The 112329-nt window shown below is 63.8% G+C and carries 109 protein-coding genes (1 of these 109 running past the window's edge); 75 read left to right on the forward strand and 34 right to left on the reverse strand.

Going from position 1 to position 112329, the window contains the following annotated elements:
- The 3 genes from pstA to J2X44_RS09010 all read right to left on the reverse strand — a co-directional run.
- Positions 1 to 514: the 5' portion of a phosphate ABC transporter permease PstA gene (gene pstA / locus J2X44_RS09000; protein WP_310089167.1), read on the reverse strand. The gene continues 743 nt to the left of window position 1, outside the view; the window shows 514 of its 1257 coding nt (coding positions 1–514); the start codon lies at positions 512 to 514; its stop codon lies off the left edge, out of view.
- A complete protein-coding gene (pstC, locus tag J2X44_RS09005; protein WP_310089168.1) occupies positions 507 to 1883 on the reverse strand; it encodes a phosphate ABC transporter permease subunit PstC in 1377 nt (458 codons plus the stop codon). The genes pstA and pstC overlap by 8 nt, the downstream gene beginning before the upstream one ends.
- 171 nt (positions 1884 to 2054) lie before the next feature.
- Positions 2055 to 3116, reverse strand: a complete 1062-nt coding sequence (locus J2X44_RS09010) for a substrate-binding domain-containing protein (RefSeq protein ID WP_310089169.1) — start codon at positions 3114 to 3116, stop codon at positions 2055 to 2057.
- 222 nt (positions 3117 to 3338) lie between these two features.
- On the opposite strand from J2X44_RS09010, the gene J2X44_RS09015 reads away from it, so the two are divergent.
- The 3 genes from J2X44_RS09015 (at position 3339) to J2X44_RS09025 (ending at position 7251) form a co-directional block, all read left to right on the forward strand.
- The gene (locus J2X44_RS09015; RefSeq protein ID WP_310089170.1) at positions 3339 to 5882 is read left to right on the forward strand and encodes a DEAD/DEAH box helicase family protein; all 2544 of its coding nucleotides are present in this window, start codon (positions 3339 to 3341) and stop codon (positions 5880 to 5882) included.
- Positions 5879 to 6130: an antibiotic biosynthesis monooxygenase gene (locus J2X44_RS09020; protein WP_310089171.1), complete on the forward strand. Its 252-nt coding sequence runs from the start codon at positions 5879 to 5881 to the stop codon at positions 6128 to 6130. The genes J2X44_RS09015 and J2X44_RS09020 overlap by 4 nt, the downstream gene beginning before the upstream one ends.
- Before the next feature lie 569 nt (positions 6131 to 6699).
- On the forward strand, positions 6700 to 7251 hold the full coding sequence (locus tag J2X44_RS09025; RefSeq protein WP_310089172.1) for a hypothetical protein: 552 nt from the start codon (positions 6700 to 6702) through the stop codon (positions 7249 to 7251).
- Positions 7252 to 7380: 129 nt separating this feature from the next.
- Here the strand turns inward: J2X44_RS09025 and J2X44_RS09030 are convergent, their stop codons facing one another.
- The gene (locus tag J2X44_RS09030) at positions 7381 to 8064 is read right to left on the reverse strand and encodes a hypothetical protein (protein WP_310089173.1); all 684 of its coding nucleotides are present in this window, start codon (positions 8062 to 8064) and stop codon (positions 7381 to 7383) included.
- A 239-nt stretch (positions 8065 to 8303) separates the two neighbouring features.
- Positions 8304 to 11195 (reverse strand): excinuclease ABC subunit UvrA, encoded by a 2892-nt coding sequence (gene uvrA, locus J2X44_RS09035; RefSeq protein WP_310089174.1) that lies wholly within the window; start codon positions 11193 to 11195, stop codon positions 8304 to 8306.
- A 193-nt stretch (positions 11196 to 11388) separates the two neighbouring features.
- Between uvrA and J2X44_RS09040 the strand changes: the two genes are divergently transcribed.
- The 3 genes from J2X44_RS09040 (at position 11389) to J2X44_RS09050 (ending at position 15798) form a co-directional block, all read left to right on the forward strand.
- Positions 11389 to 12807: a hypothetical protein gene (locus J2X44_RS09040; protein ID WP_310089175.1), complete on the forward strand. Its 1419-nt coding sequence runs from the start codon at positions 11389 to 11391 to the stop codon at positions 12805 to 12807.
- Positions 12807 to 13583 (forward strand): C1 family peptidase, encoded by a 777-nt coding sequence (locus tag J2X44_RS09045; RefSeq protein WP_310089176.1) that lies wholly within the window; start codon positions 12807 to 12809, stop codon positions 13581 to 13583. Before J2X44_RS09040 ends, J2X44_RS09045 begins: the two co-directional genes overlap by 1 nt.
- A 142-nt stretch (positions 13584 to 13725) precedes the next feature.
- Positions 13726 to 15798 carry a M13 family metallopeptidase gene (locus J2X44_RS09050; RefSeq protein ID WP_310089177.1) on the forward strand — a complete coding sequence of 691 codons (2073 nt, stop codon included), beginning with the start codon at positions 13726 to 13728 and terminating at the stop codon, positions 15796 to 15798.
- A gap of 16 nt (positions 15799 to 15814) precedes the next feature.
- On the opposite strand, the gene J2X44_RS09055 is transcribed toward J2X44_RS09050, so the two are convergent.
- Positions 15815 to 17383, reverse strand: coding sequence for a BCCT family transporter (locus J2X44_RS09055; protein WP_310089178.1), 1569 nt, complete (start codon positions 17381 to 17383; stop codon positions 15815 to 15817).
- A gap of 94 nt (positions 17384 to 17477) precedes the next feature.
- On the opposite strand from J2X44_RS09055, the gene J2X44_RS09060 reads away from it, so the two are divergent.
- Positions 17478 to 17888, forward strand: coding sequence for a hypothetical protein (locus tag J2X44_RS09060; RefSeq protein WP_310089179.1), 411 nt, complete (start codon positions 17478 to 17480; stop codon positions 17886 to 17888).
- Positions 17889 to 17895: 7 nt separating this feature from the next.
- On the opposite strand, the gene J2X44_RS09065 is transcribed toward J2X44_RS09060, so the two are convergent.
- Positions 17896 to 18141 carry a hypothetical protein gene (locus tag J2X44_RS09065; RefSeq protein WP_310089180.1) on the reverse strand — a complete coding sequence of 82 codons (246 nt, stop codon included), beginning with the start codon at positions 18139 to 18141 and terminating at the stop codon, positions 17896 to 17898.
- A 145-nt stretch (positions 18142 to 18286) separates the two neighbouring features.
- On the opposite strand from J2X44_RS09065, the gene J2X44_RS09070 reads away from it, so the two are divergent.
- Together J2X44_RS09070 and J2X44_RS09075 are read left to right on the forward strand one after the other, a co-directional pair.
- On the forward strand, positions 18287 to 18553 hold the full coding sequence (locus J2X44_RS09070) for a hypothetical protein (RefSeq protein WP_310089181.1): 267 nt from the start codon (positions 18287 to 18289) through the stop codon (positions 18551 to 18553).
- 93 nt (positions 18554 to 18646) lie between these two features.
- Entirely contained in the window at positions 18647 to 19003 is a 357-nt protein-coding gene (locus J2X44_RS09075) for a UrcA family protein (protein WP_310089182.1), read from the forward strand.
- A 69-nt stretch (positions 19004 to 19072) separates the two neighbouring features.
- Here the strand turns inward: J2X44_RS09075 and J2X44_RS09080 are convergent, their stop codons facing one another.
- From J2X44_RS09080 to J2X44_RS09100, 5 genes are all read right to left on the reverse strand, one after another.
- Positions 19073 to 19804 carry a response regulator transcription factor gene (locus J2X44_RS09080; protein ID WP_310089183.1) on the reverse strand — a complete coding sequence of 244 codons (732 nt, stop codon included), beginning with the start codon at positions 19802 to 19804 and terminating at the stop codon, positions 19073 to 19075.
- Positions 19801 to 20973: a histidine kinase gene (locus J2X44_RS09085; protein ID WP_310089184.1), complete on the reverse strand. Its 1173-nt coding sequence runs from the start codon at positions 20971 to 20973 to the stop codon at positions 19801 to 19803. Before J2X44_RS09085 ends, J2X44_RS09080 begins: the two co-directional genes overlap by 4 nt.
- Before the next feature lie 97 nt (positions 20974 to 21070).
- Positions 21071 to 22522, reverse strand: coding sequence for an MATE family efflux transporter (locus tag J2X44_RS09090; protein WP_310089185.1), 1452 nt, complete (start codon positions 22520 to 22522; stop codon positions 21071 to 21073).
- 151 nt (positions 22523 to 22673) lie between these two features.
- Positions 22674 to 25541, reverse strand: a complete 2868-nt coding sequence (locus tag J2X44_RS09095) for a valine--tRNA ligase (protein WP_310089380.1) — start codon at positions 25539 to 25541, stop codon at positions 22674 to 22676.
- Positions 25542 to 25692: 151 nt separating this feature from the next.
- Positions 25693 to 27768 carry a S9 family peptidase gene (locus J2X44_RS09100; RefSeq protein WP_310089186.1) on the reverse strand — a complete coding sequence of 692 codons (2076 nt, stop codon included), beginning with the start codon at positions 27766 to 27768 and terminating at the stop codon, positions 25693 to 25695.
- 180 nt (positions 27769 to 27948) lie between these two features.
- On the opposite strand from J2X44_RS09100, the gene J2X44_RS09105 reads away from it, so the two are divergent.
- Positions 27949 to 28404 carry a PilZ domain-containing protein gene (locus tag J2X44_RS09105; protein WP_310089187.1) on the forward strand — a complete coding sequence of 152 codons (456 nt, stop codon included), beginning with the start codon at positions 27949 to 27951 and terminating at the stop codon, positions 28402 to 28404.
- A gap of 27 nt (positions 28405 to 28431) precedes the next feature.
- Here J2X44_RS09105 and J2X44_RS09110 read toward each other — a convergent pair whose 3' ends face one another.
- Together J2X44_RS09110 and J2X44_RS09115 are read right to left on the reverse strand one after the other, a co-directional pair.
- The gene (locus J2X44_RS09110; RefSeq protein WP_310089188.1) at positions 28432 to 29715 is read right to left on the reverse strand and encodes an amidohydrolase family protein; all 1284 of its coding nucleotides are present in this window, start codon (positions 29713 to 29715) and stop codon (positions 28432 to 28434) included.
- The gene (locus J2X44_RS09115; RefSeq protein ID WP_310089189.1) at positions 29688 to 30593 is read right to left on the reverse strand and encodes a neutral zinc metallopeptidase; all 906 of its coding nucleotides are present in this window, start codon (positions 30591 to 30593) and stop codon (positions 29688 to 29690) included. Before J2X44_RS09115 ends, J2X44_RS09110 begins: the two co-directional genes overlap by 28 nt.
- Positions 30594 to 30746: 153 nt before the next feature.
- Between J2X44_RS09115 and J2X44_RS09120 the strand changes: the two genes are divergently transcribed.
- The 7 genes from J2X44_RS09120 to J2X44_RS09150 all read left to right on the forward strand — a co-directional run bounded on the left by J2X44_RS09120 (position 30747) and on the right by J2X44_RS09150 (position 38000).
- A complete protein-coding gene (locus J2X44_RS09120; RefSeq protein WP_310089190.1) occupies positions 30747 to 31904 on the forward strand; it encodes a patatin-like phospholipase family protein in 1158 nt (385 codons plus the stop codon).
- A gap of 27 nt (positions 31905 to 31931) precedes the next feature.
- Positions 31932 to 32717: a 3-hydroxybutyrate dehydrogenase gene (locus tag J2X44_RS09125; protein ID WP_310089191.1), complete on the forward strand. Its 786-nt coding sequence runs from the start codon at positions 31932 to 31934 to the stop codon at positions 32715 to 32717.
- A 237-nt stretch (positions 32718 to 32954) separates the two neighbouring features.
- Positions 32955 to 33608 (forward strand): DUF4893 domain-containing protein, encoded by a 654-nt coding sequence (locus J2X44_RS09130; protein WP_310089192.1) that lies wholly within the window; start codon positions 32955 to 32957, stop codon positions 33606 to 33608.
- A gap of 196 nt (positions 33609 to 33804) precedes the next feature.
- Positions 33805 to 35130: an amidohydrolase gene (locus tag J2X44_RS09135; RefSeq protein WP_310089193.1), complete on the forward strand. Its 1326-nt coding sequence runs from the start codon at positions 33805 to 33807 to the stop codon at positions 35128 to 35130.
- Positions 35131 to 35268: 138 nt separating this feature from the next.
- The gene (locus tag J2X44_RS09140) at positions 35269 to 36090 is read left to right on the forward strand and encodes a helix-turn-helix transcriptional regulator (RefSeq protein ID WP_310089194.1); all 822 of its coding nucleotides are present in this window, start codon (positions 35269 to 35271) and stop codon (positions 36088 to 36090) included.
- 668 nt (positions 36091 to 36758) lie between these two features.
- Positions 36759 to 36941, forward strand: a complete 183-nt coding sequence (locus J2X44_RS09145) for a hypothetical protein (RefSeq protein ID WP_120216033.1) — start codon at positions 36759 to 36761, stop codon at positions 36939 to 36941.
- Between the two features lie 72 nt (positions 36942 to 37013).
- Positions 37014 to 38000: a TerC family protein gene (locus J2X44_RS09150; RefSeq protein ID WP_310089195.1), complete on the forward strand. Its 987-nt coding sequence runs from the start codon at positions 37014 to 37016 to the stop codon at positions 37998 to 38000.
- A 155-nt stretch (positions 38001 to 38155) separates the two neighbouring features.
- On the opposite strand, the gene J2X44_RS09155 is transcribed toward J2X44_RS09150, so the two are convergent.
- On the reverse strand, positions 38156 to 39748 hold the full coding sequence (locus J2X44_RS09155) for an isocitrate lyase (RefSeq protein ID WP_310089196.1): 1593 nt from the start codon (positions 39746 to 39748) through the stop codon (positions 38156 to 38158).
- 140 nt (positions 39749 to 39888) lie between these two features.
- Between J2X44_RS09155 and J2X44_RS09160 the strand changes: the two genes are divergently transcribed.
- Positions 39889 to 41277, forward strand: coding sequence for a short-chain fatty acyl-CoA regulator family protein (locus J2X44_RS09160; RefSeq protein ID WP_310089197.1), 1389 nt, complete (start codon positions 39889 to 39891; stop codon positions 41275 to 41277).
- Positions 41278 to 41293: 16 nt separating this feature from the next.
- Here J2X44_RS09160 and J2X44_RS09165 read toward each other — a convergent pair whose 3' ends face one another.
- Positions 41294 to 41662: a RidA family protein gene (locus J2X44_RS09165; protein WP_310089198.1), complete on the reverse strand. Its 369-nt coding sequence runs from the start codon at positions 41660 to 41662 to the stop codon at positions 41294 to 41296.
- A gap of 105 nt (positions 41663 to 41767) precedes the next feature.
- Positions 41768 to 43912 carry a catalase gene (locus tag J2X44_RS09170; RefSeq protein WP_405053356.1) on the reverse strand — a complete coding sequence of 715 codons (2145 nt, stop codon included), beginning with the start codon at positions 43910 to 43912 and terminating at the stop codon, positions 41768 to 41770.
- A 185-nt stretch (positions 43913 to 44097) separates the two neighbouring features.
- On the opposite strand from J2X44_RS09170, the gene J2X44_RS09175 reads away from it, so the two are divergent.
- Entirely contained in the window at positions 44098 to 45387 is a 1290-nt protein-coding gene (locus tag J2X44_RS09175; RefSeq protein WP_310089199.1) for an HD-GYP domain-containing protein, read from the forward strand.
- A 12-nt stretch (positions 45388 to 45399) separates the two neighbouring features.
- Here the strand turns inward: J2X44_RS09175 and J2X44_RS09180 are convergent, their stop codons facing one another.
- Positions 45400 to 46425, reverse strand: coding sequence for a sugar phosphate nucleotidyltransferase (locus tag J2X44_RS09180; protein ID WP_310089200.1), 1026 nt, complete (start codon positions 46423 to 46425; stop codon positions 45400 to 45402).
- A gap of 135 nt (positions 46426 to 46560) precedes the next feature.
- Here J2X44_RS09180 and J2X44_RS09185 point away from each other — a divergent pair, with 135 nt between their 5' ends.
- Genes J2X44_RS09185 through J2X44_RS09200 form a run of 4 tightly spaced genes read left to right on the forward strand, consistent with a single transcriptional unit; the run spans position 46561 to position 53293 of the window.
- Positions 46561 to 47949 carry a TIGR03013 family XrtA/PEP-CTERM system glycosyltransferase gene (locus J2X44_RS09185; protein ID WP_310089202.1) on the forward strand — a complete coding sequence of 463 codons (1389 nt, stop codon included), beginning with the start codon at positions 46561 to 46563 and terminating at the stop codon, positions 47947 to 47949.
- A 2-nt stretch (positions 47950 to 47951) separates the two neighbouring features.
- Positions 47952 to 50072: an XrtA/PEP-CTERM system histidine kinase PrsK gene (prsK, locus tag J2X44_RS09190; protein WP_310249253.1), complete on the forward strand. Its 2121-nt coding sequence runs from the start codon at positions 47952 to 47954 to the stop codon at positions 50070 to 50072.
- Entirely contained in the window at positions 50069 to 51448 is a 1380-nt protein-coding gene (gene prsR, locus J2X44_RS09195) for a PEP-CTERM-box response regulator transcription factor (protein ID WP_310089204.1), read from the forward strand. Before prsK ends, prsR begins: the two co-directional genes overlap by 4 nt.
- Positions 51449 to 53293 (forward strand): tetratricopeptide repeat protein, encoded by a 1845-nt coding sequence (locus J2X44_RS09200; RefSeq protein WP_310089205.1) that lies wholly within the window; start codon positions 51449 to 51451, stop codon positions 53291 to 53293.
- 173 nt (positions 53294 to 53466) lie between these two features.
- Here the strand turns inward: J2X44_RS09200 and J2X44_RS09205 are convergent, their stop codons facing one another.
- Together J2X44_RS09205 and J2X44_RS09210 are read right to left on the reverse strand one after the other, a co-directional pair.
- Positions 53467 to 53814 carry a GntR family transcriptional regulator gene (locus tag J2X44_RS09205; protein WP_310089206.1) on the reverse strand — a complete coding sequence of 116 codons (348 nt, stop codon included), beginning with the start codon at positions 53812 to 53814 and terminating at the stop codon, positions 53467 to 53469.
- A gap of 71 nt (positions 53815 to 53885) precedes the next feature.
- Complete coding sequence (locus J2X44_RS09210; RefSeq protein ID WP_310089207.1) at positions 53886 to 54467, reverse strand: nitroreductase; 582 nt, start codon at positions 54465 to 54467, stop codon at positions 53886 to 53888.
- A 176-nt stretch (positions 54468 to 54643) separates the two neighbouring features.
- Between J2X44_RS09210 and J2X44_RS09215 the strand changes: the two genes are divergently transcribed.
- From J2X44_RS09215 to J2X44_RS09235, 5 genes are all read left to right on the forward strand, one after another.
- The gene (locus J2X44_RS09215) at positions 54644 to 56266 is read left to right on the forward strand and encodes a peptide MFS transporter (protein WP_310089208.1); all 1623 of its coding nucleotides are present in this window, start codon (positions 54644 to 54646) and stop codon (positions 56264 to 56266) included.
- A gap of 3 nt (positions 56267 to 56269) precedes the next feature.
- On the forward strand, positions 56270 to 57679 hold the full coding sequence (locus tag J2X44_RS09220) for an amidohydrolase (protein WP_310089209.1): 1410 nt from the start codon (positions 56270 to 56272) through the stop codon (positions 57677 to 57679).
- Positions 57676 to 58977 (forward strand): amidohydrolase family protein, encoded by a 1302-nt coding sequence (locus tag J2X44_RS09225; RefSeq protein WP_310089210.1) that lies wholly within the window; start codon positions 57676 to 57678, stop codon positions 58975 to 58977. Before J2X44_RS09220 ends, J2X44_RS09225 begins: the two co-directional genes overlap by 4 nt.
- Before the next feature lie 149 nt (positions 58978 to 59126).
- Positions 59127 to 59819 carry an NnrU family protein gene (locus J2X44_RS09230; RefSeq protein WP_310089211.1) on the forward strand — a complete coding sequence of 231 codons (693 nt, stop codon included), beginning with the start codon at positions 59127 to 59129 and terminating at the stop codon, positions 59817 to 59819.
- The gene (locus J2X44_RS09235) at positions 59816 to 60337 is read left to right on the forward strand and encodes a DUF1003 domain-containing protein (protein ID WP_310089212.1); all 522 of its coding nucleotides are present in this window, start codon (positions 59816 to 59818) and stop codon (positions 60335 to 60337) included. Before J2X44_RS09230 ends, J2X44_RS09235 begins: the two co-directional genes overlap by 4 nt.
- A gap of 119 nt (positions 60338 to 60456) precedes the next feature.
- Here J2X44_RS09235 and J2X44_RS09240 read toward each other — a convergent pair whose 3' ends face one another.
- A complete protein-coding gene (locus J2X44_RS09240; protein WP_310089213.1) occupies positions 60457 to 61452 on the reverse strand; it encodes an aldo/keto reductase in 996 nt (331 codons plus the stop codon).
- Positions 61449 to 62699: a dicarboxylate/amino acid:cation symporter gene (locus J2X44_RS09245; RefSeq protein ID WP_310089214.1), complete on the reverse strand. Its 1251-nt coding sequence runs from the start codon at positions 62697 to 62699 to the stop codon at positions 61449 to 61451. Before J2X44_RS09245 ends, J2X44_RS09240 begins: the two co-directional genes overlap by 4 nt.
- A 118-nt stretch (positions 62700 to 62817) precedes the next feature.
- Here J2X44_RS09245 and glmM point away from each other — a divergent pair, with 118 nt between their 5' ends.
- The 8 genes from glmM (at position 62818) to J2X44_RS09285 (ending at position 70463) form a co-directional block, all read left to right on the forward strand.
- The gene (gene glmM / locus J2X44_RS09250; RefSeq protein ID WP_310089215.1) at positions 62818 to 64155 is read left to right on the forward strand and encodes a phosphoglucosamine mutase; all 1338 of its coding nucleotides are present in this window, start codon (positions 62818 to 62820) and stop codon (positions 64153 to 64155) included.
- Positions 64156 to 64189: 34 nt separating this feature from the next.
- A complete protein-coding gene (locus J2X44_RS09255) occupies positions 64190 to 64414 on the forward strand; it encodes a DUF1272 domain-containing protein (RefSeq protein WP_194952849.1) in 225 nt (74 codons plus the stop codon).
- 106 nt (positions 64415 to 64520) lie between these two features.
- Entirely contained in the window at positions 64521 to 65663 is a 1143-nt protein-coding gene (gene thiD, locus J2X44_RS09260) for a bifunctional hydroxymethylpyrimidine kinase/phosphomethylpyrimidine kinase (protein WP_310089216.1), read from the forward strand.
- A gap of 133 nt (positions 65664 to 65796) precedes the next feature.
- Positions 65797 to 66351, forward strand: coding sequence for a ribonuclease HII (locus tag J2X44_RS09265; protein WP_310089217.1), 555 nt, complete (start codon positions 65797 to 65799; stop codon positions 66349 to 66351).
- Positions 66352 to 66367: 16 nt separating this feature from the next.
- Positions 66368 to 67264, forward strand: a complete 897-nt coding sequence (locus tag J2X44_RS09270; protein ID WP_310089218.1) for an oxidoreductase — start codon at positions 66368 to 66370, stop codon at positions 67262 to 67264.
- Between the two features lie 358 nt (positions 67265 to 67622).
- On the forward strand, positions 67623 to 68762 hold the full coding sequence (locus J2X44_RS09275) for a site-specific DNA-methyltransferase (protein ID WP_310089219.1): 1140 nt from the start codon (positions 67623 to 67625) through the stop codon (positions 68760 to 68762).
- A gap of 99 nt (positions 68763 to 68861) precedes the next feature.
- On the forward strand, positions 68862 to 69992 hold the full coding sequence (folP, locus tag J2X44_RS09280; protein ID WP_310089220.1) for a dihydropteroate synthase: 1131 nt from the start codon (positions 68862 to 68864) through the stop codon (positions 69990 to 69992).
- An 87-nt stretch (positions 69993 to 70079) separates the two neighbouring features.
- Positions 70080 to 70463 carry a host attachment family protein gene (locus tag J2X44_RS09285; protein WP_310089221.1) on the forward strand — a complete coding sequence of 128 codons (384 nt, stop codon included), beginning with the start codon at positions 70080 to 70082 and terminating at the stop codon, positions 70461 to 70463.
- A 5-nt stretch (positions 70464 to 70468) separates the two neighbouring features.
- Here the strand turns inward: J2X44_RS09285 and J2X44_RS09290 are convergent, their stop codons facing one another.
- Together J2X44_RS09290 and J2X44_RS09295 are read right to left on the reverse strand one after the other, a co-directional pair.
- Positions 70469 to 71185 (reverse strand): SDR family oxidoreductase, encoded by a 717-nt coding sequence (locus tag J2X44_RS09290; RefSeq protein WP_310089222.1) that lies wholly within the window; start codon positions 71183 to 71185, stop codon positions 70469 to 70471.
- Positions 71186 to 71204: 19 nt separating this feature from the next.
- Positions 71205 to 72638 (reverse strand): sigma-54 dependent transcriptional regulator, encoded by a 1434-nt coding sequence (locus J2X44_RS09295; protein WP_310089382.1) that lies wholly within the window; start codon positions 72636 to 72638, stop codon positions 71205 to 71207.
- Between the two features lie 232 nt (positions 72639 to 72870).
- On the opposite strand from J2X44_RS09295, the gene J2X44_RS09300 reads away from it, so the two are divergent.
- The 8 genes from J2X44_RS09300 (at position 72871) to J2X44_RS09335 (ending at position 78776) form a co-directional block, all read left to right on the forward strand.
- Positions 72871 to 72990 (forward strand): aa3-type cytochrome c oxidase subunit IV, encoded by a 120-nt coding sequence (locus tag J2X44_RS09300; RefSeq protein WP_310089223.1) that lies wholly within the window; start codon positions 72871 to 72873, stop codon positions 72988 to 72990.
- Between the two features lie 10 nt (positions 72991 to 73000).
- Positions 73001 to 74119, forward strand: a complete 1119-nt coding sequence (locus J2X44_RS09305; RefSeq protein ID WP_310089224.1) for an NAD(P) transhydrogenase subunit alpha — start codon at positions 73001 to 73003, stop codon at positions 74117 to 74119.
- 27 nt (positions 74120 to 74146) lie between these two features.
- Positions 74147 to 74515 carry a PH domain-containing protein gene (locus tag J2X44_RS09310; protein WP_310089225.1) on the forward strand — a complete coding sequence of 123 codons (369 nt, stop codon included), beginning with the start codon at positions 74147 to 74149 and terminating at the stop codon, positions 74513 to 74515.
- A gap of 186 nt (positions 74516 to 74701) precedes the next feature.
- A complete protein-coding gene (locus tag J2X44_RS09315) occupies positions 74702 to 75313 on the forward strand; it encodes a fasciclin domain-containing protein (RefSeq protein WP_310089226.1) in 612 nt (203 codons plus the stop codon).
- Positions 75314 to 75336: 23 nt separating this feature from the next.
- A complete protein-coding gene (locus J2X44_RS09320) occupies positions 75337 to 75960 on the forward strand; it encodes a fasciclin domain-containing protein (protein ID WP_310089227.1) in 624 nt (207 codons plus the stop codon).
- A gap of 164 nt (positions 75961 to 76124) precedes the next feature.
- Positions 76125 to 76406, forward strand: a complete 282-nt coding sequence (locus J2X44_RS09325) for an NAD(P) transhydrogenase subunit alpha (RefSeq protein WP_310089228.1) — start codon at positions 76125 to 76127, stop codon at positions 76404 to 76406.
- Between the two features lies 1 nt (position 76407).
- Positions 76408 to 77910 carry an NAD(P)(+) transhydrogenase (Re/Si-specific) subunit beta gene (locus J2X44_RS09330; protein ID WP_310089229.1) on the forward strand — a complete coding sequence of 501 codons (1503 nt, stop codon included), beginning with the start codon at positions 76408 to 76410 and terminating at the stop codon, positions 77908 to 77910.
- A 167-nt stretch (positions 77911 to 78077) separates the two neighbouring features.
- Positions 78078 to 78776 carry an amino acid racemase gene (locus J2X44_RS09335; RefSeq protein ID WP_310089383.1) on the forward strand — a complete coding sequence of 233 codons (699 nt, stop codon included), beginning with the start codon at positions 78078 to 78080 and terminating at the stop codon, positions 78774 to 78776.
- A 129-nt stretch (positions 78777 to 78905) separates the two neighbouring features.
- Here the strand turns inward: J2X44_RS09335 and J2X44_RS09340 are convergent, their stop codons facing one another.
- On the reverse strand, positions 78906 to 79319 hold the full coding sequence (locus tag J2X44_RS09340; protein ID WP_310089230.1) for a DUF2147 domain-containing protein: 414 nt from the start codon (positions 79317 to 79319) through the stop codon (positions 78906 to 78908).
- A 99-nt stretch (positions 79320 to 79418) separates the two neighbouring features.
- Here J2X44_RS09340 and J2X44_RS09345 point away from each other — a divergent pair, with 99 nt between their 5' ends.
- From J2X44_RS09345 to J2X44_RS09380, 8 genes are all read left to right on the forward strand, one after another.
- The gene (locus J2X44_RS09345; RefSeq protein WP_310089232.1) at positions 79419 to 80630 is read left to right on the forward strand and encodes a parallel beta-helix domain-containing protein; all 1212 of its coding nucleotides are present in this window, start codon (positions 79419 to 79421) and stop codon (positions 80628 to 80630) included.
- Positions 80627 to 81667: an SO2930 family diheme c-type cytochrome gene (locus J2X44_RS09350; RefSeq protein ID WP_310249257.1), complete on the forward strand. Its 1041-nt coding sequence runs from the start codon at positions 80627 to 80629 to the stop codon at positions 81665 to 81667. Before J2X44_RS09345 ends, J2X44_RS09350 begins: the two co-directional genes overlap by 4 nt.
- 141 nt (positions 81668 to 81808) lie before the next feature.
- Positions 81809 to 82441, forward strand: coding sequence for a maleylacetoacetate isomerase (gene maiA / locus J2X44_RS09355; RefSeq protein ID WP_310089234.1), 633 nt, complete (start codon positions 81809 to 81811; stop codon positions 82439 to 82441).
- Positions 82438 to 84504, forward strand: a complete 2067-nt coding sequence (locus J2X44_RS09360) for a TonB-dependent receptor domain-containing protein (RefSeq protein ID WP_310089235.1) — start codon at positions 82438 to 82440, stop codon at positions 84502 to 84504. Before maiA ends, J2X44_RS09360 begins: the two co-directional genes overlap by 4 nt.
- Before the next feature lie 36 nt (positions 84505 to 84540).
- Positions 84541 to 84987 carry a MarR family winged helix-turn-helix transcriptional regulator gene (locus J2X44_RS09365; protein WP_310089236.1) on the forward strand — a complete coding sequence of 149 codons (447 nt, stop codon included), beginning with the start codon at positions 84541 to 84543 and terminating at the stop codon, positions 84985 to 84987.
- The gene (locus J2X44_RS09370) at positions 84980 to 85261 is read left to right on the forward strand and encodes an HPr-rel-A system PqqD family peptide chaperone (RefSeq protein ID WP_310089237.1); all 282 of its coding nucleotides are present in this window, start codon (positions 84980 to 84982) and stop codon (positions 85259 to 85261) included. Before J2X44_RS09365 ends, J2X44_RS09370 begins: the two co-directional genes overlap by 8 nt.
- Positions 85258 to 86124 (forward strand): HprK-related kinase A, encoded by an 867-nt coding sequence (locus J2X44_RS09375; protein WP_310089238.1) that lies wholly within the window; start codon positions 85258 to 85260, stop codon positions 86122 to 86124. The genes J2X44_RS09370 and J2X44_RS09375 overlap by 4 nt, the downstream gene beginning before the upstream one ends.
- Positions 86121 to 87137 carry a nucleotidyltransferase family protein gene (locus tag J2X44_RS09380; RefSeq protein WP_310089239.1) on the forward strand — a complete coding sequence of 339 codons (1017 nt, stop codon included), beginning with the start codon at positions 86121 to 86123 and terminating at the stop codon, positions 87135 to 87137. The genes J2X44_RS09375 and J2X44_RS09380 overlap by 4 nt, the downstream gene beginning before the upstream one ends.
- A 23-nt stretch (positions 87138 to 87160) precedes the next feature.
- On the opposite strand, the gene J2X44_RS09385 is transcribed toward J2X44_RS09380, so the two are convergent.
- The gene (locus J2X44_RS09385; protein WP_310089240.1) at positions 87161 to 87826 is read right to left on the reverse strand and encodes an HAD-IA family hydrolase; all 666 of its coding nucleotides are present in this window, start codon (positions 87824 to 87826) and stop codon (positions 87161 to 87163) included.
- A 160-nt stretch (positions 87827 to 87986) separates the two neighbouring features.
- On the opposite strand from J2X44_RS09385, the gene glmU reads away from it, so the two are divergent.
- The 7 genes from glmU to J2X44_RS09420 are packed head-to-tail and all read left to right on the forward strand — an operon-like array spanning position 87987 to position 93118.
- Positions 87987 to 89345 (forward strand): bifunctional UDP-N-acetylglucosamine diphosphorylase/glucosamine-1-phosphate N-acetyltransferase GlmU, encoded by a 1359-nt coding sequence (glmU, locus tag J2X44_RS09390; protein WP_310089241.1) that lies wholly within the window; start codon positions 87987 to 87989, stop codon positions 89343 to 89345.
- A 5-nt stretch (positions 89346 to 89350) separates the two neighbouring features.
- Positions 89351 to 89890, forward strand: coding sequence for a GNAT family N-acetyltransferase (locus J2X44_RS09395; RefSeq protein WP_310089243.1), 540 nt, complete (start codon positions 89351 to 89353; stop codon positions 89888 to 89890).
- Positions 89887 to 90201, forward strand: a complete 315-nt coding sequence (locus tag J2X44_RS09400; RefSeq protein WP_310089244.1) for a hypothetical protein — start codon at positions 89887 to 89889, stop codon at positions 90199 to 90201. Before J2X44_RS09395 ends, J2X44_RS09400 begins: the two co-directional genes overlap by 4 nt.
- Before the next feature lie 30 nt (positions 90202 to 90231).
- Positions 90232 to 90504, forward strand: coding sequence for a ribbon-helix-helix protein, CopG family (locus J2X44_RS09405; RefSeq protein ID WP_310089245.1), 273 nt, complete (start codon positions 90232 to 90234; stop codon positions 90502 to 90504).
- A complete protein-coding gene (locus J2X44_RS09410) occupies positions 90501 to 90884 on the forward strand; it encodes a type II toxin-antitoxin system VapC family toxin (RefSeq protein ID WP_310089246.1) in 384 nt (127 codons plus the stop codon). Before J2X44_RS09405 ends, J2X44_RS09410 begins: the two co-directional genes overlap by 4 nt.
- Positions 90885 to 92708, forward strand: a complete 1824-nt coding sequence (gene glmS, locus J2X44_RS09415) for a glutamine--fructose-6-phosphate transaminase (isomerizing) (protein ID WP_310089247.1) — start codon at positions 90885 to 90887, stop codon at positions 92706 to 92708.
- The gene (locus tag J2X44_RS09420) at positions 92705 to 93118 is read left to right on the forward strand and encodes an aldehyde-activating protein (RefSeq protein WP_310089248.1); all 414 of its coding nucleotides are present in this window, start codon (positions 92705 to 92707) and stop codon (positions 93116 to 93118) included. The genes glmS and J2X44_RS09420 overlap by 4 nt, the downstream gene beginning before the upstream one ends.
- Positions 93119 to 93126: 8 nt before the next feature.
- On the opposite strand, the gene J2X44_RS09425 is transcribed toward J2X44_RS09420, so the two are convergent.
- On the reverse strand, positions 93127 to 93315 hold the full coding sequence (locus tag J2X44_RS09425) for a hypothetical protein (RefSeq protein WP_310089249.1): 189 nt from the start codon (positions 93313 to 93315) through the stop codon (positions 93127 to 93129).
- A gap of 58 nt (positions 93316 to 93373) precedes the next feature.
- Between J2X44_RS09425 and J2X44_RS09430 the strand changes: the two genes are divergently transcribed.
- Both J2X44_RS09430 and J2X44_RS09435 read left to right on the forward strand, forming a co-directional pair.
- Positions 93374 to 94033, forward strand: a complete 660-nt coding sequence (locus tag J2X44_RS09430; protein WP_310089250.1) for an HAD family phosphatase — start codon at positions 93374 to 93376, stop codon at positions 94031 to 94033.
- A 90-nt stretch (positions 94034 to 94123) separates the two neighbouring features.
- Entirely contained in the window at positions 94124 to 94993 is an 870-nt protein-coding gene (locus J2X44_RS09435; protein WP_310089251.1) for a dienelactone hydrolase family protein, read from the forward strand.
- Positions 94994 to 95108: 115 nt separating this feature from the next.
- Here the strand turns inward: J2X44_RS09435 and J2X44_RS09440 are convergent, their stop codons facing one another.
- From J2X44_RS09440 to J2X44_RS09450, 3 genes are all read right to left on the reverse strand, one after another.
- Positions 95109 to 95576 carry a DUF411 domain-containing protein gene (locus tag J2X44_RS09440; RefSeq protein WP_310089252.1) on the reverse strand — a complete coding sequence of 156 codons (468 nt, stop codon included), beginning with the start codon at positions 95574 to 95576 and terminating at the stop codon, positions 95109 to 95111.
- A 61-nt stretch (positions 95577 to 95637) separates the two neighbouring features.
- A complete protein-coding gene (locus tag J2X44_RS09445; RefSeq protein ID WP_310089253.1) occupies positions 95638 to 96654 on the reverse strand; it encodes an aldo/keto reductase in 1017 nt (338 codons plus the stop codon).
- 63 nt (positions 96655 to 96717) lie between these two features.
- Positions 96718 to 97308, reverse strand: coding sequence for a LysE family translocator (locus J2X44_RS09450; RefSeq protein WP_310089254.1), 591 nt, complete (start codon positions 97306 to 97308; stop codon positions 96718 to 96720).
- 43 nt (positions 97309 to 97351) lie between these two features.
- On the opposite strand from J2X44_RS09450, the gene J2X44_RS09455 reads away from it, so the two are divergent.
- The 8 genes from J2X44_RS09455 (at position 97352) to queE (ending at position 104183) form a co-directional block, all read left to right on the forward strand.
- Entirely contained in the window at positions 97352 to 97834 is a 483-nt protein-coding gene (locus J2X44_RS09455) for an Lrp/AsnC family transcriptional regulator (RefSeq protein WP_310089255.1), read from the forward strand.
- A 141-nt stretch (positions 97835 to 97975) separates the two neighbouring features.
- Positions 97976 to 98962: an LLM class flavin-dependent oxidoreductase gene (locus J2X44_RS09460; RefSeq protein ID WP_310089256.1), complete on the forward strand. Its 987-nt coding sequence runs from the start codon at positions 97976 to 97978 to the stop codon at positions 98960 to 98962.
- Between the two features lie 104 nt (positions 98963 to 99066).
- A complete protein-coding gene (locus tag J2X44_RS09465; protein WP_310089257.1) occupies positions 99067 to 100254 on the forward strand; it encodes an aspartate aminotransferase family protein in 1188 nt (395 codons plus the stop codon).
- A 28-nt stretch (positions 100255 to 100282) separates the two neighbouring features.
- The gene (gene argF / locus J2X44_RS09470; protein WP_310089258.1) at positions 100283 to 101209 is read left to right on the forward strand and encodes an ornithine carbamoyltransferase; all 927 of its coding nucleotides are present in this window, start codon (positions 100283 to 100285) and stop codon (positions 101207 to 101209) included.
- 10 nt (positions 101210 to 101219) lie between these two features.
- Positions 101220 to 102137, forward strand: a complete 918-nt coding sequence (locus tag J2X44_RS09475; RefSeq protein ID WP_310089259.1) for an Hsp33 family molecular chaperone HslO — start codon at positions 101220 to 101222, stop codon at positions 102135 to 102137.
- A gap of 116 nt (positions 102138 to 102253) precedes the next feature.
- A complete protein-coding gene (locus tag J2X44_RS09480) occupies positions 102254 to 102658 on the forward strand; it encodes a hypothetical protein (protein WP_310089260.1) in 405 nt (134 codons plus the stop codon).
- Between the two features lie 196 nt (positions 102659 to 102854).
- Positions 102855 to 103547 (forward strand): 7-cyano-7-deazaguanine synthase QueC, encoded by a 693-nt coding sequence (gene queC, locus J2X44_RS09485; protein WP_310089262.1) that lies wholly within the window; start codon positions 102855 to 102857, stop codon positions 103545 to 103547.
- 3 nt (positions 103548 to 103550) lie between these two features.
- On the forward strand, positions 103551 to 104183 hold the full coding sequence (gene queE / locus J2X44_RS09490; protein WP_310089263.1) for a 7-carboxy-7-deazaguanine synthase: 633 nt from the start codon (positions 103551 to 103553) through the stop codon (positions 104181 to 104183).
- A gap of 3 nt (positions 104184 to 104186) precedes the next feature.
- Here queE and J2X44_RS09495 read toward each other — a convergent pair whose 3' ends face one another.
- Both J2X44_RS09495 and lipB read right to left on the reverse strand, forming a co-directional pair.
- Positions 104187 to 104528: a hypothetical protein gene (locus J2X44_RS09495; RefSeq protein ID WP_310089264.1), complete on the reverse strand. Its 342-nt coding sequence runs from the start codon at positions 104526 to 104528 to the stop codon at positions 104187 to 104189.
- Positions 104529 to 104537: 9 nt separating this feature from the next.
- Positions 104538 to 105191, reverse strand: a complete 654-nt coding sequence (lipB, locus tag J2X44_RS09500; protein ID WP_310089265.1) for a lipoyl(octanoyl) transferase LipB — start codon at positions 105189 to 105191, stop codon at positions 104538 to 104540.
- 133 nt (positions 105192 to 105324) lie between these two features.
- Between lipB and J2X44_RS09505 the strand changes: the two genes are divergently transcribed.
- Both J2X44_RS09505 and J2X44_RS09510 read left to right on the forward strand, forming a co-directional pair.
- The gene (locus tag J2X44_RS09505) at positions 105325 to 106140 is read left to right on the forward strand and encodes a hypothetical protein (protein ID WP_310089266.1); all 816 of its coding nucleotides are present in this window, start codon (positions 105325 to 105327) and stop codon (positions 106138 to 106140) included.
- 52 nt (positions 106141 to 106192) lie between these two features.
- On the forward strand, positions 106193 to 107152 hold the full coding sequence (locus J2X44_RS09510) for a glycerophosphoryl diester phosphodiesterase membrane domain-containing protein (RefSeq protein ID WP_310089267.1): 960 nt from the start codon (positions 106193 to 106195) through the stop codon (positions 107150 to 107152).
- Positions 107153 to 107211: 59 nt separating this feature from the next.
- Here J2X44_RS09510 and hemF read toward each other — a convergent pair whose 3' ends face one another.
- Positions 107212 to 108072: an oxygen-dependent coproporphyrinogen oxidase gene (gene hemF / locus J2X44_RS09515; protein ID WP_310089268.1), complete on the reverse strand. Its 861-nt coding sequence runs from the start codon at positions 108070 to 108072 to the stop codon at positions 107212 to 107214.
- Positions 108069 to 108527 (reverse strand): tRNA (cytidine(34)-2'-O)-methyltransferase, encoded by a 459-nt coding sequence (locus tag J2X44_RS09520; protein ID WP_310089270.1) that lies wholly within the window; start codon positions 108525 to 108527, stop codon positions 108069 to 108071. Before J2X44_RS09520 ends, hemF begins: the two co-directional genes overlap by 4 nt.
- 223 nt (positions 108528 to 108750) lie before the next feature.
- On the opposite strand from J2X44_RS09520, the gene petA reads away from it, so the two are divergent.
- The 4 genes from petA to J2X44_RS09540 are packed head-to-tail and all read left to right on the forward strand — an operon-like array spanning position 108751 to position 112026.
- A complete protein-coding gene (petA, locus tag J2X44_RS09525) occupies positions 108751 to 109308 on the forward strand; it encodes a ubiquinol-cytochrome c reductase iron-sulfur subunit (protein WP_310089272.1) in 558 nt (185 codons plus the stop codon).
- 13 nt (positions 109309 to 109321) lie between these two features.
- Positions 109322 to 110602: a cytochrome b/b6 gene (locus tag J2X44_RS09530; protein WP_310089273.1), complete on the forward strand. Its 1281-nt coding sequence runs from the start codon at positions 109322 to 109324 to the stop codon at positions 110600 to 110602.
- A 31-nt stretch (positions 110603 to 110633) separates the two neighbouring features.
- Positions 110634 to 111443: a cytochrome c1 gene (locus J2X44_RS09535; protein WP_310089274.1), complete on the forward strand. Its 810-nt coding sequence runs from the start codon at positions 110634 to 110636 to the stop codon at positions 111441 to 111443.
- 28 nt (positions 111444 to 111471) lie between these two features.
- Entirely contained in the window at positions 111472 to 112026 is a 555-nt protein-coding gene (locus tag J2X44_RS09540; RefSeq protein ID WP_310089275.1) for an adenine phosphoribosyltransferase, read from the forward strand.
- Positions 112027 to 112329 lie beyond the last annotated feature (303 nt).

A 112329-nucleotide genomic window follows, 5' to 3' on the forward strand; every position in this document is an offset into this window, starting at 1 on the left:
CGTCCTTCTCCAACGCATCGACCTTGGCGCCCAGCGCGCCGCGCGCGCCTTCCTTCGCCATGATGTCGACCGCGCTGTCGGCGGGCAATTCGAACACCGTTTCGCGGTCGAGCAGCGCCGGATCAGCCTTGATCGCGCTGCGAACCTCTTTCCAGGCGTTCTCCGAAATCAGCTCCGACCCGCCATCTCCCAGCGCCTCGTCAGCGGCAAAGGCGACGATGTCGGCCAGCCCGGCGTTGGCGATCACCTGATCGGCGTCCGCATCGCCCAGCCGCGCTTTGTCGACGGTCAGCGGCATCGCCTTGAAATCGATCGGCACCGCGACATTGGTATAGGTAAAGCCGCGCGCCCCGTTGCCGACCATCACGAACAGCAGGAACGCGAGGAACGCGCCTGACAGCAGCACCGCGCCCAGCCCGATGAACTTGAACCGGCGTTCGGCGGCATAGCGGCCCGCGATGCGTTTCTGCATCGCCGCGCTTTTCCAGTCGGTCGGGGCGGTATTCCTATTCATAGGCTTCGCGATACTTTTTGACGATCCGCAGCGCGGCGATGTTGAGCAGCAGGGTGACGATGAACAGCACCAGCCCCAGCGCAAAGGCGGCCAGCGTCTTGGCGCTGTCGAATTCCTGGTCGCCGGTCAGCAGCTTGACGATCTGCGCGGTCACCGTCGTGACGCTGGCAAAGGGATTGGCGGTCAGGTTCGCCGACAGGCCCGCGGCCATCACCACGATCATCGTCTCGCCGATCGCGCGGCTGACCGCGAGCAGGATGCCGCCCATCACGCCGGGCAATGCGGCGGGGATCAGCACCTGGCGGATCGTTTCGTTCGGCGTCGCGCCCAGCGCCAGCGATCCGTCGCGCATCGCCTGCGGCACCGCGTTGATGCTGTCGTCGGCCATCGACGACACGAACGGAATGATCATCACCCCCATCACGATGCCCGCCGCCAGCGCGCTTTCGGTCGACGCGTTGGGGATGCCCAACATCACCGCAAATTCGCGCAGCGCGGGCGCAACGGTCAGCGCCGCGAAATAGCCATATACGACGGTCGGCACCCCGGCCAAAATCTCCAGGATCGGCTTGACCCAGCGGCGCACGACCGGCGCGGCATATTGGGTCAGATACACCGCGGTCATCATCCCGATGGGAATGGCGACGATCATCGCGATAATCGCGCCGATCAGCACCGTGCCCCAGAACAAGGGGATGCCGCCGAACGTATCATCGACCGGCGCCCCGCTGGTCGGCGCCCAGTTGGTCCCGAACAGCAGCTCGGCGGGCGAGACCAGCTGAAAGAAGCGGATCGATTCGAACAGCAGCGACAAGACGATGCCGAAGGTCGTCAAAATCGCGACGAGCGACGCCACCAGCAGCACCGCCATGACGATCCGCTCGACCCGCGTCCGCGCCCGGAAATCGGGTTTGATGCGGGTAAAGGCATAGAGCCCGCCCGCCAGCGCCAGCGCCAGCATCGCCGCAATCCCGATCCACGCATATTTGTGCGCCGCATCGGCATAGGGCTGGACCAACGGCGCCGCGGCGGGCAGCCGCACCGCCTCCTGCTGCCCCAGCGCCACGCTGCGCGCATCGGACAAGATCGCCCCGCGCTCGAACCCGAACGACGGCAGCGATTGCGCTGCCTCGCTCGCCAGCACCTGATTGGTGATCAGCCCCGGGGACACCGACGACCACACCGCCAGAAACAGCGCCGCGGGCGCGAACAGCCACAGAGCGACATACCAGCCATGATATTGCGGCCGCGAATGCAGCTTGGTCCCCGCGCGCCCCGCCAGCAGGTTCGACCGCTGCCGCCCGGCAATCCAGCCGATCAGCGCAAGGCCCGCGATGAGCAATAACAGGGCGGCGGCGTTGAAGGTCACTTGGTCCTCATCCGGCTATAACCTTCGTCATTGCGAGCGAAGCGAAGCAATCCAGGGCGGTTTACGCAAACTCTGGATTGCCGCGTCGCTACGCTCCTCGCAATGACGACCAAGAAAAAACCGGTGACCGGCACGGGCCGAAACCCGCCCCGGTCACCAGCGGGGGGAAACTTACTTCAGCTCGGCACCGTTCAGCACCGTCATGCCCGTGCCGTTCGCCGCGGCCACATCCGCAATCGCCTTTGGCGAAACGATCAGCCCCTTGGCGTTCAGATAGCCGCCGTCGCTCGCGCCCTTCAGGAACTCGGCGACAAACTCGGCCAGCCCGGGGACGACGCCGACATGCGCTTTCTTGATATAGATGAACAGCGGGCGCGAACCCGGATAGCTGCCGTCGGCGATCGCGGCATAGCTGGGCGCGACGCCCTGCACCGGCACCGCCTTGATCTTGTCCTTGTTCGCATCGAGATACGAAAAGCCAAAGATGCCCAGGCTGGTCGGGTTCTTGTCGAGCTTCGAGATGATGAGGTTATCATTCTCGCCCTGCTCGACATAGAAGGGCGCACCGCGCAGCGCGGTGCAGGTCGCCTCATGCTTGTCCTTGTCGCTGTCCTTCAGCGCCTTCATTTCGGGGTTCGCATCGCAGCCGCGGCCCAGGATCAGCTCCTTGAACGCGTCATAGGTACCGCTGGTCGACGGCGGGCCGAACACCGAAATGGCGACGGCGGGCAGCGCCGGGTTTACGTCTTTCCACGTCTTGGCGGTGTTGGGCTTGCCATAGGGGTTCGCGGCCAGCGCCTTGTACACATCTTCTTCGGTCAGTTTGAAGCCAGGGCCGCGCGTTGCTTCGCCCAGCGCGATGCCGTCGATGCCGATCTGGACTTCGACGATATCCTTGACGCCATTGGCAACGCAGGTGTCGAATTCCTTTTTCTTGATCCGGCGCGATGCGTTGGCGATGTCGGGGGTGTCGCCGCCGACGCCCGAACAGAAACGCTCGAAACCGCCACCGGTGCCGGTGCTGTCGATCTTCGGCGTCTTGTTGCCCGTCGCTTCGGCGAATTTTTCACCGACCGCAGTGGCAAAGGGATAGACCGTCGACGATCCGACGGCGCTAATATAATCGCGCGCGCCGCCACCCGACGAAGCCTGATCCTGACAGGCGGAAAGCGCCAGCGCGCACACGGCGGCGCCAACGACGCCAAGGGTGCGGGGCGCGAATTTCTGAGCCATGGAAAATCCTGTTGATGGGGGTCGTTACCGAACCAAGCCACCACCCCCGCGGCGACTCGCTGAGCGCCATTTGGGGGTTTTGTGTGACGTGTTTGTGACAGGGATTGTCATGGAAGTGTCATGGAGTGTCCGGCCACCTGTCCCCTTTGAGGCTTGGTTTGAAATTCATGGAGCTATCAAATCAACCGTGTATTGTTGCTTTGAATTAATGAGGGGAGTCCAATGGATTTTAATCAGATACCAATGCCGTTTAGGGCTCCTGCTTCAGACGATCCTTTCCGAATTTTCTCATCTTTGCCTCGCGTTGGCAATGTCCCAAATGATCTTTGGCACGGCCAAGCCCAGGCGTTGGAACAGTGGAAGGTTCTTCGCGATCAATCCGACATCTTGCTGTCTCTAAATACAGGCGCAGGGAAAACTTTGGTTGGCCTGTTGATAGCGCAAAGCCTCGTAAATGAAGGCGTCGATAACGTCGTCTATGCATGTCCTACGAATGATTTGGTGATTCAAACTGCGAAGCAGGCCATGAATTTTGGCATGTCTGTCACCACAAGAATGGAAGGTCGTTACAGCAACTCAGAATTTGAACTTGGAAACTCATTCTGCATTACAAGTTACTCGTCCATTTTCAACGGCATGAGTAGCATAATTAAGAATCATTTTCCGGGGGCCGTAATATTTGATGATGCCCATGTAGCAGAAGCGGCAATTAGAGACTCGTTTACCCTTGAAATCCGCGCAGATAGGGATGGTGATCTTTACAGTAAAGTCGCCGGGCTCTTTCTAGGATATTTTCAGCGATCTAACAGAGAAAATCGGTATAGAGATGCCATAAATAATGCGCCTGGAGCAAAAAAGTTAGTACTTGTCCCTCCCGACGCTGTTTATGAAAATCGCGAAATGGTAGAAGCACTGTTTCGCGCGCACCTAGACACGAGCAAGCTAGATCATAAATTTCCGTATGAGCATCTCAAAGATCATTTAGGTCTATGTTCATTTGTTTTTAGATCCGGCGTTTTGCAAGTCGCTCCACCATTCTTACCTAGCTTGGCTTTGGACATATTTCGACGCAAAGTTCGGAGGATTTACCTCTCAGCGACATTGAAAAACAAAGCTGATGTCGTGCGGGCGTTTGGCCGCAAACCAGATCACATCATCGAGCCAAATAATGATGCCGGTAACGGCGAAAGATTGATATTGTTTGAGAGGTTTTTATCTAATAATTTGAAGATTGAGCCATCTTTTATTCAAGGAATAAGCTCGAAGATAAAAACTCTGATTGCTGTCCCGAGCTATTTTGCAGCTTCACGGTGGGCGAGCGTTGCATCGCCTCCACCGAAAGATGAGTTTAGCTCTAAGCTTGACGCATTTCGTTCCGCGGATTCGGGTTGCTTTTTATTGGTCTCCCGCGTCGACGGAATCGATCTCCCGAATGATACTTGCAGGCTAATGGTTATTGACGGGATACCCGTCGGATCGTCGCTCGTTGAGCGTTATCAGCACGAGGTGCTATCAATAGACAATTTTATTTCTTCGCGAATGGCTAACAGAATTGTTCAGCTTTTTGGCCGGATTAATCGTGGAAGGAGCGACTACGGCGTATTCATTATCACAGGCAACGATATCAATATGTGGCTTGGACGGCGAAAGAACGTGGCTCGGCTTCCCAAGCTCCTCCAGAGCCAAATCCTGCTTGGTCAGACCGTTCAAAACTCGATGAATATTCGTAGCTTGGCTTCATTTTCGGAATTGACCGCTAAAGTTCTGCTTAGCGTTCCCAGAGATCAAGGCTGGTTGAATTTCTACACTCAGTTTCTCGAGGCTGATCAGATTGAAGTCAATATTACGACTGCTGCGGAAAAGGCGGAACAGCGTAATCTCCTAGCTGCGCAAGCAGAAGCGGAGGCTGCTAAAAATATTTGGATGGGCAACTATGATCAAGCCCGATTGGCACTCGATGAAATTGTCACAGAGGTTTCTCGCTCTGATTCTCGATATGCTGGTTGGTTGAACCTTTGGATCGGTGGATGCTTGTTCGCTTCCGGTGAAACGCAGGACGCGTCAGTGTACTTTAATCGCGCCAAAAGTCAGACGGGTGACGGCCTCATTATCTTGGATCGAGGTCAAGCGGGCGCGATCGAGGGCGAGGATGGTCTGACCGAACCTCAGCGCCGTATTTTGGCTTTGGTTTCAGGAAGTAGAGACAGTTTTAATCGACGTATCAGTAAATTCAACACAGACCTTCTCTGCCTTGATGGTGGAAGTCCAAATCAAGTCGAAGAAGCGGTTCGTGCGCTTGGCGAAGCTCTAGGCTTTACGAGTACTCGGCCTGATAATGACCGCGACGTCGGCCCTGACGTATTGTGGATCGATGATTCCTGTCAGCAAGGCTTTGGCGTGGAGTTGAAGACGGACAAGGAAAGGGACTCGCTGCTAAATAAGGATGAGATAGGACAATCACTTAACAACCATCTCTGGATGGATAGAGAGATGGCGGGACATCAAAACCTTGGTCTTGTTATCGTAGGAGATTTTGCTGGCCATACGCCGCAGTCCACTCCGTCGGATGCTTTGTTTATGGCTAAATTGCCAATCTTCAGCTCTATTAGAGACGAGTTCGTTGCGATGCTCCATACCTGTTATGGAATGGCAGAAAGCTCAAGGAAAGAGTGGTTAAAATCGGGCGGATTCAAAGAATTTTCGTTAGAGAACGTGGCGGGTCGACTGAAGCAACTCAGCCTTGTGCAGAATGCGTTAAATCATTGATCCTCGTCACCGGCCACGTCATCCTGACCCCCGAGCATCGCGAGCGCATGATCGCGCTCGGCGCCGCGCATAGCGCGCGGTCGCGCGGCGAGGCGGGGTGTCTGGCGCACAACTGCCATATCGATGTCGAACAGTCCGACCGCCTCGTCTTTGTCGAGGAGTGGGCGGATATGGCCGCGGTGCGCGCCCACTTCGCGGTCCCTGCATCGGGCGCCTTCGTCGCCGATCCCGGATCGAGTCCGGGATGACGTGCGCGCCCTCTCACCCCAGCCGCCGGTGATGCGGATGTTCTCGGGCGAAGATGTGACGGCGCGGGTGGTGGGATGACAGGATTTTCCCCTCCCGCTTGCGAGAGTGGCTTTTTGCCTCTTTCGTCATCCCGGACCCTTCGACTGGCTCAGGACAGGCTTGATCCGGGATCCATAGCAACGCGCGAAGTCATGGACGCCGGATCAAGTCCGGGGTGACGAGCGAGGGAAGGCTCAGGCCGGGTATCGATGTAGGAAAATAACCGCTTTCCTACATTATTCCGCTGTGCCAGCCTTCACTCCGGCTCTTTCAAATCATCGACAAAAGCGGTTGCCGCCCGGCGTGCGGACACCTCCCTGCGACGGATTGTCCCGCGCGCGGCAGGGTGACGGCGAAACAGCGCGTAAGGCTGAACTTTGCTGAACTTTGGACCAACATCGCGCCCGCCGCCGTCCTTTGCCGCACTGCTCAGCCGCGCGCGGGCTTGATCGGGCGCCGCGTTCGGATAGGGCAGGGCAATCGACCCCGGATCGCGCCGGGATGACAGGGGTGTCGCGCCGGGGGGCCTATGAGCGGGTTTGAATTCATCTTTTCGCTGTTCGGGCTGATCCTCGGCCTCGCGCTGGCCGAGGGGCTGGGCGGGCTGGCGCGCGCGCTCAAGGCCAGCCACCGCGTCCGCATCGGCTGGCCGACCGCGCTGCTTGGGCTGTTCGTGTCGTGCGACGTTGTTACCTTCTGGAGCTATGGCTGGGCGCTGCGCGACACATTGCCGCTGACCTGGCCGGTGCTGTTCGGCGGCTTCGTCGTCACCGCGCTTTATTATGTCGCCGCATCGCTGGTGTTTCCCGACGATCCGGAGGGATGGAGCGACCTCAACGCGCATTTCGACAAGCATCACCGCAAGGTGATTGCGGGGGTGTTCCTGTGCAATGTCGTGTTGGTGGCCACCGTCGCGTGGCTGGTCGGCATGCCCGCCCCGACCAGCTTGCGCGCGATCATCATCGCTTGGAGCTTTTTCCCCGTCGCGCTGCTCGCGATCGCGGCAAAGGACCGCCGCGTCGTGCTCGCCTGTCTCGTCTGGCTGATCGCGCTCTACCCGCTGTCGGCCGTGTGGCATTAGGCGGAGGCGGAACAACCACCCCAAATTCGTCATCCCGGACTTGATCCGGGATCCATGCGGCGGTGTGGTTATGGACCCCGGGTCAAGCCCGGGGTGACGATGAAAGGGAAGAGGGGCGGCCGCCCGCGCTCACTCCGCCGTCACCCACGCGCCGCCCTGGCGCCGGTACACCAGCGGTGATACCGACCGATTGGCGTCGTCGAACTGGGCTTTGACAAAGGCGGGCAGTTTGGCGCCGATGTCCGCGGCGCGCGCGTCGGCAACGATCAGCACATCGTCCGACGGCACCGCGACCAGCAGATTGCCGCCCAGCGCCGCATCAAGCGCGTCCCACCCGTCGGCAAGGATCAGGCTGGCGAGATAGTCCATCTTGGGCACCATCACGACACCCCCCGCCACCGCCTCCGCGGGCGGCAGCGACGGCAGGATCGCCAGCACCTGACGACGGCCGAGCGCCATGATCTCGTCCTGCGTGACCTTGTACAGCTTCAGGTCGCGCAGCATCCATGGCTTGCTGGTGGTCGGCTGGTCGGCGACAAGGATCAACTCCAGCCCCTTGGCAAAGGGCCTGGTAAAGATGACATCGTCGGCGTTGGCGCCTTGCTCGACCAGAATTTGGTTCCGATAAGCCGTCGAGCCGGCTTCGCGGACGACCAGCCGCAGACTGCGCAAGATGCGCTCATGCTCGGCGTCGGCCTGGGCGCGTGCGGCGGCTTCATCGACCGGCTGCGCCGCCGCCTGCCCGTTGCCGGCGCCCATCAAACCAGCCGCAAAGCCGATCGCCTTGCCGAAAATCGATTTGCCAGCCGCCATCGGTCCGCTCCTTACTGCAAAGGCGGACAGCCTTAGCGCCGTGCCGAGATGGGCGGAACGGCGGACAAAGCACCGGGTCACGAAGGCTGGCGGTACCCTCACCACCGTCACCCCGGGCTTGACCCGGGGTCCAAGCAACCCAGGTGGTCATGGATCCCGGGTCAAGCCCGGGGTGACGATACAGGGAAGGGGGAGACGATGCCAGGAGGTGCGAAGAAGCGGGGGAGGGGCGACGCCCTCTATTTCAACATCGGCGCCAGATATTGCCCGGTAAAGCTCCGCGGGTTCTTCGCCACCTGCTCCGGCGTGCCGCTCGCGACGATTTCACCGCCCTTGACCCCGCCCTCGGGGCCAAGGTCGAGGATATAATCGGCGGTCTTGATGACATCCAGATTATGCTCGATCACGATCACGCTGTTGCCCTGTTCGACCAGTTGCTGAAGCACCTCCAGCAGCTTGCGGACATCCTCGAAATGCAGCCCGGTGGTCGGTTCGTCGAGGATATACAGCGTCTGTCCGGTCGATCGCCGCGACAGCTCCTTGGCCAGCTTCACCCGCTGCGCCTCGCCGCCCGACAAGGTCGTCGCCTGCTGCCCGACCTTGATATAGCCGAGCCCGACGCGGACGAGCATCGCCATCTTCTCGCGGATCGACGGCACCGCCTTGAAGAATTCGGTCGCATCCTCGACCGTCATGTCGAGCACGTCGGCGATGCTGTGGCCCTTGAACTTCACCTCCAGCGTTTCGCGGTTGTAGCGTTTGCCGTGGCACGTCTCGCACGTCACATACACGTCGGGCAGGAAGTGCATCTCGATCTTGATCAGCCCGTCGCCGGTGCAGGTTTCGCACCGCCCGCCCTTGACGTTGAAGCTGAACCGCCCCGGCTTGTACCCGCGCGCCTGGCTTTCGGGCAGGCCCGCGAACCAGTCGCGGATGATCGTGAAGGCGCCGGTGTAGGTCGCGGGGTTCGACCGCGGGGTGCGGCCGATCGGCGACTGGTCGATGTCGATGACCTTGTCGCAATGCTCCAGCCCTTTCAGGCTGTCGTGCGGCCCCGCGATCATCCGCGCGCCGTTGAGTACCCGCGCTGCGCTGGCGTACAGCGTGTCGATGATCAGGCTCGACTTGCCGCTGCCACTGAGGCCGGTGACGCAGGTGAAGGTGCCGAGCGGGATCTTCGCGGTCACATTGTTGAGGTTGTTGGCGCGCGCGCCCTTGAGCACCAGGTCGAAGCCATTGCCCTTGCGGCGGATCTTGGGGATTTCGATGCGCTTGGTGCCGTTGAGATAGGCCGCGGTCAGACTTTTGGTGTTCGCCAGCACCTCGTCCAGCGTTCCCTCGGCGACGATCTCGCCGCCGTGCAGCCCGGCGCCGGGGCCCATATCGACGACATAGTCGGCGTGGCGGATTGCATCCTCGTCATGCTCGACGACGATCACCGTGTTGCCCAGGTCGCGGAGGCGTTTGAGCGTCGCGAGCAGCCGGTCGTTGTCGCGCTGGTGGAGTCCGATGCTCGGCTCGTCGAGGACGTAGAGCACGCCCGACAGGCCCGAGCCGATCTGCGAGGCGAGGCGGATGCGCTGGCTCTCACCGCCGCTCAGCGTCCCGCTGGTGCGGTTGAGGTTCAGATAGTCGAGCCCGACATTGTTGAGAAAGCCGAGCCGTTCGTTGATCTCCTTCAGGATCGCCTTGGCAATCTGTTGCTGAGTGGCGTTCAGCTTCGCGTCGAGAGTGCTGAACCAGTCGAGCGCGTCGGCGACCGATCGCTGTGCCGACCTGCTGATGTCCTCGCCCGCGATCTTCACCGCCAGCGGTTCGGGGCGCAGGCGCGCGCCGTGGCACGTCTCGCACGGCTGCGGCGTCTGATATTTCGACAGCTCCTCGCGCATCCACGCGCTCTCGGTCGACAGCAGGCGGCGGTTGAGATTGCCGATAACGCCCTCGAACGCCTTGTGCGTCGTGTAACTGCGGCGCCCGTCCTTAAAGGTCAGTTCGACCGGTTTGCCACCGCTGCCATAGAGAATGATAAGCTGTACCTCGCCGGGCAGATCTTGCCACGGCGTCGTCAGGTCGAAACCATAGGCTTTGCCCAGGCTTTCGAGCACCTGCATATAATAAGGCGAGGGCGGGTTCGATTTCGCCCATGGCACCACCGCGCCCTTTTTCAGGGACAGCGCATGGTTGGGAACGACGAGATCGGGGTCGAACTCCTGGCGTTCGCCGAGGCCGTCGCACGCGGGGCAGGCGCCCTGCGGCGCGTTAAAGCTGAACAGCCGCGGTTCGATCTCGGCGATCGTAAAGCCACTGACCGGGCAGGAAAATTTCTCGGAAAAGATCAGGCGGTTCGCGGGGATGCCCACGCCCTTCATCGCCCCGCCGGTATCTTCCTCCTCGCGCCCCGGAACCGGGCCGTCGGCAAGGTCGACATAGGCCAGCCCCTCAGCCAGCTTCAGCGCGGTCTCGAAACTGTCTGCGAGCCGTGTGCCGAGGCCTTCGCGCACTGCGATGCGGTCGACGACGACCTCGATGTCATGCTTATATTTCTTGTCGAGCGCCGGGGCCTCGCCGATTTCGTAAAATTCGCCGTCGATGCGGACGCGCGTGAAGCCGTCCTTCTGCCACTGCGCGAGCTCTTTCTTATACTCGCCCTTGCGCCCGCGCACGACGGGCGCGAGCAGATAGGCGCGGGTGCCTTCGGGCAGTTCCATCACCCGGTCGACCATCTGGCTGACCGTCTGCGCCGAAATCGGCTCGCCGGTGGTCGGCGAATAGGGGATGCCGACGCGCGCCCACAGCAGGCGCATATAATCGTAAATCTCGGTGACCGTCGCCACGGTGGAGCGCGGATTGCGCGACGTCGTCTTCTGCTCGATGCTGATCGCGGGCGACAGCCCGTCGATATGCTCGACATCGGGCTTTTGCATCATCTCCAGAAACTGGCGCGCATAGGCGGAGAGCGACTCGACGTAGCGCCGCTGGCCCTCGGCATAGATGGTGTCGAACGCGAGGCTCGATTTGCCGCTACCCGACAGCCCGGTGATGACGACCAGAGCATCGCGCGGCAGATCGACGTTCACGCCCTTGAGATTATGCTCGCGCGCACCGCGCACGGAAATATGGGTCAGACTCATGGGTGGGATATGTTCCAGATTTGTTCTTGAGGCGCAAGAGGCGCGGTGTTGGTGAGATAGTGACGCGACAATGCTACCACAATGGAACAAATTTGGCGTTTTGGTCCTATACCCGCGGAGCAGTCAGCGTTTCTCTCCGCGCTTCCAAAGGGGGGAGGCCAATATGGTTGGTGGGTACATGCGTTCGGCCGCAATGGCGGCAATTCTGTCTTCTTTTGCCCTAAGCGGCTGCACGACCCGCTTGGCCGTCGTGCCATTGACCGGGACGGCCACCCCGGTGGGCGCGCCGTTTCCGCTCTATTTTGATCAGTTTCGTGTCTCGATAAATTATCAGCTGGCTAAATGCGATTCAGACTTGGTCATCAAGACGTCGGTCGAGGTCGTCGAGCGGATCCGGTCGGCGGATCCGGAGCATAGCTATGTCATCGATCCGAACAGCCTTGCCGCGTTCAATAAAACGGCGGAGGCAGTGATCAAATATTTTCCAAACGGCATGCCGTCCTCGATAAACGCGAAGGCCGACGACCGCACGGCTGAAATTGTCGGGTCGCTGATCAAGTCGGCCGCGGGTGTTGCCAAGCTGGTCGCTGGTGGCGGGGGCATGACCGCCGCCGTTGCCTGTACGGCCGATGCCGACACCGCGATCAAGGAACTCGATCGCCTGGCCCAGTTGGTCAAGACTAGAAGCGGAGCGGTGAAGAGCGCGCAAGAGGTTTTTGACAAGCGAAAGGCGCAAATTGATGCTGCGGGCGCGGCCGTACCCGCCGCGTTGCGGAAGCAATTTGCCCAGGACTATATGGCATTACAGGGGGCATTGCAGGGGCTCGCCGATAGCAAAAAATCGCTCGACGCCGCCAAGAAGGCACTGAGTGTCTCGGTTGCGCTGAACTGGCCGCAGAATGGCATTCTGATGTCCGAAGAAATCGTGCCGACGAGCGATCAGCTCGCGCCGCTGTTCGACAAATGGCTCAAGGGCGGCGCAGCGTCGGTTTCGATCAACCCGGCCGATCTCACCGCTATGGCGGTGAAGCTGGAAATCGAGGCGGAGCAGCCGAACAGCCCCTATGTGCAAGCTGGTGGATCGCGAACGTTGCCCGCGGCCGATCTTGCCAAGGGCATTCCTTATCGTAACCCCCATTGGGGGCTGATGCGCGTGCGAACGAAGAACGAGAAGGGCGCGTGGGAAATTGCCGAAGAGAAGCGTTACGAGTTCCTGCAACTCGGCCGCGTTTTTGTCCTGCCTTGCGTCAGCAAACCTTTGACGTCGATCAGCTGTAATTTGGCGTTCAACGAGAATGGCCGGGTCAGCGAGGCAGGGACGACGAACAGCAAGGCGCCCGGCGAAGTCGCGGCGGGCTTGTTTAGCACTGCTGTGACCGAAGTCGCTGGCGTGAAAACGGCGCTGGATGGTCGCGCGCTGAAAGAAAAGCAGGACGACCTGGCCCTATTGGAAATCGATGCAAAGATCGCGGCGGCGCGCAAAGCGCTAGTGACGGCGCCGCCGACGCAAAAGCAGCAATGGGAAGACGAGATCGCGATGCTGGACGCCGAACGTCGGTTGATCGAAGGGCGGCGGGCACTCGACGCGGTCAAAGGCCCGGTAGAGCCCTAATGCCCGCACCGCTCGACATTTCCGCACCGGCTGAGACGACGACCGTCGATCGCTTTGCCGCTTTTGTCGATCCTTCGGACGCCAATCCGGCTCAATTCAAATATTCTCGGCCTTTCAACCATTGGTCTGAGTCCAGCCTCGTTGAACAGCGTTTCGACTGGCGCACCCGGGGGATGAGCTTTGTGCAACGGGCGCAGGGAACGGCGAACGTTTGCACGAGCTATGCAACCGCCGCGATGGCAGAGGCGCGTTGGCAAATGCGGCGCAACCAGACCATTCGGCTGGCAGGCGGCTATGTTCATTGCTGCTTGCTCGGGATCAGCGATCCACTACAGGGCGCGAATCCAGAAGCGGCAGCGCGTGCGGCGACGGCCAACGGGCTTGCGAAATCCGGGACGGATGGACCGCCGCTATCTGCTCAACAATGCCAGACGCTCGGCCAGGATCGTATCGGGGTGACGGGGTCTGAATGGGTGGCGCCCGGAACGCCGATGCTCAATGCGCTGGTCAGGCACGGCCCGATGGTCGTCGAAATGAACGTGCCGCCCAATTTTCCGGATCTCCGTGGGCACGATATCTATGCGGCGGCGATCGATCCGGCGACCGCGAAGCGGCACAGCATGCTGCTTGTTGGTTATGATTATCCCGCGCGTACCGGTTTTCTGCTGAACAGCATGGGCGCGCAATGGGGGAACGGCGGCTTCCTTCATGTTCGCTTCGGGGCAGGCGGCGTGCTGGATCATTTTTACGCCATGCAGATCGGCGTGGCTGCCTGAACCTTTCTCCATTTCCACCAACTTCCCAATGTCTTCGACCAGCGGCATTCGCTGCGCTTGACCCCTCCGCTGTGCAGGCGGACAGTTTGATCATGGCCGTTGTCCGGTTTCGGGCGACGCGGGGACATGAGGAGACTGGGGAATGATGAAATATCTGGGCGGGGCCGCGAGCCTGGCGATCGCGATTGCGCTGTCGGCAACGCCGGCGCTGGCGCAGGATGCCGCGCCGATGACGTCGCTGATCAGCGGCGCGGAAGAAGCATCGGCCGATGCTGAATCGCTGCAGGCCCTGACCTTCGGCGCCTGGGGCGTTGATCTAGCCGCGCGCGATCCCGGGGTGAAGCCGGGCGATGATTTCGACAAATATGCCAATGGCGGCTGGTTCGCGCGCACCGAAATTCCGTCGGACCAGGCGTCGGCAGGGGTCGATTACGACGTTTACAACCTGACCCAGCGCCAACTGCGCGCGGTCGTCGCCGGGGCACCCGCATCGAGTCAGGTCGGCGGCCTGTATCAAAGTTTCATGGACGAGGCGCGCGTCGACGCGCTCGGCGCCAAGCCGCTGCTCGCCGACGTCGCCGCTGTCGCAGCGATCAAGGACAAGGCCGAAATGGCCCGCTTCATGGGCGGCACCCAAGGGACGTTCGGCGCGACGATCGTCAGCGGCGGCCCCTATGCCGACACCGCCGACCCGACGGTCAATGTGCTGTGGCTGGGGCAGGCGGGTCTGGGCCTGCCCGAACGCGATTATTATCTGACCGACGGCTTCAAGCCGCAGCGCGATGCGTATCGCGCCTATATCGCACGGACGATGAAGATGGCCGGCAACGCCGATCCTGAAAAGGCGGCCGACGCGGTGCTGGCTTTCGAGACGGAAATTGCAAAGGTCAGCTGGGCAATCGCCGACCGCCGCGACATCGGCAAGATCAACAACCCGATGTCGTCGGACGAGCTTGCGGCCTATGCACCCGGGCTCGATTGGGGCGCGTGGTTCGCGGGTGCGGGGATTGCACCGCAGAAACGCATCATCGTCAACGAAAAGACCGCGGTGCGCGACATTGCGGCGCTTTACGCCAAGACCCCGCTGGACACGATCAAGCTGTGGCAGCAATTCCACGTCGCCGACAATGCGGCACCCTATCTGTCCAAGCCGTTTGTCGACAGCCGGTTCGAATATTCCAAGGCATTGAGCGGGGTTTCTGAGCTGCGGCCGCGGTGGAAGCGCGGGCTGACGCTGGTCGATGGCAGTTTGGGCGAGCTGGTCGGTGAAACTTACTCGGCGCAATATTTCCCCGCGAGCGCCAAGGCAAAGATGGAGGTGTTGGTCGCCAATCTGAAGCTGGCGATGGGTGACCGTATCCGCGCCAACAGCTGGATGGCGCCCGCGACGAAGGAGGCCGCGCTGGCCAAGCTGGCCAAGATGGACGTGATGGTCGGCTATCCCGACAAATGGCGCGATTATACGGGGCTCAAGATCGATCCGGCGGACCTCTATGGCAATGTGAAGCGCAGCGCAGCGTTCGAATATGCCTATGGGCTGGCCGATCTGAACCAGCCGGTCGATCGCAAGAAATGGGCGATGAACCCGCAAGAAGTGAACGCCTATAATGGCGGGCTGGAAAACAAGATCGTGTTTCCGGCGGGCATCTTGCAAGCGCCCTATTTCAGCGAAAGCGTCGATGACGCGGTCAATTATGGTGCGATCGGCGCGGTGATCGGCCACGAGATCATCCATGGCTTTGACGATCAGGGGCGCAAGATCGATGCCGACGGTGCGGTGCGCGATTGGTGGACTGCCGAAGATGCGGCTAAGTTCGATGCCGCCGCGAAGGCGTTCGGCGCGCAATATGCGACCTATGAAGCCGCACCCGGAGCGTTCATCAATCCCGACCTGACGATGGGCGAAAATATCGCCGATCTGGCGGGGCTGGAGGTTTCCTATGACGCCTATCGGCGGTCATTGGGCGGCAAGCCGGCGCCGGTGATCGACGGGCTGACCGGCGATCAGCGCTTTTTTCTGGCGTTCGCGCAGGCGTGGCGGACGAAGCAGCGCGAGGATGCGATCAAGCAGCAGGTCGCGAGCGACCCGCACAGCCCGGCGCGGTGGCGCATCATCGGCCCGGTGCGGAACGTCGACGCGTGGTACAAGGCGTTCAGCGTCCAGGCGGGCGCGAAATATTATCTGAAGCCCGAGGACCGCACGCGCATCTGGTGATCCTGCGGTTGCAGCCTCAGGATGAGGCGGGGGCGGTTTCATGCCGTCCCCGCACCGCTATCACGGTCAGCGACAACGCCGCGCCGATGATAACGAACAGCGCAGGAAAGCCGCCGAGCACCGACATCATGCGGATGCCGTCGATCCCGCCGCTGGCTACCAACACCAGCGCGACCAGTCCGACGGTGATGCCCCACACCGCCTGCACCGCCAGCGGAGCTTCTGGCGCGTCGGGGGTGATGCCGCGCGTCGACAGCGCGCTCATCGCCGAGACATTGGCGTCGGCGCCCGCGACATAGGACAGAAAGATCGCGAACAGCACGACCGCGGCGACGCCCGGTCCGCCGCCGAGCGCGCTGAACAAGCGGAACAATACGGGGTCTGGCCCCTCTGCGGTCAGGATCGCGTAAAGGCTGGCGCCGCTTTGCTGGTCGAGTGCGATCGTTGCCCCTGCGATCGCGGTCATCCACACCGCACCGAACAGCGATGGCAGGATCAGATTGTAGAGGATGAAGGCGCGGACGCTGTAGCCGACGGCGAGGCGGCCGAGAAACAGGGCGGTGACTGGCGCCCATGCGAACCAGTTGGCCCAGTTGAAAATCGTCCATTGCCGGTGCCAGCCGGTATCGACGTCGAGGCCCAGGTTGCGCGGGATGAAGGTCTGGACATAGTCGACCCCGCCGCGCAGCGCGAGGCCGAGCATCTGGGCGGTCGGTCCGGCGATCAAAACAAAGGCGATGATCGCAAAGAACAGCCAGGTGTTGAGCACCGAAAGCCCGGCGATCCCCTTTTGCAGGCCGGTGGCGGCGGAGATCAAGAAGCTGCCGACGATCGCAGCGGCGATCGCCCAGCGCAGCGTAGTACCGCCGACAAAGCCGCCGATCCCCTCGACCCCGCCCGCCAGCGCCAGAATGCCCGCGCCCAGCGAAGCCGCCATGCCGGCGACAAGGGCGTAGAGGCAGATGATGTCGATGCCGGTGCCAACCGGGCCATGCGCGCGCTCGCCAATCAGCGGCACGAACAGCGACGACAGGCTGAACGGTTCGCAGCGGTTGTAATAAACGAGTGCAAAGGCCAGCCCGGCGACAGTGTAGATCGCGTAGGGCGTCAGCGTCCAATGCAGGAACATCGTCGACATCGCGAAGGTCGCGGTGGCATCGCTGCCTGGCGTCAGCCCCAGCATCGCGGGCGGATCGTTAAGATGAAACAGCGGTTCGGCCGCGCCCCAGAACAATATGCCGGTCGCGATGGTGGAGCAGAGCGTGACGGCAAACCAGCGCCAGCGGCTCAGGATCGGTTTCGCTTGCGGTCCGCCGATGATCCGCCCGCCCAGCGGCGAGATGGCGATCCCCGCAAGCAGCGCCAGAAAGGCCAGCCCGGACCAAGCGAACAGCGGCGAGAAATGGCGCAGAATCCAGTCGTTGATCGCGGTTTCGGCGGCGAGCACCGCTGCGCCCTGCCACAGGCTCAGGGTCACCGCGGCGAGCAGGATGGCCAGCGGAATGAAAAAGACGGGACGATTGAGCGGATGCTTCGACGATACTGGCAAAGGACGGGCCGATCGGGCAGGATGAAGGGGTAACATGGCGCTTGCCCGCGGCGACGTCAATTCGATGTCGGGAACGCCCCACCGGGCCGGGCGTTGGAGCGGCAGAGTATCAAATTGCAGGAGAGCTTCGATGACAAGAATGACTTTGGCGGCCACTACGGCGCTGGCGCTGCTGGGTGCGGCGCAGGCCGCGGCCTTTCAGGCGCCGACCGAGACCCCGGCCACTGCTACCGCGACCGCAAAGAAACTGCCCGACGGCACGACGGCGGAGGAACGGTCCAACACGGCGCGGCTGAATGCCGAGCAGGCATCGCGGGCCAAGGCGGAGACCGTGACCTATGAACAGGAAGTGTCGGCCGCCGCGCAACAGGTCGCGCATGATCAGAGCGAGTTCGCCGAAGAAACCGCCGTTTACGAAGCCGAAAAAGCCCGCGTTGCTGCAATGTCGGCGGAAGAGCGGATGAAGTGGGAGGCGGACGTCGCGGCGTGCAAGGCCGGCGACACGACGCGTTGCGCCAAACCGGTGACGCCACCGCGCTAGCCTGTCTTTATGCCGACGGCGGCGGCCGCATTGTGTCTGCCGGCGCCTCGTCGGCGGTCAACGGACCTGCCGCGATCGCATCCACTGGAGGCGCGGCGATCGGCGTCGGCGGTTCGGGATCGGGAAAACGGCCGCCGTACTTATAGTCGTCAATCGGGTCCGCCGTCCGTGGCGGGATGATGTCTACCGCGCCAAGATCGCGAAACTCATTGCTCATCCGCTGCTCACGGTCGGCGCGCAGCTTGGCGCTCACGCCGTAGCTATCTGGGCAGTCCAAGCAGGGCGGGGCGCCTCCGTCCGCCGCATTTTGTGAATCGGGATTGGCGCTGAGGCCCGAAAAAGACACGGTCGCGGCGGCACGTTTTTCGGCAAGAGGCTCAGCGACGATGTCGCCAAGGATGACTCCGCCGATTGTCCCGGCGATCGCGACGATCGACCAGCGGGCCAATCTGTTCGCGCGCGATCGATCCTTGCCTGATCGAGTCGCGATGAAAGATAATTTCGGCACCATTACACAATTTGGTCATGTCGAAGTGTCTGGCGCAAGTCTGGCGCCACGAAATTACCCGTCCGTCGTCGGTTCGTCGATGGGTGAGCCGCCTTCGTCCGTAAATCGAGCCGCCGTTTGCGCCGATCGATCCAAAGGCGATTCTGATGACGTCTAGGGAGTATCACCCTTTTGCGGGATGCGGGAGCCTCGGTCTCCCCGGTCCGGAGCTCTCGTGTCCCGCATCATACCCCCAAGAGAGGACTCCCCCATGGCGAAACTTTCCCTGATCCTGCTGAGCGTGCCGGTGGCGTGCATCGGCCTGAGTGTTCCGGCGGCTGCCGAGGATGAATTTGGCGAACGACGGAGCGTCGTCGTGCCTTATCATGACCTGAATCTGGCCAGCGTCGAAGGCCGCGACCGGCTGAACGCGCGGGTCAAGTCGGCCGTGCTTTCGGTGTGCAACAGCCGCCCGCACTATCGGCCCACGCTGCAAGAGCGCGCGCAGTCCCAAATTTGCGAGAAGGCGACGATGGCCGATGCCAATGTCAAACTGGCGGGGCTGCTGAATGGCGGCGGCACCCGGCTGGCCGATCGCGGTCAGACGATATTCGTGTCCGCACCCTGAGGGCCGCGTTGCCCGTTGGCGAAAGGCGGTCATGCCCCGATGATGGGCATGGCCGTTTTTTTTTGTCGCTCAGGCGTGCATGATCGCTTTGACGTCGTGCAGATAGGTGCGGCCGATGCGGTGAACGCCGCCTTCGCCCAGATCGACGCTCCACGCGCCATCACCATGATGTTTCAGCCCGACGATCCCGTCGCGGCGCACCATTTTCGACCGGTGGATCCGCATGAACTGATCGGGGTTCATCCGCGCTTCCAAGGATTTGATCGTCTGGTGGATCAGCCAGCTACGCGCGCCAAGGTGTAGCCGCATGTAGTCGCGCTCAGCCTCGATCAGGTCGACTTGGCCCGCGTCTATCCGCAGCATTTCGCCGCGGTTCTGGACCCAGAATTCGTTGATCCATTTGCTCTTTTGCGTTGGCGCCCGTTCGGTCGCGCGCCATTCGCGGACCCGCGTCAGCGCCCGCGCCAGGCGTTCGGGTGATACCGGTTTGAGCAGATAATCGACTGCCGCGACGTCGAACGCCGCAACCGCATATTGGTCGAACGCGGTGACGAAAATCACTGCGGGGGGATTGTCGAGCCGGTCGATCGCGGCGGCAACCTCCAGCCCGTTGAGGTCGGGCATCGCAATGTCACAAAGGACGAGATCGGGCGCGAGGGCGTCGACCATGCGGAGCGCGGAGGCACCGTCGCTGGCGGTACCGACCAGCGACACCCCGTCCTGTTGGCCGGTCAGGATTTGCAGTCGCTCGATCGCCAGCGGTTCGTCATCGACGATCAGGGTGCGGAGCGTCTGGATCATGGGCAGGATGTCTCTCGTGATAGCGGCAGCCACAGCGAAACGACAAAGCCGCCCTCATCAGAGGGGCCCCATTCGCACCCGGCGGTGGGGCCATAGCGGGTCAGCAGCCGTTCGCGAACATTGCCGAGGCCAAGGCCGGTGCCCGACGCAGGCGAAGGCGCCTTGGCGTCGATGTCATTGTCGATCCGCAATACCAGCAATCCGTATTCGGCGCTGGCGTGCAGGCGGATGGCGATTTTGCCCTTGGTCGGCGCAACGCCATATTTGATCGCATTTTCGATGATCGGTTGCAGGATCAGCACCGGGACGCACGCATTTTTCAGTTCGTCGGGGATCGTTACCTCGACCTGCAAGCGGTCGGGGAAACGCGTCTGTTCGATATCGAGATACAGGCGTTGCAGTGCGATCTCTTCGTCCAGACTGACCAGCTGTTCGGGGTCGATCGCCAGGCTTGAGCGGAGGAAGGACGACAGGTTCATGATCATCGTCTCGGCCTCGCTTTTCGAACCTTTGAGGACAAGGGTCGACAGCGAATTGAGGGTGTTGAACAGGAAGTGCGGATTGACCTGGTAATGCAGCGCCCGCAGCTGGGCATTTTTGGCCTCGAGCCGGAAATGATTGGCGCGCCGTTCGACCGCGCGCATTTCATTTGCATAGCCGAAAGCGACATAGAGCGCGGCCCATACGGCAAAAAAGAAATACCAGCGAATCGAGCTGTCGAGGATCAGTACAGTTTCCCAGGCGCCGGGATATTTCGCCTGCATTTCTTCGATGATCTTGGCCGCTTCGGAAACCGGGAACCAGTAATAAAAAACCAGCAAATTGACCGATGCATAGACGATGACGAGCGGCACCGCGGCGCCGAGAGCCGCCGCCAGGCGGGCGCCGAAACTTTGCGGCTGGGCGCGCTGTAGCAATTGATACAGCACGAATGTGCACAGGATGCCCGCCACGACGACAATGCCGCGCCGCCCCGCGGAGGACCATTGTTCGGGCACCCCGGTCAGCAGGCCGAGACCGGTGGTGATCAGGAAATAGATCAGCCACATCGCGATGATCGAGCCGATAGCAACGCGCGGATTGACGCGGGCGTCCGACGCGCGCCAGTCGGGCGCTGCCGCCAGCATTTTGGCGCGCTGGTCGCGCAGCGTGTCTTTGCGAAGAGTCATGTTCATTGCGCCTGCTTTAGCGTCAATCCCGGCAGGAAGGCTAGCAGACACCGGGCCGCCAGTCGAAGCGGCGCGCGCTTTGGTCGAAAGCCCAACGTCAGCCCGCAGCGGGTTGGGGGAGCGCACGGCGCCAGTGGCCGCGCCGATACACGGCCCAAGCCATCGCCAGCGACGCGAGCGACGAGAGCGGAAAGCTCCACCAGATCGCGTCGGCGCCGAGCGTCGGATACGCGAAATAATAGATACCGAAGCGGATCGGAAACATCGATAGCGCCAGGATGATCAGCGGCGGCACAACCGACCCATTGGCGCGCAAGGTGCCGATGATGACGATGGTGGTGCCGAAGGGCAGGAAGGTCCAGGTCGCGATATACTGGATATGCCGCGACACTTCGATCGCTTCGCTGCCGCTCCCCAGGAACAGCGCGAGCGCAGCATGATCGAACAGCAACAGCATCGCGATCAGCACCCCGGTCATCGCCAGATTGATCGTGATGCCGCTGTTGGTGATCGTCGATACGCGGTCCCAGCGCTGCGCCCCGATATTCTGCGCCGCCATCGCGCTGACCGCGGCGCCGACCGCGAGCGCGGGCATCTGGATGTAATTCCACAGCTGGAGCGTAGCGCCATAGGCGGCAGCGGTGACGAGCCCCTCGCGGTTGACCAGCCCGACCATGACGAGGCCCGCGCCCGAAATCACCAGCATCTGCGCGCCCATCGGCAGCCCGCGCGCGATAATGAAGCGCAGTTCACGCCAGCTGGGCGCCAGATAGGCGAGTTCGCGGCCGCGCAGACGGAGCGGATGATCCTTGACGTAAAACCAGATGATCATGCCGATCAGGCTGATCGTCCCGGCAATCGCGGTCGCCAGCGCGCTGCCCGCGATGCCGAGGCGCGGAACGGGGCCGAGCCCGAGGATCAGCACCGGGTTCAGCACAATGTCGATCACGACGGTCAGTACCATGAAGCGCAGCGGGGTGACCGCGTCCCCGGCGCCGCGCGAGGCCATCATCAGCGTCACCGAAATCATGCTGGCGGGGATCGCGACAAAGGTGACGCGGAGGTAGTCGTGCGCCAGCGCAAAGGCTTCGGGCGGGGTTTCGAGCAGGCGCAATATCGCGTCGGATGTGAACCAGCCGACGATCGCGATGACCACCGCGAACAGCGCGGCCAGACCGATTGCGCCGCCTGCTGCGCGGCGTGCGGCATCGATGTCGCCGCGCCCGATCGCTTGCCCGATCAGCACCGTCGCCGCCATGCCAAAGCCGAAAAAGGTCGCGAACATCAGGAACATGATGATGTTGGCATTGGCGGTCGCGGCGAGCGCGCTGTTGCCCAGAAACTGCCCGACCCAGATCGAATTGACCGAACCCGAGAGGGTTTGAAGGACGTTCGAGGCGAGCGTCGGGAGCGCAAAGATGATCAGCGTTTTGGCGATCGGCCCGCTGGTCAGGTCCATCCCGCCGCGCGCCGTCTGGCGCGGGGGGACTGGCGCCGAAGCGGGGTCGCTGGCGACGGCGACGGGGGTGGGGGTGACGTTTTCGGTCAAACGATCCTCCCCGGAACGGGGAGGGGGACCATCCGCAGGATGGTGGAGGGGGCTCGCGTCCTCACGCAGCGTTGCGGTCGGACGCCAACCCCTTCCGTCAGCCGTTCCGGCTGCCACCTCCCCGCGAGCGGGGAGGAATGGGCGTGATCGCTCACCCCAGCCTTGCCAAGGCAGCGGTCAGGCGGTCGGCCTCGGCTTCTTTCGCAGCATGGTCGGCGCGCGCTTTTTCGACCGCTTCGGGCTTGGCGCGTTCGACGAACGACGGGTTGTTGAGGCGACCCGCGAGACCATCGCGTTCCTTCGCCGCGGCGGCGAGCGCCTTGGTCAGGCGGTCGCGTTCGGCGGCGATGTCGATGACGCCTTCGAGGGGGACGGTGATCGTTTCGCCCTCGACGACGAGTTGGGCCGAAGCGCCTGCCGGTGCGGGATCGAAGCTGACGTCCTCAAGTCGAGCGATACGCAGAAGCGCTTGGTACCCCGCATTCACGCGAGGTTGCAGACTGACAGGGAAGTGGGCGATTAGCTTATCGCCCGGCTTGATCCCCAATTCCGTTCTGGCGGATCTAACTTCCTTGATGACCGCAACGAGCCAGTTGATCTGAGCGCTTGCTTCAGCGTCCACTTCAGCTCCCGGCATCGGCCAGTTGGCGGTGATGAGCGGATGGTTAGGCCGGTCGCCCATGGCATGCCAAAGCTCCTCGGTGACGAAGGGCATGAAGGGATGCAGCAACACTAGTATCTGATCGAGAACCCAGCCTGCCACTCGCCGAGTTTCATCGGCCATCGCGGGTTGGAACTGAGCATCTTCATTCAGCGTCGGCTTAATCAGCTCAAGATACCAATCGCAGAAGCGATCCCACGCGAAGCTGTAGATCGTATTAGCGGCCTCGTCGAAGCGATAGTCGGCGAACGCCCTGTCCATAGCGGCTACGGTATTCGCGACTTCGCCAATGATCCAACGATTGACCGGTAGCACGGCGTCGGGAGCCTTGATGTCCTTTGACGCCGAAATGCCATTGGCTTCGCAGAAGCGCGCGGCGTTCCACAGCTTGGTTGCGAAATTGCGGTAGCCCGCGAGGCGCGCGTCATCCATCTTGATGTCGCGGCCCTGGCTTTCCATCGCCGCCATGAAGAAACGCAGTGCGTCGGCGCCATATTGGTCGATCAGCCCGAGCGGATCGACGACATTGCCCTTCGACTTCGACATCTTGGCGCCATCGGGCGCGCGGACGAGGCCATGAAGATAGAGCGTCTTCCACGGAACATCGCCCATGAACTCCATCCCCTGCATCGCCATGCGCGCATCCCAGAAGAACAGGATGTCGAAACCGGAAATGAGGACGTCGTTGGGGTAATGGCGTTTGACAAGGTCAGTGTCCTCGGGCCAGCCGAGAGTGGCGAAGGGCCAGAGGGCGGAGGAGAACCAGGTGTCGAGGACGTCCTGATCCCGCACTAAGTGCACGTCTGCCGGATTGAAAGTGTCCGAACGGGTCGCTTTTTCAAACTCGCCGAAACTATCATGAAAAACGATCTGCTCTGGATCCCAACCTTCTGCCTTATAGTGCATCCACGCTATTTGCTCGGCCTCTGTTTCATCAGTGGCGACGAAATGTGTGTCTGGCGATATCGCGTAGGTTTGCGGAGTATAGTCCAAGCGAAGCCCACCATTGGCTGCATCTGGCCCATACCAAGCCGGAATCCGGTGGCCCCACCAGAGCTGGCGCGAGACGCACCAGGGCTGGATATTCTCCATCCAGTTGAAGAAGGTCTTTTCCCACGTCTTGGGGACGATGTTTATGCGCCCGTCGCGCACCGCGGCCATCGGCGGCTGCGCGAGCGTTTCGGCGCCGACATACCATTGGTCGGTCAGCCAGGGCTCGATCACCACGCCGCCGCGGTCGCCGAAGGGCGTCTGGATCGTGCGCGGCTCGGCGTCATGCTCGGCGCCGTCCTTGTCGACATGCGGGATCAGGAAGCCCGCTTCCTTCATCCGCTGCACGACCAGTTCGCGCGCGCCGTCGATGCCATCGCGCTTGAAGCGGTGAAGGCCGAGATACTCTTGCGGGATCAGCCCGTCGCTCGTCTGGATCACATTCGCGTCGCCGTCGAACATGTTGAGCATCTCGGCGGGTTTGAAGCCCGCGCGCTTGCCGACGTCGAAGTCGTTGAAATCATGCCCCGGCGTGGTTTTCACCGCGCCCGAACCCAGTTCGGGATCGGCATGTTCGTCTGCGACGATCTTGAAGCGGCGCCCGGTGATCGGCTGGAGAATGTCCTTGCCGATCACGCTCTTGTAGCGCGCGTCGCCCGGATGCACCGCGACCGCCATGTCGGCGAGCATCGTTTCGGGGCGCGTCGTCGCGACCACGATATGATCGCTCCCGTCATCGAGCGTCATGCCGTCGGCGAGCGGATATTTGAAATGCCAGAAGCCGCCCTGCACCTCGTGCGTCTCGACCTCGAGATCAGAGATCGCAGTCTTGAGCTTTGGGTCCCAGTTCACGAGCCGCTTGTCGCGGTAGATCAGCCCCTTTTTGTGGAGGTCGACGAACACCTTGACCACCGCGGCGGTGAAATGCGGGTCCATCGTGAACTGTTCGCGTGACCAGTCCATCGAGCAACCGAGGCGGCGGAGCTGGCCGGTGATCTGGCCGCCACTTTCCGCCTTCCACTGCCACACCTTGTCGATGAAATCTTCGCGGCTGTAGTTGGTGCGCTTGTCCTGCTGTGCCTCCAGCTGGCGTTCGACAACCATCTGCGTCGCGATGCCGGCGTGGTCCATGCCGACGACCCACAAGGCATCCTTGCCGCGCAGCCGTTCGTAGCGGACGAGCACGTCCTGCAATGTGTTGTCGAGCGCATGGCCGATGTGCAGCGCGCCGGTGACGTTCGGCGGCGGGTTGACGATCGTGAAGGGCGTGGCGTCGGGGCGGTGCGGGCGGAACAGCCCGCGGCTTTCCCATGCGTGGGCCCATTTCGCCTCGATTGCGGCGGGATCGAATGTTTTTTCCATCGGCATAATGCGCCGCGCTTTGCCAGCCATGGTGCGGCGCGGCAAGGGGGCAATGGCGCTGTTCTCCACCATCGTCACCCCGGACTTGATCCGGGGTCCATCGCCGCCTGCGCAGCTATGGATGCCGGATCAAGTCCGGCATGACGATGCTGCGATGCTACTTCTTCAAATGCCGACCGACCCAACCGAACACCGTCTGATACCATTGCACGCTGTTCTGGCCCTTCAGGATCCAGTGGTTTTCATCAGGAAACACCAGCAATTCGCCCTCGACGCCCTGCCGCTGTAACGCGTGGAATGCCGCGAGGCTCTGGCTGTAGGGGATGCGGAAATCCTTTTCGCCGTGGATGACCAGCATCGGCGTCTTCCATTTGGTGACATGGTTGACCGGGTTCCATTTCTCGGCGTCACGGCGCTGCCACCACGGGCCGCCATGATCATATTCGTCGAACCATGTTTCCTCGGTCTCGAACGCCATGGCGCGGAGGTCGAACACCCCGGCATGGTTGACCAGGCATTTGAAGCCATCGGGCCACTGACCCGCGATCCAGTTCATCATATAGCCGCCGTATGAGCCGCCGAGCGCGCAGGCGTTCGCCGTATCGACATTGGCGTCGTTCGCGCCCGCAGCGACGAGGCCGAGCTTGAGGTCTTCGAGCGGCTTGCCGCCCCAATCCTGGTTGATGCTATCGGTGAACGCCTGTCCGTAACCGGTCGAGCCATGGAAATCGACGGTCACTGCAGCATAGCCGGGGGCCGAAAACAGCCGGGGATTCCAGCGCGTCGACCAGCTGTTGCCGAAACTCGATTGCGGGCCGCCGTGGACCAGGTAGGCGACGGGCAGTTTGCCCTTGCTGTCGGCGGTCTTGACAATCTGCCCCCACACGGTGTCGCCGTTGGCACCCTTGAAGCTGAAGCGCTGGGCATCGACGGGATCGATTTCGGCGAGCTGAGCGCGGTTGACGTCGGTCAGGCGGGTGACCTTGCCCTTGGCATCGCGGACGAACAGGTCGGTCGGCACCGCAACGCTGTTGCGCGAATAGAGCAGACCGCCGCCGGAAAGCGGGGTGACGTCGCCGATATTGCCCTCATAGGCTTCAATGGTGGCCTTGAGCTTGCTCACTTTGCCGCTCTTCACATCGACCCGGAACACGGGATGATCGAGCACGTCCTGCGCGGTGACATAGAGCGACTTTCCATCCGGCGCCCAGGCGATCGAGCCGACCGAACGGTCCCAGGCGTCGGTCAGCTTGCGCGTTTCGCCGCTGGCGAGGTCGCGCAGCATCAGCACCTGCCGATCCGCCTCATAACCCGGGCGCGCCATTGCGGCATAGGCCAGCCATTTGCCGTCGGGAGACGGGGTCGGAAGGGTGTCGGTCGCTTCGTTGTCCGCGGTCAGGTTCTGCGGCATCATCCGGCTGTCGACGAGCCAGCTATAGATATCGAGGTTGGTCGAGGTCGGCTCGTCCTTGTCGGCCTTGCGCAGCGTGAAATACACCGTGCGGCTGTCAGCACCCCACGCCAGTTCCTCGCCGCCGCCAAAGGGCTTTGACGGGCTGTCGCCGATCAGCCCGCCATCGACCGCGCGTGCGGTGCTGGCCTTGCCCCCGTCGAGGTTGAAAACGAACGGGCGGCTGTAGGTGCCGGGGGTTTCCCAGCTGTCCCAGTGGCGCACAAAGCCCGCGCCGTCCTTGTACAGGCGGCCGGTGCCGGGGCCGGAGAGGGCGCCCTTATCCTTTACGTCCTTCGCATCGCAGCCGAAATCGGTGCACTCGCGCGGAATGTCACCCCAGGCGAGCAGGCGCTGGCCGTCGGGCGAAATCTTGAAACCCGAGACATCGACCGCCGTGTCGGTCACCTGCGCCGCGGTGCCGCCGACCTTGGGATCGATCCGCCAGACCTGGCTTTTGCCCGAAGCGTTCGACAGGAAATAGAGGCTGCCGTCGGGGTGGAAGGCAGGGGCGGTTTCATTCTTGTCGGCGGTGTCGGCGACGCGCACCGGCGCTGCATCCTTGGCATTGCGATCGACCAACCACAGGCCGGTCGCGCGCTTGTAGGTCGCACCGTCGGTCTCGGTCATCTGAAACACCACCCAGCGCCCGTCGGGCGACGCAGTCGGCGCCGCAACGCGCTTCAGCGTCGCCAGGTCGATCTCGGTCATCGGCCGGGCAAATGCGGGGGTGGACAGGGCGGCGGCGAGCGCGGCGGCGTTGATCAGGATATGGTTTCGCATGAAAGCGGTTTAGCGTTGCGGCGGGCGCGTTCAAGCCCGTTCGTCATTTGCCGGTCGCGGACGCTGCCACCCGGGACTGCCGCCGACAAGCCGAGCTTGGGGTCAGGAAATTCGCGTCGGCAACGGTCTTTCGTTGCATCCGCTAACCTTCTTTTAACCAGCCAACTCCACCACTAGTCCATGGCCATTTTTGGACAATTTCTTCCCGCGGCATCCGGTGGCGATCAACGTCAGGATGTGCGCCGAAAGCTGAGCCTGCTGGCCCGCGGCGTGAAACCCGATGGCACCGGCGTAGAGGTGCAGATTCACAACATCTCTGGCACCGGGCTGCTGTTTGAAAGCGATATCAAGCTGACGGCCTGCGACCGGATCGAAATCGAGCTGCCTCACGGTGGAGACATCACGGCCGTCGTCATCTGGGCCAGCGGGCGTTTGTTCGGATGCCAGTTCGAAGGGCCGGTATCGCCCGCGACGCTGAGCGCCGTGGAACTGAAAAGTGCGATTGCCCCGGCACCTGACCCGTCGCGCGACGCGCCGCCAGCGGACGTCCGGGACCTTATCCATCGCAGTCGCGAGCAGATCGCACGCGCCGCCGGACTAAGCGTCGACAGGGTCCGGATGATCGTTGAATATTGATCGAAAATCAGACCTGATTTTAAGGCATTAGCGGACGATCACGCCGCCCTTCATCACATGATCGATCTTTTCCAGGACGGTGATGTCCGTTAGCGGATCCGCCTTCACCGCGACCATGTCGGCAAACCGGCCCGGCACGATTGCCCCGACATCGTCGCGACCCATCTCGATCGCGGCGCGGCCGGTGGCCGATTGGATCGCCTGCATCGGGGTCATGCCATATTTGACCATATAGCGGAACTGACGCGCGTTCAGTCCGTGCGGATAGACGCCAGCGTCGGTGGCATATCCGATGTTGACCCCCAGGGCGACAGCCCGCCGAAAGGCGGCGCGCTGGGCGTCGGTCGTCTCGCGGTTCTTGCGCAGATATTCGGCAGGCCAGCCCTCCTTCGTGCCAACATCCTCGATGTAATCGCCGTTGTAGATGTCCATCGCCAGCCAGGTGCCGTGCCGCTTGGCCAGCCGCAGCGTCGCTTCGTCGGCCAGGCTGGCGTGTTCGATGCTGTCGACCCCGGCGGTGATTGCGTTCTGGATGCCAATGGCGCCATGGGCGTGGGCGGTAACCCTTTTGCCGCGCGCATGAGCAACCTGCACGATCGCGCGCAACTGAGCGACGGTCAGCTCGGGTGCCCCGGGTTCGGTGCCGATCGCCAGCACCGCGCCGGTGGCGATCGTCTTGATGAAATCGGTGCCTTGGTCGAGCAGATAGGTCGTCTTCGCCGCGGCTTCCTCGGGCGTCGCCGCGACCCCTAGGCGCAGGTCCGGCGGCAGTTGATCGTTCGGAACGACGCCGTTCAGTTCGCCGCCGCCTTTCGGAATGGTCAGATAGGCACCCGCGACCCACATCCGTGGTCCCGGGACATCGCCGCGCTCGATAGCGTTGCGCAGCGTCACGTCGGTGAGCCCACGATAGGTGCCGACGTCGCGCACGCTGGTGAAGCCCGCGTCCAGCGTCACGCGGGCGTTGCGCGCGCCGACCAGGACGGTTTCGGCGGGCGACGCCTTGATCGGGGCTGCCAGATCGGCGCTCTGGCCTAGATCGGCGAGGTGGGTGTGGAGGTCGATCAGTCCAGGTAGGACGGTGAGGCCCGACCAGTCGAGCCGCGTCGCGCCCGCGGGGGTCGCGCCACACGGGCCGACCGCCTTGATCCGCTCGGCCTCGATCGTGATGCACTGGCCGGTGCGAACATCGTTGGTGACGCCGTCGATCAGCCGTCCGGCCTCGACATACAGCGTCGCTGCCGACGCCGGCAACGCGGCGAGCGCCCCCGCAAGCGCTGCGATCAGATGGCCGTGTCGAACGCGTTGCACTGGCGCGGATCCCCCGATTGCAGGCCGCGGCGCAGCCACGTCATGCGCTGTTCGCTGGTGCCGTGGGTAAAGCTCTCGGGGACCGGACGCTGGCCCGCCGAGCGCATCAGCGTGTCGTCGCCGATCGCGTTGGCGGCGCGCATCGCTTCTTCCATGTCGCCCGCTTCCATCACCGGCTGGCCCGCGCTGGTCTTGGCGCGTGCGGCCCAGACACCCGCATAGCAATCGGCCTGCAATTCCATGCGAACTTGCAGCGCATTGCCCTCCGCCTGCGAAGCACGCCCTTGTGCCTGGCGAACCTGGTTCGAAATTGCACTGATCGTCTGGATATGATGGCCGACTTCGTGCGCGATGACATAGGCCTGCGCTGCATCGCCCGCGGCGCCGAATTTCTGTTCGAGCTCGCGAAAAAAGCTGGTGTCGAGATAGACGCCCTGGTCGGCCGGACAATAAAATGGACCCATCGCGGCTTGCGCGGCGCCGCAGGCGGAACTGTTGCGTTCGGTGAAGAAGTTGAGCGTCGGCTTCTGGTAACCGCTGACCAGCCCTTCCCACACGGTGTGTGTCGATCCGAACACGTTGCAGGCAAAGCGTTCGGACGCCGTGTCGCAGGCGACGTTCGCGCCGCCGCGGCTGTCGGCCATCGGATCGGCACTCCCGCCGCTGCCGCTGAGCAAGCTGGCGCCCGGACCGAGCAGGAAAAAGGCCGCCGCGCCGATCAGCAGGATCGTGCCGCAGCCCATCTTGCGCCCCAGCAGCATCGGCAGGAACCCGATCAGCAGTCCGCCAAGGCCGCCACCACCCCCGCCGAAACCCCCGCCACCGCCGCGGCCAAGGTCACGAATATCGTCGCCGGGATCATAATCGTCGAGGCGCATGGGGGTCTCCGCCGTTAAAGTGTCTGTTTGGACTAGGGTGTTACAGCAGCGGCGGGCAATTGAAAGAGGCTTCGCGAGCAACGCGGCGCTTGCAATCATTTGTGCTGCGGCGCACCAATCGCGCGATCGCGGACCAAAGGAGCCCCCGAGTCCATGCCACGCCGTGCCGCCACCCCCGCGCTTCCGCTGCCCGACCTCGTCGTGCTTGTACTGCAGGGTGGCGGTGCGCTTGGGGCGTTTCAGGCGGGGGTCTATGAGGCGCTGATCGATCTAGGCATCGAGCTCGACTGGGTGGCGGGAATTTCGATCGGCGCGGTCAACGCCGCAATCATCGCGGGCAATCCGCGCGATCAGGCAGTGGGCAAGCTGCGCGAATTCTGGGACGGGGTGTCCTCGGCGCTGCCCACGCTGCCGACCGCCGACAATGACTGGGCGCGCGAGTGGACGCATATGCTGGCGGCTGGACAAGTCGCGGCATTTGGCGTGCCCGGATTTTTCACCCCGCGCTGGCCGCCGCCGAGCTTTGCCGATCGGCAGACGCCCGAGGCGGTGAGCTTTTACGACACGGCGCCGCTGGTCCAGACGCTTGACCGGCTGGTCGACTGGGACCGGGTGAACAAAGGGAATGTCCGCCTGTCGGTTGGCGCGGTGGCGGTCGAGACCGGCAATTTCCGTTATTTCGACACCAAGGTCGATACGCTCGACGCGCGGCACATCTTGGCATCGGGCGCCTTGCCGCCCGGACTGCCGCCGGTCGAGATCGACGGCACCTGGTATTGGGATGGCGGGCTGGTGTCGAACACTCCGCTTGAACATGTCGTCGATGCCGCGAAAGAGGATATGCTGGTGTTCCAGGTCGACCTGTTCCCCGCGCGCGGCGAGCGGCCGCACGATATGGAAGAAGCCTGGTCGCGCGAGAAGGATATTCGCTATTCCAGCCGCACTCGGCGGATTTCGGACGGGCTGGTGCGGCGGCGCAAGGAGCATCGGTTGATCGACCGGATGCTGGCGAAACTGCCGCCGGAGTCGCTCGCCCTGCCCGAGGTCAAGGCGGTGCAGCGGATGGTCGATTGCAAGGCGCTGAACGTTGTCCAGCTGATCCATCAGCCGCCCAAATGGCAGACCGGGGCGCGCGATTTCGAATTTTCGCGCTCGACGATGGAAGTCAATTGGGCGCTGGGTCATGCCGCGGTCGAAGCCGCGATGAAGGACGGCCATCTGCTCGCCGACAGCATCGCCGAAGGCCGCTCGGGCAGCTTCGCGGTGCAATCCGACGCCCTGCGGCCCAAGGCCGACCCCGACATCAGCTGATACTCCCCCACCGAAAGGATTCCCAAAATGCGTCTCAAAGGAAAAACCGCCCTTGTAACCGGATCGACCTCTGGCATCGGGCTCGGCATCGCCAAGTCGCTGGCGGGCGAAGGGGCGAATGTCATCATCAACGGGTTCGGCGATGCCGCGGCGATCGAGGCCGAGCGCGTCGCGCTCGAAGGCTTGAGCGGCGGCAAGGCAACATATGACGGCGCCGACCTGACCAAGGTCGAGGCGATCGCGGAGATGTTCGCGCGCGCCGACGCCGACATGGGCGGGGTCGATATTCTCGTGAACAATGCCGGGACGCAGTTTGTGTCGCCGATCGAGGATTTTCCGGTCGAAAAATGGGATTTGATTCTGGCGCTCAACCTGACGTCGGCGTTCCACACCATTCGCCACGCGGTGCCGGGGATGCGCAAAAAGGGGTGGGGCCGGATCATCGGCACCGCGTCAGCGCACTCGATCGTCGCCTCGCCGTTCAAATCGGCCTATGTCGCCGCCAAGCACGGGCTGGTCGGGTTGACCAAGACGGTTGCGCTGGAAGTTGCCGATGCCGGGATTACCGCGAACTGCATCAGCCCCGGCTATGTCTGGACCCCGCTGGTCGAGGGGCAGATTCCCGACACGATGAAGGCGCGCGGGATGACGCGCGAGCAGGTGATCAACGACGTCCTGCTGGCCGGCCAGCCGACCAAGCAGTTTGTGACGGTCGAACAGGTCGCGGCGCTGGCGTCGTTCCTGACCCGCGACGAAGCGGCGAACATCACCGGCGCGAACCTGAGCGTCGATGGCGGCTGGACCGCGGCCTAAGCCTTCCTTCTCCCCTTGCGGGAGAAGGATAGGGAGGCTTGTGAGCGCAGCGAACTAGCGGGACTTGGGTGAGGGGTTGCGAGCCGAAGGCTCGCAACCCCTCACCCAGCTACGACTAGGCAGCAAACTGCCAACTCTGCGCAACCCTCTCCCGCAAGGGGAGAAGGAAAGGTGGCCTTGAGCATTTTCCTTCCCCCTCCTAAGGTTAATGCAACCGTATCAGGGGAGAGACGGAGAATGACGGGTCGCACCAATTATATTTTTGCCATGGCGCTGGGATTGACGGCGGCGGGGTGCCAGTCGGTGCCGGTCGTGCCGCCACTGCCGCCGTCGGCCGCCGACGAGCCGCCCGCATCGGGCAGCTGGCGCGCCACCGCGACCGATGCCGATAAAGAGCGGATTCGCGGCTGGTACAGCAGCTGGGAAGCGGCGCTCGCCGATGCGCGGGCGAAGGGCTATGGCGCCGAGATCGACCGCGAAGGCGTGCTGCTGCAACCGATGGCGGCGCTGCCCAATGCGCATCTGCCCGCGGGCGATTATCGTTGCCGCACGATCAAGATCGGCGCCAAGGGACGCGGCGGGCTCAGCTATATCGCCTATGGCTGGTTCCGCTGCCGCGTCGCACCCGAACAGGGACTGTCCAGCCTGACCAAGCTCACCGGGTCGCAGCGCCCCGTCGGGCTGATCTTTCCCGATCATCTCAAGCGCCAGGTCTTCCTTGGCACGCTGGAACTGGGCGACGAGAAGATGGCGGTCAACTACGGCAGCGACCGGATGCGCGACATGGCGGGGATGGTCGAACGGATCGGCGACAATCGCTGGCGACTGGTGCTGCCCGCCCCGGCGTATGAATCATTGGTCGACGTGATCGAATTGGTGCCGGGGGGCTGATCGCCATTTGAGAATAAGTCTTTACGCCCGTTCGTGTCGAGCGAAGTCGAGACATGCTTGAGGCGCGCTACGCTGCGGGGTGTCTCGACTTCCGGCAAATGCCGAAAGTTTATCCTGAGCGCCCACAGGGCAGTCGAAGGGCTCGACACGAACGGATTAGGTTAGGCTCATAACAGCTTGATACGGGGGAATGACGATGCAGAAGTTATGGACAGGCGCCGCCGCACTGGCGCTCGCGCTATCGGTCACCGCCCCCGCAGCGGCCCAGCAGCTTGGCGGCGAGGTGCAGAAACAGATGCCGTCGCTGATGAAAATCTATGACGACCTGCACGCCAATCCCGAACTCAGCTTCATGGAGGTGCGTTCGGCGGGCATCCTCGCGGCGGAGGCGCGAAAGCTGGGGTTTACGGTGACCGAAAAGGTCGGCGGCACCGGCATCGTCGCGGTGATGAAGAACGGCCCCGGACCGGTGGTGATGGTCCGCGCCGACATGGACGGCCTGCCGGTAACCGAACAGACCGGGCTGCCTGGCGCGTCGAAGGTGCGCGTGACCACGGCGGAGGGCGTCGAGACCGGGGTGATGCACGCGTGCGGCCACGACACGCACATGACCGCTTGGGTCGGCGTCGCGCGGCTGATGGCGGCGAACAAGGCGAACTGGTCGGGGACGCTGGTAATGATCGGCCAGCCCGCCGAAGAGCGCGGCGCGGGCGCGCGCATGATGCTGGAGGACGGGCTTTATACCCGTTTCCCCAAGCCGCAATATGCGCTGGCGTTCCACGATGCGGCGCAGTTTCCCGCCGGGATGATCGGCTATACCCCGGGCTATGCGCTCGCCAATGTCGATAGCGTCGATATCCTGGTGAAGGGCGTCGGCGGCCACGGCGCCTATCCGCAGACGACGAAGGATCCGATCGTGCTGGCAAGCCGCATCGTCGGCACGTTGCAGACTTTGGTGTCGCGCGAGATCAGCCCGCTCGACAGCGCCGTGGTGACCGTCGGCAGCTTCCACGCCGGAGCGAAGCATAATATCATTTCCGACGAGGCGCGGCTGCAACTGACCGTCCGCAGCTATTCCGACGAAGTTCGCAACCATTTGCTCGACGGGATCGCGCGGATCGCGAAGGGCGAGGCAATTGCGGCGGGAATTCCCGACGAAAAGATGCCGGTGGTCAGCGTCGCCAAGGACGAATTCACCCCCTCGACCTTCAACACCCCCGATTTCACCGAGGACATGGCGGCGTATCTGAAAACCAGTTTTGGCGAGAAGCGCGTGATGCAGATCCCGCCGGTGATGGGCGGCGAAGATTTCGGCCGCTTCTCGCGCGACGACAAGGATATCAAAAGCCTGATCATCTGGGTCGGCGGCGTCCCGCAGGCCGAATATGACGCGGCGAAAAAGGAAGGCCGGACCCTGCCGAGCCTGCACTCGCCTTTCTGGGCGCCCGAAGCGGACAAGGTGATCGCGACCGCGACCGAGGCGCTGACGGCGATGGCGATGAAGTTGATGGGGAAGAAGTAGAGCGAACGACCGAAAACCGGACGGGTGCGGCGCCGACGGTATGACGAGCGATTGGCGTGTTCGTTTGCTCAGATCGTCCTGTCGTGTCCCAAATAAATTGGGATGGACCTCATCCTGAGGCTGTGGTCAGCAAATGATATGTCCGCGAAAGAACATACGCTCGGCTTGTCCGCATATCTTAATGAACGGGAACTGGAAATCCTTCGGCTGTTGGCGGCCGGACATACGGTAAAGACCATTGCCGCGCGTCTGGGCCGCTCGGAAACATCGATAAACGAGCGTTTACGTGCCGCCCGCCGCAAGACCGGACTTGGCAGCAGTCGCGAATTGGCGCGACTTTTGGACGCCCAGGAAATTTGTGACGAAAAAATCGATCTTCCGACGCAGCACTTCAACGTGGAGAACTGGCCGCACACCGGAACCATCGGGGTTCGGGGTTCGAAAGGAATCATCGTCATGTTCTTCTCCATATCCACGGTCGCCGCGGGACTCCTTGTCGCTTCCGTCCCCTCGGTCGATCAGGTCGCCACGCCGAACGGCGCCTACAGTACATCTTCGGACCAACGGCCGCTGGCCGGAAGCTGGTTGCTCGACGCATCGCTCATCCCGGAAAAGCAGCGCCCTCGACGGGTGACGATTGATTTCCGCCCATCACAGGACGGAAAATGGACGACACTCGTGGAGATTGTCGGGCCCGACGGCTCCAGCAAGCGGGCGGAATCCACGGCTGCGCTTGATGGCGTTCCCGTGCCGATCACCGGCAATATGGGTTTCGACACCGTTGCCCTGCGCCAGCCGGCGCCTGGCACGTTGGTAATGACGTTGGGGAAGGACGGAACCCGGGTATCGACCCGTGTCTATACTGTCGCCAAGGATCAAAAATCGATGACGGAGACGATTGTCTGGACTGCCGACAATCTTCCAAAACTGGAAACGACCCACTTTACCCGTATGGATTGATCGTGGCCTAGCTTGCCGCGAAGCGGGACCCCGGATCAAGTTCGGGGTGACGAAAGAGAACGCGGCTCCCCCCAACGTTGTTACCCCGGGTCAAGCCCGGGGTGACGATGGTTTTTTGTCGCAAGGTTGGGTCTGAAGAGCTGGCACCGCGCGCGCCAAGCCAGCCGATCCTATATTGCACACCCGGCCCGCGCGGGCCTTTCCTACATCACCCATTTGTGGTTCACTTTGTCCGATGATCAGCCTGATGAGTCTCTCGGCATCCCGTCGTGACGGCCCGGCCAACGGGCGCGCCGCAGCGCATTAAGGGCGCCTGACGGAGAGAAATACCAAAGCGCGCGCCTCATTGGGCTGAACTTTACTGAACTTTGGACTGTGCCAACCCGCTGCTCCCATCGCGATCGCGCTCGAACGGCCGTCTTGCGAGCCCTTGGCGCCAGGCCGCACAGATTTTGCGCCAATATGACGGGTGCGGTCTTGAAACCGTCACATGCCCCACCTAAGTCGGTCTCATGCGGGCCGGGCCCCTCTGGCGTCGGCGGGATGTTTCCCGTCACGTGATGTCGGACCGCATCGGGTGACACCGATGCTCTGGGCCTACCTCCCCCCTACACCCGGGTCCAGCATCGGCGTCACCTGCTTGATTTTCAATCAGGAGGCCCATTTTCATGACGCTTAATCCCAATCTCTATCGGCTCACCCTGCTGCATCGCCAGCTGGACGAGGCGGCGCGGCGCGAGGCGCGGCGGCGCGGGGCCGATCCCTTTCGGCTGCTGCGGCTGAAAACGCTGAAGCTGGCGGTCAAGCGGCGCTTGGCGGCGCTGTCGCTGCGTCCGGCGCTCGCGCGCTAATTTCTTCCAATCGAGACTGGAAGCGTCGTCCCGCCGGGGCGGCGCCTTCTGGCGTTACCAGGGACAATCACCATGGAATTTCTGTTTGCCGACTGGCTGGGCACCCCGGCCTGGTTCTGGCTGGCGTTTATCGCGCTAGTCGTGGCGCTCACCGCCTTTGACCTTGGCATCCTGAATAAAGAGAACAAGGAGATGGGGATCGGTGAGAGCTTGAAGCTCTCGGCGCTCTATATCGGCATCGCGATGGCGTTCGGCGCCTGGGTCTGGGCCGCGAAGGGCGGCGAGGCGGGGCTGCAATATTACACCGGCTTCTTCATCGAAAAGGCGCTGTCGATTGACAATATCTTTGTCATCTCGCTGATCTTCGCCACCTTCGCGATCCCGCCGCGCTACCAGTATCGCGCGCTTTTGTGGGGTATCGTCGCGGTGATCGTGCTGCGCGGGATCATGATCGCGGGCGGTGCGGCGCTGGTCACCGAATATGAATGGCTGCTCTATGTGTTTGCCGCCTTCCTGGTGTTCACGGGCATCAAGATGCTGTTTGCGGGCGAAAAGCCGATGGACGTCGCGGGCAATCCGGTGGTCAAATGGCTGTCGCGGCACATCCCGATCACGAACGAGCTGCACGGTGAAAAGTTCTTTGTGCGCGTCCCCGATAGCAAGACCGGGAAGCTGGTGCTGGCGGCGACGCCGTTGTTCCTCGCGCTCGTCGTGATCAACCTCGCGGATCTGGTATTCGCGGTCGACAGCGTCCCGGCGATCTTTGCGATCACCACCGATACGTTCATCGTCTATACGTCGAACATCATGGCGATCCTGGGGCTGCGCGCGCTGTATTTCGCGCTGTCGGCAATGGTGCACCGCTTCCATTACCTCAAATATGCGCTGGCGCTGGTGCTGGTGTTCATCGGGTCGAAGATCTTCGTCGCCGATTTTATCCTGGGCGGCGACAAATTCCCGCCGCTGGTCAGCCTCGGCGTGACCGTCGCGCTGATCGCGGGCGGCATCATCTGGTCGCTGGTCAAGACCCGCGAGGAGGAAGAAGTCCTGCCGCAATGACGCGATAACGAAAATGTCCGCCGGAGGCCTTGCGGCTTCCGACGGACAGGCTTTCCTCCCCAGGAAAGCAGTGGAGGCGCGGGGGCTGGGTCGCTAGCCCCCGCACCAAGCGGGGTGGCGCGAGCGGGTGCAACGGGCCGCCCGCGCCGATCTCGTTATGCGGCGAACTGGTTCATCGTGTTGTCCTTGCCAGCGGCCTTCAGAGCCGCTTCGCCAGCGAAATATTCCTTATGGTCGTCGCCGATGTCGCTGCCCGACATGTTCTGGTGCTTGACGCAGGCGATCCCCTGGCGGATTTCTGCGCGCTGGACGCCCTTGACGTACCCCAGCATCGCCTCGTCGCCGAAATATTCCTTGGCGAGATTGTCGGTCGACAGCGCCGCGGTGTGATAGGTTGGCAGGGTGATCAGGTGGTGGAAGATGCCCGCCCGCTTCGCCGAATCGCGCTGGAAAGTACGAATGCGATTGTCGGCTTCGTCGCCAAGCGCGGTGCCGTCGTAATCGACGCTCATCAGCTTGGCGCGGTCATAGGCGCTAACGTCCTTGCCCTCGGCCTGCCAGGCGTCGAACACCTGCTGGCGGAAGTTCAGCGTCCAGTTGAAGCTCGGCGAATTGTTGTACGCGAGCTTTGCGTTGGGAACGACTTCGCGGATGCGGTCGACCATGCCGGCGATCTGTTCGATGTGCGGCTTTTCGGTCTCGATCCACAGCAGGTCGGCGCCGTTCTGCAGGCTAGCAATGCAATCCATGACGCAGCGGTCCTCGCCCGTGCCGGGGCGAAACTGATAGAGGTTCGAGGGCAGGCGCTTCGGGCGCATCAGCTTGCCATCGCGGTTGATCAGGACGTCGCCGGGGTTGCCCGCGCCGTCAACCTCTTCGCAATCGAGGAAGCTGTTATATTGGTCGGCGAGGTCGCCGGGCTCTTTCGAGAAAGCGATCTGCTTGGTCAGCCCCGCCCCCAGGCTGTCGGTGCGGGTGACGATGATGCCATCCTCGACGCCCAGTTCCATGAAGGCGTAGCGGCAGGCGCGGATTTTCGCGATGAAATCCTCGTGCGGTACGGTGACCTTGCCGTCCTGGTGGCCGCACTGCTTCTCATCCGAAACCTGGTTTTCGATCTGGAGCGCACACGCGCCGGCCTCGATCATCTTCTTGGCAAGGAGGTACGTCGCCTCGGCATTGCCGAAGCCCGCGTCGATGTCGGCGATGATCGGCACAACGTGCGTTTCGTGGTTGTCGATGCTTGCCTGAATCTGCTTCGCCTTCAGCTCGTCGCCTTCAGCGCGCGCGGCGTCGAGTTCGCGGAACAAGCCACCCAGCTCGCGCGCGTCAGCCTGGCGCAGGAAGGTGTAGATTTCTTCGATCAGCGCCGGAACGCTGGTCTTTTCGTGCATCGACTGATCGGGCAGCGGGCCGAATTCGCTGCGCAGCGCGGCGATCATCCAGCCAGACAGATAGATGTAGCGGCCCTTGACGTTGCCGAAATGCTTCTTGATCGAGATCATCTTCTGCTGCGCGATAAAGCCGTGCCAGCAGCCGAGCGACTGGGTGTAATTCGCGGGGTCGGCGTCATAGGCGGCCATGTCGGCACGCATGATGCGCGCAGTATAGCGGGCGACGTCGAGGCCGGTGCGGAACTTGTTCTGGGCGCGCATGCGGGCGATGCTTTCGCCGCTGATGCCATCCCATGTGCCGTCGTAATCGCGGATGAGGCGGCCTGCCTGTGCCATGTCTTCCTGGTAACCCATCGTCTTTGTCCTTGAGAGGAGGTGATGGGTGGATACTGGCGAAGGTGCCGCGGAAAGTGAAAAGCTTTGTCAATAATATTTGTCAAATATGGTCTATCGGTGTAAATCGGCGTGTAAATTAGTAAAGAAAGTTACAGGCGATGGCGGAGCGACGGGTGTTTGCGGGGCCGGCGGTGCGCAAGGTGCGGCGCGAGGCGGGGATGACGCAGGCGGCGATGGCCGAGTCGCTGGATATTTCGCCAAGCTACCTCAATCTGATCGAGCACGGCCAGCGGCCCTTGTCCGCGACGGTGATCGTCAAGCTGGCCGAGCGCTTCGGCTTCGATGCCGCGACGCTGGGCGTCGATGCGGTGCCGGGCGGCGCGGCGGGGCTGCGGCGGCGGTTGTCCGATGCACGCTTTGCCGATCTGGGGATCGGCGCGCAGGAGGTCGAGGAGTGGCTGGCAGCCGCGCCGACGACCGCCGCGGCCTTTGCCCGCCTGTTCGATGCGGCGCCCGAAGCGGGCGCGGCTTTACAGGAAGAAGCGCCCGAAGTTGCCGCGGTGCGCCGCGCGATCGAGAAATGGCGCAATCATTTCGCCGATCTGGACGCGAAGGCCGAGGAGCTGGCCGACGAACTGCGGCTGGCGGGCGGCGACCTTTATGGCACGATTTCCGAGCGTTTGCGCACCCGGCATCAGCTGGGCATCCGCATCCTGCCGTCGGACGTGATGCCCGATCGCCTTCGCTGGCTCGACTGGCACGCGCGGCAACTTATGCTGAGCGAATTGCTGCGCCCCGCGTCGCGCACATTCCAGGCGGCGGCGACGCTGGCGCAAATCGAGGCGAAGGCCGAGATCGACGCGCTGGTTGCGGGCGCCGAATTTGCCGAGAGCGCAGCAGCGCGCCTGTTCGAGCGGCATCTGGTCCACTATTTCGCCGCGGCCCTGATGATGCCGTACAGCCGCTTCCTGCGCGCCTGCGATGCGACGGGATACGACCTGCTGCTGCTCCAACGGCGTTTCGGCGCGGGATATGAGCAGGTCGCGCACCGCCTGACGACGCTGCAGCGCGTCGGGGCGCGCGGGCTGCCCTTCTTCATGCTGCGCATCGACCGCGCGGGGCAGGGCAGCAAACGCTATGCCGGGGCGAGCCAGTCGCCGCTGGTTGACGGCGATACGCGCTGCCCGCTGTGGGGCGTCCACGAAGCCTTTGCGCGCCCCGGCGAAGTGATCGCCGATCTGGTCGAGCTGGAGGACGGGTCGCGATGGTTCACGCAATCGCGCAGCGTTGCGGCGCCGGGGGCGACTGGCAGCGGGACGCCTGCGCGCTTTGCGGTGTGTGTCGGGGTCGACGCGAAGGTCGCGGCGCCCTTGGTCGCGGCGCGGGGGATCGACCTGATGCGCAGCCCCGCAACCCCGATTGGCCTAGGATGCCGCCGCTGCACGCGCACCGGATGTGTGCAACGGTCGATGCCGCCGCTGGGCCGGCCTTTGCGGTTCAGGGATGGCGAGCGCGGGGTAAGTGCGTTCGATTTTGCGGGCGATTGAGGGGGGGCGGCGAGCCCTAGTCGGATGCGAGCGCAATTGCCTCGATTTTGATCCGGAAACCGAAATGCAGCGGCCCTGTTGGCACCACGCTCCGTGCCGGACGCACTGGGCCGAAGAATTGGCCATAGACCTCGTCGAGTTCGGGCCAGTCGCCCATGTCGCTGAGATAGACGGTCGTTTTGACCACCTGCGACAGGTCGGCCCCCGCCTCGCTGAGGACCGACTGCAAATTGGCCAGCGCTTGCTGCGCCTGTTCCTTGAACGACGCGCTGGCCAGCGACGTGGCCCGGCCCTGTCGCCGCGGCAGCTGGCCCGAAGTGAAGATCAGGCCAGCGCCGCGCGTGAACGGCGAATAATGCGGGGAGCGGACATTTGGCGACGTCATACGATGACTCCAGACTCGATCGGGCGCGATGCCCTTCGTTCTGGGGAATATCGCGTGCGCGGGGCATGCGACATTCCCAATCGTCCAGGCGCGCCCGATTTGGCGTCAGGCGAGATCGCGCACCTTGGCTTCGCGTGCCCAATGGCGCCGCGTGCCGACCTTGGCGAAGCTATCAAGTGCGACGACGCCGCCGTCCTTTTCCACGCTTGCCTTGTCGAGCAGGATCCGGGTCGCCTCGTCGTGCGCGATCGTCTTGCAATGGCCGAAAGCGTCCATGAACCACTGCACCGCGGCGCCCTGTTTCGACAGCAGCACTGCCTGTTCCTCAGTCAGGATCGACGCGACCGCGTCGAACAAGACCGACGGCGATCCGGCGAGCTGGCCGTCGGCCTTGAGCGTGCCGCCCTTGACTTTGATACCGCCGACCTTGGGCGCGACGAGGAAAGCGGTGCCGCCCGCCTTTTCGATCGCGGCTTTTAGCGCGTCGATTGCGGCCTTGTCCGATCCTTCGGCAAAGAGGATGGCGACCTTGCGGCCTTCCATCGTGTCGTCGGCATTCTTCTGGATCGACAGCGCGTCGGAGGGTTTGAGATCGACGGGCGCGCGCGCCGCCTTTTCCTTGGCCGGAAGGTCGATGGCGAGGCCGTCGGCGACGCGCTTGGCAAGGTCGTCGTCGATGTTGCGCAGCTGGCCGACGACGCGGACGCGCACATGGTCGAGTGTCACCTTCGACAGTTCGAACACCAGCGCCGAGGCAATATGCGCTTGTTCATTTTCTGTCTGCGACAGGTAGAACATCCGCGCCTGGCTGAAATGATCGGCGAAGAGTTTGGCGCGTATGCGCAGTTTCTGCGTCGGGTCGTTGCGTTCATCGTTGGTGGCAAAGGTGCGGAAGCCGGTCGCCGCACTGGCGCGCGGCCCGCCGTTCTCGCCTGCTTCGGCCAGACTGTTGGGCTCGTAATTGGCGCGCCCGGTCGGAACCAGCGTCTGCATCATCCCGTCGCGCTGGAAATTGTGGAACGGGCATTTGGGCGCGTTGATCGGGATCTGGTGGAAATTGGTCGTACCCAGCCGCGACTTTTGGGTGTCGAGGTAGGAGAAGAGACGGCCCTGGAGCAGCGGATCGTTGCTGAAGTCGATACCGGGGATGATGTTCGACGGCAGGAAGGCGACCTGTTCGGTTTCGGCAAAGAAATTGTCGATATTGCGGTTGAGCGTCATGCGGCCGACGATCTCGACCGGTACATCTTCTTCGGGGATCAGTTTGGTCGCGTCGAGTACGTCATAGGGCTGTTTGGCGGCAAAGGCTTCGTCGAAGACCTGCACGCCCAGATCCCACGCGGGGAAGTCGCCCGCGTCGATCGCCTCGAACAGATCGCGGCGGTGGAAATCGGGGTCGGCACCGGCGATCTTGACCGCCTCGTCCCATGTTGTCGACTGGATGCCGAGCACCGGCTTCCAGTGGAATTTGACGAATTTGCCGTCACCCTTCGCATTGACGAGGCGGAACGTGTGGACGCCGAACCCCTCGATCATGCGCAGGCTGCGCGGGATCGTGCGGTCGGACATCGCCCACATGATCATGTGCATCGCCTCTGGCATCAGGCCGATGAAGTCCCAGAAGGTATCGTGCGCGCTGCCCGCCTGCGGATAGCCGCGGTCGGCCTCCATCTTGACGCTGTGGACGAGGTCGGGGAATTTCATCGCGTCCTGGATGAAGAAGACCGGGATGTTGTTGCCGACCAGGTCCCAATTGCCGCTGTCGGTATAGAGCTTGACCGCAAAGCCCCGCACGTCGCGCGCCGTATCGACCGACCCGGCGCCGCCGGCGACGGTCGAGAAGCGGACAAAGACGGGGCAGGTAGCGCCCGCAGTCTGGAGGATCGACGCGGTTGTCAGTCCCGGGATCGCTTTGGTGCATTCGAACACACCATGCGCGCCCGAGCCGCGGGCGTGAACGATGCGTTCGGGGATGCGCTCATGGTCGAAATGGAAGATTTTTTCGCGGAGGACAAAATCCTCGAGCAAGGTCGGGCCGCGTCCGCCTGCGCGCAGCGAGTTCTGGTTGTCGGCGATGCGATGGCCGAAGTTGTCGGTGAGATAGGCGGCGGGGTCGGCGTCGGCCGAGGCGGTTTGGTGGAGCTCTCCGCCATTGCCGTGCTCGGTCGCGAAGGCCGACTGTCCGGCGCCGGGCTGGTGATCGTGCAGCTGGTTGTCGGTGGCGGGCGAGGGGGCAGGTTTTTTGGGCAAGGGTCGTTCCTTCCGCCGCGGAAGGCGACACTCTATCAACCCGCCGCACCAGACGCGGTTGCATCAGCGGCGGGCAAAGTTTGCATGGCTTGCAGACTTGGGTGCGGTCTCCGCTAAAATATCATCCATTCCGGACGTTAATCGAATGTCGGGTCTGTCGCAGCCACCCGAACAGGACCGGACCCATGTTGCTTCATCTCAAACCCGAACAGGTCGAAATCGGCATGTTCGTCGATGCGTTCGACGGGCGGTGGATCGATCATCCGTTCTGGCGCAGCCGGTTTCTGATCGAGACCGCTGACCAGTTAGCGCGGATCCGGGCATCGGGGGTCAACGCCGTCATCGTCGATCGTAGCCGCAGCCGGATGGCAACCGACGCCGCCGCCGACGTCATCCTTCCCGACGATCGCCGCCAATCGGCGCGCGGCCTGGCCCCGCCGTGTCCCGGTGTCGAACGGCGGCGCGCAAACATCTTTGCGCCGCCGCCGGGCGAGCATCCGGTGCGCCCGGCAAGTTACGCGCAGGAGCGCCGCCGCGCCGAGCGGCTGATCGCAAAATCGAAGCAGGCAGTGGTCGATCTGTTCGGCGCCGCGCGGATGGGCCGCGCGGTCGAGGCGCGGCGGATGGCATCGCTGGCCGAGGCCGTCGGCAAATCGATCACCCGACAGTCACGCGCCATGATCGACTTGGTGCGGCTGAAACAGAAAGACGAATATACCTATCTCCATTCGGTCGCCGTCTGCGCGCTGATGATCAATTTCGCCCGTCACCTGAAGCTGGATGAGGCCGAGGTACAGGCGCTGGGGGTAGCGGGGTTACTGCACGACGTCGGCAAGGTCGCGATCGCCGACGATGTGTTGTTCAAGCCCGGCAAGCTGACGACGTGCGAACGCAGCGCAGTCGAGGTTCACCCCGAGGCAGGCCACGCGTTCCTGATGAAGTCGCAGGACATTCCGGCGGCGGCGTTCGAAGTGTGCCTGCGCCACCACGAAAAGATGGATGGCACGGGCTATCCGGGCGGTTTGAGCGGCGAGGCGTTGTCGCTCTATGCCCGGATGGGGGCGATTTGCGACGTGTATGACGCGGTGACGTCCGACCGGCCGTATAAGGCGGCGTGGACGCCGTGCGAGGCGTTGACTGCGATGCAAGGCTGGGCCGGACATTTCGACCCGCATCTGCTCGACCAGTTCGCCGACAGTCTGGGAATTTTTCCGACCGGCACCTTGGTGACGCTGTCGAGCGGAATGCTGGCGATCGTCGTCGGCAGCGCAGGCGCGGCGGGCGAGACGATCATCGTGCGGGTGTTCTTTGACTGCGACTTGCTGGCGGAATGTGCGCCGTCCGATCTTGAAATCGGGCCGGCGCCGCGCGAGCCGCGGATCATGGGCCGTGCCAGTCACAAATTCTGGCGCTTCGACGATTGGCCTGCAACGGCGGCGCGGGTGCTTGCCGAGCCGGTCTCGCCCACCGCTTGAAAGCGGAAAAGGCTATTCGCGGGCCTTGGCAGCGGCGCGAACGTCCTGCGAGCGCGACAACGGCATGACGAGGATGTCGTCGCCGTCGACGATCACCGCAATATCATTGATGCCGACCAGCGACACGCGCTTGGCGCCCGCGCGGACAAGATTTCGCTGGCTGTCGTGCAGAAAGGCGTCGCCGGTCACGGCGTTGTCGGCCGGGTCCTTTGACGCGAGCCTGTGGACCGCCTGCCAGCTGCCGAGGTCGGACCAGCCCATCGCGGCGGGGACCACGGCGACGCGGTCGTCCTTTTCCATTACGGCATAATCGATCGAGTCGGAGGGCGCCTCTGCGAAGCGGACGGCGTCGGCATAGAGCGCGTCGCCGTCGGGCCGCCCTGCAGCGACGGCGCGGTCAGCGGCCTCGAAGATCGCACGGCAGTGGGTCAGCATCGCATCGTGCATCCGCCCGGCGCGGAACAGGAAGATGCCGGCATTCCAGCTGTAGCCGCCCGCGGCCAGCATCGCCTGCGCCTCGGCCAGCGGCGGCTTTTCGATAAAGCGACCAACCGCAAAACCGTCTTCGCCCAGCGCCGCGCCATTGGCGATATAACCAAAGCCGGTCTCGGGGCCGTCCGGTGCGATGCCGAACGTCACGATCCAGTCCTGCTGCGCCAGCCGTGCGCCTTTGGCGATCGCGGTATGAAAGGCGGGGACGTGAGCGATGACATGATCGCTGGGCATCACCAGCAACAGCGTGTCGGCATCGGCGCGGGCGACCGCAAGCGCGATGGCTGCGGCAGTGCCGCGTGGCATCGGTTCGACGATCAAAGCGGCTTCGCGTTCGCCCATCTGGTCGTGCACTGCGGGGACATGGGCGTCGCCGCACAGGATGATCGGCGGCAAAAAGGCGGCGCTGGCGGGGATACGCTGCATCGTCTGCTGGAACAGGCTTTGCGCGCCGGTCAGCGGCAGGAACTGCTTGGCGCGGTCGCCCCGCGATTCGGGCCACAGCCGGGTTCCGGCTCCACCGCACAGGATAAGGGGTTGGATCATCACGGTCATCGCGCTGGTCTATCGCCTCCGGCGGCGCTGGTCACCCCCGCTCGGGCAAATGGCAAGTGTAAAATTAACCGACAGTTGACGCCTCGACTGTAGTATCAGGCGGTCGAAAGGGCTGTGTGATTTTCCATGTTCCGGCTGTTCAAACATTATGTCCCGCACGCCGTCGTCTGGCTGGCGCTGATCGAGTTCCTCGCGCTGCTCGGCTCGGCGGAGGGGGCGTGGCATCTTTACGCGCATCAGGCGGGCTTTGACGCGGGTCCGTTGGCCGACCGATGGTTGCCGTTGGCGACCTTTGCCGTGGCCAACTCGCTGGCGATGATGGCGACCGGCATGTATGGGAACGAGGGGCTGCGTTCGATGCGCTTTGCCACCGCGCGCCTGCTTGCAGCGATTTCGCTCGGGGTGATTTTTCTCTCGGTGCTCGGCTTTCTGTTGCCGACCGCGACGCTGTGGCGCGCGAACAGCCTGTATGCGATGGCGCTGGCGATTGCGGCGCTGTTCGTCATTCGCCTGGCGCTGACCCAGTCGGCGGGAACCGAGGCGTTTCGTCGCCGTATCCTGGTGCTGGGCGCCGGGCCGCGCGCGGCGCGACTGGCGGCGCTCGCCAACGAGCCGGGCAGCGGGCTGGAGATGGTTGGCTTTATCGCGATGAGCGATGCCGAAAAGGCGGTCGCTGGCGCCATCCCGCGTCAAACGATCCCCAATCTGTCCGATCATGTCGTCACGCTGCGCGCCGGCGAGGTCGTGCTGGCGCTTGAGGAACGGCGCAACGCGCTGCCGCTGAACGATCTGCTCCGCGTCAAGACGACGGGGGTCCATGTCAACGACATCGCAAGCTTTATCGAACGCGAGACCGGGCGTGTCGATCTGGCGACCACCAACCCCAGCGGGCTGATCTTTTCCGACGGATTTTCGGCGGGGCAACGTATTTCCAAGGTCGGCAAACGGTTGTTCGACATATTGGCCAGCGTGGTCGTGCTGGTCGTTGGCCTGCCGCTGATCATCATCGCCGGGATTGCGGTGATGTTCGACAGCCGCGGGCCGGTATTTTACCGCCAGCCGCGCGTCGGGCTGTTCGGCGAACCCTATGATATTTTCAAGATTCGTTCGATGCGCACCGATGCAGAGGCCGAGGGCAAGGCGATCTGGGCGAGCGAGAATGATCCGCGCGTCACCCGCGTCGGACGGATCATTCGCAAACTGCGGATCGACGAACTGCCGCAGACCTGGTGCGTCCTGAAGGGCGACATGAGCTTTGTCGGGCCGCGCCCCGAACGGCCGAGTTTCGTGGAAGAACTCGAACAAAAAATGCCGTTCTACGCCGAACGGCACATGGTGAAGCCGGGGCTGACCGGGTGGGCGCAGATCAACTATCCCTATGGCGCGTCGGTCGAGGATGCGCGGGTCAAACTGGAATATGATCTGTATTACGCGAAAAACTATTCGCCCTTTCTCGACCTGTTGATCCTGTTGCAGACAGTGCGGGTCGTGCTGTGGCCTGACGGCGCGCGCTGATCATGCTCGGTGGGGTGTCGGAAATTCTGTCGGTGTTGGCCTTGGTCGGCTTTTCAGCCGCCACGCTGTGGTTGCTGGCGCGGCCATCGGCGCGGATGTCGGCGTTGATGCCGACGCCGTGGATGCTGACGGTCGCGGCCGGCGCGACCGCACTATGGTGTGCGCCCCTCGCCTTGTTCGGACCCGGATCGTCGCAGGCGATGGTGGCGCAGGCGCTGCGTGACCTCGCGATGCTGGGCTGGCTGAGCACGACTTTCTGGTCATCGGGGGCGCCGATGTCGCGGCCGCTGCGGCTGATCCTGCGGATGCTGGTGACGATTTGCCTGCTGACGCTGGTGCTGGGCGCCGCGGCGCATTGGCGGGCCGGCGCAGCGGCGGCGCCGTGGATGACGCCGACGATGACCTTTGCGGCGATGATCGTTGCCACCGGCGGACTGTTGATCGTCGATAGCGGAGTCCGCCATGCCAGCGCCGGATTGCGGACGCCGGTGATGGCGGTTGCCGGTGGCTTTGCCATGCTGTGGGCGTATGAATTGAACGTTCAGCTGATCGGGGCGCTGACCGGCAAGAGCGCATCGACGTTGATCCAGTTGCTGCCCGCGGTCGTGCTGCTGATGTTGCCGACCTATATTGTCGCGGCGATGGATATCGGGCGCGAGCGGATGCAATTGTCGCGGACCGCGGCGATGCGAACGCTGATCCTGCTGGGCGCAGCGGCGTATCTGGTCGTCATCGGGCTGACCGGCGCGATCGCGCGGCTGATCGGCGGCGATTATGCCGAACTGGCGCAGGCGGCCTCGCTGGTCGTGGCGCTGGGCACCGGGGGCTTGCTGATCGTGTCGGCGCGCGTGCGCGCGTGGCTGTCGGTGATGATCACCAAACATCTTTTCGAGCATCGCTACGACTATCGGACCGAATGGATGCGCTTTACCGCGACTTTGGGTCATGGCGCCAACGGCGATGGCGGCGAGGACGATCGCAACTTGCATCGCCGCGTAGCCAAGGCGCTGGCCGAACTGACCGGCAGTCCCGGCGCGTTGCTGATGCTGCCGGGGGCCGGAGGCAGCTTTCGGGTCGCCGAGCAATGGCATTGGCCGATCGATGCCGAAGCGGAGGATGCGACATTGTCGTTGCGATCGGCATTCATGTTGCAGGAGACGCGGCACATCGTCGACCTGGACGCCGAGCGTCGGGGAAAGTCAGCGCAGAATGCAGCGGACGACAATCTTGCCATCCCCGACTGGCTGATCGCCGACACCCGGGCGTGGGTCGTGGTGCCGATTCTGCATTTCCAGCGCATGATCGCGGTCGCCGTGCTGCACCGCCCGGCGGTATCGCGCGCCTTGGACTGGGAAGATCTCGACGTGCTGCGCATCGCGGGGCAACAGGCGGCGAGCTATTTGGCCGAATCGCAAAGCCAGGAGGCGCTGTCGGAGGCGCGGCGGTTCGACGAATTCAATCGCCGCTTTGCCTTCATTATGCACGACATCAAGAATCTGGCGAGCCAGATTGGCCTGCTCGCGCGCAACGCCGAACGCCACGCCGACAAGCCCGATTTTCGTGCCGACATGGTCGAGACGCTCAAGATTTCCGCCGGGCGGCTGAGCGACTTGTTGGTCCGGCTGGCGCCGCGCGCGCGCGGACCGGCGGCGGAGGCCGGGCGGGTCTTGATTGAGCCGATACTGAACGAGATCGCCGCCGAGGCGCTGCCGCGCCGGGCGCTGTTCGTCGGGTGCCAGGCCGGTCTGTCGGCGTGGGGCGATGCCGGGTCGATCCGGCAGATTGTTCAGCATCTGGTCGCCAATGCAATCGATGCCTCGGACGTCGGCATCCCGGTGCAGGTGGTGGCGGTCGCCGAGCATGGCCGGGCGCGGATCGACGTGATCGACCAGGGCAGCGGCATGACACGCAGCTTCATTCGCGACGAGCTGTTCAAACCTTTTGTGTCGACGAAGGACGGCGGCTTTGGCCTGGGCGCGTTCGAAGCGTTGCAGATCGCGCAGGCGATGGGCGGCGCGATCGACGTCGAGAGCGAGCCGGGAAGAGGCAGCAGTTTCACCCTGTGGTTGCCGCTGGCCGACGCGCGGAGTGACGCGAAACTGATGAAAGCCGTAATGAGATGAGCGAAAACGCCGCCCCCATTCGCACCTTGCTGGTGGTCGAGGACGATCCCGGGCTGCAAACGCAGCTCAAATGGGCGTATGAGGATTACCGCGTATTGATCGCCGGCGACCATGATGCCGCGATCGAGTTGTTGCGCGCCGAGGAGCCCGATGTGGTGACGCTCGACCTGGGGCTGCCGCCCGATCCTGACGGCACACGCGAGGGCTTTCGCACGCTGACCGCGATCCTGGAAGCGAAGCCCGACACCAAGGTAATCGTCGTGTCAGGGCATGGCGAACGCGCCAGCGCGCTGGCCGCGATCGCCAACGGGGCGTGGGATTTTTACCAGAAACCGATCGACATCGACGAACTGGGCCTGATCGTGCGGCGGGCATTTCACGTCCGCGATCTGGAGGTCGAGAATGCGCGGCTGGCGCAGCAGGGGAGTAGCGACAATCGCGTGCTCGGCGGCATGATCAGCGGCGCCCCCGAAATGCAAAAGGTCGCGCGGACGATCGAGCGCGTTGCCAATCTGGATGTCAGCGTGATGCTGCTCGGCGCCAGCGGCACCGGCAAGGAATTGCTGGCGCGTGGGCTGCACGAAGCGAGCGGGCGGCGCGATGGAGCGTTTGTCGCGATCAACTGCGCTGCGATCCCCGAAAATCTACTCGAAAGCGAATTGTTCGGACACGAAAAAGGGGCGTTTACCGGCGCGGTCAAGACCACTGAGGGCAAGATCGAGCTGGCGCATGGCGGCACCCTGTTCCTCGACGAGGTCGGCGATATTCCGCTGCCGCTACAGGTCAAATTGCTGCGCTTCTTACAGGAGCGGACGATCGAACGGATCGGCGGGCGAAAACCGATTGCGGTTGATACCCGCATCGTATGCGCGACGCACCGCGACCTCGACGCGATGATCGCGGCGCAGAGCTTTCGCGACGACCTTTATTACCGGCTGGCCGAAATGGTGGTGAAAATCCCGTCGCTGGCCGAACGGCCGGGCGACCCCGTGCTGCTCGCGCGCCATTTCCTGCATCAATATGCGCCCGAGATGAACCCGGCGGTGCGCGGCTTTGCCCCCGACGCGTTGCAGGCGATCGACGAGGGGCGCTGGCCGGGCAATGTCCGCGAACTGGAAAACCGGATCAAACGCGCGGTGATCATGGCCGACGGCAAGCTGGTCGGCAAAGACGATCTCGATCTCGCGAGCGGCGCGGCGGCGGACGGCGAGGAAGCATGGCTGAATCTGCGCAGTGCCCGCGAGGCCGCCGACCGCGTCGCGATCCGCCGCGCGATGACGCAGAGCGAGGGCAATATTTCGGCCGCTGCGAAGCTGCTCGGGATCAGTCGTCCGACGCTGTACGATTTGCTGAAGCAATATCGGATGCACGCCTGAATGACGCCGGGTCGCGCCTGGACAAGCACGCTGCTGATCGCGGTGGTGCTGGCCGGATGCGGCTACGCGCGTCCCGACGCGCCGCGTCAAGGCTTCGCCGAGCGCCGCGCCGAATTGCAGACGGCGATTGCCGATAATCCGCAGGCGATTGCGGCGCGCGTCGAACTGGCGCGGGTCGCGATCCAGCTGGGCGACGGCGTCGGTGCCGAGGCGGCGGTAAAGGGCGCGCTCAGCGCGGGCGGCAATGCGGCGGCGCTGCGCCCGCTGCTGGCGCGCGCCTATGCGATGCAGGGGGAGGGGCAGCGCGCGCTGGAGACGATCGACGCCGGGCCAATCATTCCCGAAATGATCGGCGAGGCGGCATGGGTCGCGGGCGATGTTCATCTAACGCGCGGCGACCTTGACGCAGCGCGCGATGCCTATGACCGGGCGGTGCGCGACCTGCCGCGCAATTCGGCGCTGTGGGTCGATGTCGCGCGCTTTCGCGGCGCCAATGCCGACACCGCGGGCGCCCGCGATGCGATCGATTACGCGATCGAACTCGACAAGGCGAATAGCGGCGCATTGGCGTATAAGGCCAATCTGATCCGCACCGAAGATGGGCTGACCGCGTCGCTCAAATGGTATGATCAGGCGCTGGCGGCCGATCCCGACAACGCCGACGCGCTGATCGACCAGGCCGCGACGCTGGGCGATCTGGGGCGTTACCGCGATATGCTGACCGCGCTGCGCCATGCCGCGACGATCGTCCCGCGCGATCCGCGACTGTTTTACCTGCAAGCGGTGCTTGCGGCGCGGGCCGAAAATTATCGGTTGGCGCGCAGTCTGTTGCAACGCACGCGCGGCGAGCTCGACAATTTGCCGGGGTTCATGCTGCTGAGCGCTATCGTCGAGCTGGAACTGGGCGGTGAGGCGGTGGCGGCGACATGGGCCGACCGGCTGCTGATCGAACAGCCCTATAATCTCACGGCGCGGCGCATCTTGGCGGTCGCCAACTGGGCTGATGGCGACGCGGACGGCGCGATCGAGGCGCTGCTGCCGATCGTCGACCGCCCCGATGCCGACAGCTGGTCGCTGTTGCTGGCGGCGCGGGCCGCGAGCGAATTGGGGCGGCGCGGCGAAGCGGGTGATTTTCTGGCGCGGGCGGCGACGCTGAGCCGCGGCGAGGCACTGCCGTTCGCGCCGAGCGATGACTATGGCGTGTTGACGCAAGCCGCCGATGCCGCGCCGCTGAACCCGGCGGTCGCGATCCCGGCGGTTGCCGCCGACATCTTGCGCGGCAATAGCGCGTCGGCGATCGCCCGCGCCGCGCAGTTGCGCGACGCCAATCGCGGGGTCGCCGACGCCCATATATTGCTGGGCGATGCCGCGCTGGCGGGCGGGCGGTTCGATCTGGCAGTGCAGGCGTATCGCACGGCGCGCGACCTCGATGCGAGCGAACGCACGACGTTGCGGCTGGCCAACGCGCTGTTCCGCGCCGGCGATGCGGCGGGATCAGGTGCCGCCATCCTGGCGCTGCGCGACAGCCAGCCATCGAGCATCGCCGCCGACCGGCTTGCCGGGCATCTGGCGATGGACATCGAACATTGGGACGAGGCGATCGCGCATTTCGAGCGCGTGCGGCGCCGCATTGGCGACCGCGATGCCGTAGTGCTGCGCGAGCTGGCGCGGGCGTGGGCGGCAAAGGGCGACACCGACCGCGCGCTGCCGCTGATCGACCGGGCATATCGGTTACAGCCGTTGAATGGCGGGGTGATGGCGTTTTATGCGGATTTGCTGGAGCGGCGCGGCGACGGGCAGGCGGCGGCGGATTTGCGCGAGAAAGCCGCGCAGGCCGGGCGATAGCGGGAATGGCTGGTTACGACTGGTGACTGGCCTAAACTGTCGTCATCCCGGACTTGATCCGGGATCCATTCGCCCTCTCAGCATAGGGCGGTGCAACGCCGCATGGACCCCGGATCGAGTCCGGGGTGACGAAAATATGAGGGCAGCTCCCCACTCCAACAACGCCCAAATGATCAGGCCTCGGTCAGATCCAGCAACGTCCGTGCGTCAAGCCCGATGCGGCGCATCTGGTCGGCGACCGGCGGCCAGACATTCGCGAGGAAATCGGCGCGCATCAGGCCGCGCAGGCGTTCGGTGGCGCCGGGGGCGACAAACATGCCGACGCCGCGCTTGACCGTGACCAGCCCTTCGTCCTGAAAGGTCTGATACGCTTTGGCGACGGTGAGCGGATTGGCGCCTTCTTCGGCGGCGAGCGAGCGGACCGACGGGAGCATGTCGCCGTCGCGAAAATTGCCGTCGAGGATCGCGTTGGCGATGACATCGCGCAGACGCTGATATACCGGTTTCGATTGATCCAACATGCCGCTTTAATGCCATAAGACAGCAGCACAGTCAAATGCCGGTTATTACAAAGTCTGGCAATATGGCGTAACTAAATTTCCCAAGCGCGAACAACGTCGTCATATTCGGGGCGTGGCCGTTCGTCGAGATCACGGGACGGCGAGCCGATGAAGAAATAGCCGACAATCATGTCGCCGTCGCCCGCGTCGAACGCTGAGGCGACCTGCGGGTTGTAGGCGGCCCAACCGGTCAGCCAGCTGCCGACGAAGCCGTGGGCGTGCGCGGCGTGGAGCAGGTTCATGCCGACCGCGCCGGCCGACATCTGCTGTTCCCACACCGGGATCTTGCTGTCCTTCACGGGCGTCGACAACAGCACGAGCAGGCTGGGCGCCTGATGCGCGAACTGATCGAGCGCCGACAGATCTAGCCCGACGGCGCCGGGATTTTCTTGCACCCATGCCGACTTGAGCCGCGCCGCGAACGTGTCGCGCTGGTCTGCCGCAACGGTGACGATGCGCCATGGGGCGAGCTTGCCATGGTCGGGCGTGCGCAGCGCCAGGGCGATGATGTCGCGCAATTGGGCCGCGTCGGGACCCGGGGCAACCATGTCGCGCGCCTTGCCCGAGCGGCGGGTGGCGAGGTGAGCGCGGAGCGAGGTGGTGTCGTTGAACATCATGTTCCTGTGGCGGCGCGGCGGCGGGCGCGCAAGCCCGATTCGCGGGCCCTCATGCGATGGATCGATGGTTTCCCGCGTAATTAGATTCTTCCCATACGCAATTTTCGCGCTAGGTTGCCCCATTCGCGCGGCGGGGAGCCGCGCCCACGATAAATGGGAAAAGGGACGCTTTGATGAAAGATGTAAGCCTCTGGCAAGAGGGCGACTGGATCGCGGTAATCGCGCTGGTCCTATTGGGGGTCTTTCTGACCGTCGGCGCGTTGATCGCGACCAGCAGGAAGCCCGAATTCGCCGGCCACCCCAAAGGCCTTTACATGCTGTTCTTTGCCGAAATGTGGGAGCGTTTTTCCTATTACGGCATGCGCGCCATCCTGATTTTCTACCTGACCCAGCACTGGCTGTTCAGCGACAGCAAATCCAGCCTGATCTACGGCGCCTATACCAGCCTGGTGTATATCACCCCGGTGCTCGGCGGCTATCTGGCCGACCGCTATCTGGGCCAGCGCAAGGCGGTGCTGTTCGGCGGCGTGCTGCTCGCCGCAGGGCATAGCTTGATGGCGGTCGAGGGCGTCGGCGGACAGAATGATCCGACGATCAACGTGTTCTGGGCGGCGCTTGCCTTCATCATCGTCGGTTCGGGTTTCCTGAAAGCCAATATCTCGGTGATGGTCGGCCAGTTGTACAAGCTGACCGATACCCGCCGCGACAGCGCCTACACGATCTTTTACATGGGCATCAACGCTGGCGCCGCGCTCGGCACCATCCTCGTCGCCTATCTGGGGCAGACGATCGGTTGGGGTTTCGGCTTCGGGCTCGCCGGTATCGGGATGCTCGCCGGTCTGGTGGTTTTCGTGTTGGGCAAGAAAGCGCTGCACGGCGCGGGCGAAGCCCCGCGGGTGCTCGCCAAATCGCGTGAGTTCACCATCTATGGCATCGGCTTTGCCGCGGTCGCGGTGATCTGGGCGCTGGTGCAGTATCAGGACATCATCCAGTCGCTGCTCGCGGTGTCGGGCGTCGCGCTGCTCGGTTATGTCCTTTATGAGAGTTTCAAGCTGGAAAAAGAGCCGCGCGAGCGCATGTTCGCGATCCTGTTCCTGATCAGTCTCAACCCGCTGTTCTGGGGCTTGTTCGAGCAGGCGGGCGGATCGATGAACCTGTTCACTGACCGCTTCGTCGACCGCGGCGGCGTTCCGGCGGGGATCTTCCAGTCGATCAATCCGATCATCATCATCCTCGTCGCGCCGCTGTTTGCTGCGCTGTGGGGCTGGCTGGGCAAACGCGGCACCGAACCGTCGGCTCCGGCCAAATTCGGACTGGCGCTGGCGCAGATGGGCTTGGCCAATCTGGTTTTGGTGTGGGGCGCCGAAGCCTATGGCGTCGCCGCAATGACGCCGGTGCTGCTGGTGTTCGCTTATTATTTCTTCGCCACTACCGGCGAGTTGTGCCTCAGCCCCGTCGGGCTTAGCGCGATGAACCGCCTGGCCCCGACGTTCCTGGCGTCGCTGATCATGGGCGCGTGGTTCTACATGACCGCGGTCGGCAATTTCGTCGCCGGCAAGATCGGCGAGGCGACCGGCGGCCATGATGGCCAGATGACCAAGCAAGGCTTGCTCGACATCTATGAACTGTTTGGCTGGATCGCGATCGGCGCCGCAGTCGCGGTGCTGCTGGTCAGCCCGATCGTGAAGCGGTGGATGCATCTCGACACGCTGCGCGACCGCGACGAGGTTGCCGGGGCAGGCGAGCTCGGCGAACCGCAGGCCGCGGGCGTTCATCCCGAACCCAAGGGAGCATAAGCGATGGTCCGGGGCGTGAAGGGCAGCCTGCTGGCTGCGGTGTCGCTGGTGCTTGTCGGCTGTGCGGCAACTGGCAAGGAAACGGCTTCGGCGGGCGACAAGCCCGCCGCGACCGAAAAGCCGGTCAAGTTTAACAAGGATCCCTATCCGTCGACCTATCGCCCCTATGGCGGGCGGCCGACCGCGGTGCGCGGCGTTACCATCTTTGACGGCGAAGGCGGCCGCATCGACAATGGCGTGGTGCTGTTTGCGAAAGGCAACGTCGAGGCGGTCGGCGGCGCCGACACCGCGATCCCGGCTGACTTCGACGTGATCGACGGGACCGGCAAGTTCGTCACCCCCGGAATCATCGACATCCACAGCCATCTCGGCGACTATCCCTCGCCCAGCGTTGAGGCGCATTCGGACGGCAACGAGGCGACGTCGCCGACGACCCCCGAAGTGTGGTCCGAACATAGCGTCTGGCCGCAGGATCCGGGGTTCAGCCGCGCGCTGGCGAATGGCGGCGTCACCGCGCTACAGGTGCTGCCGGGCAGCGCCAACCTGATGGGCGGGCGCTCGATCACCCTGAAGAACGTCCCGTCGCGCACGGTACAGGGGATGAAATTCCCCGGCGCGCCTTACGGCATGAAAATGGCGTGCGGCGAGAATCCGAAGCGCGTTTATGGCGGCAAGGGCCGCGCGCCGTCGACCCGCATGGGCAATTTCGCGGTCAACCGCGCGACGTGGCAGAAGGCCGCGGCGTACAAGAAGAAGATGGACGATGGCAAAGCCGTCGATCGCGATCTGGCGATGGAAACGCTGGCCGGGGTGCTGGCCGGCGAAATCCTGGTCCACAATCATTGCTACCGCGCCGACGAGATGGCGCTGGTGATCGATATGTCGAAGGAATTCGGCTACAAGGTATCGACCTTTCACCACGCGGTCGAAAGCTACAAGATCGCCGACATCCTGGCCAAAGAAGGCATTTGTTCGGCGATGTGGGCCGACTGGTGGGGCTTCAAGATGGAAGCCTATGACAGCGTGAACGAGAATATTCCGCTGGTGTACAAGGCGGGCGCCTGCACCATCGTCCATTCGGACGACGCCAACCAGATTCAGCGGCTCAATCAGGAGGCCGCGAAAGCGCGCGCTGCGGGGCGCCGCATGGGGATCGACGTCAGCGACGAGGTGGCATGGACCTGGCTGTCGCTAAACCCCGCCAAGGCGCTGGGCATCGGCGACAAGACGGGCAGTCTGAAGCCGGGCAAGATGGCCGACGTCGTGCTGTGGAACGGCAATCCGTTCAGCGCCTATACCCGGCCCGAAAAAGTATGGGTCGATGGCGCGCTGATGTTCGATGCGTTCGATCCGAAACGCCGACCGGTGAGTGATTTCGAGCTGGGTCAGCCCGGCGAGGGAGATGTGAAATGATCCGCGCGCTGCTTCTTTCCGCCGCGGCGCTGATCGCGGTTCCGGCTGCGGCCCAAGATATCGCGATCACCAACGCCAAGCTGGTCATCGGTGACGGCAGCGCGCCGATCGACGGCGGAACCGTCGTCGTGCGCGGCGGCAAGGTCGTTGCGGCAGGGGTGGGCGTTGCCGTCCCCGCCGGGATCGAGCGCGTCGATGCCGGGGGCCGCTGGGTCACCCCGGGGATCGTCGCGGCGTTCAGCCGGGTCGGGCTGGTCGAGGTCGATGCAGTCGGCGGCACCAACGATCGCAATGCGCCGCGCACCCGCTTTTCGGCGGGGCTCGATATTGCGCCGGCGCTGAATCCAATGGGTTCGCCGGTCGCGGTCAACCGCGCCTCGGGCGTCACCCGCGCCATCGTCGCGCCGGGGGGCAGCAGCAATTTGTTCGCAGGCCAAGGCGCGGTCGTCGACCTGGCCGACGACATGGACATGGTGACCAAGCCGCGCGCGCTGCAGTTTGTGGCGTTCGGCGAGGATGGATCGGCGAAGGCAGGGGGGAGCCGCGCCGCGACCTTCCTGTTGTTCCGCGAACAATTGCTGGCGGCGCGTAGCTATGCCCGCAACCCCGCGACGCTTGCTGAGTGGGGCAATGACGCGATGATCCAGCGCGCCGATGCCGACGCGCTGGTGCAGGTGATCATTGGCGTGACGCCGCTGTTCGTGCGGGTCGACCGGGCATCGGACATTCTGAATGTGGTCAAGCTGAAGGGCGAGTTTCCGGCGCTGAAGCTGGTGCTGGTCGGGGTGACCGAAGGTTGGCTGGTCGCGCGCGAATTGGCGGCGGCGAAGGTGCCGGTGCTGGTCTCGCCGCTGACCGACCTGCCGTCGAGTTTCGAGCAGTTGGGCGCGACGCAATCGAACGCCGGCCGCTTGAAAGCTGCGGGGGTCGATGTGTCGGTCGGGGTCTTCGATGACGATGACGCCCACAAGATGGGCTATGCGACGCAATATGCGGGTAATCTGGTCGGGCTGGCGCGCGTGCCCGGTGCCAGCGGGATGACGTGGGATCAGGCGTTCGCGTCGATCAGCAGCGCCCCGGCGCGCGCGGTCGGTATGGAAGCCAGCATCGGTTCGCTGCGCCCCGGCCGCGTCGGCGACGTCGTGGTGTGGGATAATGATCCGCTGGAACTGGGCAGCCGTCCGACCGCGATCTGGATCGACGGCAAGGCACAGTCGCTGACGACGCGGCAGGACCGCCTGCGCGATCGCTATGCGACGCCGCAGGAAGGCGCGTTGCCGAAAGCGTATGATAGATAGGTTGGACGCCAATCGTCTTGTTCGTCATCCCGGCAAAGGCCGGGATCTCACCGTGGCTCGATAACGCAGCGGCGAGATCCCGGCCTTCGCCGCGATGACATTCATGGTATGGGCGTCCTCTGGCAGGAGAGGGGCTTTCCATGCAACCGATGTCGCTTTTGATCACCACCTGCGTTTTGTTCGTCGGCTCGCACCTGGCGCTGTCGCATCCGTTGCGCGATGGACTGGCCAACCGGTTGGGCGAACGCGGGTTCCAGATCGTCTATTCGATCGTCGCGATCGCGACGTTCGTCCTCGTCGTGCAAGCGTGGCGCGGGATGCCGCCCGAACCGCCGTTGTGGGCGGTCGGCGATGCGCTGTGGATTGTCGCGTCGGTGCTGGTCCTGTTCGCCAGCATCCTGTTCATGGGGTCGCTGATCGGCAATCCGGCGCTGCCCGCGCCAAGCGCCGCCGCCGCGGCGCAGAACGCCCCGCGCGGGGTTTTCGCGATCACCCGCCACCCCATGATGTGGGGCTTCGCGCTGTGGGCGGTCGCCCACATCATGGTGATGCCGACCGAGGCGCAGATCATCCTGTCCGGCACAATCGTTTTTCTCGCGCTGTTCGGGTCGGCGGGACAGGACGGCAAGAAAGCGCGGCTGATGGGTGACAGCTGGCGGCATTGGGCGGCTCGGACGAGCTTTGTGCCGTTCGCGCGGCAGATCAGCGGCGCGACGCCATGGGGCGACACCATCCCGCGCCCGCACGCGCTGTTCGGCGGCCTTGTCGTTTGGCTGGCCGCGACGTGGGGGCACGGCGCGCTTGGCTATATGGTCGCGGGCATCTGGCGCTGGGTGGGATGAACGCCGACGTGCACGCCTCTGATCTCGCGCTGCGGCTGCTCGGGCGGAGCTATGACGAACTCGATGCCGAGGAACGCCGCGTCATCGCCGCGATCGCCGCGCATGAACCGACGAGCCGCGACGCGGGCGATCTGGACGATGCCGAGGCGAGCTTTGGCGCGCGCCTGTCCGATCGCGTCGCCGCGGTGGGCGGGTCGTGGGGGTTCATCATCCTGTTCACCGTGGTGCTGCTGGGATGGATGCTGCTCAATTCGGAAGTGCTGGCGCGCTGGGGGATGGCGTTCGATCCCTATCCGTTCATTTTCCTGAACCTGATGCTGTCGACGCTGGCGGCGGTGCAGGCGCCGATCATCATGATGAGCCAGAACCGGGCTTCGGCAAAAGACCGGCTGGCCGCCAGCCTGGATTACGAGATCAATCTGCGCGCCGAACTAGAGATCATGCGGCTGCATCACAAGATCGATGTGTTGGTGGAGAAGGTTGAGGGGTTAGGAAGCACCGACAACGCGCTTCGCTAAATGTCCTAGGCCAACGTCATTGCGAGGAGCGAAGCGACGCGGCAATCCAGAGCTGGCGTAAACCGCTCTGGATTGCTTCGCTTTGCTCGCAATGACGGGCTTAAGGCGGTTCTGATGCTCTACAACCGCACCATCCGCATGCCCATTTCGCCATAGCGCGGGCCGCTGGTGCCGCCTTTGGGCGCCGCCGCCTCGATCGCCGCGAGGTTATCGGCGGTCAGCGTTACATCGGCGGCGCCGACGCTGTCCTCCATCGTCGCGCGGCGCTTGGTGCCGGGGATCGGGACGATGTCGTCGCCCTGCGCGAGCAGCCACGCGAGCGCGATCTGGGCGTTCGACACGCCATGCTTGTCCGCCACCGCGCCGATCGCATCGACGATCGCCAAGTTGGCGGGCAGGTTTTCGTCCGAATAGCGCGGGTCGTTGCGGCGCCAGTCATTCTCGGGCAGTTCGTCGCGGCTGCGCACCGCGCCCGCCAGAAAGCCGCGGCCGAGCGGCGAATAGGGAACGAAGCCGATGCCATTCTCGCGGCAGACGCCTAAGATCTCGTCCTCGATGTCGCGCTCCCAGATCGAATATTCGCTTTGCAGCGCGGTGATCGGCGCGGCTTTCGCGGCGCGGCGCAGCGTTTCGGGGCCGGCTTCGGACAGCGCGATGTGGCGCACCTTGCCTTCGCGGACCAGTTCCATCATTCCGCCGACAACTTCCTCGATCGGGATCGCAGGATCGACGCGGTGCTGATAGAACAGGTCGATCGTGTCGATACCGAGCCGCTGGAGCGAGCCTTCGCACGAGGCGCGTGCGTTGGCGGGCGAGCCATCGACCCCGACAATCTGATTGCCGTCGAATTTGAACCCGAATTTGGTCGCGATGACCAAGCCGTCGCGCTTGCCCTTGATCGCGGCGCCCAGCAATTCCTCGTTGCTGAACGGGCCATAGATTTGTGCGGTGTCGAAAAAGGTCACGCCAAGGTCGATCGCGCGGTGGATCGTCGCGGTCGATTCATCGAGGTCGGCGGCCTCGCCATAAAGGATATTGCCGCCCTTGATCATCGGCATACAGCCGATGCCGATGGCCGATATTTCGAGGCCGTGGCCGAGTTTGCGGTATTTCATGGGGTCTCTCCTGCGGGTTCGGCGTCTTCGATGCCATCGGCCGCAAATTTCGTGGCGGCGACGTCGCCGACGACGTTACCGAGGGTGCGGAAAATATCGGGGAAGGTTTCGACCGCGACCAGCAGCCCGAGCGGCGCGACGGGGACGCCCATCGACACGGCGATTGGCGCGATCGAGGTCACGAAGCTGATCGAACCGGGCAGGCTGACCGAGCTGAGCGCCGCAGCCATCGCCACCGCCAGCCCGACCGCCATCTCCCATGGGGTCAGCTCGACCCCGAACAGCCACGCGACATAGACGACCACTGCCAGGTTCATCGCCGGGCTGGTGAACCGGAACAGCGCGACCGCGAGTGGCAGCACGACGTCGGCCTTCTTCGGATCGACGCCGAGTTCTTCGGACGATTTGAGCATCGCGGGCAGGCTGGCGAGCGAGCTTTGGGTGCTGATCGCCACCGCCAGCGTCGGCACCATCGCACGGATGAAACGCGGTAACGATATGCCGACGACCAGCCAGGCGAGGGCCAAGCCGAGGATCAGGCAGCTGACCCCGATTCCCATCAGGATCAGAACATAATGGATCAGGCCGCCGAACGCCGCGATTCCTGCCTTGACCGCGAGCGCATAGCCGAGCGCGAAAACGCCGATCGGCGCGAGTGCGAGCACCCAGCCAATGACGATCAGCATCGCATCGCCCAGCGCCTTGAACAGCCCCGACAACGTCGCGCGCTGAACCGGTTCGAGCTTGGTGATCGCGAAGGCGAAGATGGTGGTGAACACGATCAGCGGCAGGATCGCGGTGTCGGCGGCGGCGGCGATCGGGTTGGTCGGGATCAGCGAGAGCAGGAAGTCGCCAAAGGTCGGCGATGGTCCCGCTTCGCTGGTGCCGCCAAGGCCGCTGCGCAGCGCGTCGGCGGCGCCGGTCGAGAGCGGAAACAGCCGCAGCAGCAGCGGCGTCATCAACAGCGACATCGACCCCGAAATGAAGATCGCGGCGAGGAAGGTCATCACCGCGCGCGCCGCGAGCTTACCCGCGCGCGCGGCGTCGGCGGTCGCGGTGATGCCGGTGATCAGCAACGCGACGACCAGCGGGACGATCGTCATCTTCAGCGCGTTGAGCCACAGCAGCCCGATCGGTTCGACAAAGGGCAGCGATGCGGTGCCCGCGTCGGGCGCGACCAGTTCGATGCCGATTCCCAGCAGCATCCCGGCGACCAGCGCCGAGAGGATGATCCATGCCGATTTCAAGCCATATTCTCCCGGCGATGTTTCTGGCCAGCTTGCCAAGCAAAAGAGGGTGACTTAGGGCCTTCCCGAAGCAGCCGGGCAGGCATTGGTCCCGTTCGGCTTAAGTAGCAGAGGTGGCATGCGCAAGTTTTTCGGAACCGACGGGATTCGCGGACTGACGAACCAGATCCCGATGACCGTCGAGGTCGCGATGCGCGTCGGCATGGCGGCGGGCGCCCATTTCTTGCGCGGCGACCACAAGCATCGCGTGGTGATCGGCAAGGACACGCGGCTGTCGGGCTATATGCTGGAAAATGCGCTGGTCGCCGGGTTCACCAGCGTCGGCATGGACGTGGTGCAGGTCGGGCCGATGCCGACCCCGGCGATCGCGATGCTGACCCGCTCGATGCGCGCCGACCTGGGCGTGATGCTGTCGGCGAGCCACAATCCCTTTTACGACAATGGCATCAAGCTGTTCGGCCCCGATGGCTATAAATTATCCGACGAGGATGAGGCGCAGATCGAACTGTTGCTCGCGCAGCAGCCGAAGCTGGCCGACCCGGCGCATATCGGGCGCGCCAAGCGGATCGAGGACGCGCGCGGTCGTTATATTCATGCTGTGAAACAGAGCCTGCCCGAATCGGTGCGGCTCGACGGGCTGCGGATCGTGCTCGATTGTGCCAACGGTGCCGCCTACAACAGCGCACCAACGGTGTTCTGGGAACTGGGCGCCGATGTGGTGGCGATCGGGACGACGCCGAATGGCACCAACATCAACGACAAATGCGGCTCGACTGCGCCCGCCCTGCTTCAGGAAACCGTGGTGGCAAGCGGCGCCGACATCGGCATCGCGCTCGACGGCGATGCCGACCGGCTGATCGTCGTCGATGAAAAGGGCAAGATTGTCGACGGCGACCAGATCATGGGGCTGATCGGGGCCAGCTGGGCGCGGCAGGGGCGGCTGAAAGGCGGCGGGGTCGTCGCGACGGTAATGTCGAACCTGGGACTTGAGCGTTTCCTGGAGAGTGAAGGATTGCGGGTCGAACGAACCAAGGTCGGCGATCGCTATGTGCTGGAACGGATGAAGGCAGGCGGCTTCAACGTCGGCGGCGAACAGTCGGGGCATATGATCCTGTCGGACTATGCGACGACCGGTGACGGCACATTGGCAGGCTTGCAGGTGCTGGCCGAGTTGGTCGCGGCGGACAAACCGGCGAGCGAGTTGCTGCATCAGTTCGACCCGGTGCCGCAGCTTTTGAAGAATGTCCGCTTCGCGGGTGGAGAACCGCTCGACGATAGCAAGGTTCAGGCGGCGATCGCCGAGGGCGAAGCGTTGCTCGCCGGGCGCGGGCGGCTGGTGATCCGCCCTTCGGGAACGGAGCCGCTGATCCGCGTGATGGCCGAAGGCGACGACGCCGGACAGGTCGAGCGCGTCGTCGACATGATTTGCGACGCGGTGCGTGAGGCGACCGCATAATCCGAAACTTCATCAGAACCGAAAGAGACTTATCATGCTTGAAATGCGACCCGATTGCGAAAAATGCGGCAAGGATTTGCCCGCGAACATGCACGGTGCCTTCATCTGTTCGATGGAGTGCACCTTTTGCGCCAATTGCGCCGACCGGCTGGACGAACAATGCCCCAATTGCGGTGGCGACCTGCTCGACCGGCCGCTGCGCGAAGGCGCGATCCTGGCGAAATACCCCGGCTCGACGGTACGGAAATACAAGGTTTGACGCCGCGCCCGCTTCGTCACCCCGGACTTGATCCGGGGTCCATGACGCCCGCGCGGCGAAGGATGCCGGATCAAGTCCGGCATGACGAAAATGTGGAGATCATATTGTGACCGCGCGCGTCCTGATCATCGCCGGGTCGGATAGCGGTGGCGGTGCGGGTATCCAGGCCGATATCAAGGCGGTAACGATGCTCGGCGGTCATGTGATGACCGCGATCACTGCGATCACGGCGCAAAATACGTTGGGGGTCCAGGGCGTTCACCCAGTGCCGACCGCCATGGTGCTGGCACAGATCGACAGCGTCGCGTCCGATATCGGCGTCGATGCGGTCAAGATCGGCATGATCGGCAGCGCCGCGACCGCGGCTGCGGTGGCAGAGCGGCTGACCCAGTCCGATCTGGCGCAGGCGGCGGTGGTGTTCGACCCGGTGATGGTCGCGACCAGTGGGTCGGTGCTGGCCGACGCGGCGACGATCGATGCCTTTCGTGCCCTGCTCGATCGCGCGATGGTCGCGACGCCAAACCTGCCCGAGTTGGAGGCGCTCGGCGGCGAGGATGCGGTGCTCGCGCACGGCTGTTCCTTGCTGGTCAAGGGCGGCCATGCCGCGGGCGAAACGGTCGTCGATCGCTTGCTCGAAACCGGCGAAGGCGAGGTCGCGCGCTGGGAAGCGCCGCGGATCGACACCCCGCACAGCCACGGCACCGGCTGCACGCTGGCGAGCGCGATCGCCTGCGGTTTGGCGCAGGGCATGCCGCTGGAGCCTGCAATTGCTCGGGCGCGCGATTTTGTCCGACTGTCCTTGCTCGACGCGCCGGGGCTGGGCGCGGGTCATGGTCCGATGGGGCAGCAATATGTGCGCAACGACGGGCTGTTCACCGGCCCGGCGCTCAACCAGTTCACCTTGCCCGCGAGCGACTATGCGGCATCGGTCGCTTTCTACAAGCAGATGGGGCTGAAGCAGATCGTCGATAGCCGGGACAATGGATATGCCCGGTTCGAGGCGGCCAATGGCGTGACGCTGTCAATCCATGTCGGCGACGGCGTGGCGGGCGGGGCGACGACCTATCTGGAAAGCGGCGCGCTCGATGCGTGGGTCGCCTATCTGGCGCGGCGCGGGGTGCGGTTCGACCAGATGCCGCGCGATGAGGATTGGGGCTGGCGCGAGGCGCGGCTAAGCGATCCGGCGGGCAACCGGCTCTGCCTGTATCAGGCGGGAGAATATCGCAGGTATCCGCCGTGGCGGGTGTAGTACGGGTCGGCGCTATTTTGTCCCGTTCGTGTCGAGCGAAGTCGAGTCAGGTTGAGTTTGTGCTGGCCTGCCCGTGTCTCGACTTCGCTCGAGACGAACGGAAGCGGGGGTTCGGTTTGCTGAGCAGCAGTCGATGATCGTCGGGGTCGACGAAGCCGGGCGGGGGCCGCTGGCGGGGCCCGTGGTCGCTGCGGCGGTGATCATGTGTCCCGAAGGCATTGCCGGGCTCGACGACAGCAAGAAGCTCAGCGGCAAACGCCGCGCTGAACTCGAAACGCAGATCAAGGCGCGCTGCCGCTGGGGCGTTGGCGACGCGAGCGTCGAGGAAATCGACGGGATCAACATCCTGCAAGCGACGATGCTGGCGATGACGCGCGCCGTCGATGCGCTCGGCGTCGAACCAAGCGAGGTGCTGGTCGACGGCAACCGCTTGCCGCGCTGGCGCTATGCCGCGCGCGCGATTATCGGCGGCGACGCGCTGCACCCCTGCATTTCGGCGGCGAGCATCATCGCCAAGGAGCATCGCGACCGTTTCATGGTCGCGGCGGCGCAGGATTTCCCGGGCTTTGGCTGGGAGCGCAACATGGGTTATGGTACCGCCCAGCATCTCGCGGCGCTGCGCCAATATGGACCGACGCCGCTTCACCGGACCAGCTTTGCCCCGGTCGCACAAATGCAGCTGGTCTGAAACGCAGGAGCGCGCGATGAGCAGGGGATTTACCGCCGATGACGTATCGGCGCAGACCGGGCGTATCTTTCTGGTTACCGGTGCCAATGCGGGGATCGGGTTCGAAACGACCAAGGTTCTGGCGGCGCGCGGCGCGCACGTGATCCTGGCCTGCCGCGATCTGGATCGCGCGGACGCTGCGATGAACCGGATCCGCGCGGATGTGCCCAATGCCGAACTGTCGTTTCAGCCGCTTGACCTCGCCGATCTCGAACAGGTGCGCGAGGCGGCGAAAGCCGTGCTGGCGGGGCCACGAATCGACGTGCTGGTCAACAACGCCGGCGTGATGATCCCGCCGAAAACGCTGACAAAGCAGGGCTTCGAACTGCAATTCGGGGTCAACCATCTTGGCACCTTTGCTTTCACCGGACTGGTCCATGGCCATATCGACGACCGTATCGTCATCACCGCCAGCCTGGCGCACAAGGGCGGCCAGATTGATTTCAGCGACCTGTCGGCGGCGCGCAGCTACCATAAATTGCCGCGCTATCAGGCCAGCAAGCTCGCCAACCTGCTGCACATGTTCGAACTCGACCGGCGGTTGAGCGCCGCGGGGCGGTCGACCCAGGCGATCGGGTGCCATCCGGGGGTCGCGATCACCGAACTGACCCGCCATCTACCGATGCCGCTGCGTACGATGACGCCGCTCGCCGCGCCTTTTTTCAACAGTGCGGCGCAGGGTGCGTGGCCGACGTTGCAGGCGGCGACCGGCGCGCATGTCCAAGGCGGCGACTATCTGGGGCCGCAGGGTCTGGGCGAAGTATCAGGGCGATCGGGGCCGGCGCGCGCGACGCGCACTGCGCGTGATGCGACGCTGTCGCGAGAGTTGTGGGAGCGGTCGGTAGAGCTGACCGTGGTCGATCCGGGGATTTAGCCCGGAATTATTTTCGTCATTGCGAGCAAAGCGAAGCAATCCAGAGCCTACGGTAACCGCTCTGGATTGCTTCGCTTCGCTCGCAATGACGATGGATGTTGTTTGAGGCGCTGCCCCCTCCCCATGACTTCGTCACAGGGAGGATCAAGTCGAACTTTTTTCCACCACTGAGTCCTCCCCGCCACACCACCACCCGTTGAGTCCCCGAGTCGCGCCGGACTCCATATGCTGTGTCAGACTCGTTTCGTTCTCATCTCGTTAACCAGTTAGTGACGCGGAATCCCTAGACTTCTGCGCTTGACGGCGGACTCCGCCGGACTCATCAGGGGCTTCTTTCGGATCTTCGCGGGGGCAAAACATGGGTGTGATGGAACGGGTCAAGACCCCGGCGGTAAAGCAGCGGGCGGCAATGACGGCGCCCGTCGAGCTACCGCTCGACAGCATCCTGCAGGGCGATTGCATCGAGATGATGCGCTCGCTGCCCGCGGCGTCGATCGACATGATCTTTGCCGATCCGCCGTATAACCTCCAACTCGGCGGCGATCTGCATCGCCCGGACGGCAGCCAGGTTGATGCAGTCACCGACGAATGGGACAAGTTCGACAGTCTGGCGACATACGACCGGTTTACCCACGCATGGCTGAAGGAAGCGAAGCGTATCCTGAAGCCGGGCGGCAGCATGTGGGTGATCGGCAGCTATCACAATATCTTCCGGGTCGGCACCGCGCTGCAGGACAATGGCTATTGGATCCTCAACGACATCGTGTGGCGCAAGGCCAACCCGATGCCCAATTTCAAGGGCACCCGCTTTACCAACGCGCATGAAACGCTGATCTGGGCGTCAATGGGTGAGAAGGCGCGCTACACCTTTAACTACCGCGCGATGAAGACGCTGAACGACGAATTGCAGATGCGCTCCGATTGGCTGATCCCGATTTGCGGCGGTCAGGAGCGGCTGAAAAAAGGCGGGACCAAGGTCCATCCGACCCAAAAGCCCGAAGCCTTGCTCTATCGTATCCTGCTCGCCTGCTCGAACCCCGGCGACGTGATCCTCGATCCCTTTTTCGGGACCGGCACGACGGGCGCAGTCGCCAAGCGCCTCGGCCGCCATTTCATCGGGATCGAGCGCGAGGATGATTATATTGCGGCGGCGAAGGAACGTATCGAAATGGCGCTGCCATTGGATGAGAGCGCGGTGAAGACGATGATGGCGCCGCAGGCGGCGACACGCGTCGCGTTCGGGATGCTGGTTTCGGACGGGTTGATCGCGCCGGGGACGCTGCTGACCGACGCCAAGCGGCGCTGGAAGGCCAAGGTGCGCGTCGATGGCAGCCTCGATTGCGACGGCCAGCCCGCGGGGTCGATCCACAAGGTCGGCGCCGGGGTTCAGGGTGCGCCGAGTTGCAACGGCTGGACCTTCTGGCACGTCGATGATGGCAAGCAATTGCGGATGATCGACGCGGTGCGGCAGGACTGGTTGCTGGCCAACGAGGCGTAACATTACAGTGTCATTGCGAGCGAAGCGAAGCAATCCAGAGTAGCGTAAACCGCCCTGGATTGCTTCGCTTCGCTCGCAATGACGGGTAAAGGGATAGGCATGTTCCAACCGTTAACCAAACCCGACCTCGGTGCGGCATCCGCGACCGCAAAAATCTATTGCCGCCCCACCTGCTTTGTCGATCGGCCGCATGAACTGGGCGATCATTGCCTGAGGATCGGCGACACCATGGTCTGGTTCGCCGCCTGGCACATCAGCCTGCGCGATGGCGCCAGCGTCAAAGCGGCGATTGTCACCGTCGCCGAATGGGCCGACTGGATCGCGGCGATGCCCGACCAATTGGCCGCGGCCGCGACGGCACAGCGCGCCGGGTTGATGCGCCCGCGCGGCGCGCTTCAACTCGGTGAACGCATGGTGCGGCTGAACGAACCGCAATTGATGGGCATCCTCAACGTCACCCCCGACAGTTTTTCGGACGGCGGCAAGCATGTCGATGCCGTCGCCGCAGCCGATGCAGGCTTTGTCATGGCGAGCGCGGGCGCGGCGATCATCGACGTTGGCGGGGAATCGACCCGTCCCGGCGCGCCGCTGATCTGGGACGGCGATGAGATCCAGCGCGTCGAGGGCGTTGTCGCGGCGCTAGCAAAGGGCGGCGTCGCGGTTTCGATCGACACCCGCAAGGCCGCGGTGATGGCGGCGGCGCTTGCTGCCGGGGCGACGGTCGTCAACGATGTGTCGGCGCTGCGCTATGACGATCGCGCGATGGAGGTGGTGGTGGCTGCGGGATGCCCGGTCGTGCTGATGCATGCGCCGTCGGCCAAGAGCGATCCGCATGAAGGCGGGGATTACACGCACGCCCTGTTCGACGTCTACGACATGCTGGCCGAGCGGGTCGCGGCGTGCGTCGCGGCGGGCGTCGATCCGGCAAAGATCATCGTCGATCCGGGGCTGGGCTTCGGCAAGGGCGTCGCCGACAATCTGGCGGTGATCAATGGGCTGGCGCTGTTCCACACCCTGGGCTGTCCGATCTTGTTCGGCGCCAGCCGCAAGCGGATGATCGGGGCGCTGGATAACGAGGCTGCGGCCGACCAGCGGCTCGGCGGCACCGTCGCGCTGCATTATCAGGCGGCGGCGCAGGGCGCCCAATTGCTGCGTGTCCATGACATACCCGAAAACCGCCAGGCGCTGCGGGTATGGCGCGGGCTGCGCGACGCGGCGCTTACCGGTTGAGGCGAAGCGAGGCAACTCTCGCCGCCCTCCTGCGTATCTTTTGGGACCATGGTGCCAACACGGCGCCGATCCTCCCAGGAGATATTTATGCAACTCCCCTCCGGCTCGCATGTCGTTGTCGCCGACGGCACCCAATTCCAACTGTTCCGTAACAGCGGCAGCGAACAGGAGCCGAGCCTGAAGGCGATCGACCTGCCGACGAACGGTGAATCTGCGCATAATGCCGGGCAGGGTGACACGCCGCGACAAAATGCCGAAGCAGGCCATGCCGCGTCGGTGGCCGAAGCGCTGAACGCCGCGGTGCTGTCGAACAAGATCAAGCAGCTGGTAGTGATCGCCGATCCGAGCACGCTGGGCGAGATGCGCAAGCTGTATCACAAGACGCTGGAAGCCGCGCTGGTGGGCGAGATTGCCAAGACGCTGACGGGCCAATCGACCGACGATATATTGAAATCCGTCGCAAACGCCTGACGGGTTTAAAGGCTGTAACCGCCATCGCTGGCCAAGACGCTGCCCGTGATGGTGGCGGCGGCATCGGACAGCAGGAACGCGATCTGCGCTGCGATTTCGTCGGCGGTCGCCCAGCGGCCGAGCGGTGTGGCGATTTGCGCCATCGCCGTGGCAGCGGCGGCGCGGCTGCCAAGCTGCGTGACCATTTGGGCGAAAAATTCCATGTCGTCCCAGATCGGCGTATCGACGCCGCCCGGCGCGATTGCGTTGACGCGGATGCGGTGCGGTGCCCCTTCCTTGGCGGCGACACGCGCCAGATGGATCGCTGCCGCTTTCGAAGCGGCATAGGCAGCCGTGCCGGGTTCAGCCTTCAGTCCGGCGATCGACGCGGTGATGACGATCGCGCCGCCGCGGCCATGCGCGATCATCGCGCGCATCGCCGCCTGGACACTGAGCATCGCGCCGTCGAGGTTGACCGACAGGGTGCGGCGCCAGTCGGCAAAGTCGAGATCGATCAGCGGCGCGGCGGTCGCGATGCCCGCGTTGACGACGGCTATGTCAATGTTGGCAAGACCGCCCGTCAACCCTTGCCACAGCGCAGGGTCGCCGACGTCCTGCCCCTGCGACAGATCGACGCCGATGATCTGGGCGCCCTCGTTGGCGAGCAGCGTCGCAGTCGCGGCGCCGATGCCCGAGGCATGGCCGGTGATAAGGGCGGCTTTGTTCGAAAAACGGCGGGTCATGCCGCCGCAATTAGGCGCGTCAGGCGGCGGTGTCGATGCCGAGGTCGCTGAGCTTGCGATAGAGCGTTGAGCGGCCAATGCCGAGGCGGCGGGCGACTTCGCTCATCCGGCCGCGATAATGGCCGATCGCGAGGCGGATGACATCGGCCTCGATCTCTTCGAGCGGGCGGAGGTTGCCGTCGGGCAGATACAGGGTGACGCCGATCGCTTCGCCGTTGATCGCGATCTCGCCTTCACCGGTCAGGCTGCCGCCGCCGAGGGTGGCTTCGATCGCACGGAAATCGGCGCTGGTCAGCACATCGGTTTTGCTGCCGACCGCGGCGCGGAACAGCACGTCCTGCAACTGGCGCACATTGCCTGGCCAGGCATAGGCGGCGAGCAGGCGCAGCGCGTCGTCGGTGACCCCGATCGGCCCCATGCCAGGCAGGCCGCCGATCCGCGCCAGCAAATGCCGCGCGAGCGGGCCGACATCGCCGCGGCGTTCGGACAGCGAGGGCAGGGTGAATTGCGCGCTCGACAGCGCGTAAAACAGGTCTTCGCGAAAATGCCCCGCCTCGATCAGCTTTTCGAGTGGGCTGGTGCTGGTCGCGATGATGCGGACGTCGACGCTCTGGCGGATCGTGCCGCCGATCATCTGGACTTCGCCGGTGTTGATGAACTCGACCAGCTTGGCCTGGGTTTCCAGCGGGATGCATTCGACATGGTCGATGATCACGCTGCCGCCGTCGGCTTGCACGAGCCGCCCGACTTGCCGATCGAAAGCGCCGGCAAAGGCGCCGCGTTCATGGCCGAACAGCCCCGATCCGATCAGTCCCGGCGATACCGCCGAACAATCGACCATCACCAGCGCGCCGCGGGCGCGTGGGCTAGCGCTGTGGATGGCGCGGGCAAACACTTCCTTGCCGGTGCCAGGGCGGCCGTTGATCATCACCGGCACCCGCGCGCGGGCGGCCTTAGCGGCGATGGCGAGCGCGCTGCGGAAATTGGGGCTGGAGCCGATGATTTCCTCGAATGCCAACGGCGCGCGGAGTTTTTCGGTCAGAGGGCGAAGCTCACCCTGCGGCCCGCCGGTCGATACGACCCGGTCGAGCGCTTCGAGCAGGCGGTCGGGGGCGATGGGTTTCTGGACGAAATCGCTCGCCCCGGCGCGCATGGCGCCGACCGCGACTTCGACCCCGTTCCGCATCGTGATGACGACGAGCGGGAGGGCGGGCCGCCAGCGGCGCAATTCGGCGACAAACTCGGCCATGTCCATGCCCGGCGCGCCCTGATCGACGAGCACTGCGTCGAGCGCCATGCCTTCCTGGGTACCCAGCTTGGCGAGCGCGGTGTCGGTGTCGGCGGCGGCAATGCTGCGCCAGCCGCCGCGCGACACCAGCGCCGCCAGAAAGCGTTGCTGCGCCGGCTCGCTGTCGACGATCATCACTGTTCGCGTGTCGCGCGTGCTTGCCATCGTTTCGAATCTGCCCTTGTTCGGCGTCGTAATGCCGATTCCTCCGCTCAAGCGCAGTGATGTAGGCCACACGGGTAAAGGGGCGATTAAGGCCGTTCTTCTTTTACGGCGGACAGCCAAAGCGGCACTTGAGCATCAGCGGCGGCGTAGCTAAGACCGGCGCGAAGGCCGATTCCGGGCCGGGCGCGGCGCGCCTGTGCCGAGGAAGGCGGCGGCTGAAGGGGAAAGAGCCATGGCGGAACAGGAAATGAAGGCAGCGAGCGAAACCTATTCGGGTTTTCTGAGCCTGCTGAAAGTCGGATCGATCATCACCGCGATCGTGACCGTTTTCGTCGTTCTCATCATCTCCTGACCGGATCAACATGCGCATCGCTGTCCTGAAGGAGCTCGCCCCCGGCGAAGCCCGCGTCGCCGCGACCCCCGAAACCGTGAAGAAATTCATTGGCTTGGGTGCCGAAGTTTCCGTCGAATCGGGGGCAGGTGAAGCCGCCTCGGTCGCCGACGCCGACTATAGCGCGGCGGGCGCCAGTGTCGGCAGCCGCGCCGATGTGCTTAAGGGCGCGAACATCATCCTCGCGATTCAGGGGCCGGACCCCAAGGGGCTGAGCGGCTTTGCCGATGGCGCCTGGCTTGCCGCCGGGCTGAACCCTTTCGGAGAGCGTGCCCGCATCGATGGCTATGCGGCGCTGGGACTTGAGGCGCTGGCGATGGAATTCATGCCGCGCATCACGCGCGCGCAATCGATGGACATCCTGTCGAGCCAGGCGAACCTTGCCGGTTACAAGGCGGTGCTGATGGCGGCGAACGCCTATGGGCGGGCTTTTCCGATGATGATGACCGCCGCCGGGACGGTGAGCGCCGCCAAGGCGTTCGTGATGGGCGTCGGCGTCGCGGGCCTTCAGGCCATTGCAACCGCGCGTCGCCTGGGCGCGCAGGTCAGCGCGACAGACGTACGCGCCGCGACCAAGGAGCAGATCATGTCGCTCGGCGCCAAGCCGATCTTCGTCGAGAGCGTCGCGGGGATCGAGGGTGAGGGCGCCGGCGGCTATGCCACCGAAATGTCCGACGAATATAAGGCGGCGCAGGCCGAACTGGTATCGTCGCACATTGCCAAGCAGGACATCGTCATCACCACCGCGCTGATCCCCGGGCGCCCCGCGCCGCGGCTGATTTCGGACGCGCAACTGGCGACGATGCGCACCGGCAGCGTGATCGTCGACATGGCGGCCGAAAGCGGCGGCAATGTCGAAGGGTCGGTCCCCGGCGAAGCAAAGCGCATCCACGGCGTTACCGTCATCGGCGCGAGCAACATCGCGGCGCTGATGCCCGCCGACACCAGCGCGCTGTTCAGCCGCAACCTGTTCAACTTCCTCTCGGCCTTTTGGGACAAGGAAGCGGGCAAGCCGGTGCTCGACGAAGAAATCGGCAATGCGATCCGCCTGACGCAGGGCGGCAAGGTCGTCAACGAGCGGCTGCTCTGATGGGCCCGCTCTAATGGGCCCGCTCTAATGGGATTGTTCAGCGCCAGCGATCTGGACGTCACATCGGCGTCGGCCGAGTTCGGACACGCGTTGATCGCCGGTGAAAACATCCTCGCGGCCTTTCGCACCATCCGCGATTCGGTGCTGCTGACCGATCAGCGGCTGATCTATGTCAACGTGCAGGGACTGACCGGATCGAAGGTCGAGTTTCAGTCGGTGCCGTGGCGATCGGTTGTTCGTTTCTCGCTGGAAACAGCGGGCACGTTCGACCTCGATGCCGACATGAAAATCTGGGTGTCGGGCGCCGCCGAACCGCTCCAGGTCAAGATTTCGCGCAAGAGCGATCCGCGGGTTATCCAGCGGATCATGGCCGAGCAAACATTGCTCAAGCGGTAACTGCGACCGCCGTCATTTGTCATCAAAGCGTTTCAAATGCGGCGTTATTGTCCGCGCTATGAAACTATCGTCCGTCGCCGTGCGTCTTTTGGTTGATAGCAACCGTAACTGCCACAACGCGATGGAGACTAGATAATGCGTGCGAAGTTTTTTGCTCTTCCCCTGTTTGCCCTGAGCGCTGCGACGATGATCGCCCCGGCCCACGCCCGCGCCGCCGATGAAGCTGAGGCGACCGTGGCCGAGGCTGAAGCTGCGTCGGGCGCGATGGTCGATAGCTGGAACATCGTCCAGAACGCGACCAAATCGCCTGAGCATAAGACGCTCGTTCAGGCGTTGACCGCCGCAGGTCTTACCGAAACGCTGTCGGGCGCCGGGCCGTTCACGGTATTCGCGCCGACCGATCAGGCGTTCGCAGCGGTACCGCAGCCGATGACCGCTTATCTGATGGATCCGGTCAACAAACCGGCGTTGGCCCAGGTGCTGACCTATCATGTCGTGCCGGGTGCAATCACCTCGGCCGATCTTTATGCCAAGATCAAGGCGGGCGGCGGCAAGGCGACGCTGACCACGGTCGAGGGCCAGCCGCTGACCTTCACCGAGGTGTCGGGCAATATCAAAGTTGACGGCACGCAGGGTAGTAGCGGTTATGTGACGCAGGCCGATGTCGCGCAGTCGAACGGCATGATCCACATTCTGAACGGGGTGTTGATCCCCGAAATCAAGCCTGCTGCGGCGGCAGAACCCGTCGCCGCTCCGGCTGAGGCGGCCCCGGCCGCCGCAGCAACCCCCGCTTCGTAAAGCGGGTATCAAAGGAGAATTTTATGAAACGCGCATTCTTGATGTCGGCTGCCGCCGCCGCCGGCCTTGGCCTCGCGGGCTGTAACAGCAGCCCCGAAACCCCCGCCACCGAGACCACCACGGTGGCCGAAGGCGAAATGGCGCCGGTCGAAACGGCAGGCGCAAACCCGATGGTGGGCGGCGCCGAAATGTTGCCGACGAAAAATATCGTCGAGAACGCGTCGGCGTCTCCGATCCACAAGACGCTGGTTGCCGCGGTCAAGCAGGCGGGTCTGGTCGAAACGCTGTCGGGCGCGGGGCCGTTCACGGTGTTCGCGCCGACCGATGCCGCCTTTACGCAGGTGGCACCGGTAACGCGCGACGGCTGGATGCGCCCGGCGCAGAAAGAGGTGTTGGCGGGCGTGCTGAAATATCATGTGGTTCCCGGCAAGGTGATGGCCGCTGACCTCGCCGCTCAGATTACTGCGGGCGGCGGCAAGGCGGTGCTGAAAACCGCCGATGGCCAGGATCTGACCGCGACGAAGAATGGCGACGCGATCCTGCTGACCAGCGCCAGCGGCAACAAGGCAACGGTAACGCAGGCCGACGTCGGCCAGTCGAACGGCGTGATCCATGTGATCGACGCGGTGCTGGTGCCGAAGATGTAAATTCACATCCGCATACAAGGTTACGCGACATTTTATGTCGCAAAAGGCCCGCATTTCTCGCTTTCGAGAGGTGCGGGCCTTTCTTTTTGTCCGCTTTGGAGTCGACAGGGTGGGAAGCGCGCGGCAAGAGGTGCGCGAAACGGAATCAGCAGGGGAGCGAGCCCGTGGATTTTATCGCGATTTTTTCGATTTTCGTCCTGGCGTGCTTCGTCGGTTATTTTGTCGTGTGGTCGGTAACCCCGGCGCTGCACACCCCGCTGATGAGCGTCACCAACGCCATTTCGTCGGTGATCATTGTCGGGGCGCTGATCGCTAGCGCCGCGGCGGGATCGACCACATCGAAATGGCTGGGACTGGCTGCGGTGGTGATGGCGAGCATCAACATTTTCGGCGGCTTTGCGGTCACCGCGCGGATGCTGGCGATGTACAAGAAGAAGGAGCGCTGAGATGGACATTCAGTCGATCCTTTCGGCCGCCGCCGACAGCCATGGCATTGCGGTGAACCCGTGGGCCGCGGTGGCCTATCTGGTCGCGGGCGTGCTCTTCATCCTCTCGCTTCGCGGCCTGTCCAGCCCGGCGACGGCGCAAAGCGGCAACCGTTTCGGAATGGTGGGCATGACGATCGCGGTCGTCACCACCCTGGTCACTCATGTGCCGATGAAGTTTGGCGATACCACCAACAGCTATACGGGCGTTGATCCTGTCGGGCTGATCGAGATTCTGGCTGCCATCGGTATCGGCGCCGTCATCGGCATCGTGATGGCGCGGCGCATCGCGATGACCGCGATGCCGCAGCTGGTCGCCGCCTTCCACAGCCTCGTCGGTCTGGCCGCTGTCGCGGTTGCCGCCGCCGCCTACCTCAACCCGCAGGCGTTCGGCATCGCTGACGCCGCCGGGCAGATTTATACGGTCAGCCGCATCGAAATGGGGCTCGGCATCGCGATCGGTGCGATCACCTTCTCGGGATCGGTGATCGCCTTCCTCAAACTCAACGGCAATATGTCGGGCGCGGCGATCATGTTGCCGGGGCGCCATATCATCAACCTGGGGACGCTTGCCGCGATCATCGGGCTGGTTGCCTATTTCACCGTCGATCAGTCGCCGTGGGTGTTCTGGACCGTCACGGGACTGAGCTTCCTGATCGGTTTCCTGCTGATCATTCCGATCGGCGGCGCCGACATGCCGGTCGTCGTTTCGATGCTCAACAGTTATTCGGGCTGGGCCGCGGCGGCGATGGGCTTCACGCTGGGCAACACCGCGATGATCATCACCGGCGCGCTCGTCGGGTCGTCGGGCGCCATCCTGTCGTATATCATGTGCCGCGCGATGAATCGCAGCTTCATCAGCGTCATTGCGGGCGGTTTTGGCGCCGATGCGTCGGCCGCCAGCAGCGGATCAACTGAGCAGCGGCCATGGAAACCCGGCAGCGCCGACGATGCCGCGTTCCTGATGAGCCAGGCCGACACTGTCATCATCGTGCCCGGTTACGGCATGGCGGTAGCGCAGGCGCAGCACGCGCTGCGCGAAATGGGCGACCTGCTGAAAAAGGAAGGCGTGACGGTCAAATATGCGATCCACCCGGTCGCTGGCCGTATGCCCGGGCATATGAACGTCCTGCTCGCCGAAGCCAATGTGCCCTATGACGAGGTGTTCGAGCTGGAGGACATCAACGGCGAGTTCGCGCAGGCCGACGTCGCCTTTGTCATCGGCGCTAACGACGTAACCAACCCGTCGGCGAAGACCGACAAGACGTCGCCGATTTACGGCATGCCGGTGCTCGACGTCGAAAAGGCGAAGACGGTGTTGTTCGTCAAGCGGTCGATGGGCGGGGTCGGTTATGCAGGGGTCGACAACGACGTCTTCTACATGGACCAGACGATGATGCTGCTCGGCGATGCCAAGAAGATGACCGATGACATCGTGAAGGCGCTGAACGGCAGCGGCCACTAGGATTTGACGTCGCCCCCGCGAAGGAGTGAAGGGTCGGATTGTCCACCGGACAATCCTTGGACATGCCGGGGGCATGTCCAACCCTTAACTGGCCGCTATCGGCCTTGCTTGATGTCGCCAGCGGCCCCCGCCTTCGCGGGGGCGACGATTTTGAAGAGGATTGAATGTTGCGTAAAATCGGCCTGATCGGCGGCATGAGCTGGGCATCGACCGAGCTCTATTACCGGCACCTCAACAAGGGCGTGCAAAAGCGGCTGGGCACCGCCTGCTCGGCGCCGATCATGCTCGAAAGCCTGAACTATTGCGAGCTGTCGCGGCTAACCACGCCCGAACAATGGGCGCATGCCAAGGACGTGCTGATCGCATCGGCGCAGCGGCTGGAGGCTGCGGGGGCGACCGCGCTGATGATCGCCGCCAATTCGATGCACAAGGTGGCAGAAGATGTCGCTGCGGCGATCTCGATCCCGCTCATCCACATCGTCGATGAAACCGGCGAGAAGATGAAGGCGGACGGGATCAAGGCGGCGGCGGTGATCGGCACGCGCAATGTGATGACCGAGGCCTGGTTTCGCCAGCGGCTGGTGCGGCACGGGCTGACCTTGGCGCCCTATGACATGAGCCGCGCCGAAGAGATCGACCGGATCATTTACGAAGAGCTGATGCAGGGCAAGGCGAGCGAAAATTCGCGGCGCACGATGAAGACCTTCATCACCGACATCGCCAAGCAGGATATTCAGGCGATCGTGCTGGCGTGCACCGAACTGGTGATGCTGGTCGATCCCGACGCCAATGTGCTGCCGATTTACGACACGACGCGAATTCATGTCGCGGCAGGGGTCGATTGGATTTTGGGGGATGAGGACTAATCTTCTCCCCTCCCGCTTGCGGGAGGGGTTGGGGGTGGGCCAGCACCGTTGCGCCTGCCCACCCCGCCGCGGCTAGCGAACAAGTTCGCAAGTCTCGCTGCCCCTCCCGCGTGCGGGAGGGGGATATAATCAGCCCATCTTGGTCCACGTCACCGTGCGGCAGAACAGGCTCACACAGCCCTTCATCGTCAGCTTGCCGCCTTTGACGCGCAGATGCGCCTTGTAATAGCGGCCGTCTTCGGGGCTGTAACCTTCGCCCTTCCACCCGTCGCCATGCGGGACCAGATCCCAGTATATTTGCAGGCCGGTGATCTGGCGGGAGCGTTTCGCCTTGTCGGGATTGCGTTCGTCGAGTTGGCCGCCTGCGGGCTGTTTGACCAAAATGCGCTCGACACGCCCGCACATCTTGGTGCCGCATGCGGCCATGATGACGACACCCTTGCCATCGTCGGTTTTCCAGCGTCCGGCAATCGGCGCGGGCGCCGCCGCCATCGACGGCACCGCGACCAAGGCGAGCAGCGCCACAGCAAATCTTGTAATCAAAGCGACCTCTCCCCGGGTTTAGCTACATGCATGTCAGCAACATCGCTTGGCATCCGTCAAGTCTTGCCGCATGTTCCCCGCAAATCAGGGGAGAGACCTATGCGATTCCATGGCCTTCACGCGGCGACGCTGGGCATATTGGCGATCCTCGCCGCCCATCCGGCGGCCGCCAAGACGATCAGCGTCAGTGCGACAACGCCCGATGCCAATGAAAAGCTGCAAGAGGCGCTGATCCTGGCTGAACCCGGCGACATCGTGCAACTGGGCGCGGGGACATGGAAGCTGGTCGACGGGCTGTCGCTCGATGTCGCGGGCGTCACGGTGCGCGGTGTCGGGGCGGGCGAGGGCGGATCGGTCCTCGACTTTACCGGCCAGCAGGGCGCGGGCGAGGGGCTGCTGGTCACCAGCGACGATGTGTATCTGACCAATTTTGCGGTGCTCAACACCAAGGGTGACGGGATCAAGTCGAAGGGCGCCGACCGCATCGTCTATCACCAGCTGCGCGTCGAATGGACCGCTGGGCCGAAGGAAACCAACGGTGCTTACGGCATCTATCCGGTTGAGAGCAGCGATGTGCTGATCGACAGCGTCTATGTGCGCGGCGCGTCGGATGCGGGCATTTATGTTGGCCAGTCCAAGAATATCGTCGTGCGCGATTCGATCGCGACCGAAAATGTCGCGGGGATCGAGATCGAGAACAGCTTCAACGCCGACGTTCACGATAATATCGCGACGAAAAACACCGGCGGCATATTGGTGTTCGACCTGCCCAGCCTGCCAATGCAGGGCGGGCACAATGTCCGGGTGTTCGAGAATATCGTCAACGACAACAGCACGCCGAACTTCGCCCCCAAGGGCAATATTGTCGCGAGCGTGCCGACCGGCACCGGGGTGCTGGTGATGGCGAATCGCCATGTCGAGATTTTCGACAATGTGTTGGCCGACAATGGCACCGCCAATGTGATGATCGTCGGCTATCGCTACGAGCACAAGGATCCCAAATATCAGCCGTTACCCCGCGACATCGTCGTGCGCGGCAATATGCATGGCAAGGCGGGCTACGCCCCGGCGTTCGAGGGTGGGGCGCAGATCGCCGCGGCGTTTGGCGGGTCGATTCCGCCGGTGCTGTGGGATGGTGCGGGCGATGCGGTGGTGCTGGACCAAGTCGGGGTGCTGTCGCTGAACCTGCCCGACGTCGCGACTCCGCGCGATCAGGCGAAGCCCGCGCCGGTCGATCTGTCGACGGGGACGCCGCCCGCGGCGCTCCCGGCGATCAAGCTGCCCGAGGTGATGGAGGCCAAGGTCCGGTGAGACGGGTTTTTGCCGTCTTGGCGGCGACGCTCGGCTGCGTCAGCGGCGCGTCCACGATGACTGCGCCGACCGTCGATCAAGCGTTGGTCGAGGGCGAGGCGAGCCCACAAAAACTGTCCGAATTCGGTTTTGGCATGGCGGCGGACGGCTATCGCCCGGCGGCGGCGTTCGGCTACACGCTGCGCACGCCGTTGTTCAGCGATTATGCCGCGAAAGATCGCTACGTCTATGTGCCGCATGGCAGCAGCGCGCGCGTGGCCGCCGACGGCACGATCGAATTTCCGGTCGGCACGGTGCTGTTCAAAAGTTTTGGCTGGCCCGATCACAATGGCGGCAGGCCGGTCGAGACGCGATTGCTGATCCACCGCAACACAGGCTGGGTCGCGCTGCCCTATATCTGGGACACCGATGGCAAGGATGCGACGCTGGCGCTGGGCGGGCGGCGCGTACCGGTGACGTTCAAAAGCCCCGACGGCGAAACGCACAGCATCCGCTATGCGGTGCCGAACAAGAACCAGTGCAAGGAATGTCACAGCAAGAATGGCGTGATCGCGCCGATCGGTCCCAAGGTGCAGAATTTCGCCCTCACCGCCGAGCGACGGCCGCTGCAGGCGCCGCCGATCCGCTTTTCTTATGTAGGCGCGCGGCCGCCCGCGATGCCGCAATGGGACGATCCCAAGGCGGGCAGCATTGCGGACCGCGCCCGCGCCTACCTCGACGTCAATTGCGCCCATTGCCACAATCCGGCGGGCAGTGCGTCGAACAGCGGGCTTTTCCTGCGCTGGACCGACGATCCGACCGGCGTGAATTACGGCATCGGCAAGCGCCCGACCGCGGCAGGGCGCGGCAGCGGCGGCATGGATTTCGCCATCGCCCCCGGCGACCCCGCGCATAGCTTCATGATCTATCGCCTCGAAAGCACTGACCCCGGCATCGCGATGCCCGAAGTCGGGCGATCGACGGTGCATAAGGAAGGCGCGGCGTTGTTGCGGCAATGGATTGCGGAAATGCCGACGGGCGGGCAGAAGGCGCTCTAAAGGTCGCTTCCCAATTCCGTTCGCTCTGAGCTTGTCGAAGGGCCGTTCTTTCTTTGCGGCGTCAAAGGGAAGAACGGTGCTTCGACAAGCTCAGCACAAACGGGCTTGGTGTCGGTTCATGAAATGGATGGTGAACTCCCAATGACATCCCTCGTCCTCCACGATTATTTCCGCTCCTCGGCCAGCTATCGCGTGCGCATCGCGATAAACCTGAAAGGGCTCACCTATGAGCGCGTCGAGGTCAGCCTGATCGCAGGCGAGCAGCGCAGCGACGCCTATCTCGAACTCAACGCGCAGGGCTTTGTCCCGATGCTGGTCGCCGACGGCGAACCGATCATCCAGAGCATGGCGATCATTGACTGGCTCGACCGCGCGTTCCCCGAGCCGCGGCTGATCCCCGAGACGGCAATGCCGCGCGCCGTCGCGCTGGCGCAGGCGCAGGTGGTGGCGAGCGACATCCATCCGCTCAACAATCTGCGGGTGCTAAAATATCTGACCCGCGATCTGGGTCTGAACGAGCAGACCAAGGACCGCTGGATCTCGACGTGGATCGCGCAGGGATTCGAGGCGCTCGAGGCGATGGCGGGCGACGGAACCTATCTCGGCGGCAATACGCCCAGCATCGCCGACTGCTGCCTGGTGCCGCAGATGTATAACGCACGGCGGTTCGAGGTGCCGGTGGACGACTATCCGCGTCTGGTGGCGATTGATGCCGCGTGCTTGGAGCTGGAGGCTTTTCAGAACGCGCATCCCGATGCGGTAAAGCCCGCGTGATCCGGCTGTTAGTGGGGACTGCGGCGCTGGCGATGCCGGCGGCGGCGCTGGCGCAGGAGGTGCAGGCCGAACAGGTCGATCCCGACAATGATGGGGGTTGTTGCAGTTTCTGGACGACGCGACTGCCACCCGAGATCATCATCGTTAACGGCAGCGGTTTGCTGAAGCCGCCCACTAGCGATCGCGCCCAAGGCTCAACGCTCGTCGTCGATGTCGCGCCCGGCCTCGGCGCCCGCATCGAGAACCGCTTGCGCGATGAGGCGGGCATCGTCCAGTTCCGTCGTAGCGACGGGCGCAGCGCGCATCCGACAAGCCAGGGCGTGACCTTGCGCGGGCTGGGCGGCAACGCATCGAGCCGCGCGCTGGTGACCCTCGACGGTGTGCCGCAAGCTGATCCCTTCGGCGGTTGGGTTGCCTGGTCGGCTTATGACGCGATCCATCTCGGCGGCCTCCTCATAACCCGCGGTGGCGGTGGTGGGGCCGACGGACCGGGAGCGCTCGCGGGGACGATCGGATTGCATTCGCGCATGACCGACGGCGCCGACGCGAGCGCCGCTTATGGCAGCCGAAACGGCGTCGACCTGTCGGCTTCGATCGGCGGCGATGTCGGTCGCGGGCAGATTGCGGTCGATGGCCGCTACAGCCGAGGCGACGGCTTTGCTCCGGTTGTCGAGGGGCAACGCGGGAATGTCGACCGCGCCGCTCCGTATGAGCAAGGCGGCCTTGGGGTGCGACTGCGTTTCGACGCGAGCGCCGACAGCCGGATTGAAGCCAGCCTGCGCCGATTTGCCGATCGCCGCGACCGTGGAACCGATTTTTCGGCCAGCAAGATCGACGGCCTCGATGCCAGCCTCCGTTTCGTCCACCGCCCCGATGGCGGGGTGCAATGGCTGGCGCTCGCCTATGTGCAGCTGCGCGATTTCGAAAGCGGCTTTGCCAGCGTTGCGGCAGGACGGAACAGCGTCGCGCCCGCGCTGTTCCAGCGTGTCCCGGCCACCGGGATCGGCGCGCGCCTTGAATTGCGCCCGGCAATCGACCGCGCCAATCCGCTCCGCATCGGCGCCGACTGGCGCCGCACCACCGGCCGCACTGAGGAGGATTTCTTTTTTAGCGGCGTCACGCCGGGTCGGCACCGCGTTGCGGGGGGCGCCAGCGATACCGTCGGCGCCTTTGCCGAATGGACGTCGGGCGACCCCGGCGACGGCCTTTTGTGGACCTTCAGCGGCCGTATCGATCGCTGGCGGCTGGCGGAAGGCTATCGGCTTGAGCGCAATATCGCCGGTCCGGTCATCACCGACCTACGCTTTGCTGCGCGGCAAGGGTGGGAGGGCAGCGGGCGCGCCGGGGTGCGTTGGAGCTCGGGCGACCTTGCGCTTCGTGCCGCCGCCTATCGCGGCTGGCGCCTGCCGACGCTGAACGAACTGTATCGCCCCTTCCGTGTCGGGGCCGAGGTGACGACAGCAAACGAAATGCTGAAGCCCGAGCGCCTGTGGGGCGGCGAAGTGGGAGCCGATTGGGTCAGCGGCGACACGAAGCTGTCGGCGACCTTGTTCGCCAACCATCTGACTAACGCCATCGCCAATGTGTCCTTGGCACCGAACCTGAACCAGCGGCAGAATCTCGATGCGATCGACAGCAAGGGTATCGAGCTCAGCGCCGAGCAACGGATCGACTTTCTGACCTTGCGCGCGACTTATGCATTCACCGACGCCACGGTTGACGCATCGCAAGGCGCGTTGGTGCTCGACGGCCGACGACCGGCGCAGATCGCGAAGCATGGCGGCAGCATTTCGCTGGGTAGCAATGCCAGCGGCCCTTTGGGCGGCTTTGTGACGCTGCGCTATGTCGGCAAACAGAATGAGGACGACCTTGGGCTGCTCCAACTCCACGACGCGCTGACCCTCGACGCGGGCCTGACTTGGCGGCTCGCCGACGCGATCAGCCTGGAAGCGCGCGGCGAAAATTTGTTCGATGAACTGGTGCCCGCTGCCATCTCATCGGCAGGAATCGTCGAGCGCGCGACGCCGCGGACCTTGTGGATCGGCGCGCGGCTGTCGTTCTGACCTTCACAGGGCGGCGATTGTCGATAAGAACGTGGCATGGTCGCCAAAACACTGAACCTCGACAATTTCCTGCCCTATCGCCTGTCGATCGCATCGAACGCGCTGTCGGAGCGGATTGCGGCGGAATATCAGAACCGCTTTGGGCTGAAAATTCCCGAGTGGCGGTTGATGGCGGTGCTCGGCGAGGGCAAACCCAAGACGCAGCGCGAGCTGGTCGAGGCGACGCGGATGGACAAGGTGACGGTCAATCGCGCCGCCAAGGCGCTGGCCGAGCGGCAATTGATCGCGCGCCAAGCGCATGAGATCGATGGGCGGTCGCACCATCTGGAACTCACTATAACCGGGTGGTCACTATACGACGCTATTGTCCCTGCTGCTCTGGCGAGCGAGGCGCAGCTGGAATCGAACATAACTGCCGCCGAGCGCGCGACGATGATGGCAATCCTGGCCAAGCTGACCGCTGCCGCCGAAGATTATGCCTGACCCCGCCTATCGCGCCGCGCCGCCGGGCGCGCTGCGCGTCGAGCCTCTGGGCGAGCTGACCGCCATCTTTGATCGCCGGTCGATGCAGACGCATCTGGTTGTATCGCCAATGCCCGAGATACTGGCGGCGATGGGTGCGGACGACTGCGACGCGGCGACGCTCGCGGCGCGCTTGGCCCGAAGTTTCGACTTTGACGGCGCGGGCGAGGTCCTGCCGATCCTGGCCGAGCGGCTCGCCGAACTCGCGGCGATGGGGCTGGTGGCGCGCGCGTGAGGCACACTATTCGCATTGCGGTCGGCCCGGTCCAGTTTCGGATCGGCAGCGACTGGCTGGCGCCGATTGCGGCGCTCGACCAGTTGTACTGCGGCTATCCGCAAGACAACGCCCGCCCGGCCGATGCCACCGTGCGGCTTTTCGCGGCGCGGCCGTGGCGGCGCTTGGTGCGCCCGTCGGTGCATATCGGAGGCGATTTCGTCGTGCCCGACGCGCTGCCGCTGCCGCTGTCGATGGGGCTGCTTGCCGCCGAGATGGGGATGAATTTGCAGGTCGCGCTGGGGTGGCGGCGGCATATGCTGCTCCACGCCAGCGCGGTCGCGAAAGATGGCCGGGCGCTGATCATGTCGGGGGAGTCGGGATCGGGGAAATCGACCCTCGCGGCGCTGCTGGGTGAGGGCGACTGGCGCCTAATGGGCGATGAATTTACCCTGATCGAACCGGGCGCAGGCGAAGCACTGGCGTTCCCGCGCGCGGTCAGCCTGAAGAATGAAGCGATTTCGGAAGTTGCGGCGCGGGTCGATGCGGCGCGGCTGGGACCGCTGCTGGCAGGCACGCCAAAGGGCGACATTCGCCACCTGATCCCGCGCACGGATGCGATCGCGGCGATGCACGAACCCGCGCGGCCCGCATTGCTGTTGTTCCCGCGTTTCGGGGGCGCGGCGGCGGTCGAGCCGATGGGCGAGGGTGAAGCGTTCGTCCGGCTGACCGAGGCATCGACCAACTATGTCGCGCTGGGCGAGGCGGGTTTTGAGGCGCTGACCCGGCTGGTGCGAGAGACCCCGGCGCTCGGCATTTCCTACCCCGACAGCGCGACCGGGATCGCGCTGGTCGAGCAATTATGGGCTGAGGCGGCGCGGTGAGTGCGGTGCGGGCCTTTGTCGATCTGCTCGCCGATCGCCGCGACGCCGCCACGCTTGCACCGCGCGAGTGGGACGGCGTGATCGGCGTGGCGCGGAGCGAGGCGATGCTGGCGACGCTGGCGCACCGGCTGGAGGGCGCCGACCTGCCGCCGACCGTCGCCGCGCTGTTCGCCGATCAGCGCGCCGCCGCCATGGTCGCGCAGCGTCAGGCGCTTTGGGAGGCCGAGATGACACGGCGCGCGCTGGCGCCGCTGGGGATCGAATTTGTGCTGCTGAAGGGAGCCGCCTATGCCGCCGCAGGCATGGCGTGCGCGGCGGGGCGGCAGATCGGTGACCTCGACATATTGGTGCTGGCGCCCGACATTCGCCGGGCCGAAAATGCGTTGCTGGGTGCGGGGTGGGAATGGGTCAAGTCCGACCCCTATGATGATTTCTATTACCGCGCGCATATGCACGAGCTGCCGCCGCTGATCCACAAGGTGCGCGACCGGATGATCGACGTTCACCACACGATCTTGCCGCGCACCCACCGGATTACCCCCGATGCGTTGGCGCTGGTCGGCGATGCGGTGGTCAGCGCAGACGGCTTTGCGGTGCTGAACCCCGCCGACATGGCGTGCCACTGTGCCGCGCATATGCTGGCCGATGGCGATTTGCAGGGTGGCTTGCGCAACCTGTGGGATTTTCACCTGATGACGCGCGATTTCGCCGCGGTCGATCCCCGATACTGGCGGCGGGTCGATGCGCGCGCGCGCTTGCACGGGTTGCAGGATGCGGTGCAGCGCGCCGCGCGCCTGTCACGCGAGCTTTATGGTGCGGTGCTACCGGAAGGCTGGGGCGGGCGTGATCCGGCCGATCGCTGGTTTCTCCGGCGCCTGCTCGCCCGTGACGATTGGGGGCGAGTGACGCAGCCTTTATTGGAGCAAGCCTTCTATATCCGCTCGCACTGGCTACGGATGCCGCCGCGGCTGCTGGCCCCGCATCTGTGGACGAAATGGCGAAAGAACCGATAAAGTCCCTCCCCTTCAAGGGAGGGTCATAGTAGGCCTAGCAGCCGGACCAGATCGTCATACCTGTCGATCACATGATCGGCGCCCAGTTCTGTGGCAGGCCGATCGAGAAAGCCGAAGCTGACCGCAATGCTGGTGACCCCGGCGCTATTGGCCGCCGTCACGTCATAGATGCTGTCGCCGACAAAGGCCGCGCGACCGCCGCCGCAGCGCTCGACCATCGCATGGATCGGTGCGGGGGAGGGCTTGGCGTTGCCCGGACCCAGCGTGTCGCCGCCGATGATTGTCGCCATACGCTCGGCCAGCCCCAGTTCGCCGAGCAGTTTGCGCGCCATATCCTCGCGTTTGTTGGTCACCACCGCGGTTGACACGCCCAGCGCATCAAGCCGGTCGAGCGCGGCGGTCAGCCCCGGAAAAGGGCGGCTGTGAACCGCGATATGCGCTTCGTAAAAACGTAACAACTCACGATAAAGCCGCTCGAAATCGCCGCCGGGGATACTGCCGGTCGCGGCGAACCCCCGTTCGAGCATGTGCCGCGCGCCCAGCCCGATCATCGGCCGCACCTCAGCTTCCGTCAGCGGCGCGCGAGCGGCGAGAGCCAAGGCGTGATTGACCGCCGCCGTCAGGTCGCCCGCCGTATCGACCAGCGTGCCGTCGAGGTCGAAGCCGACGATCGCGAAAGGAAAACTCATGCGGCAACTCCTGATTTCCGTTCGTGTCGAGCGAAGTCGAGACACCCATAAGCCGGCCATGGACTATAGGCATCTCGACTGCGCCCGATGCGAACGGGTTTGAGAGGGCGCATGGCGCGCCGCTCTGGAATCCGCAATCATTTGCTGGCATGGGGCGGGCATGAGCAATCCAACCGTCCCTCCGCTTGCCGCCGTCATCCTTGCCGCGGGCAAGGGAACCCGCATGAAATCTGACCTGCACAAGGTGCTGCACCCGATCGCGGGACGACCGATGCTACTGCATCTGATGGCGAGCTTTGCCGCGCTGCCCCCGGCCAAAACGGTGGTGGTCGTCGGCGACAAGCGCGACCAGGTCGAGGCGGCGGTAGCGCCGAGCGGCGCGCTGGTCGCGGTTCAGGATCCCCAGCTCGGCACCGCGCATGCGGCGCTCCAAGCGAAATCAGCGCTGGCCGGTTTCGATGGTCTTGTCCTTGTCTGCTTCGGCGACTGCCCGATGCTGACTGCCGATACCGTGCGGCGCCTGTGTGCGCCGCTCGACGCCGGCGCGCTGGTCGCAGTGCTGGGTTTCCGGCCCGACGATAGCGCCGCCTATGGCCGGATTATCGCCGACGCCGACGGCAATGTGTCAAAGATGGTTGAACATAAGGACGCGAGCCCAGCTGAACGCGCGGTCAATTTGTGCAATTCGGGGGTCATCGTCGCCGCCGCCTCCGATATGTGGCGGCTGCTCGAAGCGGTCGGCAATGACAATGCGGCCGGCGAATATTATCTGCCCGACGTTGCCACCGGCGCGATCGCCGAGGGCGCCCGGGTCGTCGTCGTTGAAACCAGCGCCCAGGAAGTGGCCGGGATCAACAGCCGCGCCGAACTCGCCGCTGCCGAAGCGATATGGCAGGACTATAAACGCGAAGAGGCGATGGCGGGCGGCGCATCGTTGAAAGCGCCCGACACCGTCTGGTTCTCGTGGGACACCCAGCTTGGCCGCGACGTGACGATCGAACCCAACGTGTTTTTCGGCCCCGGCGTGAGCGTCGCCGACGGCGTCACGATCCGCGCCAATTGCCATATCGAAGGCACGGCGATCGCCAGCGGTTGCGAGGTGGGACCGTTCGCCCGTCTGCGCCCCGGCACGGTGCTGGGCGAGAAGGCCAAGATCGGCAATTTCGTCGAAACCAAAAAGGCGGTACTGGGCCAGGGTGCCAAGGCGAACCATCTGACCTATCTGGGCGACGTCACCGTGGGCGCGGGGGCTAATATCGGCGCCGGGACGATCACCTGCAATTACGACGGCTATTTCAAATATCAGACGGTGATCGGCGAAAACGCGTTCATCGGATCGAACAGCGCGCTGATCGCGCCGGTCACCATCGGCCGCGACGCGATCGTCGCGGCGGGCAGCGCGGTGTCGCGCGACGTCGCCGCGGGTGACCTCAGGATGGTCCGCGCCGAACAGTTGGTAAAGCCCGGCTGGGCCGACCGCTTCCACGATGCGATGCGCAAGAAAAAGGCAGGCAAATAGGGGCCATGGCCGCGCCGACGCTGCATACGCCACGGTTGGTGCTGCGCCAGATCCGCGCGGACGACGCCGCCGCGCTGTTTCCGGTGCTGTCGGACCCCGATGTGATGACCTGGTGGTCGAGCGGTCCGCATCAATCGCTTGCCGAGACCGCGGATTATGTCGCATCAAACGCCGCCGAAGGGCAGGGTTTTGCGTGCTGGGCGATCACCTTGGGCGACGATGTCGCGATCGGGTGGGTGATCCTGATCGACGGCAAGCCCGATGTGAAGGAAATCGGCTATATCCTGCACCGCGACCATTGGCGCGGCGGGATTGCGCGCGAAGCGGTGGCGCGCGTCATCGACTACGGCTTTGGCGAACTGAAGCTGCGGCGCATTTTTGCCGATACCGATCCGGAGAACAGTGGATCGATCGCGCTGCTCGATCGGCTGGGATTTCAGCGCGAAGGCCATTTGCGCGGCGAATGGGAAACGCATATCGGGGTGCGCGATGCGCTGATTTTCGGTTTGCTGCGCGACGAATGGACGATGGAGACGACCAAATGAGCGACCGCTACACCGACAAACCCTTTCTGCGCTTCGTCGATGCCTGGGTGCTGAAAGCGATCGGCCATCTCGACGCTGCGACCGAAAGCTATTGTCAGGCGATGGTGCCGCAGCTGAAACAGAGTTTTGGCCTGACCGGAAGCTGGGAACGGATCGTCGAACAGCAGATGAAGTTTGGCCCCGATCTGCCCGAACAAATCCGCACAATTTGGACCGACGGCACCGCGCGCTTTGCCGACGGCAATGGAACAGCCCCCGACCCGGTGCAGTTCGCCATGATTTTCGTCGATCGCAACTTCGGCCGCGCTTGACATGATATCACGATATGATATCATTATATCATGACTCGCATTCTCACCGAAGTTCCGAACGAAGACGTGAAGCGGCTCGACGCTATTGCGCGACGTGACGGCAAATCGCGCGCGGCCGTTTTGCGGGAAGCCATCCAGAATTATCTAGATGCAGGTTCCAAACAAGGCTTCGAGAAATATTTTGGTCTGTGGGAGCGGCACGGCTCGCGTGTCGATGGTCTGGAATATGAGCGCCGGTTGCGCGACGAATGGCCCGATGTCGGTGACATTGCGCCACCCAAAAAGAAACGCAGCGCCGCGTGAGCGAGCGCTTTTTCGATACCAATATTGTCATTGATATGCTGCATCATCGCCCGGCAGCATGGGCCGAGGTGCGTGGCGTCACCCGCGCATGGATCAGCCGGATGACATGGATTGAGGTTATGTCGGGCGTTCCCGACAATGCCGCGGCTGAGACCGAGGAGTTTCTGCGTCTCTTTGCGATGAGTGAAATTGACGAAGAAATCGCGCGACGCGCTGCGGCGCTTCGCCATCAGCGCAAATCGCTGAAATCGCCCGATGCCATCATCCTCGCTTCGGCACAGGTTTCTGGCCGTATTCTCGTGACAAGAAATACCAAGGATTTCCCGGCAGAAATGCCCGGCATCCGTGTTCCTTACAAAGTCGGATCGAAGGCAAAATAAATGTGCGGAATTATCGGAATTATCGGCAAGGATCAGGTCGCCGATCGCCTTGTGGACGGCCTCAAGCGCATGGAGTATCGCGGCTATGACAGCGCCGGCGTCTGCACGGTCGAACGCGGCCAGCTGATCCGCCGCCGCGCCGAGGGCAAGCTGGGCAATCTGGTCAAGGAATTGGCGGGCAATCCCGCGCCGGGCACCGTCGGCATCGCGCACACCCGCTGGGCGACCCACGGCGCACCGACGACAAGCAACGCGCACCCGCATGCGACGGGCGAAGTCGCGTTGGTCCACAACGGGATCATCGAGAATTTCAAGCCGCTCCGCGAGGCGCTGACAGCGCGCGGGCGCCGGTTCGAGAGCGAGACCGATACCGAGGTTGTCGCCCATCTGGTGTCCGAACAGGTCGAAGCGGGGCTGTCGCCGCAGGACGCAGTGCAGGCGGTTCTGCCGCAGCTCCGCGGCGCGTTCGCGCTCGCCATCGCCTTTCGCCAGCATCCCGACCTGTTGATCGGCGCGCGGCTCGGCTCGCCGCTGGTCGTTGGCTATGGCGAGGGGGAGACCTATCTCGGCTCGGATGCGCTGGCGCTCGCGCCGCTGACGCAGAAAATCGCCTATCTTGAGGAAGGCGACTGGGTCGTCATCACGCGCGATGGGGCGCAGATTTATGACAGCGCGAACAACGCCGTAACGCGCGAGATCACGACGTCGGGTGTCACGGCATCGGCGGTCGAAAAGGGCAATTACCGCCACTTCATGCAGAAAGAAATTTTCGAGCAGCCGACGGTGGTAGCGCAGACGCTGTCGTCCTACATCCGCCCGCTCGAACAGACCGTCGCGCTGCCGCAGATGGATTTCGATCTGTCGAAAATCGACCGCATCACCATCGTCGCCTGCGGCACCAGCTTCTACGCGGGCATGGTCGCCAAATATTGGTTCGAAACCTTTGCGCGGGTGCCGGTCGATATCGATGTCGCGTCGGAGTTCCGCTACCGCGACCCGGTGCTGCAACCCGGCGGGCTCGCGCTGTTCATTTCGCAATCGGGCGAGACCGCCGACACGCTCGCGGCCCTGCGCCATTGCAAGGCGAATGGCCAGACGATCGCCGTCGTGGTCAACGTGCCGACCAGCAGCATGGCGCGCGAGGCCGACCTGTTGTTGCCGACCCACGCCGGTCCCGAGATCGGCGTCGCATCGACCAAGGCCTTCACTTGCCAACTCGCGGTGCTGGCGGCGCTCGCCGCACATCTCGCGCTCAAAAAGGGCAAGCTCAGCGCGGCGGACGAGCATGAGATCGTCGAGCATCTGATCGAGGCACCCGCGGCGCTTAACGCCGCACTGGCGCATGACGAAGACATCGCGGCAATGGCGCATCTTGTCGCCCCGGCGCGCGACGTCCTCTACCTTGGCCGCGGCCCCGACTATCCGTTGGCGATGGAAGGCGCGCTGAAACTCAAGGAAATCAGCTACATTCATGCCGAAGGCTATGCGTCGGGTGAAATGAAGCACGGCCCGATCGCGCTGATCGACGAATCGGTTCCGGTCATCGTCCTCGCGCCCAGCGGACCTTTGTTTGAAAAAACCGTCAGCAACATGCACGAAGTGATGGCGCGCGGCGGCAAGGTCGTGCTGATCAGCGACGCCGAGGGCATCGCCGAAGCGGGTGACGGCTGCATGGCGACGATTGAAATGCCCAAGGTCCACCCGCTGATCGCGCCGCTGGTCTACGCGGTGCCGGTGCAGTTGCTGGCGTACCATGTGGCAGTCGCGAAGGGGACGGACGTCGATCAGCCGCGCAATCTGGCGAAGTCGGTGACGGTGGAGTGAGCTGGGCGGCGAATTGTCACTGCGGCGCCGTCTCGGTTCGCCTTGCCCGTGCGCCTGACGAGATTGCCGAGTGCAATTGCTCGCTCTGCTTCTCGCACGGCATCCTCTGGGCCTATTTTTCGCCGCGTGATCTGGTGATCGAGGGTGCGACGCGCACCTATAATCGCGCCGATCGTGCGAACCCCAATTCGGATCTGCATTTCTGTCCGACTTGCGGATGCACGACGCACTGGTCGGCGACCGACGGCTTGATCGAGCGCATGGGCGGCGCGGTCGATATGATGGGCGTCAACATGCGGCTGTTCGATCCGGTGCAGCTCAGCGGATTGAAGCTCAGCTTTCCCGATGGACGTGGCTGGTCGGGTGAGGGAGCCTGGGGTTTCGTCCGCGACGCGGCGGTTATGCCCTGATAAAGCGACTAAGTGGCCGCATTCGCCTGCGCCAGAATCGACGCCGCGATGTCCTCGATCTTGCCGGCGACCAGCAGCGGGGCGCCGCCGACCATGCCGACTTGCGTCTGGCCGTTTTCATAGTCGCGGAGCCAGGCGACATTTTCGGCGACGACCAGATAATTGCCGCCGCGCGACTTGAGCTCGATGAATTTCATGGGGTGTCTCCTGTTGGTGCAGGCTCTAGGGGCGAAGTATGAAGATTGTAGGATTGCCATGAGCTTTGCCGCGGTCATTTTCGATTTCGACGGCGTCATTGCCGACAGCGAGGTGCGCGCGAACATGTCGCTGGCCGAGAGCCTGACGGCGATCGGGATGCAGACAACCTACGACGAGTGCCTGCGCGATTATTACGGCCATAACTGGCAGGAGACGCAGCGGCGGATCGAGGCGCGCTTTGGCCGTCCGCTGCCGGCAGACTTTCGCGAGACGCACCGGATACGCGCACGGGCGCGCTTTATGGAGGGCTTCGATGCGGTTCCGGGGGCGCCCGCTTTTCTCGACACGCTGGGGCCGGTGCCGCGCGCGATCGCCTCATCAAGCCGCGCCGAATATATCGGCTGGGCGCTCGGATTGTTCGGGCTGGACCATCATTTCGCGGGCCATGTGTATAGCGCCGACGGCTGGGATCGCGGCAAGCCGTTCCCCGACATCTACCTCGCCGCTGCGAAGGGGCTGGGCGCCGATCCGGCGCGCTGCCTCGCGATCGAGGATTCGCCGACCGGGGCGTTGGCGGCACTGGCGGCGGGAATGACCGTGGTCGGTTTTTGCGGCGCGGGGCATATCGTCGATCGCGCCGCGCATGGTGAAATGCTGCGCGCGGTCGGGGTGCATCATGTGGCGCCGAGCTTCGACGATATCGCTATGCTCTTTTGACCTTGCTCGCGGTCGATCTGGGGCGGTTCAAAAACCGCTGTCCTATCAGTCTGGGCTGGATTAGCCTCGCGCTCTGTTGAGGAGAGAGCCATGTGCACCGAAGATACCGAAGCCGATCTTGACCGCGCCGGGATGGCGGTAGGCCGCCGCAGCTTTGCCGTGCTGGCCGGGGCCGGCGCCTTGATCGCCGCACTGCCGGCGCGCGCGATGGCGGGCCAGCCGGTGAAGGGGCGCGACGTCGAGATTACAACCGCGGCGGGGCTATGCGACGCCTATTTCGTCGCGCCGACCAGCGGCAAGCATCCGGGCGTGCTGATCTGGCCCGACATCCGCGGCCTGCGTCCCGCGTTTCGTCAGATGGCCGACCGGCTGGCGGGTGAGGGCTATGCGGTGCTGTGCGTGAATCCCTTCTACCGCTGGCAGAAGTCGCCCGTCGTCGATGCCGCGAATGATTGGAGCAATCCCGCGGTGCGCGAAAAGCTGTTCGGCTATCTCAAACAGTTGAACCGGCCCGCGGTCGAGACCGATGCGATCGCCCATCTCGCCTTTCTCGACGCGCAGAAAGAGGTCGATGCAAGGCGCAAGCTCGCCACCACTGGCTATTGCATGGGCGGCGCGATGACGATCTATACGGCGGCGCTGAAACCCGACCGCGTCGGCGCGGCGGCGAGTTTCCATGGCGGCGGGGTCGGCACCGACAAACCCGACAGCCCGCATCTGCTGATCCCCGGCACCAAGGCGGGCTATCTATTCGCGATCGCCGACAACGACGACAAGGAAACGCCGAACGAAAAGGTCTTGCTGAAAGCGGTGCTCGAACCGCGCAAGCAGTGGCATGAGGTCGAGGTGTATGCAGGCGCGATGCACGGTTGGTGCCCGCCCGACGGCCGCGCCTATAACGAGGCCGCGGCGGAGAAGGCGTGGGGGCGGATGCTGGAATTGTTCAAGGCGAGTTTGTAGTCCGCTCTCCAGTCCGTTCGTGTCGAGCGAACTCGAGACACCGTGACGGATTGCGCCAAGGATAGGTGTCTCGACTTCGCTCGACACGAACGGAAAAGGAGTTGGGCTGTGCCGATCAATGCGCGTGGCCGCCGCCGCTCGCAGCATAGCTCGCATAAACGCGCTGGCCGCCGCTGCCAAAGGTCATCACCTTATACGCCTCGCGGTGGTCGCCATGCTCCATCCCCGGCGAGCCCATCGGCATCCCCGCGACCGCCAGGCCTTTGACGCCCTTGGGCTTTTCGCGGAGCAGACGGGCGATTTCTTTGGCGGGGACATGCCCCTCGATCACATAGCCGCCGACCAGCACGGTGTGGCAGCTGCGCAGCGCCGCCGGCACGCCTTGCTTGTCCTTGACCGCGGTCATGTCGGCCGAATTGATGATCACCGCTTTCTGCCCGAACGACGCCTTCACCTGCTCCAGCCATTTGAGGCAGCAGCCGCACCCGGCATCGCGGAACATCGTTGGGTTGGCGGCGTGCGCAACGCCGATGGTAGCGGAAAAGGCGGCGAGGGCGAAGAATGCGCGGCGGGCGGGGGACATGGCAGGGTTCCTTACTGAATTTCGGTCAAGATTAGCAGCCGCGGGGGGCTGCACAAGTCGTTCAGCCCATCGGATAGAGGATGTCCTTGCTGACCTGATGCAGCGCGGTCATCACCTCATCACTCAGCACCAGATCCATCGCATCGAGGATCGGCTGGACCTGATCGTCGGCGCTGACCCCGACGATCGTCGAGGCGACGAAATCATGCTGTTTCGACCAGGCGGTCGCCATCGTCACCGGGTGCAGCCCGGCGTCGGCGGCGATTTGGAGATAACGTGCGGTCGCGGCGAGGCTCTTTTCGTTGACGAAGCGGCGCCCCATCGCGGCTTGCCGCCCCTCCATCCTCAGATAGCGCGAGAACCGCGCGCCCTCTGGCGTGGCACCGCCCTGATATTTGCCCGAGAGCACCCCGCCGGCGAGCGGCGAATAGGGGATCAGGCTGACGCCCTCCTGACGGCAAACCTGCTTCAATTCGTCCTCGAAGCGGCGGTTGTTGAGGCTGAAATTATTCTGGATCGTGTGATAGCGCGCCGCGCCCAGTTTTTCCGACGCGGCGAGCGATTTCATCAGCCCCCAGCTCGTTTCGTTCGAGCAGCCGAGGATGCGGACCTTGCCGACGCGAACGAGCTCGTCGAGCGCGTCCATGATCTCGTCATAGGGCGCATCATGGTCGGGCCAGTGGGTCTGATAGAGGTCGACATAGTCGGTTTGCAGCCGCGTCAGGCTGTCGTCGATCGCCTTGAAAATATTGTGCTTGTCCAGAGCGGTCATGCCATTGCGGCACGGCGATTTGAACCACACATGGCTCGGCCCCGACACCTTGGTCGCGAGGATGATCGCGTCGCGCGGCTTGGTCTTCAGCCAGCGGCCGACGATCTCCTCGGTGCGGCCGACCCATTTGATGTCGGGCGGCACCGGATAGCCTTCCGCCGTGTCGTAGAAATTGATCCCCGCGTCAAAGCAGCGGTCGAGGATGCGGAACGCGTCGGCCTCGTCGGTCTGGCTGCCAAAGGTCATCGTCCCCATGCAGATGTCGGACACATGGATGGCGCTCTTGCCAAGACGGCGACTCTGCATGGCTCTGTTCTCCGGTCAGAAGAGGGGAGCGCCGTGCATAGGTTGCGAACCGCAACCTTGCAATCAGATCAGCAACGCCAGCGACCCCACCAGCAAGGCCGCCATCGTCCAGTTGAATGCGCGCAGCCGCGCCGGGCTGGACAGCCAGCCGCGCAGCACCTGACCCATCACCGCCCACAGGCTGGTCGAGGGCAGGTTGATCAGGCCAAAGATCACGGCGACGAGCAGCACCGCGCCCAGATTGCGGTCGGGGGCGTAGAGCGCGATTGCGGTCAGTGCCATCGACCACGCCTTGGGATTGACCCACTGGAACAGCATCGCCTGGACAAGGGTCATCGGCTTGCTGCGCGCGCCGCTTGTGGTGTCGGGGGCTGCGGCATTGGCGATCTTCCACGCCAGCCACAGCAGATAGACCACGCTGACGATCTTGAGGACGGTATTGAGGACCGGGAAAAGATCGAACAATCCCATCAGGCCGAGGCCGACCAGGATGATCATCAGCGTAAAGCCGATGCCGACCCCAAGCGCGTGCGGCACCGTGCGGCGCAGGCCAAAATTGGCGCCCGACGCCATCAGCATCATATTGTTCGGCCCCGGGGTGATCGACGAGACGAGGGCGAAGGCGGAGAGGGCGAGGAACGTGGTCTGGTTCATGCGCGCAACATAATGCGTTTCTGCGAGGCACGGGTTGCAAAGAATGGCGTCGATTGCTTATCATCTGCAATCTATGAGCAAGATGGACGATATATCCCGAAAAATATTGCGCGAACTGTCGCAGGACGGGCGAATCTCGAACCTCGAACTTGCCGAGCGGGTCGGGCTGTCGCCCTCGGCATGCTTGCGGCGGGTGCAGGAGCTGGAGCGGAGCGGTGTAATCACCGGCTATCGCGCCACCATCGATCCGGCGAAGCTGGGGATGGGCTTCCTCGCCTATGTCACCGTCGGGCTGTCGACCCACACCAAGAAGGCGCAGGCCGATTTCGAGGCGGCAATGGCGGGCGCGCCCGAAGTGCGCGAGTGTCACAATGTTACCGGCGCGATCGAATATCTGCTGCGGATCGAAACGGCCGATCTGGCGGCATACAAGCATTTCCACACCGAAGTGCTGGGGGTGCTGCCGCAGGTGCATTCGATCAGCACTTATGTGGTGATGGATTCGACAAAGGATGAGCGGGCGTAAAATCCAAAGCTTCGTCATTGCGAGGAGCCGAAGGCGACGCGGCAATCCAGAGTAGCGTAAACCGCTCTGGATTGCTTCGCTTCGCTCGCAATGACGACATGAGAGGTTGAACAGCAGGCGTCCCGACCGCATATCCGTTTCATGACGAAACTTTCCTTCCTCGACCTCGTGCCCGTCACCGAGACCGGCACGATTGCCCAATCGCTCGCCAACGCCGCCGACCTCGCCCGCCATGCCGAGGCGCTCGGCTACCAGCGCTATTGGGTCGCCGAACATCATGGCATGGCGGGGATCGCCAGCGCGGCGACCGCGGTGGTGCTGGCGCATATCGGACAGGCGACCTCGACGATCCGCGTCGGGTCGGCGGGCATCATGCTGCCCAACCATGCGCCGATGGTGATCGCCGAACAATTCGGGACTCTCGAGGCGCTGTTCCCCGGCCGCATCGACCTTGGCCTCGGCCGCGCGCCGGGCTCCGACCAGCGCGTTGCGCGCGCGCTGCGCCGCACCCTCGCCAGCGACGAGCGCCAGTTTCCGCAGGATGTGCTGGAGTTGCAGGCGTTTCTGGCGGGCGACGAACAGCTTGGCATTGTCGCGGTGCCGGGGGCGGGCACGCATATCCCGCTATGGATATTGGGGTCGAGCACCTTTGGCGCGCAACTGGCGGCGATGCTCGGGCTGCCCTATGCCTTCGCCAGCCACTTCGCCCCCGACGCGCTCGACGAGGCGCTCGACATCTACCGCCGCCAGTTCAAGCCGTCAGCCCAGCTAGCCGAACCTTATGTCGCCGCGGCGTTCAATTCGTTCGCCGCCGACACGCGCGAGGAAGCGGAACTGCTCGCCTCGTCGCAGCAGCAGGCGTTCGTCGCGCTGCGCACCGGCAACCCCGGCAAGATGAAACCGCCGTTGGCAGGTTACAAGGACAGCCTGCCGCCCAACGCGCGCGCGATCCTTGACCATGTCCTGCAATGTTCGGCGGTTGGTACGGCCGATGATGTCGCGGCAGGGTTGCAGGCGTTCGTCGCGCGGACCGGCGTCGACGAGGTGGTTATCGCATCGTCGATGTACGACCATGAGGCGCGCAAACAATCACTGGCACTCACGATGGAAGCGGCCCAGCGGCTCTGACCGCCCCGTGTTGACGCACCTCGCGCTGCGGCAGTATAGGGGCGGCCCGACCAAGGGCGGCCCAGCGGGGTCGCCTTTTTACTTTTGCCTGAAAGGTGCCTGCCATGTCGATCACGCCGCTGATGCCCGTTTACCCCCGGTGCGGTGTGCGTCCGGTGCGCGGCGAGGGCGCCTATCTGATCGGCGAGCGCGGCGAACGCTATCTGGATTTCGCCAGCGGCATCGCGGTCAACCTGCTCGGCCATGGTCATCCGCACCTCACGAAGGCGATTCAGGAGCAGGCAGCGACGCTGATGCACGTGTCGAACCTGTATGGCAGCCCGCAGGGTGAGGCCTATGCTGCGCGGCTGGTCGACAATACCTTTGCCGATACGGTGTTCCTGACCAACTCGGGCGCCGAGGCGGTCGAGTGCGCGATCAAGACCGCGCGCGCTTATCACTCGAGTGCGGGCAACGCGCACAAGCACACCCTTATCACCTTCAACAATGCCTTCCACGGTCGGACGCTCGGTACAATCTCCGCGACCAATCAGGAAAAGCTGCGCAAGGGTTTCGATCCGTTGCTGCCCGGCTTTGCCTATGCGCCGTTCGACGACCTCAACGCCGCGCTCGACCTGGTCGATGACAATACCGCCGGTTTCCTGATCGAACCGATCCAGGGCGAGGGCGGCATCCGTCCCGCATCGCAGCCGTTTCTGCAAGGACTGCGCGACATCTGTAACGAGCGCGACCTGATGCTGGTGTTCGACGAGGTCCAGTGCGGCGTTGCGCGCACCGGCTCGCTCTATGCCTACCAGGAATTCGGCGTCACGCCCGACATCATGGCGAGCGCCAAGGGCATCGGCGGCGGTTTCCCGATGGGTGCGTGCCTCGCGACCGAAAAGGCCGCGCGCGGGATGGTTATTGGCACGCATGGGTCGACCTATGGCGGTAACCCGTTGGCGTGCGCCGCGGGGCAGGCGGTGCTCGACGTCGTACTGGAGGAAGGCTTTCTCGACGGGGTCAAGACGACCGGCGAGCGCCTGCGCGGCGCGCTCGAACAGCTGATCCCGAACCATGACCAGCTTTTCGAAAGCGTCCGCGGCATGGGGTTGATGCTGGGCGTCAAGATGAAGAGCGACAGCCGCGCGTTCGTGGCGCATTTACGCGATAATCATGGCCTGCTGACGGTGGCGGCGGGCGACAATGTGATCCGCATTCTGCCCCCGCTCAACATCGAACAGAGCCATATCGACGAATGCATCGAGAAATTGTCGGCGGGCGCGGCGAGCTATACGCCGCCCGAGTCCTGATGGTTTCCGTTCCAGCCGAACGGAGGGCGTGATGCCGAATTTCCTGAACTTGTCAGACGCGGGCGGCGACGCGATTGCGGCGATGATCGCCGATGCGACCGACCGCAAGGCGGGGCGCGTGGGCTGGCCGAAGGCGAAACTCGACGCCGACGCGCCGCTGGCCGATCATGTGCTGGCGATGGTGTTCGAAAAGAATTCGACGCGCACCCGCGCCTCGTTCGACATCGCGATCCGTCAGCTCGGTGGCGTGCCGATGATCCTCGACGCGGGAACGACACAGCTTGGTCGGGGCGAGACGATCGCCGACACAGCGCGCGTGTTGTCGCGCTATGCCGACGCGATCATGATCCGCACCGACGATCACGCCAAGATCGAGGAGCTTGCCGAATATGCGAGCGTCCCGGTGATCAACGGCCTGACCGATCTATCGCACCCGTGCCAGATCGTCGCCGACCTGCTGACGATTGTCGAACAGGGCAAGGCATTGCCGGGGCTGGAACTGGCGTGGCTTGGCGACGGCAACAATGTGCTGTCGTCGCTGATCGAGGCGGCGGGGCTGTTCGGCTTCAACGTCCGCGCCGGCTGTCCGCAAGGCTATGAACCCGACGCCAGTTTTGTCGAGGGCGCGCGCGCCAAGGGTGCACGGATCGACATCGTGGCCGACGCGCGCGAAGCGGTCGCCGGCGCCGACCTGGTCGTCACCGACACCTGGGTGTCGATGGGGCAGGATCATGCGCACAACAAGGTCGCGGCGATGGCGCCGTTCCAGGTCGACGAGCGGTTGATGGCGGGCGCCAAGAGTGACGCGATCTTCCTCCATTGCCTGCCCGCGCATCGCGGCGACGAGGTGGTCGACGCGGTGATCGACGGCCCGCAGTCGCGGGTTTGGGACGAGGCCGAAAACCGCGTCCACGCGCAGAAATCGATCCTGCTCTGGGCGCTCGGCAAGCTGTGAGTTCGACATTGTGAGCGACGAGATCATCGAAACCTGGTTCGACCAGCCGCTGGTCTTCACAATCGCAGCGCGTCATGTGCGCGGACGGTTTGTGCGGCTGGGGCCCGTGCTCAATACGATCATGGCGGCGCACAGCTACCCGCCGGTGGCCGAAAAACTGCTCGCGGAAGCGCTGGTGCTGACCGTGCTGCTCGGCTCGACGCTGAAGGCCGATGGCGGGCAGATGACGTTGCAGGCGCAGACCGGCGGTGGCCCCGTCGAATTGCTGGTGTGCGATTATCGCGGCGGCGAGTTGCGCGGTTATTTGAAATTTGATGCCGAGCGGCTGGCGGCAGTCGGTCCCGACCCGACATTGTTCGCGCTGTTCGGCGAGGGGTTCCTCGCGATCACTTTCGACCAGACGGCGACGGCGGAGCGTTATCAGGGCATCGTCCCGCTGGAAGGCGCGTCGATCGGCGAGGCGGCGGAACATTATTTCGAGCAGTCCGAACAGATTTCGAGCCTGATCCGCCTGGCCGCGCGGCACGATGCCGAGGCGGGCTGCGTCGCGGGCGGCTTGCTGCTGCAACATCTGCCCGAGGGTGAGGTCGGCCGCGACCGGCTGCACGTCCGCCACGACAATCCGGAATGGGACCATGCGCGGACGATTGCCGCGACGTTGAAGCCTGAGGAACTGACCGACCCCGCTCATTCGCTGGAAACGCTGGCGTGGCGGCTGTTCCATGAGGATGAGGTGCGGGTCGAGCCGGGTGTCGCAGTGTCGCGCGGTTGCCGTTGCAGCACCGACTATTTCGCTGGTGTGCTCGCGCAATTTCCGGAAACCGAGCGGGTCGATATGGCCGACGAAAGCGGACAGATTGTCGTCGATTGCGCCTTCTGCTCGCGCATTTTTCCCATCCCGCTGGGTGAGATTTCTGTGCCGAATTGACGACGAAACGGTCTAGTATAGCGCCAAGCGGTTGAAATAGCCGTGCGCGATTGTTATCTCTATCGAAACGGGGTCGCATTCCCGCCCGCATTCGGGCGTCCGATGGATAGGTGATAATGGCGATCTTCGCTCCCATTTTACGATACTCTCTTGCCGCGTCCGCGCTGGCGGGCGCGACCGCAGTGCCCGCGCAAGCGCCGTCGCTGGCGATGCTCGACCGGCTGGAAAAGGGCAGCTGGCAGCTGCGCGAACGCGGTAGCGAAGCAGTTTTTCAGACGGTGTGTGTTGGCGACGCGCGCCGGATGATCCAGATCCAGCATCCGCGGGCGAATTGTTCGCGCTATATCATCGAGGACACCCCCAAATCGGTGACGGTCCATTATACCTGCCCCGGTGCCGGTCATGGCCGCACCAGCATTCGCAGCGAAACGAACCGGCTGGTTCAGATCGACACGCAGGGCATTGCCGACGGCAAACCCTTTTCGCAGGCGATTGAAGCGCGCCGCGCGGGGCCATGCTGAAACATCGTGCGGCGCTAACCGGTTGTTAACCATCCTCGTCTAATTGGAAGGGGTGGCACACCGATGTGTGTCCTTCTCCCTAACGGCTTACATGCCGCACTGGGCCGTGTGACGATCGTCGCGCGGCCCATTTCTTTTGGAGCACCGCAGCGGGCCGCCTCTTGCGCGGCTATCAGAGCGGGCGTATCGGGCGCCGATGCACGAACTAGCCGGAAAAACTTTGATCGTCCTGTTGTCGGGCGGCCTCGACTCGATGGTCTGCGCGGGGCTTGCGCGCGAGGCCGGCGCGCGGATCGTCGCGCTGACGATTGACTATAACCAGCGCCACCGTGTCGAGCTGGAATCGGCGGCCCGGATCGCGGCGGAGGTCGGTGCGGCCGAACATATCGTTCTGCCGCTCGACCTGCGCCGGTTCGGCGGTTCGGCGCTGACCGCCGACATCGACGTGCCAAAGGACGGAGTCGGCAGCGATGTGCCGGTCACTTACGTTCCGGCGCGCAACCTGATTTTCCTGTCGCTGACGCTGGGGCTGGCCGAGGCGCGGCGGACGCAGGACATCGTCATCGGGGTCAACGCGCTCGATTATTCGGGCTATCCCGATTGCCGCCCCGATTTTATAGCAGGGTTCGAAAATCTGGCACGGCTCGCGACCCGCGACGGCGACCAAGGCGTCGATTTCCATATCCACGCCCCGCTTCAGCATATGACCAAGGCGGACATCGCCGCCGAGGCGGCGCGACTGGGGATGGACGCCGGGATGAGCTGGTCGTGTTACGACCCGACGCCCGCGGGGCTGCATTGCGGATATTGCGATAGCTGCCGCTTGCGGAGCAAAGGCTTTGCCGACGCGGGGCTGATCGATCCGACGCGCTATGCCGATAGCGCCTGACATATGACTTACGCGGTCAAAGAGATTTTCCTGACCCTGCAAGGCGAAGGCGCGCAGGCGGGGCGCCGGGCGGTGTTCTGCCGCTTTGCCGGCTGTAATTTGTGGACGGGGCGCGAGCAGGATCGCGGCAAGGCGATCTGCAAATTCTGCGACACCGATTTTGTCGGCACCGACGGGACGCTGGGCGGCAAATATCGCGACGCCGCGGCGCTCGCGGCGGTGGTCGCCGAATGCTGGGGGCAGGGCGACGACGATCGTTATGTCGTGCTGACTGGCGGCGAACCGATGTTGCAGGTCGATGCGGCGCTGATCGACGCGCTCCATACCCAGGGCTTCACCATCGCGATCGAGACCAACGGGACGTTGGCGGTACCGCGCAGCATCGACTGGATCTGCGTCAGTCCGAAGGCAGGCAGCGATCTGGTGCAGACCTGCGGCGACGAGCTGAAGCTGGTGTGGCCGCAGCCGGGCAGCGACGTTGCGGGGCTCGCGGCGCTGGATTTCACGCATCGGCTGGTCCAGCCGCTCGACGATCCGAACGCGGCAGAGAATGTGCAGCACTGCATCGATCTGGTGATGGCCGACCCGCGCTGGCGGCTCTCGCTCCAGACGCACAAGAGCCTGGGGCTGCGCTAGGCGTCAGTCGCCCTTCTTGGTGGGGGTGTCGGCGGTGATCGCCTTTTTCGCGGCGGGAATAGGGACGGCGTCAGGATTTTCTTCGTCGTCGCCGTCGGCGCTTTCATCCTCGGCGCTCGCCTCGTCGGTCTTTGCCGCTTCCTTGTTGGTCCCGTCATCGGGAACGCTGTTGTCGACCGCGGTGCCGTCGACGCTCGCGTTATCGAGGATGATCATCGAATCGCTGACCGACCCCGGCTGCACCTCGACCGCGTCGAGCTTGGTGGTCGTGTTTCCCGCCGGGTCGCTGCTGCCGCAGGCGGCGAGGACGAAAAGCGGGAGCGAAGCGAGGATAGTGCGGGTCATGCTCCGTCCCTAATCGCTCGACGGGAGCTTGTCGAGAAAGGCGGGCAGGGCGCGGGCGAGCGCTGCGTCGAGTTCGGCGAAGGACGCCGATTTGCCCAGCGCGGCGAGGCTGGTGACCGGAAACTCGGCGATGCCGCACGGCACGATGCCGCCAAAATGCGTCAGGTCGGGCGCGACGTTCAGCGAAAAACCGTGCAGCGTCACCCAGCGTTTCACCCGCACTCCGATCGCGCCGATTTTTGCTTCGCGGCCATCGGCGTCGTCGGTCCAGATGCCGATACGTCCCTCGGCACGCCGCGCCTCGACGTCGAGCAGCGCAAGCGCATCGATCACCCAGCCTTCGAGCGCGGACACATAAGCACGCACATCGCGCCCGCGCCGGGCCAGATCGAGCTGGGCATAGCCGACCCGCTGGCCCGGGCCATGATAGGTATAACGCCCGCCGCGGCCTGCGTCATAAACCGGAAAGCGCGGATCGAGCAGTTCGGCGGGATCGGCGCTTGTGCCGGCCGTGTAGAGCGGCGGATGTTCGAGCAGCCAGATACGTTCATGCGCCGTGCCGGCATGAATGGCGGCGGCGCGCGCTTCCATATCGGCAAGCGCCGCGGCATAGTCGGTCAGACCGGTAGACAGGGTCCATTCGGGCGTCGGCAAACTGGGCATCGCGCCGGCTTCCTGCCTTGCCGAAGCGCCGCGTGCAAGGGGCGGCGCATCCCGCGAGAGCAACGGGGCTGGACATCGGGCGCGAAGATCGTCACTTTCGTCCAATCGGGGCACAAAAAATGACGGGGTATCAATGGTAAAATTCGACATGGGCGCGGCTTGGGACGACACGATGGTCCTGTTGCGTTCGCATCTGCCCCTGACCGGCACGATTGCCGCGGTGTTCCTGTTCCTGCCCAATCTGGCGATGAGCTGGTTCGGACCGGCGCCGATCGAGCCCGCGGCGGGGGCATCGATGGATCAGATCATGGCGGCGTTCCAGCAGATGGGGCGTGAAATGCTGCCTTATCAGCTGGCGATCGGGGTGATTGCCGCGGTGGGCGGTGTCGGCATCCTGCGGCTCTGGCTGTCGCGGACCGGCACAAGTGTCGGCGACGCGCTGATGTTTGCGTTGAAGATGGTGCCGACGATGATCGCGGTGCAGCTGTTGCTGATCGTCATGCTCGCCCTGGCGGCGACGATCCTGCTCGTCCCCGGCGTTGCTTTGGGCGGCGTCGGCGGCGGGTTGCTGCTGCTGGTCGGGCTGATCCTGTTTGCCGGTCTGGCAGCCTATTTCTGGGGACGCTTTGCCGTCATATCGCCGATCATCGCCGACCAGACGGTCTATAACCCACTATCCGCGCTGCAGGGCAGCCTCGCGGTGACCAAGGGCAATGGCTGGCGCATTTTTCTGTTCATGTTCCTGGTCATCGTCGTGTTCGTGATCGCGGCGCTGATTATCGGCGGCGTGATCGGTATCGTCGCTGGCGGCGGCGACGGGGCTGGCCGCATGGTCGTCGGGCTCGTCGAAGCATTCGTCGGCACGATCGGATCGCTGGTGTCGCTGGCGATCACCGGCGCCGCCTATCGTCAATTGTCGCTGGCCGGGGCGCAGGAGACATTTCGATAAGAGAGGTCGTTTGAGCGGAAATCACTGGTTTCGATAGGGGGGAGAAACGAAAATGAATCGGTTCAGTATCGGTCAGGCCTGGTCCAATGCGACCAGCTTTTTCAGCGGCCATGCCGCCAACCACGCGATAGCATTGATCGCGGTTGGCATCATCATTCCGCTGGCGCTGCAATGGGTCATCGTCGGCAATCCGATGGCGAACGCGCTCAATCCCGCAATGATGGCCGACCCGTCGATGATGGCCGGCATGGGCATAGGCATCCTTGTCGTGTCGCTGTTGTCCTATGTCCTGCAGTTCGGCAGCTATTTCACTTCGTGGCGGCTCGGCCTCGGATCGAACGGCGATGATCTGGCGGGCGGTTTGCGCTTTGGCATGATCGCGGCGCTGGTGCTGGTCGGGCTGTTGATCGGGACGCTGATCGTCGCGGGATTGCTCGCTTATGCGATCTCGCCGTGGGTGGCATTGCCGTTCATCCTGTTGCTGCTGCTGTGTTTCGTGATCATGTATCCGGCGCTGTTCGGGTTTCTGGCTATCCTGTTCCTGCTGCTGGCGGTGTTCGGTTCCTACGCTCTGGGTTCGATGGGACCGATGATGGGCGGCGGCGGCGGTGCGGGCGGCCTGGGCATTCTGTTCATCGTTGTGATCGCCCTGCTGCTGCTATGGCTGGCGGCGCGGCTGTGCTGCACGGCGCCGTCGATGGCGGACCGCGAGGAATATCTGCCGTTCGAAGCGATGAAGCGCAGCTGGGCGATGACGTCAGAGGGGCAATGGCGGATCGCAGGCTATTTCCTGCTGATCGGCGCGGTGATCCTGGTCATTGCGATCATCCTGGGATTGATCGTCGGTTCGGCATTCCAGTCGATGGTGATGGGCGGCGGCGTTCCTGGTTTCGGCACCGTGATCCTGATGACGGTGTTGATCAGCATTCCGATGGCCTATTTCACCGTCGCCATTCCCGCGGGCATCTATCGCGCGCTGGGCCAGGACGATGTGAGCCAGGTCTTCACCTGAGGCTTTGACGGTCAAGGACACGAAAGGGCGCGCCGGGAACGGGGCGCCCTTTTGCTATCTCAGCTCCATTTGGCGAGTGGGGGCAGGCTCATCAGGATCGCATCGATGTTGCCGCCGGTCTTGAGCCCGAACAATGTGCCGCGGTCATAGACCAGGTTGAATTCGGCGTAACGCCCGCGCCAGATCAATTGCTCCTCGCGGTCGGCATCGACGAAGGACTGGTTCATCCGGCGCCGCACGATCTGTGGAAAGACGTCGAGGAAGGCCTCGCCGACCGCTTGCGTGAGCTGGAAATTGCGGTCGAACTCGGCGTCATCGCCGCATTCGAGATGATCGTAAAAAATGCCGCCGACGCCGCGGTGGACGCCGCGGTGCGGGATATAGAAATAGTCCTCGGCCCATTTGGCATAGCGTTCATAGACGTCAGGACCAAAGGGCGCGCAGGCGGCACGCAGCCGCGCGTGGAAAGCGTCGGTGTCCTCCTGATACGGAATCGGCGGGTTAAGATCGGCGCCGCCACCGAACCAGCGTTTAGTGGTGACCAGGAACCGCGTATTCATATGGACCGCGGGGACGTGCGGGTTCGCCATATGCGCGACCAGGCTGATCCCGGTGGCGAAAAAGCTGGGGTCGTCGCCGGCGCCGTGGATCGACGCGGCGAAGTCGGGGGCAAACTGGCCGCCGACGGTCGAGACATTGACCCCCACTTTCTCGAACACCTGGCCGGTCATCACGCCGCGCACCCCGCCGCCGCCTTCTCCGACGTCCAGCCCGTCGGCCTCGCGGTCCCACGGTGTATAGGCAAAGCGCGCGTCGCTGCCGGCCTCGGCCTCGATCGCTTCAAATTCGGCGCATATCCGGTCGCGCAGCGATTCGAACCAGCTACGCGCGGTCTGTTGTTGCGGGTCGAGCGAGATCATGCCGGAAAGCCTTTCGTTTGCCTGAGCGCTTCGGCGAGCGCGATGCCAGCCGCGACCGCGACATTCAAGGAGCGAAAACCCGCCTGCATCGGAATCGCGACCCGCGCCGCGACCGCGTCATGGACATAGTGCGGCACGCCCGAGGATTCGGCGCCAAGCAACAGCACGTCGCCTGGCGAGAAAACAAAGTCGGGCAGGGGCGTCGCGCCCGCGGTGGTTAGCAACACCAACCGCTGCCCGGCGCCCGCGCTCCAGTCGCGAAAGCCGGTCCAGTCCGCGTGACGGCGCACATCGGCGCGCACCGCATAGTCCATTCCGGCGCGCTTCAACGCGCCGTCGGAGAAAGGAAACCCGCACGGCTCGATGATATGCGCGGGCACCCCGAAACAGGCGGCGGTGCGCAAGGTCGTGCCGACATTGCCGGCGATATCCGGCTGAAACAGGGCGATTTCCATCGCATCGCCATAGCGGGGCGCGGTTGTGGAATCGAGGGGCTTCGCGGGGATGCGACGATGCGGTGAAAGAAGGGGAAATTGCCTGTTGGCAAGCCCCTGATGTGCGGCTATCAGGCCCGCAATTCCCGGAGGGGCCGCCGGGTTGTGCGCTTTCGTGCGCGTGCAACAGAGACGGCCATTCCTTCGAGAGCTTTTATCAGTTCACCCATGCAAGGGCAGTCGAATGGCCAGTGAATCCGAACTCAATGCCGGCATCGAAGATGGCGTGCGGCGCCGCGACTTTATCAATATTGCGGCCGTGAGTTTTGCCGGGGTTGGCGCCGTGGCGGTTGTGATGCCGCTGGTCAACCAGATGAACCCTTCGGCCGACGTCCTTGCGCTGTCGACGACCGAAATCGACATTTCGGCGATCCAGCCGGGTCAGGCGATCAAGACCAGCTGGCGCAAGCAGCCGGTGTTCGTGCGCAACTTGGTGGCAAAGGAAATTGCCGAGGCAAAGGCCGTGCCGCTCAGCGACCTGCGCGACCCGCAGACGATCGACGAACGGACCAAGCCCGGCAAGGAAAACTGGCTGATCACGCTCGGCGTCTGCACTCATCTGGGCTGCGTGCCGCTCGGCGCTGCCGAAGGCGAGAACAAGGGCGATTTCGGCGGTTACTTCTGCCCGTGCCACGGGTCGCACTACGACACCGCGGCGCGCATCCGCAAAGGCCCGGCGCCGACCAACCTGGTCGTGCCGCCTTATGAATTTACCAGCGACACTGTCGTGACGATCGGCTGAGGAGCGAGATAAGATGAGCTTTCCCTGGGCCAAACCCTATGAGCCGAAGCATCCGCTGATGAAGTGGATGGACGAGAAGCTGCCGATTCCGCGTCTGGTGTATAACGCCACCGGTCCCGGCTATCCCGTCCCTCGCAATCTCAACTATTTCTGGAACTTTGGCGTCCTCGCCGGCGCCGCGCTGATGATCCAGATCATCACCGGCATCGTGCTGGCGATGCATTATGCCGCCAACGTCGGGGTCGCGTTCAATTCGGTCGAGCATATCATGCGCGACGTCAACGCCGGCTGGTTCATCCGCTATGCGCACATGAACGGCGCGAGCATGTTCTTCATCGTCGTTTATCTGCACATCTTCCGCGGGCTTTATTACGGTTCGTACAAGGCGCCGCGCGAAATGGTGTGGCTGCTCGGCGTCGTGATCTTCCTCTTGATGATGGCGACCGCCTTCATGGGTTATGTGCTGCCGTGGGGCCAGATGAGCTTCTGGGGCGCGCAGGTGATCACTGGCTTCTTCTCGGCGATCCCGATCGTCGGCGAACCCGTGCGCCAGTGGCTGCTCGGCGGCTTCGTCCCCGACAATGCGACGCTCAACCGCTTCTTCTCGCTGCACTATCTGCTGCCGTTCGTGATCCTGGGTGTGATCATCCTGCACATCTGGGCGCTGCACATTCCGGGTTCGAACAACCCGACGGGCATCGAAGTGAAGGATGAACAGGACACCGTCCCGTTCCACCCCTATTACACCGCAAAGGACGGCTTCGGACTTGGTGTATTTCTGCTGGTGTTCGTCGCGCTGACCTTCTTCAGCCCGAATATGTTGGGCCACGCCGATAACTATATTCCGGCGAACTCGCTCTCGACCCCGGCGCATATCGTGCCCGAATGGTATTTCCTGCCGTTCTACGCGATCTTGAAGGCCTTCACCTTCAACTTCCTGTGGATCGATGCGAAGCTGTGGGGCGTCATCGCGATGTTCGCGTCGATCGCGCTGCTGTTCTTCCTGCCTTGGCTCGACAGCTCGCCGGTGAAGTCATCGACCTATCGCCCGCTGTACCGCTGGTTCTTCTGGGTGCTCGTCGCTGACGTGCTGCTCCTCGGCTGGTGCGGGATGCAGCCCGCCGAACAGCCTTGGGTGATCCTCAGCCAGCTTGGCGCGATCTATTACTTCGCCCACTTCCTGGTCATTCTTCCCATCGTCTCGCGGATCGAACGTCCGTTGCCGATGCCGAATTCGATCACCGAAGCGGTCCTTGCAAAGCATGCCGACGACAAGTCGGCGGCCACGGCCTGAGCGCCAGACTTTAACAGGAGCTGATACAGCCATGGTTCGCCCGCTCGGATTTCTCGTCGGCCTCGGTTTCATTACCGCGCTGGTGCTCGCGATCTTCACGACACCGCTCAAGAATGAACCCAATGTCGCTTATTCCTTCGTCAAGCATCCCCGCCATCTGAAGCTGGCCAGCGACGGCTTGGTGCCGCATTGGGATCAGGCGCAGTTGCAGCGCGGGATGCAGGTGTACAAGGAGGTCTGCTCGGCCTGCCACAGCCTGAACCTCGTCGCATTTCGCAATATTCAGGATCTGGGCTATACCGAAGGCCAGGTGAAAACCTTTGCCAAGGGTTTCCAGGTTCCGTCGGTCAATCCCGACACTGGCGAAGTCGCCACGCGCGATGGCCTGTCGTCGGATCATTTCCCGGCGCCGTACGCCAACGACGTTGCGGCACGGGCGGCGAACAACAATGCGATCCCGCCCGACCTGTCGCTGATCACCAAGGCGCGCGAAGGCGGCAAGGATTATGTCTATTCGCTGCTGACCGGCTATCAGAACCCGCCGACCAACCTGCCCGCCGAATTGAAGCCGGGCACCGGGCTGCACTACAACCCCTATTTCCCGAACCTGAACCTCGCGATGGCGAAGCCGCTGACCGACAATCAGGTCACCTATGCCGATGGCACCAAGGCCAGCGTCGACCAGATGGCCAAGGACGTGACCGCGTTCCTCGTCTGGACCGCCGAGCCGAAGCTGGTGAAGCGGGTGCAGGTCGGTTGGGCCGTGTTCTTCTTCCTGCTGATCTTCACGGTTCTGGCCTATCTGTCGTACCGCAATATCTGGGCCGACAAGAAGCATTGAGGCATAAGGGAAGGGCGATTTTGACCGCATGATCGCCCTCCCGCCCCAACCCGACCTCGACCTGGCGTCGCTGGTCCGCACTATCCCCGACTTTCCGAAACCGGGTATCCGGTTTCGCGACATCACGTCGCTGATCGGCGACGCGGCAGGTTTTGCCGAAAGCGTGCGCCGATTGAGCGCGCTCGCCGCCGTCCATCGCCCCGACTTCATTGTCGCGGTGGAGGCGCGCGGTTTCCTGTTCGGCGCGGCGATGGCAACTGCGATGGGGCTCGGCCTGGTGCCCGTGCGCAAGGCGGGTAAGCTGCCCGGTGTTACCATCGGGGTCGATTATGAACTCGAATATGGCATCGACCGGCTCGAACTGCACGAAGGTGCCGTGCTGCCCGGACACCGCGTCATCCTGGTCGACGATCTGCTCGCCACTGGCGGCACGATCCTCGCGGCGACGGATCTGATGCGGAGCGTCGGGGCGGAGGTCGCGGCGGCGCTGTTCGTTATCGACTTGCCCGATCTGGGCGGCTCGCAACGGCTGGCGGCGGCGGGATTGCAGTGTGAGACGTTGATCGCCTTTGACGGCGACTAGGCCGCTGTTGGTTGGGGAGCGGTCGTTCGTCACCTGATCCAAAGTTCAGGAAAGTTCAGCCTTGTGTGCGCCGCGTCGTGGACCCGCTGCTCTGCTGGAGGCGCCCCGAGGCGAACCGCCCATCGCCCCTGCGAGCGACGATTTGATCCTCCATAAGTGAGGGCCGAATGAAGGCTGGCACAATCGAATGATGTAGGAAAGGCCTTTTTTTTGGAGGCGCACGTCGGCTTTGGGGTGGGGAGCGGATATTCTCCACGCTCGTCATTCCCGCGAAAGCGGGAACCCAGGGACAGGCCCGCCGAA

Source organism: Sphingopyxis sp. BE259, from assembly GCF_031457495.1.
GTDB lineage: Bacteria > Pseudomonadota > Alphaproteobacteria > Sphingomonadales > Sphingomonadaceae > Sphingopyxis.

Excerpts from the sequence above, each read along its gene's own strand:
- J2X44_RS09010 (WP_310089169.1), bottom strand. The coding sequence starts at position 3,116 with ATGGCTCAGAAATTCGCGCCCCGCACCCTTGGCGTCGTTGGCGCCGCC.
- J2X44_RS09015 (WP_310089170.1), top strand. The coding sequence starts at position 3,339 with ATGGATTTTAATCAGATACCAATGCCGTTTAGGGCTCCTGCTTCAGAC.
- J2X44_RS09025 (WP_310089172.1), top strand. The coding sequence starts at position 6,700 with ATGAGCGGGTTTGAATTCATCTTTTCGCTGTTCGGGCTGATCCTCGGC.
- J2X44_RS09030 (WP_310089173.1), bottom strand. The coding sequence starts at position 8,064 with ATGGCGGCTGGCAAATCGATTTTCGGCAAGGCGATCGGCTTTGCGGCT.
- uvrA (WP_310089174.1), bottom strand. The coding sequence starts at position 11,195 with ATGAGTCTGACCCATATTTCCGTGCGCGGTGCGCGCGAGCATAATCTC.
- J2X44_RS09040 (WP_310089175.1), top strand. The coding sequence starts at position 11,389 with ATGGCGGCAATTCTGTCTTCTTTTGCCCTAAGCGGCTGCACGACCCGC.
- J2X44_RS09045 (WP_310089176.1), top strand. The coding sequence starts at position 12,807 with ATGCCCGCACCGCTCGACATTTCCGCACCGGCTGAGACGACGACCGTC.
- J2X44_RS09050 (WP_310089177.1), top strand. The coding sequence starts at position 13,726 with ATGATGAAATATCTGGGCGGGGCCGCGAGCCTGGCGATCGCGATTGCG.
- J2X44_RS09055 (WP_310089178.1), bottom strand. The coding sequence starts at position 17,383 with ATGTTACCCCTTCATCCTGCCCGATCGGCCCGTCCTTTGCCAGTATCG.
- J2X44_RS09060 (WP_310089179.1), top strand. The coding sequence starts at position 17,478 with ATGACAAGAATGACTTTGGCGGCCACTACGGCGCTGGCGCTGCTGGGT.
- J2X44_RS09070 (WP_310089181.1), top strand. The coding sequence starts at position 18,287 with ATGACTCCGCCGATTGTCCCGGCGATCGCGACGATCGACCAGCGGGCC.
- J2X44_RS09075 (WP_310089182.1), top strand. The coding sequence starts at position 18,647 with ATGGCGAAACTTTCCCTGATCCTGCTGAGCGTGCCGGTGGCGTGCATC.
- J2X44_RS09080 (WP_310089183.1), bottom strand. The coding sequence starts at position 19,804 with ATGATCCAGACGCTCCGCACCCTGATCGTCGATGACGAACCGCTGGCG.
- J2X44_RS09085 (WP_310089184.1), bottom strand. The coding sequence starts at position 20,973 with ATGACTCTTCGCAAAGACACGCTGCGCGACCAGCGCGCCAAAATGCTG.
- J2X44_RS09095 (WP_310089380.1), bottom strand. The coding sequence starts at position 25,541 with ATGCCGATGGAAAAAACATTCGATCCCGCCGCAATCGAGGCGAAATGG.
- J2X44_RS09100 (WP_310089186.1), bottom strand. The coding sequence starts at position 27,768 with ATGCGAAACCATATCCTGATCAACGCCGCCGCGCTCGCCGCCGCCCTG.
- J2X44_RS09105 (WP_310089187.1), top strand. The coding sequence starts at position 27,949 with ATGGCCATTTTTGGACAATTTCTTCCCGCGGCATCCGGTGGCGATCAA.
- J2X44_RS09115 (WP_310089189.1), bottom strand. The coding sequence starts at position 30,593 with ATGCGCCTCGACGATTATGATCCCGGCGACGATATTCGTGACCTTGGC.
- J2X44_RS09120 (WP_310089190.1), top strand. The coding sequence starts at position 30,747 with ATGCCACGCCGTGCCGCCACCCCCGCGCTTCCGCTGCCCGACCTCGTC.
- J2X44_RS09125 (WP_310089191.1), top strand. The coding sequence starts at position 31,932 with ATGCGTCTCAAAGGAAAAACCGCCCTTGTAACCGGATCGACCTCTGGC.
- J2X44_RS09130 (WP_310089192.1), top strand. The coding sequence starts at position 32,955 with ATGACGGGTCGCACCAATTATATTTTTGCCATGGCGCTGGGATTGACG.
- J2X44_RS09135 (WP_310089193.1), top strand. The coding sequence starts at position 33,805 with ATGCAGAAGTTATGGACAGGCGCCGCCGCACTGGCGCTCGCGCTATCG.
- J2X44_RS09140 (WP_310089194.1), top strand. The coding sequence starts at position 35,269 with ATGTCCGCGAAAGAACATACGCTCGGCTTGTCCGCATATCTTAATGAA.
- J2X44_RS09145 (WP_120216033.1), top strand. The coding sequence starts at position 36,759 with ATGACGCTTAATCCCAATCTCTATCGGCTCACCCTGCTGCATCGCCAG.
- J2X44_RS09150 (WP_310089195.1), top strand. The coding sequence starts at position 37,014 with ATGGAATTTCTGTTTGCCGACTGGCTGGGCACCCCGGCCTGGTTCTGG.
- J2X44_RS09155 (WP_310089196.1), bottom strand. The coding sequence starts at position 39,748 with ATGGGTTACCAGGAAGACATGGCACAGGCAGGCCGCCTCATCCGCGAT.
- J2X44_RS09160 (WP_310089197.1), top strand. The coding sequence starts at position 39,889 with ATGGCGGAGCGACGGGTGTTTGCGGGGCCGGCGGTGCGCAAGGTGCGG.
- J2X44_RS09165 (WP_310089198.1), bottom strand. The coding sequence starts at position 41,662 with ATGACGTCGCCAAATGTCCGCTCCCCGCATTATTCGCCGTTCACGCGC.
- J2X44_RS09175 (WP_310089199.1), top strand. The coding sequence starts at position 44,098 with ATGTTGCTTCATCTCAAACCCGAACAGGTCGAAATCGGCATGTTCGTC.
- J2X44_RS09180 (WP_310089200.1), bottom strand. The coding sequence starts at position 46,425 with ATGATCCAACCCCTTATCCTGTGCGGTGGAGCCGGAACCCGGCTGTGG.
- J2X44_RS09185 (WP_310089202.1), top strand. The coding sequence starts at position 46,561 with ATGTTCCGGCTGTTCAAACATTATGTCCCGCACGCCGTCGTCTGGCTG.
- prsK (WP_310249253.1), top strand. The coding sequence starts at position 47,952 with ATGCTCGGTGGGGTGTCGGAAATTCTGTCGGTGTTGGCCTTGGTCGGC.
- prsR (WP_310089204.1), top strand. The coding sequence starts at position 50,069 with ATGAGCGAAAACGCCGCCCCCATTCGCACCTTGCTGGTGGTCGAGGAC.
- J2X44_RS09200 (WP_310089205.1), top strand. The coding sequence starts at position 51,449 with ATGACGCCGGGTCGCGCCTGGACAAGCACGCTGCTGATCGCGGTGGTG.
- J2X44_RS09205 (WP_310089206.1), bottom strand. The coding sequence starts at position 53,814 with ATGTTGGATCAATCGAAACCGGTATATCAGCGTCTGCGCGATGTCATC.
- J2X44_RS09210 (WP_310089207.1), bottom strand. The coding sequence starts at position 54,467 with ATGTTCAACGACACCACCTCGCTCCGCGCTCACCTCGCCACCCGCCGC.
- J2X44_RS09215 (WP_310089208.1), top strand. The coding sequence starts at position 54,644 with ATGAAAGATGTAAGCCTCTGGCAAGAGGGCGACTGGATCGCGGTAATC.
- J2X44_RS09220 (WP_310089209.1), top strand. The coding sequence starts at position 56,270 with ATGGTCCGGGGCGTGAAGGGCAGCCTGCTGGCTGCGGTGTCGCTGGTG.
- J2X44_RS09225 (WP_310089210.1), top strand. The coding sequence starts at position 57,676 with ATGATCCGCGCGCTGCTTCTTTCCGCCGCGGCGCTGATCGCGGTTCCG.
- J2X44_RS09230 (WP_310089211.1), top strand. The coding sequence starts at position 59,127 with ATGTCGCTTTTGATCACCACCTGCGTTTTGTTCGTCGGCTCGCACCTG.
- J2X44_RS09235 (WP_310089212.1), top strand. The coding sequence starts at position 59,816 with ATGAACGCCGACGTGCACGCCTCTGATCTCGCGCTGCGGCTGCTCGGG.
- J2X44_RS09240 (WP_310089213.1), bottom strand. The coding sequence starts at position 61,452 with ATGAAATACCGCAAACTCGGCCACGGCCTCGAAATATCGGCCATCGGC.
- glmM (WP_310089215.1), top strand. The coding sequence starts at position 62,818 with ATGCGCAAGTTTTTCGGAACCGACGGGATTCGCGGACTGACGAACCAG.
- J2X44_RS09255 (WP_194952849.1), top strand. The coding sequence starts at position 64,190 with ATGCTTGAAATGCGACCCGATTGCGAAAAATGCGGCAAGGATTTGCCC.
- J2X44_RS09265 (WP_310089217.1), top strand. The coding sequence starts at position 65,797 with ATGATCGTCGGGGTCGACGAAGCCGGGCGGGGGCCGCTGGCGGGGCCC.
- J2X44_RS09270 (WP_310089218.1), top strand. The coding sequence starts at position 66,368 with ATGAGCAGGGGATTTACCGCCGATGACGTATCGGCGCAGACCGGGCGT.
- J2X44_RS09275 (WP_310089219.1), top strand. The coding sequence starts at position 67,623 with ATGGGTGTGATGGAACGGGTCAAGACCCCGGCGGTAAAGCAGCGGGCG.
- folP (WP_310089220.1), top strand. The coding sequence starts at position 68,862 with ATGTTCCAACCGTTAACCAAACCCGACCTCGGTGCGGCATCCGCGACC.
- J2X44_RS09285 (WP_310089221.1), top strand. The coding sequence starts at position 70,080 with ATGCAACTCCCCTCCGGCTCGCATGTCGTTGTCGCCGACGGCACCCAA.
- J2X44_RS09290 (WP_310089222.1), bottom strand. The coding sequence starts at position 71,185 with ATGACCCGCCGTTTTTCGAACAAAGCCGCCCTTATCACCGGCCATGCC.
- J2X44_RS09295 (WP_310089382.1), bottom strand. The coding sequence starts at position 72,638 with ATGGCAAGCACGCGCGACACGCGAACAGTGATGATCGTCGACAGCGAG.
- J2X44_RS09300 (WP_310089223.1), top strand. The coding sequence starts at position 72,871 with ATGGCGGAACAGGAAATGAAGGCAGCGAGCGAAACCTATTCGGGTTTT.
- J2X44_RS09305 (WP_310089224.1), top strand. The coding sequence starts at position 73,001 with ATGCGCATCGCTGTCCTGAAGGAGCTCGCCCCCGGCGAAGCCCGCGTC.
- J2X44_RS09310 (WP_310089225.1), top strand. The coding sequence starts at position 74,147 with ATGGGATTGTTCAGCGCCAGCGATCTGGACGTCACATCGGCGTCGGCC.
- J2X44_RS09315 (WP_310089226.1), top strand. The coding sequence starts at position 74,702 with ATGATCGCCCCGGCCCACGCCCGCGCCGCCGATGAAGCTGAGGCGACC.
- J2X44_RS09320 (WP_310089227.1), top strand. The coding sequence starts at position 75,337 with ATGAAACGCGCATTCTTGATGTCGGCTGCCGCCGCCGCCGGCCTTGGC.
- J2X44_RS09330 (WP_310089229.1), top strand. The coding sequence starts at position 76,408 with ATGGACATTCAGTCGATCCTTTCGGCCGCCGCCGACAGCCATGGCATT.
- J2X44_RS09345 (WP_310089232.1), top strand. The coding sequence starts at position 79,419 with ATGCGATTCCATGGCCTTCACGCGGCGACGCTGGGCATATTGGCGATC.
- maiA (WP_310089234.1), top strand. The coding sequence starts at position 81,809 with ATGACATCCCTCGTCCTCCACGATTATTTCCGCTCCTCGGCCAGCTAT.
- J2X44_RS09365 (WP_310089236.1), top strand. The coding sequence starts at position 84,541 with ATGGTCGCCAAAACACTGAACCTCGACAATTTCCTGCCCTATCGCCTG.
- J2X44_RS09370 (WP_310089237.1), top strand. The coding sequence starts at position 84,980 with ATGCCTGACCCCGCCTATCGCGCCGCGCCGCCGGGCGCGCTGCGCGTC.
- J2X44_RS09385 (WP_310089240.1), bottom strand. The coding sequence starts at position 87,826 with ATGAGTTTTCCTTTCGCGATCGTCGGCTTCGACCTCGACGGCACGCTG.
- glmU (WP_310089241.1), top strand. The coding sequence starts at position 87,987 with ATGAGCAATCCAACCGTCCCTCCGCTTGCCGCCGTCATCCTTGCCGCG.
- J2X44_RS09395 (WP_310089243.1), top strand. The coding sequence starts at position 89,351 with ATGGCCGCGCCGACGCTGCATACGCCACGGTTGGTGCTGCGCCAGATC.
- J2X44_RS09400 (WP_310089244.1), top strand. The coding sequence starts at position 89,887 with ATGAGCGACCGCTACACCGACAAACCCTTTCTGCGCTTCGTCGATGCC.
- J2X44_RS09405 (WP_310089245.1), top strand. The coding sequence starts at position 90,232 with ATGACTCGCATTCTCACCGAAGTTCCGAACGAAGACGTGAAGCGGCTC.
- glmS (WP_310089247.1), top strand. The coding sequence starts at position 90,885 with ATGTGCGGAATTATCGGAATTATCGGCAAGGATCAGGTCGCCGATCGC.
- J2X44_RS09425 (WP_310089249.1), bottom strand. The coding sequence starts at position 93,315 with ATGAAATTCATCGAGCTCAAGTCGCGCGGCGGCAATTATCTGGTCGTC.
- J2X44_RS09430 (WP_310089250.1), top strand. The coding sequence starts at position 93,374 with ATGAGCTTTGCCGCGGTCATTTTCGATTTCGACGGCGTCATTGCCGAC.
- J2X44_RS09435 (WP_310089251.1), top strand. The coding sequence starts at position 94,124 with ATGTGCACCGAAGATACCGAAGCCGATCTTGACCGCGCCGGGATGGCG.
- J2X44_RS09440 (WP_310089252.1), bottom strand. The coding sequence starts at position 95,576 with ATGTCCCCCGCCCGCCGCGCATTCTTCGCCCTCGCCGCCTTTTCCGCT.
- J2X44_RS09445 (WP_310089253.1), bottom strand. The coding sequence starts at position 96,654 with ATGCAGAGTCGCCGTCTTGGCAAGAGCGCCATCCATGTGTCCGACATC.
- J2X44_RS09450 (WP_310089254.1), bottom strand. The coding sequence starts at position 97,308 with ATGAACCAGACCACGTTCCTCGCCCTCTCCGCCTTCGCCCTCGTCTCG.
- J2X44_RS09455 (WP_310089255.1), top strand. The coding sequence starts at position 97,352 with ATGGCGTCGATTGCTTATCATCTGCAATCTATGAGCAAGATGGACGAT.
- J2X44_RS09460 (WP_310089256.1), top strand. The coding sequence starts at position 97,976 with ATGACGAAACTTTCCTTCCTCGACCTCGTGCCCGTCACCGAGACCGGC.
- J2X44_RS09465 (WP_310089257.1), top strand. The coding sequence starts at position 99,067 with ATGTCGATCACGCCGCTGATGCCCGTTTACCCCCGGTGCGGTGTGCGT.
- J2X44_RS09480 (WP_310089260.1), top strand. The coding sequence starts at position 102,254 with ATGGCGATCTTCGCTCCCATTTTACGATACTCTCTTGCCGCGTCCGCG.
- queC (WP_310089262.1), top strand. The coding sequence starts at position 102,855 with ATGCACGAACTAGCCGGAAAAACTTTGATCGTCCTGTTGTCGGGCGGC.
- queE (WP_310089263.1), top strand. The coding sequence starts at position 103,551 with ATGACTTACGCGGTCAAAGAGATTTTCCTGACCCTGCAAGGCGAAGGC.
- J2X44_RS09495 (WP_310089264.1), bottom strand. The coding sequence starts at position 104,528 with ATGACCCGCACTATCCTCGCTTCGCTCCCGCTTTTCGTCCTCGCCGCC.
- lipB (WP_310089265.1), bottom strand. The coding sequence starts at position 105,191 with ATGCCCAGTTTGCCGACGCCCGAATGGACCCTGTCTACCGGTCTGACC.
- J2X44_RS09505 (WP_310089266.1), top strand. The coding sequence starts at position 105,325 with ATGGTAAAATTCGACATGGGCGCGGCTTGGGACGACACGATGGTCCTG.
- J2X44_RS09510 (WP_310089267.1), top strand. The coding sequence starts at position 106,193 with ATGAATCGGTTCAGTATCGGTCAGGCCTGGTCCAATGCGACCAGCTTT.
- hemF (WP_310089268.1), bottom strand. The coding sequence starts at position 108,072 with ATGATCTCGCTCGACCCGCAACAACAGACCGCGCGTAGCTGGTTCGAA.
- J2X44_RS09520 (WP_310089270.1), bottom strand. The coding sequence starts at position 108,527 with ATGGAAATCGCCCTGTTTCAGCCGGATATCGCCGGCAATGTCGGCACG.
- petA (WP_310089272.1), top strand. The coding sequence starts at position 108,751 with ATGGCCAGTGAATCCGAACTCAATGCCGGCATCGAAGATGGCGTGCGG.
- J2X44_RS09530 (WP_310089273.1), top strand. The coding sequence starts at position 109,322 with ATGAGCTTTCCCTGGGCCAAACCCTATGAGCCGAAGCATCCGCTGATG.
- J2X44_RS09535 (WP_310089274.1), top strand. The coding sequence starts at position 110,634 with ATGGTTCGCCCGCTCGGATTTCTCGTCGGCCTCGGTTTCATTACCGCG.
- J2X44_RS09540 (WP_310089275.1), top strand. The coding sequence starts at position 111,472 with ATGATCGCCCTCCCGCCCCAACCCGACCTCGACCTGGCGTCGCTGGTC.